At 62.3% G+C, this 113574-nt stretch carries 109 protein-coding genes and 1 other RNA gene (2 of these 110 only partly in view); 30 read left to right on the top strand and 80 right to left on the bottom strand.

All coding sequences use genetic code 11. The features are described 5' to 3' along the window. Positions 1-1239, top strand: the 3' portion of a protein-coding gene (locus LLY24_RS12245) for an electron transfer flavoprotein-ubiquinone oxidoreductase (RefSeq protein WP_259036579.1). 426 nt of this gene lie to the left of the window's left edge; 1239 of the gene's 1665 nt are visible here — the last part of the coding sequence; its start codon lies off the left edge, out of view; its stop codon occupies positions 1237-1239. A gap of 56 nt (positions 1240-1295) precedes the next feature. Here the strand turns inward: LLY24_RS12245 and LLY24_RS18300 are convergent, their stop codons facing one another. The 15 genes from LLY24_RS18300 to LLY24_RS12170 all read right to left on the bottom strand — a co-directional run bounded on the left by LLY24_RS18300 (position 1296) and on the right by LLY24_RS12170 (position 14489). Next, the gene (locus LLY24_RS18300; RefSeq protein WP_259036578.1) at positions 1296-3506 is read right to left on the bottom strand and encodes an ATP-dependent helicase; all 2211 of its coding nucleotides are present in this window, start codon (positions 3504-3506) and stop codon (positions 1296-1298) included. Then, complete coding sequence (locus tag LLY24_RS12235; protein ID WP_259036577.1) at positions 3503-4069, bottom strand: DUF1285 domain-containing protein; 567 nt, start codon at positions 4067-4069, stop codon at positions 3503-3505. Before LLY24_RS12235 ends, LLY24_RS18300 begins: the two co-directional genes overlap by 4 nt. Positions 4070-4105: 36 nt before the next feature. Then, complete coding sequence (locus LLY24_RS12230; RefSeq protein ID WP_259036576.1) at positions 4106-4936, bottom strand: TatD family hydrolase; 831 nt, start codon at positions 4934-4936, stop codon at positions 4106-4108. Positions 4937-5032: 96 nt separating this feature from the next. Beyond that, positions 5033-5362 (bottom strand): PilZ domain-containing protein, encoded by a 330-nt coding sequence (locus LLY24_RS12225; RefSeq protein ID WP_259036575.1) that lies wholly within the window; start codon positions 5360-5362, stop codon positions 5033-5035. Positions 5363-5385: 23 nt separating this feature from the next. After that, positions 5386-6375 (bottom strand): DNA polymerase III subunit delta', encoded by a 990-nt coding sequence (locus LLY24_RS12220; RefSeq protein ID WP_259036574.1) that lies wholly within the window; start codon positions 6373-6375, stop codon positions 5386-5388. After that, the gene (gene tmk / locus LLY24_RS12215) at positions 6366-7019 is read right to left on the bottom strand and encodes a dTMP kinase (RefSeq protein ID WP_259036573.1); all 654 of its coding nucleotides are present in this window, start codon (positions 7017-7019) and stop codon (positions 6366-6368) included. Before tmk ends, LLY24_RS12220 begins: the two co-directional genes overlap by 10 nt. Before the next feature lie 45 nt (positions 7020-7064). Next, complete coding sequence (gene mltG / locus LLY24_RS12210) at positions 7065-8078, bottom strand: endolytic transglycosylase MltG (RefSeq protein WP_259036572.1); 1014 nt, start codon at positions 8076-8078, stop codon at positions 7065-7067. 26 nt (positions 8079-8104) lie between these two features. Further along, a complete protein-coding gene (gene pabC, locus LLY24_RS12205) occupies positions 8105-8902 on the bottom strand; it encodes an aminodeoxychorismate lyase (RefSeq protein WP_259036571.1) in 798 nt (265 codons plus the stop codon). A gap of 6 nt (positions 8903-8908) precedes the next feature. After that, complete coding sequence (gene fabF / locus LLY24_RS12200) at positions 8909-10147, bottom strand: beta-ketoacyl-ACP synthase II (RefSeq protein ID WP_259036570.1); 1239 nt, start codon at positions 10145-10147, stop codon at positions 8909-8911. Between the two features lie 181 nt (positions 10148-10328). After that, positions 10329-10562 carry an acyl carrier protein gene (gene acpP / locus LLY24_RS12195; RefSeq protein ID WP_008956801.1) on the bottom strand — a complete coding sequence of 78 codons (234 nt, stop codon included), beginning with the start codon at positions 10560-10562 and terminating at the stop codon, positions 10329-10331. Positions 10563-10686: 124 nt separating this feature from the next. Beyond that, positions 10687-11430 (bottom strand): 3-oxoacyl-ACP reductase FabG, encoded by a 744-nt coding sequence (gene fabG / locus LLY24_RS12190; RefSeq protein ID WP_259036569.1) that lies wholly within the window; start codon positions 11428-11430, stop codon positions 10687-10689. 63 nt (positions 11431-11493) lie between these two features. Further along, on the bottom strand, positions 11494-12453 hold the full coding sequence (fabD, locus tag LLY24_RS12185) for an ACP S-malonyltransferase (RefSeq protein WP_259036568.1): 960 nt from the start codon (positions 12451-12453) through the stop codon (positions 11494-11496). Positions 12454-12642: 189 nt separating this feature from the next. Next, a complete protein-coding gene (locus tag LLY24_RS12180; protein ID WP_259036567.1) occupies positions 12643-13713 on the bottom strand; it encodes a phosphate acyltransferase in 1071 nt (356 codons plus the stop codon). A gap of 39 nt (positions 13714-13752) precedes the next feature. Next, entirely contained in the window at positions 13753-13923 is a 171-nt protein-coding gene (rpmF, locus tag LLY24_RS12175) for a 50S ribosomal protein L32 (protein WP_009099300.1), read from the bottom strand. A gap of 35 nt (positions 13924-13958) precedes the next feature. Then, positions 13959-14489 carry a YceD family protein gene (locus LLY24_RS12170; protein WP_259036566.1) on the bottom strand — a complete coding sequence of 177 codons (531 nt, stop codon included), beginning with the start codon at positions 14487-14489 and terminating at the stop codon, positions 13959-13961. 214 nt (positions 14490-14703) lie between these two features. On the opposite strand from LLY24_RS12170, the gene LLY24_RS12165 reads away from it, so the two are divergent. Beyond that, positions 14704-15303: a Maf family protein gene (locus LLY24_RS12165; RefSeq protein ID WP_427854562.1), complete on the top strand. Its 600-nt coding sequence runs from the start codon at positions 14704-14706 to the stop codon at positions 15301-15303. A 28-nt stretch (positions 15304-15331) separates the two neighbouring features. Here LLY24_RS12165 and sppA read toward each other — a convergent pair whose 3' ends face one another. From sppA to LLY24_RS12150, 3 genes are all read right to left on the bottom strand, one after another. Beyond that, positions 15332-16423 carry a signal peptide peptidase SppA gene (gene sppA / locus LLY24_RS12160; protein WP_259036564.1) on the bottom strand — a complete coding sequence of 364 codons (1092 nt, stop codon included), beginning with the start codon at positions 16421-16423 and terminating at the stop codon, positions 15332-15334. A 121-nt stretch (positions 16424-16544) separates the two neighbouring features. Then, on the bottom strand, positions 16545-17201 hold the full coding sequence (locus tag LLY24_RS12155; protein ID WP_259036563.1) for an HAD family hydrolase: 657 nt from the start codon (positions 17199-17201) through the stop codon (positions 16545-16547). A gap of 112 nt (positions 17202-17313) precedes the next feature. Continuing rightward, entirely contained in the window at positions 17314-18255 is a 942-nt protein-coding gene (locus LLY24_RS12150; RefSeq protein WP_259036562.1) for an RluA family pseudouridine synthase, read from the bottom strand. Between the two features lie 348 nt (positions 18256-18603). On the opposite strand from LLY24_RS12150, the gene LLY24_RS12145 reads away from it, so the two are divergent. Beyond that, positions 18604-18729, top strand: coding sequence for a hypothetical protein (locus tag LLY24_RS12145; RefSeq protein WP_259036561.1), 126 nt, complete (start codon positions 18604-18606; stop codon positions 18727-18729). Between the two features lie 204 nt (positions 18730-18933). Continuing rightward, a complete protein-coding gene (gene rne, locus LLY24_RS12140) occupies positions 18934-22242 on the top strand; it encodes a ribonuclease E (protein ID WP_259036560.1) in 3309 nt (1102 codons plus the stop codon). A gap of 90 nt (positions 22243-22332) precedes the next feature. Here the strand turns inward: rne and murB are convergent, their stop codons facing one another. The 6 genes from murB to LLY24_RS12110 are packed head-to-tail and all read right to left on the bottom strand — an operon-like array spanning position 22333 to position 29406. Then, the gene (gene murB, locus LLY24_RS12135; protein WP_259036559.1) at positions 22333-23355 is read right to left on the bottom strand and encodes a UDP-N-acetylmuramate dehydrogenase; all 1023 of its coding nucleotides are present in this window, start codon (positions 23353-23355) and stop codon (positions 22333-22335) included. 2 nt (positions 23356-23357) lie between these two features. Continuing rightward, entirely contained in the window at positions 23358-24125 is a 768-nt protein-coding gene (gene kdsB / locus LLY24_RS12130; RefSeq protein ID WP_259036558.1) for a 3-deoxy-manno-octulosonate cytidylyltransferase, read from the bottom strand. Next, positions 24125-24334 carry a Trm112 family protein gene (locus LLY24_RS12125; RefSeq protein ID WP_259036557.1) on the bottom strand — a complete coding sequence of 70 codons (210 nt, stop codon included), beginning with the start codon at positions 24332-24334 and terminating at the stop codon, positions 24125-24127. Before LLY24_RS12125 ends, kdsB begins: the two co-directional genes overlap by 1 nt. After that, positions 24327-25355 (bottom strand): tetraacyldisaccharide 4'-kinase, encoded by a 1029-nt coding sequence (lpxK, locus tag LLY24_RS12120; protein ID WP_259036556.1) that lies wholly within the window; start codon positions 25353-25355, stop codon positions 24327-24329. The genes LLY24_RS12125 and lpxK overlap by 8 nt, the downstream gene beginning before the upstream one ends. Beyond that, the gene (gene msbA, locus LLY24_RS12115) at positions 25352-27088 is read right to left on the bottom strand and encodes a lipid A export permease/ATP-binding protein MsbA (protein WP_259036555.1); all 1737 of its coding nucleotides are present in this window, start codon (positions 27086-27088) and stop codon (positions 25352-25354) included. The genes lpxK and msbA overlap by 4 nt, the downstream gene beginning before the upstream one ends. 41 nt (positions 27089-27129) lie before the next feature. Then, positions 27130-29406 (bottom strand): DNA internalization-related competence protein ComEC/Rec2, encoded by a 2277-nt coding sequence (locus tag LLY24_RS12110; RefSeq protein ID WP_259036554.1) that lies wholly within the window; start codon positions 29404-29406, stop codon positions 27130-27132. Between the two features lie 162 nt (positions 29407-29568). Here LLY24_RS12110 and LLY24_RS12105 point away from each other — a divergent pair, with 162 nt between their 5' ends. After that, complete coding sequence (locus LLY24_RS12105) at positions 29569-30126, top strand: DUF2062 domain-containing protein (protein ID WP_259036553.1); 558 nt, start codon at positions 29569-29571, stop codon at positions 30124-30126. Between the two features lie 104 nt (positions 30127-30230). Here LLY24_RS12105 and LLY24_RS12100 read toward each other — a convergent pair whose 3' ends face one another. Further along, entirely contained in the window at positions 30231-30938 is a 708-nt protein-coding gene (locus LLY24_RS12100) for an ABC transporter ATP-binding protein (protein WP_259036552.1), read from the bottom strand. A 13-nt stretch (positions 30939-30951) separates the two neighbouring features. After that, entirely contained in the window at positions 30952-32193 is a 1242-nt protein-coding gene (locus LLY24_RS12095) for a lipoprotein-releasing ABC transporter permease subunit (protein WP_259036551.1), read from the bottom strand. Between the two features lie 265 nt (positions 32194-32458). On the opposite strand from LLY24_RS12095, the gene LLY24_RS12090 reads away from it, so the two are divergent. Both LLY24_RS12090 and LLY24_RS12085 read left to right on the top strand, forming a co-directional pair. Continuing rightward, positions 32459-33529 (top strand): agmatine deiminase family protein, encoded by a 1071-nt coding sequence (locus tag LLY24_RS12090; RefSeq protein WP_259036550.1) that lies wholly within the window; start codon positions 32459-32461, stop codon positions 33527-33529. A gap of 12 nt (positions 33530-33541) precedes the next feature. Further along, positions 33542-34465: a carbon-nitrogen hydrolase gene (locus LLY24_RS12085; RefSeq protein WP_282563389.1), complete on the top strand. Its 924-nt coding sequence runs from the start codon at positions 33542-33544 to the stop codon at positions 34463-34465. Between the two features lie 106 nt (positions 34466-34571). Here the strand turns inward: LLY24_RS12085 and LLY24_RS12080 are convergent, their stop codons facing one another. From LLY24_RS12080 to LLY24_RS12065, 4 genes are all read right to left on the bottom strand, one after another. Beyond that, a complete protein-coding gene (locus tag LLY24_RS12080; RefSeq protein WP_259036549.1) occupies positions 34572-35528 on the bottom strand; it encodes a Nudix family hydrolase in 957 nt (318 codons plus the stop codon). An 84-nt stretch (positions 35529-35612) separates the two neighbouring features. Further along, positions 35613-36842, bottom strand: a complete 1230-nt coding sequence (argJ, locus tag LLY24_RS12075) for a bifunctional glutamate N-acetyltransferase/amino-acid acetyltransferase ArgJ (protein ID WP_259036548.1) — start codon at positions 36840-36842, stop codon at positions 35613-35615. A gap of 45 nt (positions 36843-36887) precedes the next feature. Then, on the bottom strand, positions 36888-39620 hold the full coding sequence (gene secA / locus LLY24_RS12070; protein WP_259036547.1) for a preprotein translocase subunit SecA: 2733 nt from the start codon (positions 39618-39620) through the stop codon (positions 36888-36890). Between the two features lie 63 nt (positions 39621-39683). Continuing rightward, complete coding sequence (locus LLY24_RS12065) at positions 39684-40043, bottom strand: hypothetical protein (protein ID WP_259036546.1); 360 nt, start codon at positions 40041-40043, stop codon at positions 39684-39686. Between the two features lie 107 nt (positions 40044-40150). Between LLY24_RS12065 and LLY24_RS12060 the strand changes: the two genes are divergently transcribed. After that, positions 40151-40633 carry a DUF721 domain-containing protein gene (locus tag LLY24_RS12060; RefSeq protein ID WP_259036545.1) on the top strand — a complete coding sequence of 161 codons (483 nt, stop codon included), beginning with the start codon at positions 40151-40153 and terminating at the stop codon, positions 40631-40633. A 116-nt stretch (positions 40634-40749) separates the two neighbouring features. Here the strand turns inward: LLY24_RS12060 and lpxC are convergent, their stop codons facing one another. The 17 genes from lpxC to rsmI form a co-directional block, all read right to left on the bottom strand. After that, positions 40750-41661, bottom strand: a complete 912-nt coding sequence (lpxC, locus tag LLY24_RS12055) for a UDP-3-O-acyl-N-acetylglucosamine deacetylase (protein WP_259036544.1) — start codon at positions 41659-41661, stop codon at positions 40750-40752. A gap of 159 nt (positions 41662-41820) precedes the next feature. Beyond that, a complete protein-coding gene (ftsZ, locus tag LLY24_RS12050) occupies positions 41821-42999 on the bottom strand; it encodes a cell division protein FtsZ (protein WP_259036543.1) in 1179 nt (392 codons plus the stop codon). Between the two features lie 34 nt (positions 43000-43033). Continuing rightward, complete coding sequence (ftsA, locus tag LLY24_RS12045; RefSeq protein ID WP_259036542.1) at positions 43034-44326, bottom strand: cell division protein FtsA; 1293 nt, start codon at positions 44324-44326, stop codon at positions 43034-43036. Positions 44327-44634: 308 nt separating this feature from the next. After that, positions 44635-45357 carry a cell division protein FtsQ/DivIB gene (locus tag LLY24_RS12040; protein ID WP_259036541.1) on the bottom strand — a complete coding sequence of 241 codons (723 nt, stop codon included), beginning with the start codon at positions 45355-45357 and terminating at the stop codon, positions 44635-44637. Continuing rightward, entirely contained in the window at positions 45354-46304 is a 951-nt protein-coding gene (locus LLY24_RS12035; RefSeq protein WP_259036540.1) for a D-alanine--D-alanine ligase, read from the bottom strand. Before LLY24_RS12035 ends, LLY24_RS12040 begins: the two co-directional genes overlap by 4 nt. After that, positions 46301-47731, bottom strand: a complete 1431-nt coding sequence (gene murC / locus LLY24_RS12030; RefSeq protein WP_259036727.1) for a UDP-N-acetylmuramate--L-alanine ligase — start codon at positions 47729-47731, stop codon at positions 46301-46303. Before murC ends, LLY24_RS12035 begins: the two co-directional genes overlap by 4 nt. A 53-nt stretch (positions 47732-47784) precedes the next feature. Beyond that, complete coding sequence (gene murG, locus LLY24_RS12025) at positions 47785-48879, bottom strand: undecaprenyldiphospho-muramoylpentapeptide beta-N-acetylglucosaminyltransferase (protein ID WP_259036539.1); 1095 nt, start codon at positions 48877-48879, stop codon at positions 47785-47787. Positions 48880-48906: 27 nt separating this feature from the next. After that, complete coding sequence (ftsW, locus tag LLY24_RS12020; protein WP_259036538.1) at positions 48907-50088, bottom strand: putative lipid II flippase FtsW; 1182 nt, start codon at positions 50086-50088, stop codon at positions 48907-48909. Then, positions 50085-51488 (bottom strand): UDP-N-acetylmuramoyl-L-alanine--D-glutamate ligase, encoded by a 1404-nt coding sequence (gene murD, locus LLY24_RS12015; RefSeq protein ID WP_259036537.1) that lies wholly within the window; start codon positions 51486-51488, stop codon positions 50085-50087. The genes ftsW and murD overlap by 4 nt, the downstream gene beginning before the upstream one ends. A 60-nt stretch (positions 51489-51548) precedes the next feature. Beyond that, positions 51549-52631, bottom strand: coding sequence for a phospho-N-acetylmuramoyl-pentapeptide-transferase (mraY, locus tag LLY24_RS12010; protein ID WP_259036536.1), 1083 nt, complete (start codon positions 52629-52631; stop codon positions 51549-51551). 14 nt (positions 52632-52645) lie between these two features. Then, complete coding sequence (locus LLY24_RS12005; protein ID WP_259036535.1) at positions 52646-54061, bottom strand: UDP-N-acetylmuramoyl-tripeptide--D-alanyl-D-alanine ligase; 1416 nt, start codon at positions 54059-54061, stop codon at positions 52646-52648. Next, complete coding sequence (locus LLY24_RS12000; RefSeq protein WP_259036534.1) at positions 54058-55551, bottom strand: UDP-N-acetylmuramoyl-L-alanyl-D-glutamate--2,6-diaminopimelate ligase; 1494 nt, start codon at positions 55549-55551, stop codon at positions 54058-54060. Before LLY24_RS12000 ends, LLY24_RS12005 begins: the two co-directional genes overlap by 4 nt. 34 nt (positions 55552-55585) lie before the next feature. Beyond that, positions 55586-57298, bottom strand: a complete 1713-nt coding sequence (locus LLY24_RS11995) for a peptidoglycan D,D-transpeptidase FtsI family protein (RefSeq protein WP_259036533.1) — start codon at positions 57296-57298, stop codon at positions 55586-55588. Further along, complete coding sequence (gene ftsL / locus LLY24_RS11990) at positions 57295-57624, bottom strand: cell division protein FtsL (protein ID WP_259036532.1); 330 nt, start codon at positions 57622-57624, stop codon at positions 57295-57297. The genes LLY24_RS11995 and ftsL overlap by 4 nt, the downstream gene beginning before the upstream one ends. An 8-nt stretch (positions 57625-57632) precedes the next feature. Beyond that, on the bottom strand, positions 57633-58589 hold the full coding sequence (gene rsmH / locus LLY24_RS11985; RefSeq protein ID WP_259036531.1) for a 16S rRNA (cytosine(1402)-N(4))-methyltransferase RsmH: 957 nt from the start codon (positions 58587-58589) through the stop codon (positions 57633-57635). A gap of 50 nt (positions 58590-58639) precedes the next feature. Then, positions 58640-58990: RNase P RNA component class A (gene rnpB, locus LLY24_RS11980), an RNA gene on the bottom strand. Positions 58991-59101: 111 nt separating this feature from the next. Next, the gene (rsmI, locus tag LLY24_RS11975; protein ID WP_259036726.1) at positions 59102-59968 is read right to left on the bottom strand and encodes a 16S rRNA (cytidine(1402)-2'-O)-methyltransferase; all 867 of its coding nucleotides are present in this window, start codon (positions 59966-59968) and stop codon (positions 59102-59104) included. Positions 59969-60093: 125 nt separating this feature from the next. Here rsmI and LLY24_RS11970 point away from each other — a divergent pair, with 125 nt between their 5' ends. From LLY24_RS11970 to LLY24_RS11955, 4 genes are all read left to right on the top strand, one after another. Then, complete coding sequence (locus LLY24_RS11970; RefSeq protein ID WP_259036530.1) at positions 60094-61599, top strand: penicillin-binding protein activator; 1506 nt, start codon at positions 60094-60096, stop codon at positions 61597-61599. A 3-nt stretch (positions 61600-61602) separates the two neighbouring features. Then, the gene (locus LLY24_RS11965; protein WP_259036529.1) at positions 61603-61974 is read left to right on the top strand and encodes a YraN family protein; all 372 of its coding nucleotides are present in this window, start codon (positions 61603-61605) and stop codon (positions 61972-61974) included. A gap of 32 nt (positions 61975-62006) precedes the next feature. Beyond that, a complete protein-coding gene (locus LLY24_RS11960) occupies positions 62007-62597 on the top strand; it encodes a phosphoheptose isomerase (RefSeq protein WP_259036528.1) in 591 nt (196 codons plus the stop codon). 69 nt (positions 62598-62666) lie between these two features. Further along, positions 62667-63239 (top strand): BON domain-containing protein, encoded by a 573-nt coding sequence (locus LLY24_RS11955; protein ID WP_259036527.1) that lies wholly within the window; start codon positions 62667-62669, stop codon positions 63237-63239. 89 nt (positions 63240-63328) lie between these two features. Here the strand turns inward: LLY24_RS11955 and LLY24_RS11950 are convergent, their stop codons facing one another. From LLY24_RS11950 to zapE, 8 genes are all read right to left on the bottom strand, one after another. Next, entirely contained in the window at positions 63329-63850 is a 522-nt protein-coding gene (locus LLY24_RS11950) for a ClpXP protease specificity-enhancing factor (protein ID WP_259036526.1), read from the bottom strand. Between the two features lie 53 nt (positions 63851-63903). Continuing rightward, positions 63904-64530, bottom strand: coding sequence for a stringent starvation protein SspA (gene sspA, locus LLY24_RS11945; protein WP_259036525.1), 627 nt, complete (start codon positions 64528-64530; stop codon positions 63904-63906). Positions 64531-64621: 91 nt separating this feature from the next. Then, the gene (locus tag LLY24_RS11940) at positions 64622-65395 is read right to left on the bottom strand and encodes a cytochrome c1 (RefSeq protein WP_259036524.1); all 774 of its coding nucleotides are present in this window, start codon (positions 65393-65395) and stop codon (positions 64622-64624) included. Continuing rightward, the gene (locus LLY24_RS11935) at positions 65392-66639 is read right to left on the bottom strand and encodes a cytochrome b (RefSeq protein ID WP_259036523.1); all 1248 of its coding nucleotides are present in this window, start codon (positions 66637-66639) and stop codon (positions 65392-65394) included. The genes LLY24_RS11940 and LLY24_RS11935 overlap by 4 nt, the downstream gene beginning before the upstream one ends. Continuing rightward, positions 66639-67244 carry a ubiquinol-cytochrome c reductase iron-sulfur subunit gene (petA, locus tag LLY24_RS11930; RefSeq protein WP_259036522.1) on the bottom strand — a complete coding sequence of 202 codons (606 nt, stop codon included), beginning with the start codon at positions 67242-67244 and terminating at the stop codon, positions 66639-66641. The genes LLY24_RS11935 and petA overlap by 1 nt, the downstream gene beginning before the upstream one ends. A 95-nt stretch (positions 67245-67339) precedes the next feature. Next, positions 67340-67729, bottom strand: a complete 390-nt coding sequence (gene rpsI / locus LLY24_RS11925; RefSeq protein WP_259036521.1) for a 30S ribosomal protein S9 — start codon at positions 67727-67729, stop codon at positions 67340-67342. A gap of 13 nt (positions 67730-67742) precedes the next feature. Continuing rightward, positions 67743-68171, bottom strand: coding sequence for a 50S ribosomal protein L13 (gene rplM, locus LLY24_RS11920; protein WP_259036520.1), 429 nt, complete (start codon positions 68169-68171; stop codon positions 67743-67745). 312 nt (positions 68172-68483) lie between these two features. Then, entirely contained in the window at positions 68484-69668 is a 1185-nt protein-coding gene (zapE, locus tag LLY24_RS11915; RefSeq protein ID WP_259036519.1) for a cell division protein ZapE, read from the bottom strand. A 212-nt stretch (positions 69669-69880) separates the two neighbouring features. On the opposite strand from zapE, the gene LLY24_RS11910 reads away from it, so the two are divergent. Further along, on the top strand, positions 69881-70315 hold the full coding sequence (locus tag LLY24_RS11910; protein WP_259036518.1) for a YhcB family protein: 435 nt from the start codon (positions 69881-69883) through the stop codon (positions 70313-70315). 75 nt (positions 70316-70390) lie between these two features. Here the strand turns inward: LLY24_RS11910 and LLY24_RS11905 are convergent, their stop codons facing one another. Beyond that, positions 70391-71152, bottom strand: a complete 762-nt coding sequence (locus tag LLY24_RS11905; RefSeq protein ID WP_259036517.1) for a Nif3-like dinuclear metal center hexameric protein — start codon at positions 71150-71152, stop codon at positions 70391-70393. 138 nt (positions 71153-71290) lie between these two features. On the opposite strand from LLY24_RS11905, the gene LLY24_RS11900 reads away from it, so the two are divergent. Continuing rightward, complete coding sequence (locus LLY24_RS11900) at positions 71291-72601, top strand: Do family serine endopeptidase (protein ID WP_267135302.1); 1311 nt, start codon at positions 71291-71293, stop codon at positions 72599-72601. Between the two features lie 103 nt (positions 72602-72704). Here LLY24_RS11900 and hisD read toward each other — a convergent pair whose 3' ends face one another. The 9 genes from hisD to LLY24_RS11855 form a co-directional block, all read right to left on the bottom strand. Continuing rightward, positions 72705-74021 carry a histidinol dehydrogenase gene (gene hisD, locus LLY24_RS11895; protein ID WP_259036516.1) on the bottom strand — a complete coding sequence of 439 codons (1317 nt, stop codon included), beginning with the start codon at positions 74019-74021 and terminating at the stop codon, positions 72705-72707. A gap of 9 nt (positions 74022-74030) precedes the next feature. Further along, positions 74031-74693 (bottom strand): ATP phosphoribosyltransferase, encoded by a 663-nt coding sequence (hisG, locus tag LLY24_RS11890; RefSeq protein ID WP_259036515.1) that lies wholly within the window; start codon positions 74691-74693, stop codon positions 74031-74033. A 28-nt stretch (positions 74694-74721) separates the two neighbouring features. After that, entirely contained in the window at positions 74722-75984 is a 1263-nt protein-coding gene (murA, locus tag LLY24_RS11885) for a UDP-N-acetylglucosamine 1-carboxyvinyltransferase (protein WP_259036514.1), read from the bottom strand. 12 nt (positions 75985-75996) lie between these two features. After that, positions 75997-76248 carry a BolA family protein gene (locus tag LLY24_RS11880; RefSeq protein WP_259036513.1) on the bottom strand — a complete coding sequence of 84 codons (252 nt, stop codon included), beginning with the start codon at positions 76246-76248 and terminating at the stop codon, positions 75997-75999. A 189-nt stretch (positions 76249-76437) separates the two neighbouring features. Next, positions 76438-76782: an STAS domain-containing protein gene (locus tag LLY24_RS11875; RefSeq protein WP_259036512.1), complete on the bottom strand. Its 345-nt coding sequence runs from the start codon at positions 76780-76782 to the stop codon at positions 76438-76440. Beyond that, positions 76779-77435 (bottom strand): MlaC/ttg2D family ABC transporter substrate-binding protein, encoded by a 657-nt coding sequence (locus LLY24_RS11870; RefSeq protein ID WP_259036511.1) that lies wholly within the window; start codon positions 77433-77435, stop codon positions 76779-76781. Before LLY24_RS11870 ends, LLY24_RS11875 begins: the two co-directional genes overlap by 4 nt. Before the next feature lie 46 nt (positions 77436-77481). Next, positions 77482-77946, bottom strand: coding sequence for an outer membrane lipid asymmetry maintenance protein MlaD (gene mlaD / locus LLY24_RS11865; protein WP_259036510.1), 465 nt, complete (start codon positions 77944-77946; stop codon positions 77482-77484). A 28-nt stretch (positions 77947-77974) separates the two neighbouring features. After that, complete coding sequence (mlaE, locus tag LLY24_RS11860; protein WP_259036509.1) at positions 77975-78775, bottom strand: lipid asymmetry maintenance ABC transporter permease subunit MlaE; 801 nt, start codon at positions 78773-78775, stop codon at positions 77975-77977. Continuing rightward, entirely contained in the window at positions 78759-79622 is an 864-nt protein-coding gene (locus LLY24_RS11855; RefSeq protein ID WP_259036508.1) for an ABC transporter ATP-binding protein, read from the bottom strand. Before LLY24_RS11855 ends, mlaE begins: the two co-directional genes overlap by 17 nt. A gap of 193 nt (positions 79623-79815) precedes the next feature. Here LLY24_RS11855 and LLY24_RS11850 point away from each other — a divergent pair, with 193 nt between their 5' ends. From LLY24_RS11850 to LLY24_RS11805, 10 genes are all read left to right on the top strand, one after another. Then, positions 79816-80799 carry a KpsF/GutQ family sugar-phosphate isomerase gene (locus LLY24_RS11850; RefSeq protein ID WP_259036507.1) on the top strand — a complete coding sequence of 328 codons (984 nt, stop codon included), beginning with the start codon at positions 79816-79818 and terminating at the stop codon, positions 80797-80799. Between the two features lie 113 nt (positions 80800-80912). After that, entirely contained in the window at positions 80913-81455 is a 543-nt protein-coding gene (locus LLY24_RS11845) for a KdsC family phosphatase (protein WP_259036506.1), read from the top strand. Positions 81456-81468: 13 nt separating this feature from the next. Beyond that, the gene (lptC, locus tag LLY24_RS11840; RefSeq protein ID WP_259036505.1) at positions 81469-82041 is read left to right on the top strand and encodes an LPS export ABC transporter periplasmic protein LptC; all 573 of its coding nucleotides are present in this window, start codon (positions 81469-81471) and stop codon (positions 82039-82041) included. Positions 82042-82049: 8 nt separating this feature from the next. Beyond that, positions 82050-82547 (top strand): lipopolysaccharide transport periplasmic protein LptA, encoded by a 498-nt coding sequence (lptA, locus tag LLY24_RS11835; protein WP_259036504.1) that lies wholly within the window; start codon positions 82050-82052, stop codon positions 82545-82547. Positions 82548-82557: 10 nt separating this feature from the next. Further along, positions 82558-83304, top strand: coding sequence for an LPS export ABC transporter ATP-binding protein (gene lptB, locus LLY24_RS11830; RefSeq protein ID WP_259036503.1), 747 nt, complete (start codon positions 82558-82560; stop codon positions 83302-83304). Positions 83305-83408: 104 nt separating this feature from the next. Next, positions 83409-84821, top strand: a complete 1413-nt coding sequence (locus tag LLY24_RS11825; RefSeq protein ID WP_259036502.1) for an RNA polymerase factor sigma-54 — start codon at positions 83409-83411, stop codon at positions 84819-84821. 97 nt (positions 84822-84918) lie between these two features. Further along, entirely contained in the window at positions 84919-85227 is a 309-nt protein-coding gene (gene hpf, locus LLY24_RS11820; RefSeq protein ID WP_259036501.1) for a ribosome hibernation-promoting factor, HPF/YfiA family, read from the top strand. Between the two features lie 4 nt (positions 85228-85231). Then, the gene (locus tag LLY24_RS11815) at positions 85232-85702 is read left to right on the top strand and encodes a PTS sugar transporter subunit IIA (RefSeq protein ID WP_259036500.1); all 471 of its coding nucleotides are present in this window, start codon (positions 85232-85234) and stop codon (positions 85700-85702) included. 63 nt (positions 85703-85765) lie between these two features. Beyond that, positions 85766-86686: an RNase adapter RapZ gene (gene rapZ / locus LLY24_RS11810; protein ID WP_259036499.1), complete on the top strand. Its 921-nt coding sequence runs from the start codon at positions 85766-85768 to the stop codon at positions 86684-86686. Between the two features lie 34 nt (positions 86687-86720). Next, positions 86721-86993, top strand: a complete 273-nt coding sequence (locus tag LLY24_RS11805) for an HPr family phosphocarrier protein (protein ID WP_259036498.1) — start codon at positions 86721-86723, stop codon at positions 86991-86993. Positions 86994-87013: 20 nt separating this feature from the next. Here the strand turns inward: LLY24_RS11805 and pmbA are convergent, their stop codons facing one another. After that, positions 87014-88354 carry a metalloprotease PmbA gene (pmbA, locus tag LLY24_RS11800; protein WP_259036497.1) on the bottom strand — a complete coding sequence of 447 codons (1341 nt, stop codon included), beginning with the start codon at positions 88352-88354 and terminating at the stop codon, positions 87014-87016. A gap of 146 nt (positions 88355-88500) precedes the next feature. Here pmbA and yjgA point away from each other — a divergent pair, with 146 nt between their 5' ends. After that, positions 88501-89025: a ribosome biogenesis factor YjgA gene (gene yjgA / locus LLY24_RS11795; protein WP_259036496.1), complete on the top strand. Its 525-nt coding sequence runs from the start codon at positions 88501-88503 to the stop codon at positions 89023-89025. A gap of 117 nt (positions 89026-89142) precedes the next feature. Here yjgA and tldD read toward each other — a convergent pair whose 3' ends face one another. The 7 genes from tldD to LLY24_RS11760 all read right to left on the bottom strand — a co-directional run bounded on the left by tldD (position 89143) and on the right by LLY24_RS11760 (position 99087). After that, on the bottom strand, positions 89143-90594 hold the full coding sequence (gene tldD, locus LLY24_RS11790; protein ID WP_259036495.1) for a metalloprotease TldD: 1452 nt from the start codon (positions 90592-90594) through the stop codon (positions 89143-89145). Next, on the bottom strand, positions 90594-94463 hold the full coding sequence (locus LLY24_RS11785; protein ID WP_259036494.1) for a YhdP family phospholipid transporter: 3870 nt from the start codon (positions 94461-94463) through the stop codon (positions 90594-90596). Before LLY24_RS11785 ends, tldD begins: the two co-directional genes overlap by 1 nt. A 4-nt stretch (positions 94464-94467) precedes the next feature. Next, on the bottom strand, positions 94468-95931 hold the full coding sequence (rng, locus tag LLY24_RS11780) for a ribonuclease G (RefSeq protein WP_259036493.1): 1464 nt from the start codon (positions 95929-95931) through the stop codon (positions 94468-94470). Between the two features lie 82 nt (positions 95932-96013). After that, on the bottom strand, positions 96014-96616 hold the full coding sequence (locus LLY24_RS11775; protein ID WP_259036492.1) for a Maf family protein: 603 nt from the start codon (positions 96614-96616) through the stop codon (positions 96014-96016). After that, positions 96603-97091: a rod shape-determining protein MreD gene (mreD, locus tag LLY24_RS11770; RefSeq protein ID WP_259036491.1), complete on the bottom strand. Its 489-nt coding sequence runs from the start codon at positions 97089-97091 to the stop codon at positions 96603-96605. The genes LLY24_RS11775 and mreD overlap by 14 nt, the downstream gene beginning before the upstream one ends. Beyond that, complete coding sequence (mreC, locus tag LLY24_RS11765) at positions 97091-97945, bottom strand: rod shape-determining protein MreC (protein ID WP_427854561.1); 855 nt, start codon at positions 97943-97945, stop codon at positions 97091-97093. The genes mreD and mreC overlap by 1 nt, the downstream gene beginning before the upstream one ends. A 104-nt stretch (positions 97946-98049) precedes the next feature. Then, the gene (locus LLY24_RS11760) at positions 98050-99087 is read right to left on the bottom strand and encodes a rod shape-determining protein (RefSeq protein WP_259036490.1); all 1038 of its coding nucleotides are present in this window, start codon (positions 99085-99087) and stop codon (positions 98050-98052) included. A gap of 253 nt (positions 99088-99340) precedes the next feature. On the opposite strand from LLY24_RS11760, the gene gatC reads away from it, so the two are divergent. The 3 genes from gatC (at position 99341) to gatB (ending at position 102629) form a co-directional block, all read left to right on the top strand. Next, complete coding sequence (gene gatC / locus LLY24_RS11755) at positions 99341-99628, top strand: Asp-tRNA(Asn)/Glu-tRNA(Gln) amidotransferase subunit GatC (protein ID WP_259036489.1); 288 nt, start codon at positions 99341-99343, stop codon at positions 99626-99628. 86 nt (positions 99629-99714) lie between these two features. Beyond that, a complete protein-coding gene (gatA, locus tag LLY24_RS11750) occupies positions 99715-101175 on the top strand; it encodes an Asp-tRNA(Asn)/Glu-tRNA(Gln) amidotransferase subunit GatA (protein ID WP_259036488.1) in 1461 nt (486 codons plus the stop codon). Continuing rightward, positions 101175-102629, top strand: coding sequence for an Asp-tRNA(Asn)/Glu-tRNA(Gln) amidotransferase subunit GatB (gene gatB / locus LLY24_RS11745; protein WP_259036487.1), 1455 nt, complete (start codon positions 101175-101177; stop codon positions 102627-102629). Before gatA ends, gatB begins: the two co-directional genes overlap by 1 nt. 103 nt (positions 102630-102732) lie before the next feature. Here gatB and sixA read toward each other — a convergent pair whose 3' ends face one another. From sixA to htpG, 3 genes are all read right to left on the bottom strand, one after another. Continuing rightward, the gene (gene sixA, locus LLY24_RS11740; protein ID WP_259036486.1) at positions 102733-103209 is read right to left on the bottom strand and encodes a phosphohistidine phosphatase SixA; all 477 of its coding nucleotides are present in this window, start codon (positions 103207-103209) and stop codon (positions 102733-102735) included. Further along, on the bottom strand, positions 103202-104269 hold the full coding sequence (locus LLY24_RS11735) for an NAD(P)H-dependent glycerol-3-phosphate dehydrogenase (RefSeq protein ID WP_259036485.1): 1068 nt from the start codon (positions 104267-104269) through the stop codon (positions 103202-103204). The genes sixA and LLY24_RS11735 overlap by 8 nt, the downstream gene beginning before the upstream one ends. Before the next feature lie 130 nt (positions 104270-104399). Next, on the bottom strand, positions 104400-106304 hold the full coding sequence (gene htpG, locus LLY24_RS11730) for a molecular chaperone HtpG (protein WP_259036484.1): 1905 nt from the start codon (positions 106302-106304) through the stop codon (positions 104400-104402). A gap of 221 nt (positions 106305-106525) precedes the next feature. On the opposite strand from htpG, the gene LLY24_RS11725 reads away from it, so the two are divergent. Then, complete coding sequence (locus LLY24_RS11725) at positions 106526-108502, top strand: transglycosylase SLT domain-containing protein (protein ID WP_259036483.1); 1977 nt, start codon at positions 106526-106528, stop codon at positions 108500-108502. Positions 108503-108535: 33 nt separating this feature from the next. Here the strand turns inward: LLY24_RS11725 and LLY24_RS11720 are convergent, their stop codons facing one another. After that, entirely contained in the window at positions 108536-109192 is a 657-nt protein-coding gene (locus tag LLY24_RS11720; RefSeq protein WP_259036482.1) for a LysE family translocator, read from the bottom strand. Between the two features lie 144 nt (positions 109193-109336). Here LLY24_RS11720 and LLY24_RS11715 point away from each other — a divergent pair, with 144 nt between their 5' ends. Beyond that, the gene (locus tag LLY24_RS11715; protein WP_259036481.1) at positions 109337-109540 is read left to right on the top strand and encodes a cold-shock protein; all 204 of its coding nucleotides are present in this window, start codon (positions 109337-109339) and stop codon (positions 109538-109540) included. A 102-nt stretch (positions 109541-109642) separates the two neighbouring features. On the opposite strand, the gene LLY24_RS11710 is transcribed toward LLY24_RS11715, so the two are convergent. From LLY24_RS11710 to pepN, 3 genes are all read right to left on the bottom strand, one after another. Then, the gene (locus LLY24_RS11710) at positions 109643-110419 is read right to left on the bottom strand and encodes a hypothetical protein (protein WP_259036480.1); all 777 of its coding nucleotides are present in this window, start codon (positions 110417-110419) and stop codon (positions 109643-109645) included. Positions 110420-110509: 90 nt separating this feature from the next. Further along, positions 110510-111466, bottom strand: coding sequence for a lipid kinase YegS (yegS, locus tag LLY24_RS11705; protein ID WP_259036723.1), 957 nt, complete (start codon positions 111464-111466; stop codon positions 110510-110512). 44 nt (positions 111467-111510) lie between these two features. Continuing rightward, a protein-coding gene (pepN, locus tag LLY24_RS11700; RefSeq protein WP_259036479.1) for an aminopeptidase N crosses the window boundary here: on the bottom strand, positions 111511-113574 show its 3' portion. 567 nt of this gene lie beyond the right edge of the window; the window shows 2064 of its 2631 coding nt (coding positions 568-2631); its start codon lies off the right edge, out of view — the gene reads right to left on this strand; the stop codon is at positions 111511-111513.

Here is a 113574-nt window from a genome sequence, read left to right as displayed (position 1 = left end):
TTCCCGGGCTTTGCAGCCCAAGACGTGATCATCGAGGACGGCGTCGTTCGCGGCATTCTCATCGGTGACATGGGAGTGGCCGCCGACGGCACGCCCAAAGATGGCTTCATGCCCGGCATGGAGCTTCGCGCCAAGTACACCCTGTTCGCCGAAGGGTCGCGCGGCCATCTGGGCAAGCGGTTGATTCGCCGCTTCGACCTCGATGCCGAAAGCGATCCCCAGCACTACGGTATCGGCTTGAAAGAGCTGTGGGACGTTCCCGCCGAACAGCATCAACCGGGGCTGATCCTGCACGGCTCGGGCTGGCCGCTCACCGGTGATGCCCACGGCGGCTGGTTTCTCTATCACGCCGAGAATCAGCAGGTCGTGGTCGGGCTGATTCTGGATCTTGGGTATAAGAACCCCTGGCTCTCCCCTTTCGACGAATTCCAGCGCATGAAGCACCATCCGGTACTGCGCCAGTACCTCGAAGGCGGCTCCCGTGTGGCCTACGGCGCCCGGGCAATCACCAAGGGCGGCCTCAATAGCCTGCCCAAGATGACCTTTGCCGGTGGACTCTTGATCGGCTGTGACGCGGGCACGCTCAACTTCGCCAAGATCAAGGGCATTCACACCGCCATGAAATCGGGGTTGGTCGCGGCTGAAAGCGTTTTCGCCGCGCTCAAGGAAGGTAGCGAAGGCGGCACCGAGCTCAACGACTTCACCACCCGCTGGCAAGCGAGCTGGGCCTATCAGGAGCTCAAGGAGAGTGCGAGCTTCGGCCCTGCTATACACAAGTACGGCACGGTGGGCGGCGGTGCCTACAACTTCGTCGATCAACTTTTGGGCGGCAAGCTACCCAAGGTACACGACACCACGCCCGACTACGCGGCGCTGAAACCGGCTGCCAATTTCACCAAGATCGACTACCCCAAACCCGACGGCAAACTCTCCTTCGACAAGCTCTCGTCGGTGTTTCTCTCCAACACCAACCACGAAGAGGATCAGCCCTGTCATTTGAAGCTCGACGACCCGGCGGTGCCGATTCGCGACAACCTACCCACCTACGCCGAACCCGCCCAGCGCTACTGCCCGGCCGGGGTCTATGAAGTCGTCGAAGAGAGCAACGGCGAACCACGCTTTCAAATCAATTTCCAGAACTGCGTGCACTGCAAGACCTGTGACATCAAGGACCCGGCCCAAAATATCACCTGGGTGGCTCCAGAAGGCGGCGGCGGGCCCAACTATCCCAATATGTAGTACCTGTATTGGGCTCGCTTGGGCTGGAATTGGGTTTGAACGGGCACCTGCTTGACTCAGGAGGCGGGCTCGATCACCTGGATGGGCGCGCGGCGGGCAATGAGCCGTCGCCGCCCTGCCTGGGCAAAGCGCACATCGATGACCGGATCATCGGGGTTGCCTTCGACCGCTGCCACCTCGCCCTCACCAAATACGCTATGCAGCAGGCGCTGGCCGGGCTGAAAACGCGCGCCTGCCATGTAGCTGCCCGATGTTTCCTGTACCTGAGGCGCAGCGAGCGCGATGCCCTCGTGTCCGGTCTGGGCGAGATAGCGCTGAACGAGCGCCGGGCGCGCCACGCTAAGCGGCGCATTCGCCTTATCGCTGCCCGTTTCGCCTCCCTTTAGGCGTGCAGCCACGCGCATGCCGTCACCCCAGGCGCACTCGCTGAGAAAACGGCTCGGCCGGTGCGCGCCCGCATCGTGCAATAGCAGCAGACGCTCCTCAGCGCGGGTGATGGCCACGTAGAACAGCCGTCGCTCCTCCTCCAGGCGCTCATCGCTCAAGGGGTTGTCGCGGCTATAGTGAGGGAAGTCCTCTTCGTTGCATCCTGCGACCATTACCAGCGGCCACTCGAGCCCCTTGGCACCGTGTACCGTGCTGATGAGTACGCCACCGGCCTGGTTCTCCACGGGGCGTTCGAGCAGTTCGATAAAGGCATCGGGATCGGCCACGCTTTCGGCCTGTTCGAGCAGCACGTCGAGTAGGCGCACGTCCTCTTCACCCTTGTCGCGCCGGGTAGCGGCGCGCTTGAGCACCTTCTCGGCCTCGATGGTATCGACGACGTGAGCCAGGAGCCGCCCCGGGGGCCAGGCGCCGAGTGCAGGGAGATCGCATAGCAGCGTCCAGCGCTTTTTGAGCGTCCGCCGTTGTAGGGGTTTAAGTTCGCGCAGTACGCTGTCGTCTCTTTCCGGCCACGCTTGGGTCGCGGCCAGCTGATGAGCCAAGCGCTGCAGGCGCTCACGGGCGACGAAAGAGGTCGGTTGAGACAGCAGCAAGAGCACGTGATTCGGATCGTGCAGCAGCGCAGGCTGGCGCGCGAGCTTTAAGAAGCCCGCCAGCGCCTGCACCAGAGGCAAGCGGAAGACGAAGCGATCCTCGCGCTGTAGCCGGAAGGGAATCCCCGCTTGAAGAAGCGCCAGTTGAAACGGCACCGAGAGCGCCCAGCTGCGCACCAGCAGGCAACTTTCATCCAGCCGACGCCCTTGGGCCTGCCAGTCCATTAGAGCATCGAGCAACGCTCGACTCCCCTGCCCCAGATCGATGCGAGTATCGCGGTTGCCATCCAAAGCCACGCAGAGCTGATCGGGTCGGCGCTGGTTGGCGAATATGGCGTGGTTGGCGGTAAGCGCCAGGGCATGACCATGGCGAAAGGTGGTCGATAGCGGATAGTCGCTGGCGTGCCCAAAGGTCGCAGTGAAGTCGTCGAGTAGGGTATCGGGGCGCGCCCCGCGCCACTCGTAGATGCACTGATTGGCATCGCCCACGGCCATGACCGCGGCGCTGGGAGCGGCGAGAATTGCCAGCAAACGCTGCTGGGCGGCATTGATGTCCTGGTACTCATCGACGATGACGTGGTCGAGAAAGCCCGCCACACGCTGGCGCAGCGCCGCCTCCTGTTCGAGCGCACGTACCGGGCGATAGAGCAGATCAGCATAGGTCATCACGCCTTCGGCAGCCATGAGGCGCTCGGCCTCGGCAAAGGCGGCGGGAAAATAGTCGGTGTCGGGATCGAGGTTGAGCGTTTCGAAGAGCGCCTCAGGCGCGGCGAGCTCGGCCTTCACCAGGCCGCAAAAGTGCGCCAGCGCCTCCAAGCGGTCGCCATCGAGAGCCGCATCACGACGCTCGGCAGCACTGCTCAACACGTTGAGGCTGGCTTGGCGCAAGAGCCTTTCGAGTTGCCAATCTGATGAGAGCAGACGCCGTGGCGCCAGCGCCCCCCAGCGGCACAGGCTTTGGGTCAAGCGATGGCCTAGCGAGTGAAAGGTGCGTACATCAGGCAGAGCTTGGCCCTCACCTGCCATACTCGCCAAACGGCGCTGAAAATCATCTTTGGCTGAGCGATTGAACATCAGCACCAGCATGCGTTTGGGCGACACGCCCTGGGTAAGCAAATGCAGAACGCGCGCGGCCATGGTGGTGGTCTTACCCGCCCCGGCCACCGCCATGACGCGCGCATGGCCGCATGGGTGAGCGATGACCGCCTGCTGTTCAAAGGTAAACTTCACGGCGCCTCGCTGCCGACACAATCATCGTGCCAGCGCCCAAGCAGATGCATACTACCGGCGCTCTTGAGGCGCAGTTCCCATTCGCCCGGTGCGACCTCCACGCTCGTTGCCGCCTCGGCCCACTGGTAGTAGACCGAGCGCACTACCCGCGCGTGCAACCCAAAGCGCACCGACACCTGGGGCGCCACATCGCCGCTCGGCAGCGTCGAGGTCGATAGCGGATGCTCGGCGTCGAGGCGAAAGCGATCGCCATCGTCGGTGGTTAGCCACCAGGCGTCGTCGCACCACTCGGCGAGTATCACCCGCAGCGGCAAATCCTCCACCGTGATACGCCAGCGCTCCACGGGGGTGACCAAACAGGTGCCTACGTCGTCCTGGCGCAGCAGCGAGGTCAGCAACTGCACCAGACGCTCGCGCTCGATGACGCGCCCTTCGTGTACCCAGCTGCCGTCGGCACGAATGGTGAGCGGCATATCCCCACAAAGCGCTGGTGACCAGCGATCCACCGGCGGAATCCGCGCCGCCTGGGTATGGCGAAAGCGCAACAGCTGTTCGATGTTCATGCTCCCTCCTGCCGAGTCTTCGGGGTGATAGTGTGCTTAGATCAATCCCGCGTCGCTCAGCGAGCGGCGCACCTCGGCAGAAGCAGCCGGGGCGGCACCGCGAAACAGACGGTAGAAGTTGGCGCTGGTCTGCATGGCGACTTCATCGACGCTGATGCCGCGCTCGCGAGCAATGCACTCGGCGACCTCGACGACGAAGGCCGGCTCGTTGGGCTTACCACGGTGCGGCACTGGCGCGAGGTACGGGCTATCGGTTTCGATCAGTAGGCGATCCAGCGGAATGACCCGCGCAAGCTCGCGCAGCAACGCCGCACTGGCGAAGGTAATAATGCCTGAGAGCGAAATATAAAAGCCTAAGCGCACGGCTTCACGCGCCATGGCCAAATCTTCGGTAAAGCAGTGGAGTACGCCGCCGATCTCGGGAAGAGTATGCGCGCGCAGCAGCGCCAAGGTATCCGCCTGGGCTTCGCGGGTATGCACGATGACCGGCAGTTCGAGCTCGGTAGCGGCGATCAGATGGCGCTTGAAGCGCTCCTGCTGTACCGCGACGGGCACGCTCTCGGCGTAGTGATAGTCGAGCCCCGTTTCACCAATGGCGACGACCTCGAAGCGCTCGGCGGCCTCCTTGATGGCGTCGACATCGGGCTCGACGGCGGGTGTGTGCAGCGGATGCAGCCCCGCCGAGATCACCACGTCGTCGTGCTCGCGGGCGATCCCGGCAAGGCGTGGCATGTCGTCGAGGTTGACCGCCACGGCCAAAAACTGACTGACGTTGGCCTCGCGCGCCGCCGCGAGGGTTTGGGAGAGATCACCGCCATGGGTCTTGTCTGAGAGGCGATCGAGATGGCAGTGCGAATCGATGAACATGCTAACCCTTTGGCTTGCGCGCACTCAAAAACGCCGGAGGCGCTAAGAGGCACGAAAAAGTATAAAACGAGGTCGATGAAGGCCGAGCCATCACGCCTACGGTGCGCGCCCTTCAGCGGCCAAACGCCCAGCCAAGAGCCGTTCGATACGGTCGCGCACGCCCGTCGCGGTGGCATCGAAATGCAATCCCACGCCCGGAACCGCTCCTTCCAGGGGCGCGGGCGGCGTTACCCAGGCTACCCGGGTCGCCACGACGCTTGGCGACGCATCGCCAGGTAAGCGCAGAGAGAGGCTTACCGCTTGGCCCAGCGGATAAAACGTCTGCGTTGCCACGAAAAGCCCGCCGCGCTCGAAAAGGTCGACATAGGCTGCCTGGAGCGAATCGACGTCGCCCAGGGTCAATGCCAGTGTGACCGATGTCGTCATGTCTATCCCTCCTCGACTACCCGCTAGGAGCGCAACAGCGCCGACCAGCGGACCAACCACGCCTCGAGAATCAGTTGGGGATTGGGGTTGGTCCCCATGCTCAAGAGCCTGCGCTGCTCGCGGGCGTAGTCGAGCAGTTTGAACCAGTCCTGCACCCGGGCATTCTTGACCGCTTGGCGATAGAGCGGTTCAAGGTCGGGATTGTGCAGCGCCTCACGGTTGCCCGACAGACCGAAGCGAATCAGATCCTCCAGCCAGCCGATACCGTACCATAGGATGGCGTCGATCGCTTGGCGATCCAGGCGCGCCGCCTCTGAGACCGGCTCGGCGCCGCGCACCAGCTGCTCGAAGGCGTCGTGAATACGGTGACGCAGCGCGCGCTCTTCGGGCGTGGCTAGCGTCACCGCGAGTTGAGGCAGCCCACCGGATACCCGCCACCAAAAGTACGCGTCCTCCTCTTGCCCCAGCGCTTCGCTAAGCCACTGCTCGCAGACGTCGAAAGGTACCTTGGCCAGCGACCAGTGTTGGCAGCGCGAGCGAATGGTGGGCAGTACCCGCGAAGGTACGTCGGCGAGCAGAATGAACAGCGTCTTCTCACCCGGCTCTTCCAAACTCTTGAGCAGCGCATTGGCGGCAGCCACATTCATCGCCTCGGCGGGCGAGATGACGATCACTCGATAGCCGCCCTGCTGCGCCGTCTGCGACACCGCCCGGTTGACCTCACGAATGGCGTCGATACGGATTTGACGTTTATTCTCTTCGGGCGCCACGCGGATGAGATCCGGGTGATAGCCTGCCGCCAGCATCGAACAGCTATGGCACTCGCCGCAGGCAGTGAGCCCAGGGTTGGCGCAGAGCGTGCGCGCGACCAAAGCGTCGGCCAGTTGCTGCTTGCCGAGCCCATGCGGGCCGCTAAAGAGCAGCGCGTGGGGCATTCGCCCACGCTCATCCATGGCTATCAGTTGGCGCCATATTCCCGCATGCCAGGGCAGAGGTTCGCGAATTAGCGCCATGATCCCACCCGCTCGGCCAGCACCGCGGCCAAACGCGCCTGAACGACATCGAGCGACGGCGTGGCATCGACGATGGCGAAGCGCTCGGGCGCTTCGTGAGCGCGGGTGAGGTAGCCCCGGCGCACATCGGCAAAAAACGCCGCCTGCTCCTGCTCGAAGCGGTCGAGGCGCTCGTTGCGCGCCATCAGCCGTGAAGCCAAGCGTTCGCGTGCGGCCTCAGGGGCCATATCGAGCAGCAGCGTCAAATCGGGGGTTAGCCCGCGCTGAACGAAGCGCTCGAGCTCGCTGATACGCTGCCAGTCGATCCCCCGGCCGCCGCCTTGGTAGGCGAAGGTAGCGTCGGTAAAGCGGTCGCACACTACCCACTTTCCGCTCTCGAGTGCCGGACGAATAACCTTTGCCAGATGCTGTGCGCGAGCGGCAAAGACCAAGAGCAGTTCGGCATCCACGTCCAGTGCCTCACGCGGGTCGGGGTCGAGCAGTAGCGTGCGAATGGCTTCGGCGCGCGGCGTACCGCCCGGCTCGCGGGTCTTCACCACCTCGATACCCTGAGCTTCGAGCCAGCTAACGACAAATCCCACGTTGGTCGATTTACCGACCGCTTCGCCCCCTTCCAGGGTGATGAAGCGTCCTCGCATGCGCATGCCGTTCCTTTGATGAAGTGAATGAAACCAACCGATGCGACGCCCCTAGGGCGCCCGGTTGCGAATATAGCGATTGACCGCATTGTTGTGCTCACGCAATGTGGTCGAAAAGTGGTGCGTGCCATCGCCTTTGGAGACGAAATAGAGCGTCTCGCCCGGCAGCGGATTGACGGCGGCCTCAAGCGACGCCCGACCCGGCATGGCGATGGGCGTCGGCGGCATGCCGTCGATGACGTAGGTGTTGTAGGGCGTGGCTTCGCGCAGATCAGCGTAGGTGATACGCCCAGCATAGCGCTCGCCCATGCCGTAGATTACGGTCGGGTCGGTTTGCAGCCGCATGCCGCGTTCGAGACGGCGCTTGAACACCCCAGCAATCTCACGCCGCTCTTCGGGCGCACCGGTTTCACGCTCGATCAGAGACGCCATGATCAGCGCCTCATAAGGGGTCTCCAGAGGCAGATCATCGGCGCGCGAGCTCCACACCTCATCGAGTATTCGCGTCATGCGGTCAGCCGACTGACGCAGCAGATCGACGTCGCTCATGCCGAGGTGGTAACGGTAGGTGTCGGGAAAGAACCAGCCTTCGGGATGTTCGCCTTCGCGCCCGAGCAGCGCCATGATCTCATCATCGCTCATGTCTTGGGTGCGGTGCTCGAGTTTGGGTGCCGCGTCAAGCAGCGCACGCATCTGGCGAAACGTCCAGCCTTCCGGCACGGTCAGGGGGTAGGTCACTACCTTGTCGCTGCCCAAAAGCGCCATCATCTCGAGCCCGCTCATTTCGGGCTCGAGGCGGTACTCCCCTACCCGCAGACGCGGCATCTGCTCTGGCGACCAGCGCGCTAGCAGGCGATACGGCCAGGCACCGCCGATTACGCCCTGCTCATCGAGCTCGCTAACCACTTGATGAAACCCCATACCCGGGCGGACCTGATAGAGCAGCGGCTCGTCGAGCGCGAGTGACGCATTGAGACGCTGCTGCCAATAGGCGTAGCCGCCGATGGCCGCCGTGGCGCCCAACAAACACAAGATGAGCAGCGCGATAAGTAAACGTTTGAACATGATAGATCGACTCAGCCAAAGAGAGGTCAGGGCGCAGCATACCCCAAAAGGCGATGGCCCAGCGCCTGGAAGGCATCAACGCTCAAACGTGGCCATTGGGCCAACACCTGATGGGAGGACGAGACAAGCTCGGTGACCTGCCAAACGCCCTGCACCGAGTTACCCAGCCACAGCGCGCTCACCCGAGGCAAGGCCTCGAGCATAAGCGTGCGTGGGCGTATGGCGCCGGCATCGAGCAGCGCCGCACGCAGCGTACCGGCCACGCCACAGGCCTCGAGCGGTGGCGTATACCAGGCATCCCCCTCGGCCCAAAAGAGGTTCATGCAGGTAGCCTCGATGACGCTGCCGTGGGTATCGGCGAGGATACCCTCGGCGATCCCGGCGTCCGTCCACTCCTGGCGCGCCAGCACGTTCTCCAGCCGGTTCAAATGCTTGATTCCGGCTAACAGCGGCTGATGCCCAAGGCGCAGTGAACAGAGCCGCACGCGGCACCCGTCTTGCCACCGCGCTTGCGCCGGAGTGAACGCCGTGCGCTGAGTCAAAAGCCGTGGCGTGGGGGTAGCAGGAGGGAGATAACCGCGACCGCCGCTGCCGCGGGTGAGCGTCAGTTTGAGCACCTCCCACTCGCTTGTCACCTTCCCTGCCAGTTGACGATCGATATCGTTTTGGCTGGGCGCGGGAATGGTCAAGCGCCGGGCGCCCTCGAACAGGCGCGCGCAATGATAGGACCAGAGCACAGGGCGCCCGTGATGGAGCAAAACGGTCTCGAACAGGCCATCGCCATAGGCGAGACCGCGGTCGTCCTGCGGCACGGACGCCAGCATGAAGCGTTACACCCGGGTGAAAATCAGAGAGCCGTTGGTGCCACCAAAACCGAAGGAGTTGGATAGCGCCACGTCGATACGCATGTCGCGCGCGGTGTGCGGTACGTAGTCGAGATGACAGCCTTCCTGGGGGTTATCCAGGTTAATGGTCGGCGGCGCTACCTGATCGCGAATCGCAAGCACGCTGAAGACCGCTTCTACGGCACCGGCAGCCCCGAGCAGGTGACCGATCATCGACTTGGTGGAGCTGACCGCTACGCTGCGCGCTGCATCACCCATTACCTTCTCTACGGCGCGGCTTTCGGCCAGATCGCCCGCCGCGGTCGAGGTACCGTGAGCGTTGATATAGTGCACCGCGCTCGGATCGATCTTGGCATCTTTAATGGCATTGCTCATGGAGAGCGCTGCGCCGCTGCCATCTTCCGGCGGCGCGGTCATGTGGTAAGCATCGTCGCTCATACCAAAGCCCGAAAGCTCGGCGTAGATGGTCGCCCCGCGCGCCTTGGCGTGCTCGTACTCTTCGAGGACCAGAACGCCTGCGCCATCGGAGAGCACGAAACCGTCGCGGTCGCGATCCCACGGTCGGCTCGCCGCCTGGGGGTCGTCGTTGCGCGTCGACAGCGCGCGCGCGGCAGAAAAGCCGCCAAGACCCAACGGCGTGGTTGCCATTTCGGCACCGCCGCAGACCATCACGTCGGCATCACCGTAGGCAATGGTACGGGCGCTATAGCCGATATTGTGCGTACCGGTGGTACACGCGGTGGCGATAGCGATGTTCGGCCCTTTGAAGCCATGCTGGATGGCGATGTTGCCGGAGATCATGTTGATGATCGATCCGGGTACGAAAAAGGGCGATACCCGGCGTGGGCCGCTTTTGATCAACGCGCCGTGATTCTGCTCGATCATCGGCAACCCACCGATACCCGAGCCGATCGCAACGCCAATGCGCGAGGCGTTCTCTTCGTCGCAGACGATGCCAGAGTCAGTGATCGCCTGCGCACCGGCGGCCATACCGTACTGAATGAAGAGATCCATCTTGCGCGCATCTTTGGGATTGAGATAGTCGCCGATGTCGAAGTTCTTTACCGAGCCGCCAAAGCGCGTATTGAAGCCCGTTGTGTCGAAGTGTTCGAGAGGCGCGATACCGCTTTTACCCGCTACGATGTTCGCCCACGTCTCATCAACGGTGTTACCCACTGGGGTCACCAGGCCCAAGCCTGTTACCACCACCCTTCTTCGCGCCATTTGTCTTCCTCCAGGCATCCTTGGTGACTCGACCCCCTCCGGGTCAGTTGCGCTGTAGTATAACGGAGATTGCACGGTATTATCATTGCTTCTGGAACGCAAAAAGCCGCCCTTGCGCAAACAAGGACGGCTTTGCCGGGCATCGCTTGTGCGACACCCGGCCAGCTAACTAACGCAGCCCTTACTGGTGGGCGTTGACGTAGTCGATCGCTTCCTGAACGGTAGTGATCTTTTCAGCTTCTTCGTCGGGGATTTCGGTGTCGAATTCCTCTTCGAGAGCCATGACCAGCTCAACGGTGTCCAGAGAGTCGGCACCCAGGTCTTCGGTGAAGGAAGAGCTGTTCTGGATGTCTTCTTCTTTCACGTTAAGACGCTCGGCAACCACTTTCTTTACGCGCTCTTCGATAGTACTCATCAACGTACTCCAGTCGTTCACATTAGCCGTTTTCGATAACCAGCTATTTGGAAACCGCAAGCCAAAAGCTGCGGGGTAGTTTATAGACGCCCTCGGGATGACGCAACCGCCATTCCCAAGACCATCAACGCATATTCATGCCACCATTGACGTGCAGCGTTTCACCGGTGATGTAACCGGCTGCATCGCTGGTCAAAAAGCCTACGGCAGCGGCGATCTCTTCGGGCCCACCCAGACGCGCCAGAGGAATCTGCTTGAGCAGCAGTTCGTGCTGAGCCTCGGGCAGCGCTTCGGTCATGTCGGTGGCGATGAAGCCAGGGGCAACGGCGTTTACGGTAATTGCCCGCGATGCCACCTCGCGCGCTAGAGCGCGGCTGAAGCCTTCCATTCCCGCCTTGGCGGCGGCGTAGTTGGTCTGGCCCAGGTTGCCCATCGTCGCTACGACAGAGCTGATCGAGACGATACGCCCAAAACGCGCCTTGGTCATGCCGCGCAAACACGCCTTGCTGACACGATAGACCGATTTCAGGTTGGTATCCACGACCGAGTCCCACTCCTCCTCTTTCATCCGCATGAGCAGATTATCGCGGGTGATACCGGCGTTGTTGACCAAAATGGTCGGCGCGTCGAAGCGCTCGGCAATGTGCTTGAGCACCGCATCGATACTTGCCTGATCGGTAACGTCAAGACACAGACCCGCGCCTTCGATACCCTGCGCCTTGAGGTCTTCGTCGATGCGCGCCGCGCCGGATTCGCTGGTCGCCGTACCGATGACGATACGCCCCTGACGGCCCAATTCGTGGGCGATGGCGCGCCCGATACCGCGACTTGCGCCGGTCACCAGCGCCACTCTACGTTCTTGCGTCATAACTTCCTGCCTTTGACGGGATAAAACCTGGACGGCGTGTGGTTAAAATTAACACCACCTGCCTCAATCGTCGCTTGCCAGCGCCTCGCGAGCGAGCTCAAGAGCGGCATCCAGGCTGTCGGGATCGTTGACGGCAAGTCCCTTACTGCCCCGGGCGATACGCTTATTGAGCCCGGTCAGCACCTTACCAGGACCGCACTCGATGAATACGTTAGCGCCAAGCGACGCCATGGCGTCGACGCAGTCGGTCCAGCGTACCGGCTGATAGAGCTGCTCGATCAGTCGCGTGCGCAGCGTATCGACATCGGCGTGAGCCTGAGCATCGACGTTCTGAATCACGGTGTAGCGCGGCACGCGCAGCTCGATCTCACTGATCGCCTGAGCCAGCTCGTCGGCCGCCGGGCGCATCAGCGCGCAGTGCGACGGTACCGACACCGGCAGCGCCATTGCACGTTTGGCGCCCGCCTCTTGACAGGCCGCGATGGCACGCTCTACCGCTGACTTGGCGCCAGCAATCACCACCTGCCCCGGGGCATTGTAGTTGACCGCTGCGACTACGTCGCCTTGGGCGGCCTTGGCGCAGGCCCGCTCTACGACATCGTTGTCGAGCCCGAGGATTGCCGCCATACCGCCTTCACCGGCAGGCACGGCGCGCTGCATGGCCTCACCACGCAGACGCACAAGCTTGACGCCTTCGGCAAAGCTCATCACCCCGGCGCACACCAAAGCGCTGTATTCGCCCAGGCTATGCCCGGCCATGACGCAAGGGCGCGGACCTTCGAGTTCTTGCCACACGCGCCAAATGGCGACACTAGCCGTAAGCAGCGCCGGCTGGGTACAGGCAGTCGCATTCAGCGCCTCTTCAGGCCCCTCCTGCACAACTTTCCAAAGATCGTAACCCAGCGCCTCGGACGCCTCTTCAAATGTCGTTCCCACTACACTGTAGCGTTCGGCCAACTCGCGCAACATACCCAGCTGCTGCGAACCCTGGCCGGGAAAAACGAGTGCAAGGGGTTGAGACATGTCATTCACCTTCGCTATTGGTTAGCCCGCCAAACCAAAAACCCCACTATCGAGGGCTTTTAAAATGGGGCTTTCAAATCGAACACTCTGCATCCCAACGTAGTACGGATAGTAGTAAGCACTGACGTTAGTACCGAGCGCCCGCCGACATCAGCAGCCAAAAGGAGCCTGCTGACGCTTGTTATTCCATCACCGACGCGACCAGCTCGCCGCCATACGCGCGGGCAGGTTCTGCTCGACTTCGCGCATGGCACGCCTGATGGCGTAATAAAATCCCACCGCTGGCGTGCTGCCGTGACTCTTGACCACGATACCCTTGAGCCCCAACAAACTGGCACCATTGTAGCGCACAGGATCGAGCTCTTGCTTGAGGCGTTTCAGCACAGGCCTGGCCAGTAGACTCGCCAAGCGCCCACCCAACGTCGACTCGAAAGCCATTTGGACGCGCTCGACCAGCATACGGGTCAATCCTTCGCTACTTTTGAGCACGGCATTACCTACAAAACCGTCACACACCACGACATCGACGCCGCCACTGAAGATATCGCCGCCCTCGACGTAACCCACATAGTCGAAATCGGGGCGCTCAAACGCTGGATAGTCGATCTCGCGCCATTTGCCGCTCACCGCCTCGCACGCCACGGCCTTGCGCAGCAGGCGATCGGCTTCGCGCACGCAAACATTGCCCTTGGTTGCTTCCGCACCAACATTGAGCAGCGCTACGCGCGGTCGCCCCACGCCATCGACGCAGGCCACCATTGCCGCTCCGAGAAAGGCGAAATCCACCAGCCGCTCGGCAGGCAAATCAATATTGGCGCCCAGATCGAGCAAATAACAGCGACCACCTGCACGCGCGGGCAGCGCCGTGCTGATTGCCGGGCGTGACATCCCCGCCAGCATGCCCAGCTCACGCCGCGACAGCGCCACCAGAGCGGCCGTATTACCCGCACTGACACCTGCCGCTGCCCGCCCTTCGGCAACCGAGCGCAGCATGGCACACATACTGCTTTGCTGCCCACGCCGAAGCGCCCAGGCGGCCGTGGCATCCTGGCGCACTACGCTGGGCGCATCACATAGTTTCAAACGCGACGCTGCCGCAGCCAAAGGCTGCGGCAGGCGTGAAATCTCGGCATCGAGATGCTGGCGAGGGCCAAAGAGATCGAGTTCGAGCTCGGCGTGGGCGAGTACGGCCTGCGCCGCGCCCTGCACGATCACACCAGGACCTTGGTCGCCCCCCATGACGTCGATAGCAAGACGCACGTTGGCAAACGCCCCTTTGACCGCTCGACGCGAGGCGTCTTAGACCTCGACCACCTTACGACCGCGGTAGAAACCGTCGGGAGAAACGTGGTGACGCAGGTGCGTAGTACCGGTTTCCTTGTCTTGGGAAAGGGTCGGCGCACTCAGCGCATCGTGGCTACGACGCATGCCGCGCTTGGAACGAGTCTTACGGTTCTGTTGAACTGCCATGGGTCATTACTCCAGGGTATAAGGGTTAAGGGTGCCTACTTCTTGCCTTTCAAGGCATTGAGCACCGCAAAAGGGTTGTTAGCCGGCTTGGGATCGTCTTCCTCGCCATCCACCTTGCTGACCAGCTGCGCCGACGAGACCTGGCAATCGGCCTCATCGTGGTAGACCACCTGCGGTAAACTGAGAATGAGTTCATCCTCGACTACCGTCAGCAGGTCCAGCTGTTCGTTTTCCACCAGTACTGGCTCGTGGCTTGCGGGTAGCGTAGCGGCCAGCGCTTCATCGGCCACCATTCCCAGGAGGAAGTCGCTTTCGACGTCCTGGGCCAGGGGCACCAGACAGCGTCGGCAAGGCAGTGCCAGCCTAGCCTGCAGATGACCACGAATTTCACGCCGCCCCTGCGCGTCGATGCCAAACTCGAGCACGACCTGGCAGTCGCCCGTCTGAGCGCCGATCTCTTCGGCAAGGCGCGGCAGTTTGTCCAGCGCTACCTGGCCTTCGAGTCGTTCGTGGCGGGCTGCAAGCTTGTAGGGCTCAACCCGGCTGGGGAGTTGTGAGGTCAACATAGGCGCGCAATGATAGGCACTCGCCCTGCCGGTGTCAAAGCTAGTCGCATAATTCTTCTCTCTCTTAGATGTGTTTAGGCTGTTTATAGCGAATGCACTCATGGTACACCGATCCATGAGTAGCCATTCATCATAAGTGCTGTCCGCTAGCCACGCTGGCGACGGGTTGACTACACTCAGCGTTCAACCACCACCCACTGGCAAGGAGATGCCTGTGCCAACCCCGTCCCGTCTGGTTCTCGCCTCGAGCTCGCGTTTTCGAAAGGGCCTGCTGGAGCGTTTAGAACTGCCCTTCGAATGTGCCTCCCCCGATATCGATGAAACGCCGCAGCCAGATGAAGCTCCCACAGCGCTGGTGCACCGCCTGGCCTTGAGTAAGGCGCAGGCGCTGGCCGAACGCTACCCTGACCACTTGATCATCGGCTCGGATCAGATCGCGCTTTTTGGCAATGACATCCTCGGCAAGCCCCACACCGAAGCGCGCGCCATCGAGAATCTAACGCGCTTCTCTGGCCAAACGGTCACCTTTCTGACCGGCCTTGCACTGCTCGATAGTCGCAACCAAACGCACCAGCTTACCGCCGAGCGTTTCGAGGTGACGTTTCGCCACCTTAGTGACAGAGAAATCAGCTACTACGTGCATAAAGAGCAGCCACTGGATAGCGCTGGCAGCTTTCGCATGGAAGGGCTTGGGATCGCGCTTTTCGAGCGCCTGGAGGGCCGCGATCCCAACGCCCTTATCGGCTTGCCGCTCATCGCCCTATGCGACATGCTGCGCCAAGCGGGCCTCGACCCGCTGGGCAGCGAGGCGTAAAACGCCCCGCCATCATTCATTTTGATGCCTAGGGCAAAGAAAGCCGCAGCGGCGAGGAAGCGCTCTCAAGCCCAAGCACTTCGGCCGCCGTTTGAGTGAAGCGTCGCGTCAGCCGATCGAACGGATCCAATCTCGGGGTGTAATCCTCCCAGTAGAGACCGTCGACGGTGGCGCGCGCCAGCGACTCGAGATTACCCAGCTCATCGATAAGACCCAGCGGCAGCGCCTGCTCGCCGCTCCACACCAGCCCCGAGAAGAGCTCGGGATCATCGCTCAAGCGATCCCCACGCCCCGCGCGCACGTCGGCAATGAACTGATCGTGAGTGCGATCGAGCACGCCTTGCCAAAAGCGCCTCGCCTCGCCCTCCATTGGCTGGAAGGGATCGAGAAACGCCTTATTTTCACCGGCGGTCATTACCCGACGCTCGACACCCAGCCGGTCGATGGCTTCGTCCAATCCAAATCCCGCATAAATGACGCCGATGGAACCTACCAGGCTCGCTGGCGAGGCAATGACACGATCCGCAGCCGAGGCGATGTAGTAGGCGCCGCTAGCGCCGATATCTTCGATGACGGCGATGATAGGTTTATCCCCCGCCTCGCGCAGCCGCATGATTTCGGCGTGGATGCGCTGCGACTGCACGGGACTACCGCCAGGGCTATCGATATGCAGCACCACGGCGGCGACGCTGTCGGTTTTCCAGGCGCGCTCGAGCCCTTCGATGATGCGCTCGGCGCTGGCGGGCGAATCGCTGGCAATGGCCCCGCGCACCTCTACGATACCCAGATGCGAGCGCGTCGGCGTGGTCTGCGACGAGGAGGCCCAGAACATGCCATAAAGGGTCAACAGCACCAGTGACAATAGAAGCAGGAACATCATCCAGCGAAAGAAAAGCTTCCAACGGCGCGTACGGCGCTGTTCCACCAGCACTCCGCCGATCCAGCGATCCATCATCTCCATCTGCGCCAGCCGCTGCCGCTCGCGTAGCGTTTCGGCATCGTCACCGGGCTGTCCTGAGTCTCTCACAGCGTCGGCCCTGGTGGGCGTTACTTCTGGCCCCTGGGTCCAGGGATCAGCTCCCGGCGCGTGAGTATGTTCATCCTTTCTGTCATCGCTCATGCTATTCGTCCCTAGTGTTTCCTAGCCTGATTCCTAACCGCTGGTGATCCCTAACGCTGTAACCCCTAACCGCTGTCCATCCCCAGGCTCTACCATCCCCAGGCGCTACCATTCCCAGGCACTATGTACGCTCACAAAGCCAGGCGCACAGCTCGGCCATCGAGTGCGCTATCAGCTTAGGCTGACTCAGCGCCAAACGCTCGACGGCGTGCACACCATGGCTTACGCCCACGCAATCCATGCCGATGCTACGCGCCATCTCCAGATCGTACTCGGTATCGCCCACCATCACCGCGCGCTCGACCGGCACGTCAAGTTCAGCGAGCAGCTCCTCGAGCATCTGCGGATGGGGTTTGGAGCGGGTCAGATCCGCCGTCCGACTGGCCGTAAACCAATCGCCGCTGGCGGTTTCAACGAAGGCGCGATCGAGCCCCCGGCGACTCTTACCCGTAGCCACGGCAAGCTGGCAGCGCCCGCTGGCATGCAAACCACGTAGCCCTTCGACCACGCCAGGGAAAAAGCGCATCGGTGTCGGGTCGGCATGCACGAAGTGGTGAACGTAGCGCTCTTTCAGGCGCGCGGCTTGCTCGGACCCAATACCCGGACACAGCATGGCGATGGCCTCGGGCAGCCCCAGACCGATAATATTGCGCACCGCCTCAGCGCCAAGCTCGCCCCACTGCGCCTCGATGGCCGCTGCCTGCATCGAGGCGACGATGCGCGGCGCCGAATCCATCAGCGTGCCATCCCAATCGAAGATGATGAGTTCGTAGCGCACGCCTGTCTCCTTAACTATGGCCGTTTATCTATGACGACTGTTTTATATCCACGCTGTCTATAAACACGCAGGCTGCAATAAAGGCGCCGCAGCGCCTCGCATACAAACGCCCTTAGCGCCGGGCGCGCGCCAGCGTCTCTTCCAACACATCCGGCAGCGGCGCTTTGACCGTTACCGGGCGGCCGCTATTGGGCTCGGGAAAGGTGAGCGAGCGCGCATGCAAGAAAAGCCGCCCTACGCCCAAGCGTTGGCTTAAAAGGCCACTTTCGCGGCTGGCGTATTTGTCGTCGCCAAGAAGCGGATGACCGGCGTGCGCGGCATGCACACGGATTTGATGGGTACGACCGGTGACGGGTTCGGCCTCGATCAGCGTGGCGCCTTCGAAGGTCTCGACCACAGCAAAGTGAGTACGCGACACCTTGCCGTTAGGATCGACACGCACCCGGCGCTCGCCGTTACCGGCGTCGAAGCGATCCAGCCGCGCGCTGACGTACGTTTTACGCGCAGGCCAGCGGCCGCTCACCAGCGCCAGATAGCGCTTGTCCATGGCATGCTGCTTGAGCGAGGCATTGAGCGTCACCAGCGCATCGCGCGACTTGGCTAGCAGCAGACAGCCCGAGGTATCACGATCGAGGCGATGCACGAGTTCGAGAAAGGAGATGTCCTCACGCACCTGGCGCAGCGCCTCGATCAGGCCGATCTTGACCCCACTGCCGCCGTGCACGGCCAGTCCCGATGGCTTGTTCAGCACCATCCAATCGGCGTTTTCCATGATCACGCTGCCTACGAGCACGTCGCGAAGATTATCGCTCACCTCGCGTACCGCCTCGCGCGGGGTGAGCCGCAAGGGCGGCACGCGCACGACATCGCCCCCCTGCAGGCGGTAGTCGACCTTGACGCGCTTTTTATTGACCCGCACTTCGCCCTTACGCACGATGCGATAAATCAGGGCACGCGGCGCACCCTTCAGACGCGTCATCAAGAAGTTGTCGATCCGCTGACCCGCCTGCTCCGGGGCGATCTCCACCCACTGCACTTCACGCCCTTCGGCCATAGCCGCCCACTCCTGATTGCAACGTCGTCATCGATACCCAATAAAGGCGGCATCTTACCGTAGAGCGGCGCGCAATGCGTCAATTGCTGGTCATTCTCTTTACTGTTATATTCCGAAGTGCTCACCTGCCAAGCGTGCGCGACCGCTCGACGACCCTGCATTTCACAGCGCCATCGACGCTTGCCCACATAGGACTTGGCATCAGCGCCTGCCCGACCAACACGCAGGCCCGAGCACGAGTCGGCTGGCAACCTAAAATCCGACTCGCCCTGATGCAAAAAATGCACGACACCTGTCGCTCGAACTAGCTGGCAGCGTGGAACGGCCGACAAAAGCGTCGGCATATAAATGAAAACGCAACATCCGGTGGGCTTTCGCTTTCTCGTCAAGAGCGCGATCGTACCGGATGAACGGATCAACGTTGTGCCGACGGCCGACGTTGGCGAATCGATGAATGCCAGGTGTCGGCGGTGACTGCAGAACCGGATGGAAGACCACCACCGAAACACGTTCTGCCTCCGCCACGTACTCAACGCCCAGTTGGTCGGACAGGCCTTGAAGCCTTACCGTATTAACGCGTCAGCATAGCCATGCGCCGAGCACAAGCACGCTGCAGCCAGCGATTTGCCCGCGTCACCCCTTCGCGGTTCGTCGGCATGCCATGTTATGCGAGACGCTATGAAACGGATGCTGATCAACGCGACCCAGCCAGAAGAGCTGCGGGTCGCCCTCGTCGACGGACAACGCCTTTACGATCTGGACATCGAATCGGGCGCCCGGGAACAGAAAAAAGCCAATATCTACCGCGGTCGAATTACCCGCGTCGAACCCTCTCTCGAAGCGGCCTTCGTCGATTTCGGCGCCGAACGCCACGGCTTCCTCCCCCTTAAAGAGATCTCACGCGAGTACTTCAGCAAAGACGTATCCGGGCGCCCGAACATCAAAGAAGTGCTCAAGGAAGGCCAGGAAGTCATCGTCCAGGTCGACAAGGAGGAGCGCGGCAACAAAGGCGCCGCCCTGACGACCTTCATCAGCCTAGCCGGACGCTTTCTCGTACTGATGCCTAACAACCCGCGTGCGGGCGGCATCTCTCGGCGCATCGAAGGCGACGAACGCAGCCAGCTCAAAGATGCCATGGGGCAGCTGACCGTGCCCGACAAAATGGGCCTGATCGTACGCACCGCGGGCATCGGCAGAAGCCCCGAAGAGCTGCAGTGGGATCTGGACTACTTGGTACAGGTGTGGGAGTCGATCACCACCGAAGCGGGCAAGCGCTCAGCGCCGTTTTTGATCTACCGCGAATCCAACGTCATCATTCGCGCCATGCGCGACTACCTGCGCCAGGATATCGGTGAAGTCCTCATCGACAACCCCGACATCCACGCCGAAGCGCTAAGCTTCATCCGTCAGGTGATGCCCTCCTACCAGCAAAAAATCAAGCTCTACGCCGACGAAGTCCCGCTGTTCTCACGCTTTCAGATCGAGTCGCAAATCGAAACCGCCTACCAGCGCGAAGTAAAACTGCCCTCCGGCGGCTCCATCGTCATCGACCACACCGAAGCGCTGGTCTCCATCGATATCAACTCTGCCCGCGCCACTCGTGGCAGCGACATCGAAGAGACCGCCCTGCAGACCAATAGCGAAGCGGCCGATGAAATCGCCCGTCAGCTGCGTCTGCGCGACATCGGCGGCTTGGTGGTCATCGACTTCATCGACATGGGCCCGGCGCGCAATCAGCGTGAAGTCGAAAACCGCATGCGCGACGCCCTCAAGCTCGACCGCGCGCGCGTGCAAATTGGCCGTATTTCACGCTTTGGCCTGATGGAAATGTCGCGCCAGCGCCTGCGCCCGTCACTCGGCGAAACCAGCGGCGTGGTCTGCCCGCGCTGTAACGGCCAGGGCACCATCCGCGACGTGCGCTCGCTGTCGCTCTCCATCATGCGCCTGATCGAAGAAGAGGCGATGAAGGAGCGCAGCGCGCAGATCCGCGCCATTCTGCCCGTACCGGTCGCCACCTACCTGCTGAACGAAAAGCGCAGCGTACTGGCCGACATCGAGTCGCGTCAGGAAGTGCGCGTGGTCCTGCTGCCGAATCCGGATATGCACACGCCGCACTACGACGTTCAGCGTCTGCGCGACGACCACCTCGACGAAGAGGATAGCCAAAGCCTTTCCAGCTTCGAGCTCTCCACCGAGACCGAAGTAGGTAAAGAGCCCGACCCGAGCTTTGCCGCTCCCGCCCAGCGTACCGAAGCTGCCGTGCGCAACGTAGTGCGTAACGCCCCGGCTCCGGCCTCGCTGCAAAACGAGCCCGCAGCAACGTCAGCGCCGACACAGCCCGCACCGGCAAGCCAGGCAGCACCAGGTGAGCAGCCCACCGTTCTGGGCCGTCTGATGCGCGGCTTCGCCAAGTTGTTAGGCAGCGACGAAAAGCCCGAAGCGGCCGCCCCAGCGCCTACCCGCGCGCCCAAGCCCGCGAGGGAATCCGTTGCGCCGCGTCGCCGAAGCGATAACGCCAAAGCCGATAGCAAAGCGGACACCACCGAGCGTCGTGAAACGCGCCAAGAGTCCAGAAGCGATAAGCGCGGCAGCGACGAGAGCAGCAACGACCGCCGCAGCGGCCCTAACCGCTCCCGCAACCGCCGTCGTCATCCCCAACAAGATGACAACCGCAACGCCGAGCGCGCTAATGAGCGTAACAGCGAACGCAACGAGAGCAGCGCCAAAGGCCGCCGCGACAATGCCTCGGCTCAGAACCAAGGCGCCAAGGAGAAAACCACCGAAAGCGCCAACCGCGATGCCCGCGCACCCAGGGAGTCGCGCCGCGACGCCAAGCCCGCTAGCGAGCGTCCGCCACGCGACGAGGCGAAAGACGAGCCCAAAAAGGTCGAGAGCGATAAGAGCGCGGCCAGCCACGACACCCCCATCGATGACGGCAAGCCCAAGCGCACGCGCAACAATCCGCGCCAGCGTAGCCGCAAGCAAGCGCTCAACCCCCAAGCGGAAGCAGAGCAGTTGAAGCTTCAGGCCGAAGTGGCCGAGAGCACTACCGCCGCCGCAAGCGACGCGCAGGCTGATAGCGCAGCGGTTGGCACCGCCGATACTGCCACGCCCGCCTCTCGCCCAACGTCGAGCGAAAGCGCGCCTAAAGCCGAGAGCAGCGCACCGCGCCAGCGCGCCGAAGCCAAGGCCGTGGTCGAGGAGATGAAAAGCGACCTCGCATCGTCTGCGCCGACGCAAGACGCGAACGTAAGCACGCCGCAGACAAGCGCTGAGGCCACTGCGGTAGAAAGCGTCAAGCGTGATGCAGAACCCGCCGCGCCCAGCAGCGAGAGTGCGAGCAAGAGTGGCAAGAGTGGCAAGAGTGGCAAGAGTGAAAGCGCAGCGGACACCTCGGCTAACGACCAGCCCGCTAACGCCAAGGTAACAGGCGACGCAGTGCCCATCGCGCCAAGCGCCTCCGAGGCCGAAGCAGCGCCGGTCAGTGCAGCGTCTACTTCTACAGCGTCTGGCAACGCAGAAGCGGATAAGGCGCCTAAAGCGCCCGCTCCGGTAGCGCCTACGGCGGAAACCGAAGCCACACCGGAGGCGTCTCAGCCAACCGCGGAACCGGCGCCCAAGAAAGCCGCTGCGCCCGCTGACGAGTCGGCGCCTGAACCAGCGCCCGCGCAAGTAGCACCCAGCGTCGCCAAGCCGGTCGCTGAAGTCGCTGAAAAAGCCGAGGGCGCCGCTGAAGAAGCTCCCAAGCACGCGCCCGTCGCGGCAACGGAAGCTAACGAAGCGGCCGACACTGCGGCGAAAGCCACTGCTAGCGACAGCGTGACACCCGTCACGCCCGACGAAGCCGCCCCATCAAAACAGGCTCAACTTGAAGAAGGCGCCAGCGAAGAGGCCGCTGAGCCAGCAAGCCCACCTCCCCGCCGCCGTCGCCGTCGTGCCCACAACGACCCGCGCGAGCAGCGTAAGAAGGACGCCGACGCCGAATAAGGCAGACGCTAGGCAAAAAACCCCCGCGACCACGGTCGCGGGGGTTTTTTATGGCTAGCTCAGGCGGCGGGCTCTTCTTTCGCTTTTCTTTTAGAGCCAGCGTGGCTCGGGCTCCAGCGTGACACCAAAACGCGCCTTTACATCGGCCACGATGGCGTTGGCAAAGCGCATCAGCTCTTCACGGCTACCCTGCCCATCGTGCACCACGACCAGCGCCTGCTGGGCATGCACGCCAAAAGCGCCATCACGCCTGCCCTTCCAACCACACTGGTCGATTAGCCAGCCGGCTGCCAGCTTGACGCGGCCATCGGGCTGCGGGAAGTGGGGCATCTGCGCATGGCGTGCCAATAGTGGCTGGGCCAGCCCGGCGCTGACGATGGGATTCTTGAAAAAGCTGCCCGCGTTGGCAAGTACCGCGGGATCGGGCAGCTTGGCGCGCCGAATGGCGCACACCGCCTCGGCGACTGCCAGCGGTGTCGGGTTTGCGCCTACGCGCGCAGCAAGGTCACCATAGCTCAGCACCGGTCGCGCCCGCCGTGAGAGACGCAGCACCAGTTGGGTAATCACCACCTGGCCTTCAAGCGCCCCCTTGAAGATGCTATCGCGATAGCCCAGCATGCACTCGCGCGCCGACAGCCACTGCACGCGACCACTGGCACGATCGACCACCTGCACTGCTTCCAGCACATCACCAAGCTCAACCCCGTAGGCGCCAATGTTCTGCACCGGCGCGGCACCGCACTCCCCAGGAATCAGCGCCAGGTTCTCGATACCCCAAAGCCCCCGCGCAGCCGTGGCCATGACGAGCTGATGCCAGTTGACGCCCGCCCCCACGTGAAGCGCCAGCGTATCGCCCTCGCAGCGCCCCCACCACTGGCAGAGCGCTGGGCGCAGGACCAAACCTTCGAGCACCGGCGGCAGCAAGACGTTACTGCCCCCTCCCAGCACGGTCACCGGCCAGCGCCGCGCGCGAGCCAGCGCCAGTAGCTCGCGCACTTCGCTTAAGGTGGTCGGCGCGGCGGCGTGTTCGGCAATGCAGGGCAGCCGCAGCGTATTGGCCCGGCTAAGATCGGCCCGGTGCTCGATGGCTGCCAGGGTCAATGCATGCGCCATACTCACTGCGTCCTATCGATATAGGCGCGCACGCGTTCGAGATCCCCAGCGGTATCGACACCCGCCGGGTTCGCCTCACACGCCAACGCCACCTGAATGGCGTGCCCGTGCTGCAGCGCGCGTAGCTGTTCGAGCTGCTCAAGCTGTTCGAGCGTGGCCGGGGGCCAGTCGCGATAGGCGTAGAGAAAACTCGCCCGGTAGGCGTAGATACCAATGTGACGTAGCCACGCGTCGGTCTCGAGCAGGGCAGGCTGCGCCGCAAAACGTTCGCGATCCCAGGGAATCGGCGCGCGCGAGAAGTAGAGCGCGCGGCCGTCAAAGCGGCGCACTACCTTGACCACGTTAGGATTGAACAGCGTCTCGACGTCACTGATCGACTCGGCCAACGTGGCGATGGAAGCGCCCTCGTCATCGGCCAGCCGCTCGGCGACTTGGTTGATCAGCGCGGGCGGAATCAGCGGCTCATCGCCCTGAACGTTGACCACCAGCGTCTCGTCGGGCAGCGCCAGCTTTTCGGCCACCTCGGCTAGACGATCGGTGCCCGAGGGGTGAGCGGCACGCGTCATCACTACGTCGGCGCCCAGCGCCTCCATCGCCGCTTGGATACGGCTATCGTCGGTGGCGATGACCACACGGCTGGCCGCGCTTTGCTTGGCACGGCGCCAAACGTGCGCCACCATCGGCTCACCGGCGATATCCAAAAGCGGTTTGCCCGGTAGACGCGTCGATCCAAAGCGTGCCGGGATGACGGCAACGAACGTCGCCCCCATTACACCTCCCCCGTGCGGCCTGGTGAGGTACGCAGCTTCTCGTCGGCACTCATTACCCGCGCCTCTTCGGGCAGCATGACCGGGATACCCTCACGAATGGGGTAAGCGAGCCCTTCGACGTAGCAGAGCAGCTCCTGCGCCTTGGCGTCGTATTCAAGCTTGCTCTTGCTCACCGGACATACCAGCATTGCCAGCAACTCTTTATCCATGGTCGTTCTCCTCGTCACGCGCCAGGGCCGACAATCGCGTTGCCAGCCACTCTTCGAATTCGGATGGAAGCACCGCTTCCACGTCCAGCGCCCAGCTGTCGGCTGGCACCGCTTTTTGACACTTCACCGCGTCCTTGGCCGTCATCACGATCGGCCGCGGTTCGGCAAAGTGTAGATCCTCTGCGCCAAAGGCGTGATGGTCGGCGAAGGCGTGCCACTGACCCTGCACGCCCAAAGCCTCCAAGGTCGCGAAAAATCGCCCTGGGTTACCAATGCCCGCCACCCCATGCACTGGCAGCGCAAACGGCAGTGGCGCAAGCGGTAAACGCTCGCCATCGGCCAAGCGCCACCAGCCAATGGGGCGAAGGCGCATGGTCGTTGCCTGCGGCGCCTTACCAGACTCTCTAGACGCATCGTCACCGTTAACGATCACTCGGTCGACCGTCGCTAGGCGCGACGCCGGTTCGCGCAGCGGCCCCGCGGGCAGGCAGCGCCCGTTACCCAGCCCCCTGGCGCCGTCGATCACCACGAGCTCGATATCCCGATCGAGCGCCAGATGCTGCAAGCCATCGTCACTGACGACGATATCGCAGCCCATCGCCACCAGCGCCTTAGCACCGCGCCCACGCTCGGGGTCGGCGACCACCGGTACGCCGGTTTGCTGTGCCAGCATCACCGGCTCGTCACCGCTTTGCGTCGTTGGCGTTTGCGGTGTCACCATAAGCGGATAGTGCGGCGCCTTGCCCCCATAGCCACGGGTAACGATCCCAGGGGTATAGCCGCGCGCGGCAAGCCAGCGCACGAGCCAGGCCACCAACGGCGACTTACCGGTGCCACCCAGGGTGATGTTGCCCACCACGATGACGGGAACGGAGAGTGTGGTTCGCGGCTTGCGCCCATCGGCGTAGGCGCGCGCGCGCGCCTGCATGATACGCGCATAGAGCGCACCGAGCGGGGCTAACGGCCAAAGCCAAGGGCTACCCGCGTAGGCGCCCTTGAGCCAACGCTCGCCGAGGCTCACTCGCTCTCCTGAAACTGCAGCTGATGCAGCGCAGCGTACGCGCCACCGGCTGCCAGAAGCGCCGCGTGCGTTCCCTCTTCGACGATACGCCCCTGCTCCATCACCACGATGCGATCGGCCTTCTCGATGGTCGAGAGACGGTGAGCGATGACCAGGGTGGTGCGCCCCTCACAAACGCTCTCTAGTGCCTGTTGAATGTAGCGCTCGGACTCGCTGTCCAGCGCCGAGGTGGCCTCGTCGAGAATGATCAACGGGGCGTCTTTGAAGATCGCCCGGGCAATCGCTAAGCGCTGACGCTGACCACCGGAGAGCATGACCCCGTTCTCACCTACCTTGGTGGCGTAGCCATCGGGCAGTTTTTCGATGAATTCGTGGGCATAGGCGGCCTTGGCCGCAGCTTTGACGGCGTCGAGATCGACTTCGTCAGCGCCGTAGGCGATGTTCTCGGCGATGGTGGTATTGAACAGCGTGACCTGCTGAGAGACCAGCGCAATCTGGCGCCGCAGCGGCCCCAGGGCGTACTCATTGAGAGGAGTCCCATCCAGGGTAATAGTACCTGCGCTTGCTGTGTAGAAGCGCGGCAGCAGACTGACCAGCGTCGATTTACCGCTACCCGAGCGGCCAACGATGGCGACCATTTCGCCCGGTGCCACGCGCAGATCGATGTGGCGCAGCACATCGACTTGGTCTGCGCCGTAGCGGAACGCCACGTCGTTAAAGTGAATCCGACCTTGAATGCGCTCGGCGACGAAGCGGCCTTCGTCCTTCTCGGCCTCGGTGTCCAGCAGGCCGAAAAGCTCGGCGGCGGCCGCTATCCCTTTCTGAATATCGCTATTGATCTCGGTCAGCTGGCGCACCGGCTTGACCATCAGCGCCGCTGCGGTGATGAAGGCCACGAACTCGCCGGGAGTCATATTGGCCATCAGCGCTGGGGCCATGGCAAGCCACACCAGTAGCGCCATGGAGATAGCGACCAGCATGAGAATGACCGGCGAGCTGACGGCCTTGGTCATCGCCTCTTTCATACTCTGGCGGCGGTTCTCTTCACTGACGCGTTCGAACCGCGCCTTCTCGAAAGCCTCGGCATTGTGCGTACGCACCACGCGATAGCCAGAAAGCGCCTCGGAAGCCACGTGGGTGACATCGCCCATCGAGCTTTGGATGCGCTTGGAGATACGCCGAAAGCGCTTGCTGACGTAGCTGACAACCCCCGCGATGAGCGGCGTAATGGCGAAGAACAGCAGCGTCAGTAGCCAGTTGGTCCAGAGCAGATACGCCATTAACCCCACGACGAAGAGCCCCTCGCGCATCAGTACGGTCACCGCATTGGTGGCCGCACCGGCCACCTGCTCGACGTGATAGGTCACCCGGGAGACCAAGTGGCCGCTGGAGTGATTATCGAAAAAGCGCCCTGGCAAATGCAGCATGTGAGAGAAAACGTCGCAGCGTAGCGTATGTACTACCGAGCGCCCGACGAGGGCCATGTAGTAGGTACTCAAGAAAGTACCGAGACCCCGAGCGCCGAACATCAACACCACGAACAGCGGCAAGAACAGGCGAAAGCTGGCATCGGGGTTCTGAATACCGTCGATCAACTGCTTCATCAGCTCGGCAAGCGCTGTGCTGGAAGCGGCGTAAACGGCAAAACCGACGATCGCCAAGGCAAAGGCGCGCCAGTAGGGTTTGACGTAGCCCAGAAGGCGCTTATAGAGAACCCAACCTGAATCAGTCACACGAGCTCCTGGCAGTGGTGTGCAGTGGACGCGATTCTACCTCAAGGCGGCGGTGGCCGACACCGATCAAGCCCCGGGACCGGCCGTTGGCTGCTAATGGCAACTGGCTCGCTCAGGCGATAGCGAAAACGTACGGCGCCCTCGTAGGCGGTGCTCCATAAACAGCTTCCCTGGTGGCGAAAGCGGCGCACCACGCTATCCACTGGATGCCCAAAAGCGTTGTAGCGTCCGGCGCTGAAGACCACGTGCTCAGGCGCAAGCGAACGCACGAACTGCACCCCGGAGCTGGTGGCACTGCCGTGATGCCCGGCGACCAGCAAGCTCACGGGGGCGTCGACGTCGAGCAAAAAACGCCGCTCGATGTCATGCCCAACGTCGCCGGTGATGAGAATGCGGTGCTCGCCAAACTGTACTAGCAACACACACGAGCGATCGTTGGCCGAAAGCGCCTCGTGGCCCGCTCCTGGCCAGAGAAAACGGAACTCGGCGGCGCCGACGCGCCAGCTATCGCCGCGTCGACACGCCTCGAACTCGACCGCTAGCGGCTCGTTTTCCGGAGCGCTCCACGCCGCCACCTGATGCGCCTCGACGAGTGCGGCAATGCCCCCGGCATGATCGATATCGGCGTGGCTGACGATGACTCGATCAAAGTGCTGACCCGGAGGCCAAAGCGTAGAGAGCGGCATGAAGCCGCTGCGAAAGCGCGGGCCGGTGTCGTAAAGCAGGCGGTAGTCGTCCAGACGCAGCTCCACCAGTTGGCCCTGACCGATATCGTGCACCGTCACCTGCAGCGTTTTAGGCTCAGAGGGCGCCTCCCGCCAGAGAGGCGACAGCGCCAGCAGCACCACAGGCGCCAGGCGTAGCCACCCAGGCACGCCGGGAAGCCCCCAGGCCAACGCCAGAAGCACGAGCGCACAGGCCAACGGATACGTTAGCCAAGGCGCCGGTTCCCACAGCGGCCACTGCGCCACGGTCACCTCGAGCGCCCACATGAATAGTGAAAGCGCCTCACCGAAAAGCCACCAAATACCCTCGCCCACTAACGGCACGGGCGCCAGCAGCCAGCCTAGCAACGCCAAGGGCACCATGATCGAGCTGACGTAAGGTACCGCCACCAAATTTATCAAGGGCGCCGCCGGCGCTACGCGCCCAAACGCCAGCAGCACCGCCGCCGCCATAATCGGCGCCAGCAAACACTGTGATCTAACGAGCGCCCAGCACCAGCCACGCCAGCCGCTCGGCCGCGCGCGCCCCTGCCAAATGACGATGAGCCAGGCCACGGCAAGAAAGGAGAGCCAGAGCCCTGGGCGCCATAGCGCAAGCGGGTCGAACACCACCACTAGCGCAAGCGCCAACCACCACGCCTGCCAAGCGCCCGGCGCGTGGCGCCCGCTAAGCACCCACAGCGCCACCAACGACATCACCATGGCGCGCATGGCCGGTGGCCCCATACCGGCCAGTGCCGCATAGCCAATGGCGACTCCGCCCGCCCCCAGCCAGGGCCAGAGACGCAAGCGCCAATCGCGTGGATTGATGACCCGTGCCAGCGTCCGCAATAGCACCAGCGCAAGCGACGTCACCAATCCCACATGGAGCCCCGAAATTACCGCCAGATGGGTCGTACCGCTTGAGTTGAGGAGTGTCCAATCCTCCTGGTCGAGAGCGGCGCTCTCACCCAGGGTGAGCGCCGCCAACCAGCGGCGGGTAGTATCGTCGATGGAGCGTGTCATTAGCCACTCAAGCGCCCACTGACGCGGCGTAGCGCGCGCCGCGTCAAGCCGAACGGGTGCAGGCGAAGCGCGCACGTATCCCGTGGCCTGAATACCCTCGCGCCACAGCCAGCGCGCATAATCGAAAGCTCCCGGATTGGCAAAGCCATGGGGCGGGCGCAGGCGTAGCGTCAATGCCCACTGCTCGCCGGGCGCGGCGGCAATGGGATCATATGCGCTGACCCGCACACGCGTGAGCCGCTCACAGCTTGGCAGCGATACGGGAGCTTGGCAGGCGTTGACCGAGAGCAGTAGCCGCGTGGCACCGTCGGACGCCTGCATGCTCTCTACGCGCGCCTGGACGGCAAGATCGGTACCGATCAGCCCTTCGGGTAGGGCGGCGTGGCGCTGGGTTTCGATCGCCCATAAGCTGGCGCCAAAGGCGGCAAGCGAAAGCGTCAGCGTAACCAAGCATCGCGGCCGCGCAGCCACCAGCCAGAGCCCGATGAGCAACAACACAGGCACGGCCTGCGCGGTGAGCTCCCACGCGGCCACTACCGCTCCCATGAGGGCCGCCGTAGCGACCTGTAGCGCAACGCCTACCCGCACCTCCGCTCCTGTTTTGATTATTACGTTTATCGTTATGGCATAGGTCGTTCGTGCGTACCGCTCTTCTTGGATGATGATCACGGCGCCCTACCACGCCTACCCCATAGCCGTGACGCTGCGCTATATGGATAATAGGTAGCTTCGAACCCAAGAGTATCCGACATGCCGCGCCGGTTCTTACAGCGCTACATGCCCAGGCCCGATACCTTGAAGCGCCAGCGCTCGCTGCGCTTCATGGCGCCCTTGATCGCCGATCCGGGACTCTGGCTCCTCACTCGCCGCACGGTGGCCAACGCCTTTAGCGTGGGTCTCTTCTGCGCCATGCTGCCCATCCCCTTCCAGATGGTCGTAGCCGCGCTCGGCGCGCGTTTGACCCGCTGCAACCTGGCGCTATCGGTCGGCTTGGTATGGATCACCAATCCCCTCACTATGCCACTGATTTACTATGGCAACTACCGCGTGGGCACGTGGCTAATGGGTTCGCCGGTGCGCGAGGCGCCGTCACGCATTTCGACACGTTGGATCGCCGAGCAGATGCACGACATTGTGCCGCCGCTGTTTCTGGGTTCGCTCGTCGTCGCGATCGTACTGGCCGTCGTGGCCAACGTGGCCATTCGCCTCATCTGGCGCTGGCATATCTCGCAGAACTGGAAACGCCGCCGCCAAAAACGTCGGCAGCGGCGCGCACGGCTCGAATCGCAGTTCGATGACTGCGAGTAAGCGTAAGAAAAAAGACGAAAGAAGAAAAAACTAGAAATGAAACACGAACGGCCGTCGAATGACGGCCGTTCGTGTTTCTGGTCCGAGACTAAAGGTTCAAGAGATCAAGCCAATGACTGCGGCAAGAGCCGCCCGCCGTCGAGCTTGAGCACGCGATCCTGATGCGCCGCCAAACCAACGTCGTGGGTCACGATGACGAAAGCGCAGGCGCTCGCCTTGGCCAGTTCGTCCATCAGCGCCAAAATCGTAGCCGCCGTGGTTTGATCGAGGTTGCCGGTTGGTTCGTCCATCAGCACTAGGCTTGGGTCGGTGACCAGCGCCCGCGCGATGGCCACCCGCTGGCGCTCGCCGCCAGAAAGCTCACCGGGCTTGTGATGGGCACGTGGCGCCATACCGACGCGCTCCAAAAGCTCCATGGCCCGTTTTTCAGCCACTTTTTTGGCTTGGCCGCGAATGATCAGCGGCAGCGCCGCATTCTCGAGCGCGGTGAATTCGGCCAGCAGGTGGTGGAACTGATAGACGAAGCCAATATAGCGATTACGAAAGCGCCCAAGCGCCGCCTCGTCGAGGGCCGCGAGCGACTCGCCACCGATGTTCACCCGCCCGCTCGTCGGCCGGTCAAGGCCGCCAAGCAGGTTCAATAGCGTCGTCTTACCCGAGCCGGAGCTACCCACGACGGCCACACGCTCACCGGCGTGCACCTGGAGGGAAAGCCGGTCGAGCACGGTCAGATCCTGCGGTCCTTCGCTGTAGACACGGGTCAGGTCCTGGCAGTCCAGCATGACGCTGGCAGCTGATGCAGATTCGGTCATGGTCGTGGCTGCCTCACTCATAGCGCAGAACATCCGCCGGCTGGACACGTGCCGCTCGCCAGGCCGGATAGAGGGTGGAAAGGAAGGTCAGGCCGAAGGCGGCCAGGACGATATCGCGCACGTCGCTCCACAGCAGCTGCGAGGGCAATTCGCTAACGAAGTAGACCCCCGCATCGAGGAAATGAATACCGAAGACGGATTCGACGAAGGCAATGATGTCCGCAATCGTCAACGCCAGCGCAATGCCTGCGATCACGCCAATGGCGATACCGATCACCCCGATGGCCAACCCCTGAACGATGAAGATGCCCATGATCGAGCGCGGCGTCGCCCCGATGGTACGCAAGATGGCGATATCAGCACGCTTGTCGGTCACCACCATCACCAAGGTCGACACGATATTGAACGCCGCTACGGCGACGATCACCGTCAAGAGCAGCGCGATCATGCGCTTCTCCATCTGGATCGCCTGGAACAGGTTGCCCTGGGTCGAGGTCCAGTCATTACCGCGGTATCCGGGGCCCAAGTCATCGATGATGCTGCGAGTCACTTGGCCCGCCAGGAAGAGGTCGTCGAGCTCCAGGCGCAATCCGCCCACGCCGTCACCCAGGCGCGCCAGCGTCTGCATGTCTTCGATGTGGGCGTAGGCGAGGCTGGCATCGAGTTCTGCGCCGACGCTGAAGATGCCGCTTACGGTAAAACGCTTGAGCCGAGGGAAGACACCCGCTGGCGTAATCGACGCTTCGGGCACCAGTAAGGTCACGCGATCTCCCACGCCCACACCAAGACGACGCGCCAGAATAGAGCCCAATACCACGTTCCATGAGCCCGCTTCGAGATCGTCGAGCGAGCCTTCGCGCATGTGATCGCCAATGATCGAGACCTGACGCTCCCAATCGGGGCGAATGCCAGTCACCATGGCCCCTTCATTACGACCGCCAGCTGAAAACATACCCTGCTGCTGAACGAAGGGTGCTACGCCGATAACGTGTTCGCGCTGGCCCAATTGCTCGGCGAGCGCCTCCCACTCCACCATGCCGCCACTTTGCTCGATCTTGGTATGCGGCACCATGCCAAGGATACGCGTGCGCAGTTCGCGGTCGAAGCCGTTCATGACCGAGAGCACGAGAATCAGTACCGCGACACCCAGCATCAAGCCGAGCATAGAGGTAAGCGAGATGAAGGAGATAAAATGGTTCCGGCGTTTAGCGCGCACGTAGCGCAACCCCACCAGAAAAGGCAAACGATCGAGCATGGCGTCATTCCTTATCGATAAGCGCTCATGGTACGTTTTTTTACCACCGGGTGCATGTGCAACCTGACGGGTACCGCCGTCAATTAAAACCGGCGCTTAGAGTAGAATACACAGCAACCGTTCCCTACCGACGCCGCCGTTACTTCGAGGGTGCTCGATAAGTTGCATCTTCGCCGCGCAGCGCCTACATTGCGCCGACTTTTTACTCTGTGGCTCAGGCTCTACGACGCTTGGTCACCGCGCCCTCAGGAGGACTTTCATCCCCGTGGCTACCTCGACTTATCGCCTGTTGCCCGAGTGGCATCCACAAGACGCCGTTCAGCTCACCTGGCCACGCGCCGAAGGCGACTGGAAGGCGATGCTCTCGCGCATCGAAGCAACGCTCGAACGCATCGTGCTCGCCAGCGTCGACCATCAGCGCGTGGTAATCAGCGTCGAAAATGAGGCCACCCAGAGGCGCCTGGCGGCAACCTTTGCCGCCTACGGCGTTGCCACCGAGCGACTGGCGCTCATCGTTGCCCCTACCGACGACACCTGGGCGCGCGATCACGGCCCACTCGGCGTGGTCGATGGCGAAGACCACCCCGCCCTGCTCGACTACGTCTTTACCGGCTGGGGCGGCAAGTTCCCCGCTCAGAACGACGACAAGCTCACGCGACATTTGGAAGCCGCGGGCGTTTGGGCCTGCCCCGTGCAAACACGCACGTTGGTGCTCGAAGGTGGCGGCATCGAAACCGACGGCCAAGGCACGCTGTTGACCACCGAAGCCTGCCTGCTCAATCCCAACCGCAATCCCGAGCGTAATCGCGCCGAGATCGAAGCCGAGCTGCGCGCCGACTTCGGCATCGAACGCTTTCTATGGCTCGCCAATGGCCACCTCGAAGGCGACGACACCGACAGCCATATCGATACCCTGGCGCGCTTCTGCGATACCCACACCATCGCCTACGTGCGCTGCGACGACGAAAGCGATGCGCACTACCCGGCGCTGCGCGCTATGGAAGAAGAGCTCAAAGCCTTTCGCCAGGCCAACGGCGAGCCGTACAGGTTGATTCCGCTGCCTTGGCCACAAGCGGCGTTCGACCCCGAAGATGGTCATCGCCTACCCGCGACCTACGCCAACTTCCTGATCATCAACGGTGCCGTGATGGTGCCCACCTACGGCGATCCGGCGGACCTGCCCGCGCTGAACGCCCTGGCCACTGCTTTCCCCGATCGCACCATCGTGCCCATCGACTGCACCAGCGTGATTCGTCAACACGGCAGCCTTCACTGCCTAACCATGCAGCTGCCCAAAGGCACGCTCAACGCCGACGTATTCGCCACCCCTGCCTGAGGAGGGCATGCAATGTCCGAAACGCTCGCCACGCCCAAGACGCTGACCGTCGCCGTCGTACAACAACCAGCTTGGCCCGATAAGGCCAAGAGCCTTGCCGCCAGCGAAGCGGGGGTTCGCGCTGCGGCCGCGCAAGGCGCCAAGCTCGTGCTGCTGCAAGAGCTTCACGCCACCCACTACTTCTGCCAATACGAAGACCCGGCGCTGTTCGATCTTGCCGAACCGCTGGATGGCCCCACCGGGCGCCACCTCGAAGTCCTGGCGCGCGAGCTCGATATCGTGCTGGTCGGCTCGCTCTTCGAGCGTCGCGCCCCTGGGCTCTACCACAATACGGCCGTGGTCTACGATGGCGATCAGGGCCGCATTGGTCACTATCGTAAGATGCACATTCCGGACGATCCGGGCTTCTACGAAAAGTTCTACTTCACCCCGGGTGATGCCGACGCCGAGCGCAAAGAAGGCTTTACCCCCATCGACACCTCCGTTGGACGCCTGGGCATCCTGGTCTGCTGGGATCAGTGGTACCCCGAGGCCGCACGGTTGATGGCGCTAGCCGGGGCGGAGCTTTTGCTCTACCCCACCGCCATCGGCTGGGACCCAAGCGACAGCGACGCAGAGAAGACGCGTCAGAAAGACGCCTGGACGCTCATTCAGCGCGCCCACGGTGTTGCCAACGGTCTGCCGGTCTTGGTTGCCAACCGCGTTGGCTTCGAGCCCGACCACTCCGGCGTCGGCGGCGGCATCGACTTCTGGGGCGGCAGCTTCGTCTGCGGCCCGCAAGGAGAGCTACTCGCCCATGCCGACGCGGCGAGCGAACAGCAGTTGGTCGTCACCCTCGACATGGCCCGCGGCGAACACACCCGCCGCATCTGGCCCTACCTGCGCGACCGCCGCATCGACGCCTACGGCGACTTGACCCGACGCTATCGGGATTGAGCTAGGCATTGAAACTAGCTATTGAAAACGGGATATAGAAACGCAAACGCCTGCACATCGAGCAGGCGTTTGCATTGGTAGAACTAGCGAGTGGTGCGCTAGCGCTTTACTTCCAGAAATCGCGAATCGAGGCGATGCCCTGGGCGCCAACGGCGCGGGCGTGGTTGGCGTCGAAGCGAGTCATGCCGCCCAGGGCGAAGACCGGCATGCCAGCGCGCTCGACCAGCTGCTGGAAATCGTGCCAGCCCATAGGCGCGACTTCAGGGTGAGAAGGCGTCGTGCGCAGCGGCGACAGCGTGACGAAGTCGCAGCCCACCAGAGCGGCCTGATCGAGCTGGGCCTTGTCGTGAGTGGAGGCGGAGAGCCACTTGCCTTGGGCAATGGGGCGGCGCTCGAGCTGCATCAGCCGCTCGCTGGTAAGGTGGATACCGTCGGCATCGACTGCATCGAGCAGGCTCGGCTCACCGTTGAGCAGCAGCCGCGCGTCATACTGACGGCACAGCGCCAACGCACGCTGGGCGCGCTCGACATAGGCGCTCTCATCGAGCGTCTTGGCGCGTAGCTGCACTAGGCGCACGCCATCTTCCTTCAGCGCACGCTCAAGCCGTGTATCGAAGCGGGCTTCGTCGTCCTCTTCGGCTGTGATGAGGTACTCGGTGGGCAGCATGACCGCCCGCAGAATGGGTAGGTTAGCCGCCGGGAAGGGGTAGTTGACCAGCTCCTCCATCGGCACCCAGCGCACCGCCTGACCTTCACGTCCAAAGGGCTCACCGGCATAGTCGTGCACCTGCCACACGTCGAGCAGGATATGCTTGTCCGGATACTCGTGATGTACGCGAATCAAGGGCTGCGCACGGGTGATCTCCACGCCAAGCTCTTCGTGAAGCTCACGCTTGAGACCTTCCAGCCCGGTTTCGTAGGGCGCGAGCTTGCCACCCGGAAACTCCCACAGCCCGCCTTGATCGACGTTCGAGGGACGCCTGGCGATGAGAACTTCCTTACGGTCGGCATTGATCATCGCCGCCGCCGCGACGTGAACGCGTCGTTTTACCTTTACACTCATTACGTTATCCACTGTTTAGCCTCCAGGCCAGAAGACCTGGAGCGCGACTTCGCTCGACGTTCGAAGCGTGTTTATTTCGAACGCTTAGCTGCGGTAGTCGGCGTTGATCGATACATAGTCATGGGAGAGATCCGAGGTCCACACCGTTGCCTCGGCCTCACCGCGGCCGAGGTTGATCGCGATGGTAATCTCCTCCTTGGCCATCACCGAGCTTCCCGCGGCTTCGGTATAACTCGCCGCTCGTCCGCCGTGCTCGACCAGGCGAACGTCGCCCAGATCGATAACGATGCGGTTGACGTCGAAGTCGGTCACCGGCGCGCGGCCTACGGCGGCGAGAATACGCCCCCAATTGGCGTCCGAGGCGTAGAGCGCGGTCTTGACCAGGGGCGAATGCGCCACGGTGAAGGCAACGTCCAGCGCTTCGGCCCGGCTCTGGGCGCCGCTGACCGCCAAGGTGACGAACTTCGTCGCCCCTTCGCCATCGCGGATGATCATTTGAGCCAGCGCCGTCATGACGTCTTGCAGGGCGTCACGAAAGCGTGCGATATCGGCCTCGCTCTCGATGCGAGGGCCTCGGCCCGTTGCCGCCAGCATACAGGCATCGTTGGTCGAGGTGTCGCTATCCACGGTGATGCAGTTGAACGAGGCGTCGACTGTCTCGCGCAGCAATTGGTCGAGCAGTGCCTGCTCGACGGTGGCACTGGTCACCACGAACCCGAGCATGGTGGCCATGTTGGGCTTGATCATGCCCGAGCCCTTGGTTATGCCGTTGATCACGACTTGCTCGCCACCAATTTCAAGCGTCACACTTGCGCCCTTGGCCCGAGTATCGGTGGTGAGAATACCCTCACCCGCCTGCTGCCACGCTTGGCTGGTTGCCTCACGAGCGTCGAGCGCGGGCGAAATTCCGGCGCTCAAGCGCGCCATCGGCAGCGGCTCACCGATCACCCCGGTGGAGAACGGCAGCACAGAGCTGGCCTCTACCCCGACTGCCTCGGCGAGCACGCGACAGCTTTCGCGGGCATCGACCAGCCCGGCTTCGCCCGTCCCCGCATTGGCATTACCAGTGTTGATCAGCCAGTAGCGCGGCGAGCGCCCTTCGGCGCGGCAGGCCGCCATATGCGCCTTGGCCACGCTCACCGGCGCCGCGCAAAAGGCATTGCGCGTAAACACGCCCGACACCGTTGCGCTCTCGGGCAGCTCGATCACCACCAGATCGCGGCGGCTCGGCTTTTTGATGCCTGCCATGGCCGTACCTAGACGCACACCATCGAGCATCGGCATATCGGGGAATGGAACCTGCCCTACCGCCATGTAAAACTCCTCGCGAAAGGGCCGCACGTGGCGGCCAGGGTGATATCAGTCAAGTTTGCCACAGCACTGCTTGTACTTCTTGCCCGACCCACAGAAGCAGGGATCGTTACGGCCGATCTTACGTCCGTCGCGACGCACCGGGCGCGCCTCGGGCGCGTCGGCAGCTGCCGTTTCATCGCTAGGCGCCGCGTCAGGATCGTCGTGGCGGCTCGCCGCAGCGGCTTTTTCACGCTCGAGGGATTCACGTCGCGTGCGCTCCAGGGCGTCGACTTCCTCGGGCTGGCGCACCTGAACATGGCTCAGAATACGCGTGACGTCGGCCTTGATGTTGGTCAGCAGGTGCTGGAACAGCTCGAAGGACTCGCGCTTGTACTCCTGCTTGGGATTCTTCTGAGCATAGCCACGCAGGTGGATGCCGCGACGCAGGTGATCCATCGACTGTAGGTGCTCTTTCCAACGCGTATCGAGCACTTGCAGCATGACCTGCTTTTCAAAGCGACGAATCAGCATCTCACCCACCGCAGCAACCTTGGCTGCGTAGGCCTCGCGGTGCATCTCCTGCAGACGCTCGCGCAGCTTCTCTTCGCTAAAGCGTTGATCCTCTTCGGCCCACTCTACCACGGGAGCAGTGAGGTTGAACTCGCTCTTGAGGTGCGCTTCAAGTCCCGGCAAATCCCACTGCTCGGCCAGGCTTTGCGGCGGCACGAAGGCACTGATGGCGTCATCCATCACCTCTTCACGAATGCCCAAGACGGCGTCGGAAACGTTATCGGCCGCGAGGATCTCATTGCGCTGCTCGTAGATCACCCGGCGTTGGTCGTTGGCGACGTCGTCGTACTCAAGAAGCTGCTTGCGGATGTCGAAGTTACGCCCTTCGACCTTCTTCTGCGCCCGCTCGACGGCGTTGGAAACCATCTTGTGCTCGATGGCTTCGCCACGTTCGAGTCCCAGCGCCTGCATCAGGCGCTTGACCCGATCGGAACCGAAGAGGCGCATCAGGCCATCTTCCAGCGACAGGAAGAAGCGCGTGGAGCCTGGATCGCCCTGGCGCCCGGCGCGGCCGCGCAACTGGTTATCGATACGCCGCGACTCGTGGCGCTCGGAGCCGATGACGTGAAGCCCGCCCGCTTCGAGCACGGCGTCGTGGCGCGTCTTCCACTCGGCTTTGAGGGCATCGATCTGCTCTTGGGTAGGATTGCTCAACTTGGCGGCCTCGGCCTCCCAGTTACCACCAAGCATGATGTCGGTGCCGCGGCCGGCCATATTGGTCGCGATAGTGATCGCACCTGGGCGCCCGGCCTGTGCGATGATCTCGGCTTCGCTCTGGTGTTGTTTAGCGTTGAGCACATTGAAATTGAGCCCGGCATCGCGCATCAGTCGCGCCAAATACTCGGACGTCTCGATCGAGGCGGTACCCACCAGCACTGGGCGCCCGGCTTCGGTTTCGGCTTTGACGTCTTTGATGATCGCCTCGAATTTCTCCTCGGCGCTGAGATAGACCAGATCGTTCAAGTCCTTACGCGCGAGCGGGCGATTGGTCGGAATGACTACGACGTCCAGGCCGTAGATCTGACGAAACTCGAAGGCTTCGGTATCGGCAGTGCCGGTCATGCCCGAGAGTTTTTCGTAGAGACGGAAATAGTTCTGGAAGGTTGTCGATGCCAGCGTTTGGCTTTCACGCTGCACCGTGACGCCCTCTTTGGCCTCCACCGCTTGGTGTAAGCCCTCTGACCAACGCCGACCCGGCATGGTACGCCCGGTATGTTCATCGACGATCACCACCTGATTGTCGGCAACGATATAGTCGACATCGCGGTGATACAGGTGGTGCGCGCGTAGCGCCGAGTGCATGTGCTGCAAAAGACCCAGGTTCTGTGCGGCGTAGAGCGAGTCGCCTTCGCTCAAAAGTCCTTGGCTGCGCATCAGCTCTTCGACGCGGTTATGCCCTTGCTCGGTGAGTTCGACCTGCTTTTGCTTCTCGTCGAGGATGAAATCCCCGCTGACGACCGCTTCGTCGTCCTCCGATACTTCACCGCGCTCTAGCTGGCGGGCCAAGCGATCGACGACACCGTACATCTCGGTGTTATCGTCAACGGCGCCGGAGATGATCAGCGGTGTACGTGCTTCATCGATGAGGATGGAGTCGACCTCGTCGACGATGGCGAAGTGCAGCCCGCGCTGAACCTTGTCCTCCAGCGAGAAGGCCATATTGTCGCGCAGGTAATCGAAGCCGAACTCGTTGTTGGTACCGTAAGTGATATCACAGCCGTAGGCGTGACGCTTCTCGTCACCGCTTTGACCAGCGAAGATGACACCGATGCTGAGGCCAAGAAATTCGTACAGCGGGCGCATCCATTCGGCATCCCGGCGCGCCAGATAGTCGTTGACGGTGATGACATGCACACCCTTACCGGGTAGCGCATTGAGGTAGACCGCCAACGTCGCTACCAGGGTCTTGCCCTCGCCAGTCTTCATCTCGGCGATGCGACCACGGTTGAGCGTCATGCCACCGATCATCTGCACGTCGAAATGACGCATACCCATGATGCGTTTGCCCGCTTCGCGGACGACGGCAAAGGCGCTTGGCAGCAGGCTATCCAGCGATTCTCCCTGCTCCAGGCGTTGGCGCAGAGCGGCCGTTTGCCCTTGGAGCTCGGCATCGCTCATTGCCTCGAACTCGGGTTCCAGCGCGTTGATATGCTGGACGCTCTTGTGCATCCGTTTGACTTCGCGATCGTTCTTGGAGCCGACGACTTTACGCAACAAACTATTGATCATGAAAATCCCAACTGTCTACGAGCGACCCGAACGAATCGTCTCATTCATCTGAATAAATAATGGCTATGACGTAGAGGTTGGGGCACAGGGCGGTCCACGCAAGGTGAGCACATCGAGATCGGCGACTTTGAGCAGTGGCCGAAGCGCAGGCAAATGCGCTTTCACGCGCCTAACAGGATGCCGACGACGCGGGCGCCGTGCCAGAATACGTTGGCGCTTGGCCACCCACTGCTGAACGCGTAAAAGCGCCGGCATCCACAGATAAACGCTAGCGACACGCTCGCTGCCTCGCAGAGTGTCGATTCCGCTTAACCCAGCGGGAAGCAGGCAGCCGACCAAGAGCCCCGCAAACCACCAGCGCGCTCGCCCATGACGGCGCGCGCGCCGCTCACAGCGAGGTAGGATGAGGTCGGCGGATGACATACTGTCGGCAAGCTCCTGGCGTGTTAATCTGGCGTGGACGCGCGCGCACTCTCTGCGCGGCGGCGCTATTCGCAGCGGCTGTTGGAAACAGCGTAGGAATCAGGTGCATGAGTATAAAGGTTAAGCGTTCGCGCGCCCAGCCCATTGCCCGTCTGCTCAACGCATCGGCAGGCCCAAACACGCGTGAAGGCGTGGGACTTTTGATGCGTCAGTCGCGACTGATCGAGCAGGCTCAGCAGCACTTGCGCGCTCACCTGCCCGAACAGATGCGTGAGTACGTCCATGTAGGCGGCTTTCATAGTGGACGACTGACCATCATCAGCAACCAAGCCAGTTGGGTGACCTGGCTACGCTTCGAGCAGCCACGGCTTTTGGGCTTGTTGCACCAGCTGCCGGGCTTTGAGCGCCTCGAGGGGCTGACCTTCAAGGTGCGCCCCGTCCGCCCCGTCAAAACACCACCCAAGGTGACACGCACGCTCTCCTCCCAGGCAGGCCAGACTCTGGCAGAGTGCGCCAGCGACACCGACGATCCGGCTCTCAAACGCGCACTCCAACGCCTCGCCTCCCATGCAAAAAAAACCGAGGATTAGGCTTCAAGTGAGGGGGTGAGGGATAAAAACCAATAAAGCGTAATAGAAAAAGCACCGCATGCGGTGCTTTTTCAAAAGGTTCTAAATCAAGGCAATTAGCTAGACTGCGTCGATGGTCACGCCGTGGCAGTGGCCGCGTAAGAGATCGGGGCGACGGCGCGCTCACCTTCGAAGGTGACGATCTCGAAGGCATCAGGCTGGGCGAGCAGTTCGCGACACAGGCGGTTATTCAGCGCGTGTCCTGACTTCACTCCACGGAACTCACCGATCAAGCTATGGCCAAGCTGGTAGAGGTCACCAATAGCATCGAGCACCTTGTGTTTGACGAACTCGTCTTCGTAGCGCAGACCACCTTCGTTAACGATACGGTAGTCGTCGACTACGATGGCGTTATCCAGACTGCCACCGAGCGCCAAGTTATTGGAGCGCAGGTACTCGATATCGCGCATGAAACCGAAGGTACGCGCGCGCGACACTTCCTTGACGAAGGAGGTGGTCGAAAAATCGATCAGCGCGGTCTGCTTCTGCTGTTCGAATACCGGGTGATCGAAATCGATCGAAAACGACACTTTGAAGCCCTGATGGGGCAAAAACACCGCTTCTTTGTCACCCTCGACCACGGTTACCGCACGCTTGATACGGATAAACTTCTTGGCCGCCTCCTGCTCGAGGATACCCGCCGACTGGATCAAAAAGACGAAGGGGCTAGCACTGCCATCCATGATCGGCACTTCGGGCGCGCTAAGATCGACGTAAGCGTTATCGATACCCAGGCCGGCGAAAGCGGACATGAGGTGCTCGACGGTGGCTACCTTGACGCCATCTTGAGAGAGCGCAGTGCACAGCGTGGTGTCTTCGACCAGGTGAGCGGACGCGGGAACGTGGACGACGGGGTCCAGATCGGTTCTGACAAACACAATCCCTGTGTTGACCGGCGCGGGGCGCAATGCCATATGGACTTTCTTGCCAGAATGCAGCCCCACTCCAGTGGCGCGAATGACGTTTTGAAGGGTGCGTTGTCTGATCATGGGCAGTGGTCGAACTCTGGTAACGGTAAACGAACCGCAGGATTGAAGTTATCAAACAGTGTTCACTTTAACAGCAAACGAGGGTTTTAACCAATAAAACCCTCGTTTGAAGCACTATGAACGTGATAGCGATGTCTGATCGCCATCTAGTAACAACGATCAATCCGCCTGGCGGCGCAGGAAAGCGGGGATATCGAGATAGTCGTCGGCCTCGGTGGCACGGCGCTTTTCGGGCCGCGGCTTGCTGGCTTCAGGGGCTTCCGCACGAGCAGTTGCCTGCTGACGCATGACCGTCGGCTGCTGCAGTTTGCGGTAATCGGAGTTGCCGTCGGCATTGGCGCGACGGGCAGGCTCCCGCGATGCCGCCACCTTGGGCTTGTGGCTGTCCAAACCGGCCGCCACGACAGTAACGCGTAACTCGTCGGACATCTCCATATCGATGGAGGTCCCCACCACGATGGTGGCTTCCTGAGAGGCGAACTCTTGGACGGTAGCACCAACATCGTTGAACTCACCGATGGAGAGATCGGGGCCTGCCGTGATGTTGACCAGAATACCGCGCGCGCCGTGCAGGTCGATGTCTTCCAGCAAGGGGCTGCGGATGGCCTTCTCAGCGGCTTCACGTGCGCGGTTTTCGCCCGTGGCGCCACCGGTACCCATCATCGCCATACCCATTTCGGACATCACCGTGCGCACGTCGGCAAAGTCGACGTTGATGATGCCGGGGCTGGTGATCAGCTCGGCGATACCCTGAACGGCTCCGAGCAGAACGTCGTTGGCAGCGCTGAACGCCGTCAACAGCGTCGCGTTCTTGCCCAATACCGAAAGCAGCTTTTCGTTGGGAATGGTGATCAGCGAGTCGACGTGCTCGGATAGCTCCTTCATGCCCTCTTCTGCTGCGCGCTGGCGCTTGGGACCCTCGAAGGGGAACGGGCGCGTCACCACGGCAACAGTGAGGATACCCAGCTCCTTGGCCACCTGCGCAACGACGGGCGCACCGCCGGTACCGGTACCGCCGCCCATGCCTGCGGTAATGAAGACCATGTCGGCACCACCAAGAAGCTCAGCGATACGCTCGCGATCTTCCATAGCCGCCTGACGCCCCACCTCGGGGTTGGCCCCAGCGCCGAGGCCCTTGGTGATTTCACCACCGAGTTGCAGCACCGTTTTGGCCGCTACACGCTTGAGCGCCTGAGCATCGGTGTTGGCGCAGATGAACTCGACGCCTTCGATATTGCTTTCCACCATGTGGTTGACGGCATTACCCCCACCGCCGCCAACGCCGATGACTTTGATGACCGCACTGCTCGAGGGTGCGTTATCTACCAGTTCGAACATAAGCCCCGTCTCCTGAACCGCATTTGCGGCCCTGTCAGAAATTTCCTTTGAACCAGCCCTTGATTCTTTCCAGCGCTGAATGACCTTCCTTGATATCACGCCGGGAGACGTCATGACGCCCTTTGTGGTGCGCCGACAGGCCTCCTCCGTGGCTGTCAGTGCCGTGCCCATGGCGGCCTTCCTGCAAGGCATAATGCAGCAACCCAACCCCGGTTGCATAGATAGGATTGCGTACGACGTCCGACAACCCTTTGACATTCTGCGGTGACGCGATGCGCACCGGCATATGGAAGATCTCTTCGGCCAGCTCGCTGACGCCTTCCATGCGCGACGTGCCGCCGGTCAATACCACGCCAGCCGCAACCATGTCCGCGTAACCGCTGCGGCGCAGTTCGTCGCGCACCAAGGTAAAAAGCTCTTCGTAGCGCGGCTCGACAACTTCGGCCAGTGCTTGGCGCGAGAGGTCCCGCGCTGAACGATCACCGACGCTAGGCACCTTGATCATTTCGTCGCTGGCGGCCAGCTGAGTTAAGGCGCAGGCGTACTTCACCTTGATCTCTTCGGCGTGCTGGGTCGGCGTACGCAAGGCCATGGCGATATCGTTGGTCACCTGGTCGCCAGCAATTGGGATGACGGCGGTATGACGAATGGCACCTTCGGTGAAGATCGCCATGTCGGTGGTGCCGCCACCGATATCGACCATGCAGACGCCGAGTTCGCGCTCGTCCTCGGTGAGCACCGCCATACTGGAAGCCAGTTGCTCGAGAATGATGGCATCGACTTCGAGCCCACAGCGACGCACGCACTTTTCGATGTTTTGCACCGCGTTGAGTGCCGCCGTGACCAGGTGAACCTGGGCTTCGAGACGCACGCCCGACATTCCCAGCGGCTCACGAATACCGCCTTGGGCATCGATCGAGAACTCTTGAGGCAGTACATGAAGCACGCGCTGGCCTTCGGAGATTGCCCGGGCGCGGGCGGAGTCGATAACGCGGTCGATATCGGAAGGCGTGACTTCACGCTCCTTGATCGCCACGACACCGTCGGAGTTCATCGAGCTGATATGACTACCGGCAACACCAACGTAAACCGAGTGAATATCGCACCCAGCCATTAGCTCGGCCTCTTCGACGGCCCGCTGGATGGACTGCACGGTGGATTCGATGTTGATGACCACCCCGCGTTTCATCCCCCGCGACGGGTGGGAGCCGATACCGGCGATTTCGATGCCACCATCATCGGTGGGTTGCCCGACGATCGCCACGACTTTGGACGTTCCGATGTCCAGCCCGACCACCATATTAGATGCGCTAGGTGAGCCTGCCATGAGTCGGGAATTCTCCTTGTGAGTGATCTAGCCAAACTATTTTATGCGCCACGCGGAAGGCACTTTCACTCATCTGCCTTTAAGCCGCCTAGTGGTCGCAAGTTGTTGTACGTATCTTTCCATGGGCGCCAATAAGATAAAAAAGCGGCACACCCACCAAGACTGCCTCATGTTATCGAAACAAAAGCAAGAATACGACCGTTTCAAGCCCACAATAATGGGCTTAGAGAAGAATTTAAACCCCGTTTGAGGCATTTTCCGCGATGGCGGTCACTCACTTTTAGTCAAAACTGCTTATCGAGTGAAACTTAGTCCCCTTCCCCGTCGCTTTCGTCGAATTCGCTTTCTCCGTGCCAGGCAACCGCCACGCCATTGGGATAGCGCAGATCGATATAACGGATATGTTCGCCTTGGCGATAGAGCTCGCGCTGCCATGAAGCAAAAAGACGCGCCAAGCGAATGTCGTGATCGCGCCGACCGAGCATTACCCAAGTACCATCATTGATCTGCAAACGCCAAGCCCCCCTGGGTTCGAGGCGCAGTTGGGTAAGGTCGAGCGAAAGCATGGTAAAGCGCGGCGTGAGGCGTTCGAAGTAATCGAGCACCTCTTCGCTGCTGCCCTCGGGTCCAGCGAGATCGGGAAGCCCGGAGGGCGGTCGTAGCGGGACAAAAGCGAAAGGCTCGCCCTCTGGATTGAGCAGAAAGGTATCGTTCCAGCGCGCCACCGGCCTCTGCTCGACCAGCTCAAAAAGCAGCGCATTGGGCCACTCACGCGAGATACGCACTTCGTGCAACCAGCCAATTCCCAGCGCGCGCTCGCGCAACTCGCCCAGATCAGCAGAGAGCCAAGTGGCATTTTGGACCAAAGGCGCGAGCTGCTCGCGCAGGTAATCGGCGGTCACGTACTCCCAATCACCACGGATCGACACGCGCTCGATCGGGCGGTCGAGCCAGAGCCATAGCGCGCGCCCTCCGGCGACCATCAATAGAGCGAGGAGGATGACTCCCAGCCAGGCGTTACGCCGTTTCATGATGCGCTCTTGCTCTCCGCCGTGGCCAAAATACGCACCACTAGCTCATCGAAATCGATGCCCGCGTGGGCCGCGGCCTGGGGAACCAAACTATGGTCGGTCATACCGGGTACGGTATTGACCTCGAGCAGCCAAAAGCTCCCCTCGGCATCGCGCATAACGTCGACACGCCCCCAGCCTCGTCCGCCCATAGCGGCAAACGCCTGCTGGCAAAGCGCAGAAAGCGCCCGCTCGTCGACCTCATCAAGCCCGCAAGGCAAATGGTACTGGGTGGTATTGGAAAGATACTTGGCGGCGTAGTCGTAAAAACCGCCCGGCACCTCAACGCGAATGACAGGCAGCACGGTCTCGCCCAAAAGCGTTACCGTATACTCCTCACCGGCGACGAAGCGCTCGGCCATGATCTGGGTGTCGAAAGTCGCCGCATCGCGGTAGGCCGCTTCGAGCTCGGCTTCACTGCGCACGATGCTGATGCCCAGCGTCGAGCCTTCATGAACCGGCTTGACCACCAGTGGGAAGCCCAACTGCGATGCCACGGCCGCCCACTCGGTATCGGGCGCGAGCATGATACTCTCCGGCGTCGGCAGACCAAGCGCCTGCCAAACCTGTTTGGTGCGCTGCTTGTCCATCCCCAGCGCCGAAGCCAACACGCCGCTACCGGTATAGGGAATGCCCAGCAGTTCGAGCGCCCCTTGCAGCGTGCCATCCTCACCGCCGCGACCGTGCAGGGCGATAAAGACCGCGGAGGGCGCCAACGCTTCAAGCCCAACGAGTCCGCCCTCTTGAGGATCGTAGCCAACGGCAGCTACGCCTTGGCGCTTAAGCGCGGCGAGCACCGCCGCACCGCTTTTCAGCGACACCTCGCGCTCGGCGGAGCTGCCACCATAGACCACTACGACGGGACCATCGCCGCGCACCTGCTGCCCTACCGCTGCTCGTTCGCTCATAACGCCACCTCGTCGAGTACCAGTTGTGCCTGGGCTAGTCGCAGCGAGATACCGCCGACGTCACCCGCACCCTGCGTGATTAGAATGTCGCCAGGGCGCAGCACGTTCCCCAGCAGCGTCGGCAGCTCCTGCTTGTGCTCGACAAAGAGCGGGTCGACCTCGCCGCGCTGGCGAATCGAGCCTGCCAGGGTACGCCCTTCGGCGCCCGGAATCACCGCTTCGCCCGCGCTGTAAACGTCGAGCAGCACCAGGGTATCCACCTGGGAGAGTACGCGCACGAAGTCCTCGTAGAGATCGCGGGTACGGGTATAGCGGTGCGGCTGATAGAGCATCACCAAGCGCCGTTCGGGCCAACCGGCGCGTACCGCCTTGATCACCATCTCGACTTCGCGCGGGTGATGGCCGTAATCGTCCACCAGCATGATCGGCGCACTACTCTGATGCTTCTCGGCCAAATTGCCTGCAGCGAATTCACCGTGAACCTGAAAGCGCCGCCCTACCCCGGCAAAGCTTGCAAGCCCGCGCTGGATCGCCTCGTCGCTCACCCCGGCATCGGTCGCCACGACAATGGCGGCCATGGCGTTGAGCGCATTGTGGCGCCCCGGCATCGCCAAGCGCACGTCGAGCGGGGCAGCGTTACCTGGGCGCAGCGCGGTAAAGGCCACCTCACCGCCCTGCTGGGTGAAGTTCTCGATACGGTAGTCAGCGTCGGCATCGAAGCCGTAGGTAACGAACTGGCGCTTGATTTTGTCGCGTAGCCCGCGCACGTGGGGGTCATCGATACAGAGCACGGCCAAACCGTAAAACGGCAGATTGTGCAGAAATTCGATGAAGGTATCCTTGAGCTTCTCGAAGTCGCCACCGTAGGTGCTCATATGGTCGGCATCGACGTTGGTGACGATGGCAACCATCGGCTGCAGGTGCAGAAAGGAGGCATCGGACTCATCGGCCTCGGCAACGAGATAATCGCCCTCGCCCAGGCGAGCATTGGTCCCGGCGCTGGTCAACTTTCCGCCGATGACGAAGGTCGGATCGAGCCCGCCTTCTGCCAGCAGCGTGGCCGTTAGGCTGGTCGTGGTCGTTTTGCCGTGAGTACCCGCCACGGCAATACCGTGACGAAAGCGCATCAGCTCGGCGAGCATCTCGGCGCGACGCACCACCGGTACGCGGTGTTCGTAGGCCCAGCGAATCTCGGGGTTAGTGGCATCGATGGCGCTGGAGACGACCACTACGTCGGCCCCTTCCACGTGCTCTGCTGCATGGCCTAGGGCGATATCTACGCCGCATTCGCGCAGCCGATCCAGCACGCTAGAGGCTTTGAGGTCGCTGCCGCTAACGCGATAGCCCTGATTGGCCAGCACCTCGGCAATCCCGCACATACCCGCCCCACCGATGCCGACGAAGTGGATACGGCGAATGCGACGCATGCCCGGCGCGCCGGGATAGGCAATGGACGAGGGTTGCGGCTTGGCTGACTCGATCACGCGGTCTCTCCTTGATTGATAATGTCCATGCAGCCTGCGAGCAGTTCGGCGGTCGCCGTCAGGCGCGCGGCGCGACGAGCGTTAGCAGCCATCCGCGCGAGCACCTCGGGGTCGAGCAGCTCATCGAGTAGGTGCGTTAAGCGCTCGACGCCAAGCTCGGCCTGCACCACGCAAACGGCCGCCTCAGCCTCCACCAACACCTCGGCGTTGACGCGCTGGTGGTCGTCGACGGCGAAGGGAAAAGGTACCAGCAGTGACGGCTTGGCGGCCGCCGCAAGTTCGGCCACGGTGAGAGCTCCCGAGCGGCAAACCACAAGATCGGCCCAGGCGTAAGCGGCAGCCATGTCATCGATGAAGGGCTCGACGCGCGCAACCACCCCTGCCGCCCGGTAGCGCTCAGCGGTATCGGCGTCACGATCACGCCCGGACTGATGATGAATCTCCAGCGCGCGTTCGCCGGGCAGTGCGGCAAGCGCTTCGGGTAAGCGTTCGTTGAGCGCAACCGCACCAAGCGAGCCGCCTACCACCAAAAGACGCAGCGGGCGCGCGGCCATTTCGTCAGCGCGCTTGGGCGCTTCGCCAAGGGCTGCGATATCGTCGCGCACTGGATTACCGATCACCTCGGCGCGCCCACCAAAGGCCTGCGAAAAAGCGGCGTAGGTGCGCTTGGCCAGGCGCGACAGCACGCGGTTGGTCAGCCCTTCGATAGCGTTTTGCTCGTGGATGATCAGCGGGATACGCCCAAGCCAGGCCGCAAGTCCGCCCGGGCCGCTGGCAAAGCCGCCCAGCCCGACCACCAGCTGCGGACGGAAACTACTCAGAACGCCACGCGCCTGACTTACGGCGCGCGCCAGATTGAACGGCGCCTTCACCCAACCCGCCACCCCCTTGCCGCGCAGCCCGGCCACGGCAATGGTATGCAAACGAATGCCCGCCTCGGGAACCAGACGATTTTCGATACCGCGGGGGCTTCCTAGCCACTCGACTTCGATGCCTGCCGCGATCAACGCGCGCGCCAATGAAAGCGCCGGGATCACGTGGCCACCGGTGCCGCCCGCCATGATGAGAACGCGTCTTGGCGTCGTCGTCACACTCACTCCTTGATGTCCTAAGGTTCGCTAACTAAGCCGCGGCTCGCGGCGAAGCCGATGAGGCGTTGGCGCCCGCTTGGGGCGATGGCGCGTCTCGGCATCGACACGCAGCAAGAGCCCCACCATGGCGCCTGTTACCAGCAAACTCGAGCCACCGTAGCTGATCAAGGGCAGCGTCAGCCCCTTGGTAGGCAGCAGCCCCGAGCTCACTGCCATGTTGATGAACGCCTGCGCTGCCACGATAAAACCGATTCCGTAGCTGACGTAGGCGCCGAAAAGGTGCCCGGCAAGCTCCGCGCGACGCCCCACCCACATCGCCCGGACGATAAACAGGGTAAACATCAGAATCACGCAGATGGCGCCGATCATCCCGAGCTCCTCGGCAATGACGGCAAAGATGAAGTCGGTGTGCGCTTCGGGCAAATAGTGCAGCTTCTGAACGCTGTTGCCGAGCCCCGTACCCGCCACGTGGCCACGCCCGAAGGCGATCAGCGCCTGGGTGAGCTGGTAGCCAGTGGCGAACTGATCCGCCCAGGGGTCGAGAAAACTGGTCCAGCGCGCCAACCGGTATGGCTCGAGAATCACCAGCATCACCGCGCCGCTGGCGAGCAGCGCACCGCTACCGATGAGTAGCGTCAGCGACGCCCCGGACATCATCAGCATACCGATTACCGCCACGGTATAGACCACCATGCCACCGAAGTCGGGCGCCAAAAATAGAAGCCCCACGGGCAGCGCCAAGACAGCGATAGGGCGCCACATACTGAACGCCTGCGTACGTAGCTCGTAGGTGTAGCGCGACATGAATGACGCCATGTAAAAGATCATGCCGATCTTGGCAAACTCGGATATCTGCAGGCTAGGCAGCGGTCCGGGCAAGGCTATCCAACGCTTACTGCCGTTGACCTCCTGCCCCACGGCCAGTACCACGATAAGCCCGACTAGGCTTACGGCAAGGATTAGACCGGCATTTTGTCGCCAGGCATCGAGCGGCACGCAGAGCATGAAGAGTGCGGCCAGAATGGACAGACCAAGAAAAATGCCGTGCTGGCGAGCATAGTGATAAGCATTGTCGAGCAGGCCGATGGAGGCCGAGCTGACCATTATCCAGCCCAGCGCAGCAAGGCTGATCGCCGCAATCACCAACCAAATGTCACAAGGCATGTCGCGGGTGGTCAGGGCGGCGTGAATACGTTGCCAGCGGCTCATGAGACCTCCGTGGAAGTGTTCGAGGCGACGTTGGTTGTCACCCAGCGACGAAAGGCCTCGCCACGCGCCTGATAGTTGGCGAATTGATCGAGACTGGCACACGCCGGTGAAAGCAGCACGCCATCACCCGGCTTAGCAAGCACCATGGCGCGCGCCAGCGCCTGTTCGAGGGTCGCGACGATCTCGACCGCGACCTCGGGGGCAAGGGCTTGCGCCAAACGCTCGGCGTCTTGACCGAAGAGCAGCGCGCAGCGAGCATGGCGCGCCAAAGGGGCTGCCAACGGCGTAAAGTCGGCCCCTTTACCCACGCCACCGGCCAGCAAGATCAGCTTGCCTCTGAGTGATGCGGTCACGCCGGTGATCGCGGCCAGGGTCGCGCCCACGTTGGTACCTTTGGAGTCGTTGATCCAACGCACGCCGTCGCGTTCGGCTATCGGTTCGCTACGGTGGGTGAGCCCGCTGAAGCGGCGCAGTACTTGGCACATCGCTTCGCGCTCGAAACCCAAGCGCTCCCCCATGGCAAGCGCTGCCAAGGCGTTGAGCTGATTATGACGACCGCTCATCATTAACTCGTCGACGGCAAGCCAGCCGTCAACGCCTGAGGCGCCACCGCGCGCAAGCCAAAGCGCGCCATCGATCTCGACAAGCCCCCACTCACCTGGCGCCGGAGCCTGCTGCGTAAAGCGCACCACGTCCGTCAGCGGCGTATCCGGCCAGGTTGCAGGGTCATCAGCGTTGACCACAGCCGTTTGCGCGCCATCGAAGATGCGCAGCTTGGCGGCGCGATAGCCTGCCATATCGCCATGGCGGTCGAGATGGTCTTCGCTGAGATTGAGAAAGCAGGCGACGTCAGCCGCAAGGCACGGCGTAGTCTCCAGCTGAAAGCTCGAAAGCTCGAGAATGAAGAGCTCGGCATCGGGAACGTCTTCGAGCAGATCGAGCGCGGCGGTACCCAGATTGCCCCCTACCGCTGCGACAATGCCGGACGCCTTGGCCATTTCGCCCAAAAGCGAGGTGACCGTCGACTTGGCATTGGAGCCAGTAATGGCAGCAACGGGCACATTGGTGGCGCGCCGAAAAAGCGCCATCTCACCCACTAACAGCGGCTCGTCGGAGTGACGATGCTGGCGGCCCGCGAGCCCTTCGAGCCCCGGCGTTTGGGGGTCGATACCCGGACTCAGCACCACCTGCTCGACCTTCTCCAGATCGAGCGCGGTGAGCGGCCCACAGTGCACCACGACGTCAGGATAGCGAGCCTTGAATTCGGCAAGCCCTGGCGGCTCGGCGCGCGTATCGGCGACCATGAACGGTCGACCTTCACGCGCCAAGTGGCGACAAATGGCGCGACCGGAAACACCCAGCCCCACGACTAACGTCACGCCTTCAGGCACAGCCACCATCACGCCTCCTTTGCACCACGCTGTGGGTTGACTGATCGGCTCACCTTCCTCTCCCCGCCCTTAGCGAATCTTGAGGGTAGCGAGCCCCAGCAGCACCAGCACGACGGTAATGATCCAGAAGCGCACGATAACTCGCGGCTCCGGCCAGCCCTTGAGCTCGAAATGGTGGTGCAGCGGCGCCATACGAAAGATCCGCCGTCCGGTCAACTTGAACGAACCGACCTGCAGAATCACCGATACCGTCTCCATCACGAAGATACCGCCCATGATGAACAGCACGATTTCCTGGCGTACGATGACCGCGACCACGCCAAGGGCAGCGCCGAGGGCAAGCGCGCCCACATCGCCCATAAAGACCTGGGCAGGGTAGGTATTGAACCAGAGAAAGCCGAGCCCACTACCGGCGATGGCGGCGCAGAAGACGGCAAGCTCGCCGGTACCGTGAATGAAGGGAATGTGCAGATACTCGGCAAAAACGGCGTTGCCGCTGGCGTAGGCGAAGACCGAAAGCCCCATCGCCACCAACACCGTCGGCATGATCGCAAGGCCATCGAGACCATCGGTCAGGTTGACCGCGTTGGAGCTGCCGACGATGACGAAGTAGCTCAAAATGATGTAGAAAAAGCCCAGCGGCAGCGCGATATCCTTGAAAAACGGTACCAGCAGGCTGGTCTCCACCGGGGTTGCAGCGGTGGCATAGAGCAGTACGGCGGCCCCTAGTCCCACGACCGACTGCCAGAAGTATTTCCAGCGGGCAGGCAGGCCACGCGGATTCTTCTCGACCACCTTACGGTAGTCATCCACCCAGCCGATGGCGCCGAAGCCCAGCGTGACGCCGACCACCACCCATACATACAAGTTGGTCAGATCGCCCCAAAGCAGCGTGCTGATGGCAATGGCAAGCAGAATCATTACCCCGCCCATGGTGGGCGTGCCCGCCTTGGAAAGATGCGACTGCGGGCCGTCGTCGCGCACTGCCTGGCCGATTTGTCCTTCGACGAGGCGGCGGATGACCCACGGCCCCAGCCACAAGCACAGCATCAGAGCGGTCAACGCCCCCAAGATGATGCGCAGCGTCAAGTAGTTGAACACCTGGAAGGCGGACTGAAACTGAGCCAGAAAATTCGCCAGATGGAGTAGCATGAACGGCGGTTACCTTATTTCTTCAAGCGCAGAGCATTGACGACATGCTCCATTCTTGCGCTACGCGAACCTTTCACCAGCAGACTGGCGCCAGGCGGCATGGAATGGATGATATGACGCACCAGCGTCGCGTGGTCGTTGAAGTGCAGCCCACGACCAAAGGCCTCGCTTGCCGGGCGCGCCGCGTCACCCAAGGTAAGCAGCGACGCAATTCCGATGTTAGCGGCGTAGGCACCTATTTCAGCGTGCAGCGCATCAGAGTCGGCCCCCATTTCGCCCATGGCACCCAAGGCACACCAATGCGGCCCAGGCAGCGCCACTAGCGCATCGAGCGCGGCTTTCACCGCGCCCGGGTTGGCGTTGTAGCTGTCATCGAGCAACCGCCAATCGTTGAGTCCAGCCTCGACGCTCAAGCGCCCCGGTAGAGAGGCGAGCGTACTCAACCGGCGTACGACCTCGGCGGGAGACACCCCCAGCGCCAGCGCCGCCGCGGCAGCGGCCAAGGCGTTACTGACGTTGTGACGACCCAGCAGCGGCAGTTGCACGTCACCCAGCGCCTGCCCCTTGAAAACCAGCGTGAAAGCATACCGCCCCTGGCTATCGCAGGAAAGCGCCGACGCCGTCACGTCGGGGTCTTTTTGCTTAGGATGCGTTTGCCCAGCACCGGCGTGCTGCGTAGGCATACATTCGCCCAGCCCAAAGGTCATCACGCTGCGCGGCTGCGCCATGCGCGCCCAGAGCGGATAGTAGTGATCGTCGCGATTGAGAATCGCCGTCCCCTGAGCGGATAGCCCAAGCAGAATTTCACCCTTGGCCTGGGCGATATGCCCCATGCCACCGAACTCACCCACATGAGCCCCGGTAACGTTGGTGATGATGGCGACATCCGGGCGCGCCAACTGGGTCGTCCAGGCGATCTCGCCTAGGTGGTTGGCGCCCAGCTCGACGACCGCCGTCCGGTGGTTTTCGCGCAGGCGCAAGAGCGTTTGCGGTACGCCAAAGTCGTTATTGAGATTGGCCGTGGTCGCCAACGTATCGCCAAGCGCACCCAAAAGCGCTGCCGTCATCTCCTTGGCCGTAGTCTTGCCGCTATTGCCGGTGATGGCGACCAAAGGCCCCTGCCAGCGCTCGCGTTGGGCGCGGGCAATGAGCCCAAAGCCTAGACGTGTATCGGCGCAGACGATCTGCGCCAAGTTGGATGCCTCAATGTAGCGCTCGACCACCGCCGCTACTGCGCCCTGCGACTCGGCCTGATCAAGTAAATCGTGGCCATCGAAATTGGGCCCCTTGAGAGCGACGAACAAGCAGCCAGGCGCAAGCTTACGCGTATCGCTTTCGACTCGCTCGAAACCAACGCCATTAAGCGATGCGGGAAGCGACGCTCCCAGCGCCTCGGCTACATCGCCAAGCGTAAGCATCACATCCGTCATGGCGCCCTCCGCGCAGCGAGTGCGCGCGCGACTTCATCGACATCCGAGTAAGGATGACGCACACCTGCGATCTCCTGGTAGCGCTCGTGGCCTTTGCCCGCCACCAAAATCACATCGTCAGGCTGAGCGTGAGCAATGGCATAGGCAATGGCCTCACGGCGGTCGCCCTTCTCACTCACCGGGCTCGTGTCATCGAATCCCGCGAGAATCATCTGGCGAATCGCTTCGGCTAATTCACTGCGCGGATTGTCATCGGTGACGACGATACGGTCGGCATAGCGCGCGGCCGCTTTGGCCATTTCGGCGCGTTTGCCCGTATCGCGGTCGCCACCGCAGCCAAACAGGCACCAAAGCGCTCCCTGCCCCGTGCGATGCGCGCGCAGCGCCTCTAGCGCGTTGGCCAACGCATCGGGGGTGTGCGCGTAGTCAATTACTACACTCGGGCAGTTGGGAGCGGTGTAGAGCTCCATACGCCCGGCCACCGGCGTCAAGCGTGCGGCGGCGGCGAAGAGTGCGTCGAGCGCCTCGCCCTTACCCAGCAGCACGGCAATGGCCAGCAGTACGTTATCGAGGTTGAAGCGCCCCATTAGCGGCAGTTCGAGCATGCGCTCGCCTTCGGGCGTGGCGACCATCGCTCGCTGCCCTTCGCTATGCGCTTGCCAATCGAGCACCCGCAGCGTGACGGCTTCGTCTTCGCCGCTGGCGAGCACGCGCACCTCGGCATCGCAGCCTGCCAGCATCAGCCGCGCCAGCTTGTCGTCAGCGTTGACCACGGCAAGACGCAGCTCGGGGCGGCGAAACAGTTTGGCCTTGGCCGCCGCATAGGCGGCCATGCTGCCGTGATAGTCGAGATGATCGCGGCTCAAATTCGTGAATACGCCGGCACTCACCGCCACCGCGTCCAGGCGCTGTTGATCGAGGGCGTGGGATGAAGCTTCGAGCGCCACGCGCGTGACACCCTCGGCGGCCAGCTCGCCGAGCATCTGCTGCAGCGCCAAGGGCCCCGGCGTGGTCAAGCCGCTCTCGCGCAGCCGACCAGGACGCCCCGCCCCCAAGGTGCCGACGACACCCGCAGGCACGCCCAGCGCCTCACTCAGCGCGGCAATATAGTGGGTCACGGAGCTTTTGCCGTTAGTGCCGGTGACGGCGATGACGTCGAGGGTATCGGGCACCTCGAAAAGCGCTTTACCCAGCTCGCCCAGGCGCTGCGCCAGGTGCGGCAGCCAAAGCACGCGACCCTCAAGAGTCACCTCGCCGTCGCGGGCGTGCGCCAGCACGAGCCCCGCCTCTGCCGCAAGTGCGGCATCAATGAAGTCACGCCCGTCGCGCTGGCTTCCCGGTACGGCAACGAAAACGGCGCCCGGCACGACCTCTTTCGAGTTCGTCGTCAGCATCAAGGCCTCGCCAAGGGCCGACAACGCCTCTGGTAGCGGCTGGCCAGGCCAAACGCGTCCAATGGCAGCGAGAAGATCCTGGGCAGTTAGCATCATGCCGGCTCCTTGGGCACGTCGGAATCGAAAGACATCACTCGTCCTCCACTTCGCGGTCGGGTGGCACGTCAAGCAGACGCAGAGCGTTGCCGGTCACGCTTGAGAACACGGGTGCTGCCACCGCGCCGCCGTAGAACTGTCCTGCTCGCGGATGGTCGATCATCACCACGGTGACGATACGCGGGTCAGAAACCGGCGCGATACCGGCAAAGACACTGCGATAGGCATCGGCGGTGTACCCCCCTTCGCCGGTCTTACGCACGGTGCCAGTCTTGCCCGCCACCCGGTAACCTTCGACACGCGCCCGACGCCCACCGGAATTCGGCCCCACCGACTCTTCGAGGATATCGAGCAGGTCATCGGCAATGGCGGGCTGCATGGCAGGAATCCCCATGGGCGGCTCGGGCAGGCGCAGCAGCGACGGCGGCAGGCGCTCACCGTGATTGGCAATGGCGGTATAGGCGCTGGCAACCTGAAGCGCCGACACCGACAACCCATAGCCGTAGGAGAGCGCGGCACGCTCACTACGCGACCAGCGCACTGGTGCGTTCAAGCTGCCCGTCGACTCACCAGGGAAACCGGTTCCCGGGCTTTGGCCGAAACCGAGCTGGTTGTAGCGCTCCCAAATGGCAGTATCGTCGAGTTGAAGCGTCAGGCGCGACATGCCGATGTTGGAGGACTTTTCGAGAATGCCGGCAAGGCTCAAACGACCGTAGTTGCGGATATCTCGGATGGTGAACTGATCGATGCGCATCCAGCCCGGCGAGGTATCGACGACGGTATTGCGATCGAACTGCTCGTTTTCGAGAATCGCCGACATCGCCAGCGGCTTCATCACCGAGCCGGGCTCGAACACGTCGACCAGGGCCTGGTTGCGCAACCCGCGCGGATCGAGTCCGGCGCGGTTGTTGGGGTTATAGGAGGGATAGTTGGCCATCGCCAAGACTTCGCCGGTGCGTGCATCCATCATCACCAGCACGCCTCCATCGGCCTCGTTCTCGGCCACGGCTGCGCGCAGCTCGCGGTAGGCCATGTACTGAATGCGCTGATCGATGGCCAATGTCAGCTCGCCGCCGGGCTGGGCATCGCGGATGGTGCCCAGTTCGCGCACGATACGTCCGCGCCGATCCTTGATGACCCGACGCTGACCGGGGTGGCCCGCAAGGTAAGGCTGATAGGCGAGCTCGATCCCCTCTTGACCAATATCGTCGACGTTGGTGACGCCCAGCAGCTGAGCCACCACTTCGCCCGCCGGATAGTAGCGCTTGTACTCCTGCTGCGAATGCACGCCGGGCGTACGCAGGTCGAGAATGCGCTGGGCAGCCTCTGGGGTCATCTGGCGGCGCAGATACATGAACTCGCGGGTGCTGTAGCGCGCGATGCGCTCTTCGAGATCGCCTAGACTCATACCCAACGCCTGCGCCAGCATCATCAGTTGGATACCGTCGGTAGGCAGCTCCTGAGGGTTCGCCCAGAGCGTGACTACCGGCGTCGAAATCGCTAACGGCTCGCCGTTGCGGTCGGTAATCATGCCGCGGTGGGCAGGAATCGCCTCGTGGCGCAGCGTGCGCGCATCGCCCTGGCTCTGTAAGAAGGGTCTATCGATCACCTGCAACAGCGTGACGCGGCCAATCAGGATCGCTGACGCCAACAAAATGACCAAGAGAATGAAGAAAAAGCGCCCGCCCTTGAGCGGCGGCGCTAGCGGCGCATAGCGCGAAGACGCGCTGGGACGTTCTCCTCTCATGGTCGAATCACCTCGACGTCGGTGACGTCGGGAATGCGCATACCCAGTTGATCGGTCGCCATCTGCTCGATCCGCGCTGGCGTCGACCAAGCGCCCTCTTCGAGCAGCAGTTGGCCCCATTCGGTTTGCAGCTGGTTACGTTCCTGCTCCAGGCGCTGGAGTTCGGCGTACTGTACGCGCGTCTGGTAGGTCACCGTGACCGCTGCCAAGGCGCTGAACACGCAGGCTAGAAAGAGCACGCCCAGCGCAGCCGGCCAGGGCCGCAGGCGCAGCTTGAACGGCCATTCGGCTTGTAGATTGAAAAGCCAGTGAAGGATGCGCTCCATGCGTTGTCCTACCCTCGTTTGCGCGCCGCACGCATGACCGCACTGCGTGCCCGCGGATTGGCATCGACCTCGGCATCGTCGGGTCGCATACCTTTGCCCAGCGCCTCCAGGCGCCGATTGAGCTGATCATCGCGAATGGGCACGCCCTTGGGCAGGTGCGTATCGCCACGCACGTGATGGCGAATGAAGCGCTTGACCCGGCGATCCTCCAGCGAGTGAAAGCTGATCACCACTAAATGCCCACCTGGCGCCAATGCCTCCAGCGCCGCGTCAAGCGCTGCGTCCAGCTGATCGAGCTCGCCGTTGAGATAAATACGCAGCCCCTGGAAGGCCTTGGTAGCCGGATGGCGCCCCTTCTCCCATGCCGGATGCGCCGCCTTGAGCACCTCGGCAAGATCGACGGTGTGGGTAAACGGCTTCTCGATGCGGCGAGTAACGACAGCGCGGGCCAAACGTTTGGCGTAGCGCTCTTCGCCGTAGGTCTTGAACACCTGGGCGATATCGGACTCGCTAGCGTGGGCCAGAAAGTCGGCCGCGCTCTCGCCCTGGGTCGGGTCCATGCGCATGTCCAATGGACCATTTCGCATAAAGCTGAAACCACGTTCGGCGTCATCGAGCTGAGGCGAGGAGACGCCGATATCGAGCAGGATACCGGCAAGCTTACCGTGCACGCCCTGCTCACGCGCGAACTCGCCTAGGCGGGCGAAGTCGCGCCGGGTGATGGTAAAACGGGAATCATCGATGGCAGCGGCGGCCTCGATGGCCTGGGGATCGCGATCCATCGCCAACAGGCGTCCCGAGGCGTCAAGGCGTTCGAGAATCAGGCGCGAATGACCGCCACGGCCAAAGGTGCCATCGAGGTAAATGCCTTCAGCGGTATGTACCAGCGCCTCCACGGCGCCTTCACGCAGGACGCTGGTATGGCGAAAATGAGACACGGCCGGATCAGCGTCAGGTGAAGACATGGCACTCTCAACAGGATCAACGGGCGATGTATACATCGCCTCAGGGGAATTGGGGGAGTCGGCCGATAAGCCGGGTTCTGTCGTGGACAGCCATTCCTCTAGGCGCCGTGTCACCACGGCGCTCAAGCAACCTACCCGAACCCAGCGCGGGCCACGCCAACGGGTTCCTATTTGGTCTTGCTCCGAGTGGGGTTTACCTTGCCACGCACTGTTGCCAGGCGCGCGGTGCGCTCTTACCGCACCCTTTCACCCTTACCGGCCTCTAGTGAGGCTTAGGCGGTCTACTCTCTGCTGCACTTTCCGTCGACTCTCGCCGCCCAGGCGTTACCTGGCACTCTGCCCTATGGAGCCCGGACTTTCCTCCCCTGCGCACGCGCAGCGGCGACTGTCTGGCCAACTCCGGCGGCAAGCATACCAGCGCCCTTGCCAAGCCTCAATCTCAACGGCGCATCTTCGCGGCGTAACGTTACGTAGCACTTCGCCACCTCGATCTTCGCCGTGCTCGCAATGGCTTAGCTGCCTTCGCCCTTGATCGCTTGCAGGCGCGCATACCAGGCCTGCTTGCGCCCACCCAGAAGGCGTGCCGCAATCGCCGCGCCCTGCTTGATACCCACGCCTTCACTTATCAACGCCTCGAGTAGCGCATCGGCAGCGATGCTCTGCTCCTCTTCAAAGCCGTGCGCCACGCCAGGGGCACCGGCGACGATCACCACGAACTCCCCGCGGCTTTGATTGGGATCCTCGCGCAGTATCTCGAGCAGGCGCGCGGGCACGCCGGAGAGAAAAGTCTCGAAGGTCTTGGTGAGCTCGCGAGCAAGCACGACGTCGCGCTCGGGCAGCACCTCGGCCAGCGTCTCTAAGGTATGCACGATGCGGTGCGGTGACTCGTAGTAGACCCGCGTTTCGCTGCCCGCTCGGGACGCTTCGAGCGCCTGACGCCGGGCACTTGGTTTGGCGGGCAAAAAGCCTTCGAAAGTGAACCGGTCGGTGGGCAAGCCCGCCGCACTCAACGCCGCGATCAGCGCGCAGGCGCCTGGTACCGGGACGATTCTATGACCACGCGCGCGCAACTCGCGTACGACGATGAAGCCCGGGTCGCTGATCAACGGCGTTCCCGCATCGCTGATCAGGGCGATGCTCTCGCCTGCAACAAGCGAACGATCAAGCGTATCCACGCGCTTGGCTTCATTATGGTCATGCAGCGACAGCATGGGAGTATTGATGCCCAAATGGGCAAGCAGGCGGGCGCTGTGGCGGGTATCTTCAGCGGCGATTCGATCGACCTCGCCCAGCACGCGGGCGGCCCGTGGCGTGAGGTCGTCTAAATTCCCAATTGGCGTGGCGACCACGTACAATGTGCCCGGACTCTGGTGTGTCATCGTCATCCTCGATTCGTTGAGGGCTTCCCTCGATGGTGCGCTATGCTTGTGCAGTCCGCGGTGAAAACCGTCTCTGCGATATGCGTTGAGTAGCGACAGCGTGAATTCAAACTAAGGAAGGATACATGAAACAGTCACTTCGTGGCTTTCTGGCCTCTGCGCTCACGGCTCTACTCCTGGCGGGCTGTGCCATGCAACCCCCCAGCGTAGTCGACCGCGCCTCCGACCAGGATGCCAGCCGTCTACTCAGCCAAGCTGAACAGCAAGCCCCCGAACAAGCCGCCAGGACGCGGCTCGAAGCGGCCTCCATTCTCGCTCGCCAGGGCGACCGCCAAGGCGCCTATGACGCGGCCAACGCCGTCGATGAATCCGCCCTGCCCGATGCCGAACGCGTTCGCTGGGCGCTGCTGTACTCCGAACTCGCCCGCGCGCTGAACGACCGCCAAGGTGTACTGCGCGCCACGTCACTGCTGGATAGCGACATTCGCCTGCAGGACGACCAGCGCGAAACGCTCACCGAGCGCCAGCGTTGGGCGCGTGAAGGCGCCGACACCCAGGCACCGGTCGACATCACCCTGCCCGAGCTCGAAGGTCAGAACGTATCCCGCATCCTCGTCGCTCTGCCGGAGTCCGGTGCGCTGAGCGGCGTTGCCGAGACGATTTCCACGGCGATGCGCCGCCACCACGAAGCGACCGGCGACAACGTTCAGCTTGCTTTCCTGGATGCCTCGCAGTATTCGCTCGACGATATCTACGGCCGCGCCGAGCAGATGGATGCTCAGGTCGTCGTCGGCCCGCTCGACAAAGACCAGGTCACTCAGCTCGAACAGCGAGATAGCGTGCCGGTCCCCACCTTGGCGCTGAACTATGGTCAGGGCGCGCATAACCAAGCTCAACGCCTCTTCCAGTACGGCCTCTCCGCCGAAGACGAGGCGCGCCAAGCCGCTCAACGCGCGTGGCAAGATGGACATCGCCAAATGGCCGTGATGGTTCCCGACAACGACTGGGGCCGTCGCGTGGGAGAGGCGTTTTGGAACGAGTGGCAGCGCCTGGGCGGCGACGTGACCAATGCCGTGCGCTACAACCCCGAAGCACCGGTTTCCAACGCCGTACGCACCGCGCTCAACGTTAGCGGCGAGCGCGCTCAGCTTGGCAACATCGACGCCCTGTTCCTGCTTGCCCTGCCGGAGTATGCGCGCCAGGTGCCGCCCACCATGGACTACTACTACGCGCCGGATCTGCCCATCTACGCTACGTCACAGCTCCACGAAGGGCGCCTGCAAACGCGTCTGGATCAGGATCTGAATGACGTGATGTTCATGGACATCCCGTGGCAGATTCCCGACGCCGCCGCGGGCGGTGAAGAGGTACTGCCCTTCTACGGTACCTACCAGCAGCTGCGCGAAGAGTCGGACGCCTCGATGTTCCGCCTGATGGCCATGGGCGTAGACGCCTATGAGATTGCCCGCCACCTGTCGGATCTCTCCTCGCTTGAGAGCTTCAACGGCAGCACCGGGCGCCTCTATCTCACCGCCGATGGCCGCATCTACCGCGAACTGCCCTGGGCCAAATTCCAGAACGGCGCGCCCGCGCCCATCCTGGTACCAGGACTCGGTAGCAGCGAAGAGTAAGCCGTGACCACTGATTCGCGCAGCGCCCGCCACCGCGGCACCGCCATCGAGCATCTTGCTGCTCGATGGCTCGCCGAGCGCGGGCTCGAGCTGATCGCCCACAGCCATGCCGTCAAGGGCGGCGAACTCGATCTGATCATGCGCGATGGGCCAACGCTGGTTTTCATCGAGGTCAAACATCGCGTCGATACGCGCCACGGCCATCCGTTGGAAACCATCACGGCCACCAAGCAGCGGCGAATTGCCCGCGCCGCTGCGCTCTATCTGGCGCAACATCGCTTAACATGTCCCTGCCGTTTTGACATTATGGCGATTATCGGCACGCCGCCTAACCTGCACTACGAGTGGGTCCAGGCCGCTTTCGACGCCTTCTAACCTTTATTTCACTACCTGATCGGGAAGCCCAAATGGACTTTCAATCGCGAATTCTGGGCCACTTCAACGCCAGTATCGATACCAAGACCTACGCCAGCGAGGTGCTCCCGCCTTTCATCGAAGTGGCGAGCCAAATGATGGTGCAGTGCCTGGTCAGCGAGGGGAAGATTCTGGCTTGCGGCAACGGCGGCAGCGCCGGCGACAGCCAGCACTTCTCCTCGGAGCTCTTGAACCGCTTCGAGCGCGAGCGTCCAAGCCTGCCTGCACTGGCGCTGACCACCGACACCTCTACTCTCACCTCGATCGCCAACGACTACAGCTACAACGAAGTCTTCTCCAAGCAGATTCGCGCCTTGGGCCAGCCTGGCGATATCCTGCTGGCGATCTCGACCAGCGGCAACTCGGCCAATATCGTTCAAGCCATCCAGGCCGCTCACGACCGCGACATGACCGTGGTCGCACTGACCGGCCGCGACGGAGGCGACATGGCGTCGCTACTCGGGCAAGACGACTGCGAGATCCGCGTACCGGCCACCTCCACGGCGCGTATCCAGGAAGTCCACCTGCTCGTCATCCACTGCCTATGCGATCTGATTGACGAACAGCTCTTCGGCGGTACTTAATATCGAGCACTACCCGTTTCGCTTTCCCCTTTGTTAACCTTTGCTCTTTTACTAATAGGAATTACGACGATGACCCAACGCCATTTCAAGCGCGGCCTTTTGGCGCTTGTGCTCTCCTCTCTGGTGATCGTGGCAGGGTGCGCCAACAACAGCGCCTCCAACCCGAGCAACTACGGCCAACGCAGCGACGACGTTCAAGCCGTCGATGCCACCATCGAGCGTGAAGTGGAGCGCGCACTGGCACGCGCCGATGGCCGTCTGAACGATGCCCGCATTCGCGCCCACAGCTACAACGGTACCGTACTGCTCGTTGGCCAAGTGCCTTCCGACGAGCTACGCACCAAGGCTGGAGAGGTCGCAGGCAGCCTGCGCGGCGTCAATAACGTCTACAACGAGCTCACCGTTGCCGCCCGCCTACCCGCCAGCCAGCGCCTGGCCGACACCTGGCTGACCACCAACGTGATTAGCTATCTGGCGACCAACGAACAGGTCGACTCCTCCAAGCTCAAGGTCACGACCGAAAACGCCACCGTCTACCTAATGGGCATGGTGACCCACGCCGAAGGCGATCGCATCGTCAACGTGGCATCCAACGTCTCCGGCATTCAGCGTATCGTCAAAGTATTCGACTATATCGACTAACTGAGCTTTTGGCGGCACAGCAAAAAGCCTCGCACAATCGTGCGAGGCTTTTTTAGTACCAGGGAAATACAAAACCGAATTGAAAAGCGCTATTTGACTACGCGCAGCGTAGGGCGCTTTTTCTTGGGGTTAGAGGCACCTTTAGCGCCGCTTCCCTTCTCTTGCGTGTCTTTTTGCTCCGATTCGCTCTTCTGGGCGCTTTTCTCCGAAGGCTTATCCTCGTCGCTAACCGAGGACAGCGCACGTTCGGGCTTACCGGAAGCGGTCTCTTCGCTGGGCGCGGCCTCTGGAGTTTCCAGTACCGGCTCCTGACCGAAGACCATGCCCACGCCGTTTTCACGAGCGTAGAGAGCTACTAACGCATCGATGGGAATCATCACCTGCATCGGCTTGCCGCCAAAGCGAGCGTGAAAGCTAATCGCATCGTTTTCCATGTGTAGATCGCGCACCGCCGTCGGAGCGGCGTTGAGCACGATTTGACCGTTCTGAACGAACTGTTCGGGCACTTCGACACCGGCCTGCGTGGCATCCACGACGAAATGGGGCGTGAGTTCGTTATCCAACAGCCATTCGTACAAAGCGCGGGCGAGATAGGGACGACTCGACTTCATACCGACTTCCCTCCTCCATCAAGTGAATGGCCCCGTGAGGGGCCATGGGTGAATCAGGCGCGCATCTCTTTTTCACGCTCGTTGAGCGAAGCCTGGAAGGCGTCACGCTCGAACAGACGCGTCATGTAGCCTAGGAGCGGCTTGACCTGCTTCTCCGGCAGCTCGATGTTGAGTTCGGGCAAACGCCAGAGAATCGGCGCCAAACAGCAGTCGACCAGCGAGAACTCTTCGCTCATGAAGAACGCCATGTCCTCGAAAATGGGCGAAATACCGACCAGACTTTCACGCAGCTCTTTACGCGCCTTATCGGCCTCTTTCTTGCCACCGGTCATGATCTGCTCGACCAGCGGGCACCATTCGTGCTCGATACGGTGCATCCACAACCGGCTCTGCGCGCGGGCCACCGGATAGACCGGCAGCAACGGCGGATGCGGGAAACGCTCGTCCAGGTACTCCATCATCACCTTGGACTCGTACAGCACCAACTCACGATCCAGCAGCGTGGGGACGCTGTTGTAGGGGTTGAGATCGGCCAGCTCTTCCGGTGGCTGCTCCTCGGCGACGTCGACGATGTCGACCGCCACACCCTTTTCCGCCAGGACAATGCGCACCCGGTGGCTGAAGTGATCGTTGTTACCGGAGTAGAAGGTCATCGATGACCGTTTGGCCACTACACCCATGAAAGCATCCTCGCATCGAAACAATAGCCGATAATAACATGCCAATCCCCGCTACGGGTATGGCCGTACGCCGACAGCCTTGTAAGCACCGTCAACGCAGCGCTTTCCAATAGTCGCGCTTGAGTAGGTAAACGATCACGCCGAACAGGAAAATAAAGGCCAGCACCTTGGGCGCAAGCGCGCGCGCCTGAACGCGCGAAGGTTCGGCCACGTAGGCAAGAAAGTTAGTCAAATCGAACATCGCCGCCTCGAACTCCGCAGGCGTCATCTCTCCTGGCTGATCAAGTTCGAGAAGATCGCAGGAGCGATAGCGCCCGGTCACCGAATCCCGAGGCACGCCGCTAACCGGCGCCGTGGTAGTCCCACATACGCGCGCTTGAACGCCCTGCAGCGGCTCCAGTACGTTGGGCATGGCAACGCCTGGATAGACCACGTTATCGACGCCCAAGGGGCCGCTTGGATCACGATAGAAGCCCAACAAAAAAGAGTAGAGCCAGTCCGTACCGCGCAGGCGCGCCGTGAGCGATAGATCCGGCGGGGCCACGCCGAACCAGCGCTCACCATCTTCGGCAGCGAGCGTACTCTTCAAGGTATCGTCCAAGGTGAGCTCGGGTGAAAAAATCAGATGCGCCTGCATCAAATCGGGCGGAATGCCCAAATCCTGCGCCGCGCGGGAAAAGCGCTGGTACTCGAGCGAGTGGCAGCTCGCGCAGCGGTTGACGAAAAGCTGCATGCCCCGCTGCAGCGAAGCCTGGTCGGTGACATCCGGGCGCATGGCGTGCGCAAGTACTGCCTCACCGGCCGCCATTGCCGAAAGCGGCCACGCCAACAGCACCACGATCCACGTCAGGAGCAGTCGTCTCATCGGATGGTCACTCGGTTGGGCACGGGTTTGGGTCTCTCCAAGCGCGTATAGAACGGCATGAGGAGAAAATAGGCAAAATAGAGCACCGTACAGCCTTGGGCGGCGAGCGTGCGCAGCGGCGTAGGCGGTAAGGCGCCGAGCACGCCCAAGGCCAAGAAGCTTAGGCAAAAAAGTGCCAGAAAAAGCCGCGACAGCCAGCCCTTGTAGCGCATCGACTTGACCGGGCTACGATCAAGCCAGGGCAGCACGAACATCAGCGCAATAGCCGTCGCCATGAACACGAGCCCCAGGAATTTCGCCTCCAGACCCAGAAAGCCAAAGGTAATGGCGCGCAAAATGGCGTAGAAGGGAGTGAAGTACCACACCGGCGCAATATGCTCGGGCATCACCAAGGGGTTCGCGGGCTCGAAATTGGGGCGCTCAAGCAAATGACCGCCGCCCTCGGGGAAATAGAAAATCACGGCGGCGAAGACGAAGAGAAAGATCGCCACACCGACCAGATCCTTCACCGTGTAGTAGGGGTGGAAAGGAATGCCATCCAGCGGCCGCCCTTTCTCGTCGGTATGCGACCTGATCTCAATACCATCGGGATTGTTCGAGCCCACTTCATGTAGCGCCACCAAGTGCAGCATCACCAGAGCAACAATGACGATAGGCAAGCCGATGACGTGCAGCGCAAAGAAACGATTGAGCGTCACCCCAGAGACCAGATAGTCGCCGCGCACCCACTGCGCAAGATCGGCGCCGATAACGGGAATGGCGGAAAACAGCGACGTAATCACCTGCGCGCCCCAGTAGGAGAGCTGGCCCCAGGGCAGCAGATACCCCATGAAGGCCTCGGCCATCAGCACCAAGTAGAGGGCCATGCCGAAGATCCACACGAGCTCTCGCGGTGCACGGTACGAGCCATACAGTAGCGAGCGGAACATGTGCAGGTAGACCACCAGAAACAGCGCCGAGGCGCCGGTCGAGTGCATGTAGCGAATCAGCCAACCATATTCGACGTCGCGCATGATGTACTCGATCGACGCAAAAGCCCCCTCCGCCGTCGGCGTATAGCTCATGGTCAGCCACAGCCCGGTAACGAGCTGATTGGCCAGCACCACCAGCGCTAAGACGCCAAAGACGTACCAAAAGTTAAGGTTCTTGGGCACGTAATAGTGTGTGAGATGCTGGCGTATCATCCGGGTGAGCGGCAAGCGAGCATCGAGCCAGCGTAAAAAGCCCTGCAGAGGCGCGCGCATCAAGCCACCTCCGCGTCTTCGCCGACGATGAGATCGTCGCCATCGAAGCGATAAGGCGGCACGTCGAGATTGGTCGGCGCAGGGACGTTGCGATAGACCCGCCCAGCAAGATCGAAGTAGGAGCCGTGACAAGGGCAGAAAAAGCCGCCAGGCCAATCAGCGGTGACCGCCGCTTCGGGCTCGGGCCGATAGAGCGGCGAGCAGCCAAGATGCGTGCAGAGCCCAACGAGCACGCCGATTTCCGGGCGAATCGAGCGCAGCTCACCGGCAGCGTAGTCGGGCTGACGCGAGCGCTGCGAGGTCGGATCGGCCAAGCGTGACACCTCGCCTGCTTCGGTGCGCGCAAGCATTTCAGGCGTACGACTGATGATCCAGACGGGCAGGCCACGCCACTCCACGGTCAGACGTTGCCCAGGTTCGAGCCGAGAAATATCCACGCGCACGGGCGCTGCCGCCGCGCGGGTACGCGCGCTCGGGCGCCAAGCGGCCACGAAAGGCGTCGCTACGCCAGCAGCACCCACTACGCCCATGATCGACGTCGCGGCGATCAAAAAACGGCGGCGACTGTGGTTGGCACCACCCTCGCCCTCCCTCGGCTCGGTCATCTTTTCTCCCTCGGCCGTTATGCCTGTTTTTCCCCCCACACCATAACAAAAAAGCCCAGGCCAAAGGCCCGGGCTTTTTGACGCACCGCGAGATATTAACGCTTGGAGAACTGCGGGCGACGACGTGCTTTACGCAGACCGACTTTCTTACGCTCGACCTGACGCGCATCGCGGGTAACGTAACCAGCGGCGCGCAGCGTGGGGCGCAGGTCTTCGTTGTAGTTCATCAGGGCACGGGTGATACCGTGACGGATGGCGCCAGCTTGAGCGGAACCACCACCACCTTGAACGGTGACGAAGATGTCGAACTGGTTCAGGGTCTCGGTCAGCTCGAGCGGCTGACGAACGACCATGCGACCAGTAACGCGGCCGAAGTACTGATCCAGCTCGCGGTTGTTGACGGTGATTTTGCCGGAACCCGGCTTCAGGAATACGCGCGCGGTGGAAGTCTTGCGGCGCCCGGTACCGTAATACTGCTGTGTCATGGCGAAGATTCCCTTAGATGTTCAGTTCGAGCGGCTGCTGAGCGGCATGGGGATGCTCGGCGCCAGCGTACACTTTCAACTTGGAGTACATGGCACGGCCCAGCGGGCCTTTCGGCAGCATGCCCTTGACGGCGATCTCGATGACGCGCTCGGGAGCGTGGTCGATCAGCTTGTCGAACGTCATGGAGCGCAGGCCACCCGGGAAACCGGTATGACGGTAGTAGGTCTTCGCCTTGGCTTTGTTGCCAGTAACGTGAACCTTCTCGGCGTTGACGACGACGATGTAGTCACCGGTATCAACGTGCGGAGTGAATTCGGGCTTATGCTTGCCACGCAGGCGGCGAGCGATTTCGGTTGCCAGACGACCGAGCGTCTTGTCCGTGGCGTCGACTACGTACCAGTCGCGCTGGACGGACTGCGGCTTAGCACTGAACGTCTTCATGGATGGAATCACCAAATAAAATGTGTTGGGTACTGCCTGCAAGGCGGGCCAGTACCATCCCTATTCTTTTTGGTTGCAGGCCTTCACCTGCAACGTGTAGCGGGCGGCATTCTACAGCAAGCCAACGACGAAGTTAAGTCCGACCGCGCCTCTTTTTCACGCCTCTACTTTAGGGCCTGTATGAAAAGTCGTCGAGCGAAGACAATACAAGGCAAAAATTGACGAAGAAACGGAGTTTACACGTTGTAAATGAGTATTCTGAGTCAATTTTTAACGCCGTATTGTCGAGCGCAGGCACTTTACATACAGAGCCTAGGGCTTGTGCGCCAGCGCCAGATACTCCTTGGACTGCATCTCCTGCAGGCGCGACAGCGTCCGCTCGAACTCGAACGTCAGCCGCCCATCGGTGTAGAGCGACTCGACCGGCACTTCGGCCGACATCAAGAGCTTTACCCCGCGGTCGTAGAATTCGTCGACCATGTTGATGAAGCGTCGCGCGCGGTCGTCCGACTTGGCATTCATCTGGGTAACATCGGAGACCAGCACGGTATGAAACTCGCGGGCGAGCTCGATGTAGTCGTTCTGGCTGCGCGGGCCATCGCACAGCGCCAAGAAATCGAACCACACCACGTTCTCGTGGAGGCGGCGGGTTTTCAAGATGCGGTGGTTGACCTCGAGCGATGCACCCTCCTCGCCCGGCTGCCCAGCAATCTCGCGAAAGCTGCGGGCGAGCTCGGCTTCGGCCTCGGCGTCCAGGGGCGAATGAAAGATTTCGGCACGCTCCAGCGCCCGCAGGCGATAATCCACCCCCGAATCGACGTTGACCACCTCACAGTGGCGATTGAGCAGCTCGATGGCAGGCACGAAGCGCGCGCGCTGCAGCCCATCCTTGTAAAGATCGTCAGGAACGATGTTGGAGGTGGCCACGAGCACGACGCCGCGCTCGAATAGTGCCTCGAGCAGATTGGCCAGAATCATCGCATCGGTGATGTCCTTGACGAAGAACTCATCGAAGCAGATGACCCGCGCCTCAGAGGCGAACTTACCCGCAATCAGGCTCAGCGGGTTCTTCTCGCCCTTGTAGTGATTCAGCTCGTTGTGCACCCGCTGCATAAAGCGGTGGAAGTGCGTGCGCATCTTGTCGGGGAATGGCAGCGCTTCAAAAAAGGTATCGACCAGATAGGTCTTGCCGCGGCCTACGCCACCCCAGAAATAGAGCCCCTTGACGCGCGGCACCGGCGGTTTGGCCTCGGCGTCGCGGCGCTTGCCCAAAAGCCCAGCCATCTTACCGCGCAAGCCTTTGTGCGCTACCACGGTCTTGGGCGTGGTGTTGGGTACGGCGAGCAAGTCGTCGTAAAGACGCTGGAGGTGCTTGACGGCATTCTCTTGGGCCGAGTCATGCTGAAAATCGTCGCGTTCGAGATCACGGCGATAGCGCGCCATGGGCGCCGCCGGGCGCGTTTGGCTTGCATTTTCGCCAACGGACGTAGATGACATGGACTCGCCTCCCTTGATGTGACTGCCGCCCTCTGGCGGGGCGGGCCGTGCTGATCGAGCGTGGGAGTATACGCCTAAGCGCTCTCCAACGCATGGCGGATTGACCCAGCCCGACTACCACGACCTATAATGAGCTCAGTCGTCGGCTTGGGGCTGCTCGCTCCACGCCGTCACAGTGCACAAGCACGTCATCGGCCTCAGGGAGAAGTAGAGTGGAAGCAAACTCGCCAATACTGTTTGCAGCATTAGGGATCGTGATCGGCTTTTTGATCGGCTTGGTCGCCTACCGCCTCTCAAGCAAAGGAGAGCGCGAAATCGTGTCGCTGCGCCAGACGGTACTGGAGAAAGACCGCCAGATCACCGAAATGAAGAAAGCCATGGGAGCACACCTGACCGGCGTACAGCAGCGTCTCGACACCATTCGCCAGGAGGCAGATGAGATCGAGCAGCAGCTGCGCAAGGAGGCCACTAGCTGGAAGGTCGCCAAGCCGTTGACCGACACCGCCGCGCCCGAGGCAAGCGAAACCGCCTCCTCGCCCGCCATGCCGCGCGACTACGCCGATGGCAAGGGCGGCACCCTCTCCGAAGATTTCGGCCTCAAGGGTGAAAACGCTCAAAACGCCGCGCCTCAGCCACCTCGCTACTGACCCTCGACCGTTTGACGATCTAACCGGAACCCGCCCCCAAACGCTTTGCGCTTGGGGCTTTTTACACCTTACGCATCAGGCCGGATTGTCGATATCCACGAAGCGGTGCTCGATGGCGTACTCGTCGGCCAGCCACTCCCCCAGTGCTTGAACGCCATAGCGCTCGGTGGCGTGGTGCCCGGCGCAGAAGTAGTGCACCCCGAGCTCGCGCGCTAAATGGGTAGTGCGCTCGGAGATCTCACCTGACACGAAGGCCTGCACGCCCGCCTCGCAGGCCTGGGTGATCATGTCCTGGGCGCCACCGGTGCACCAGGCCACGCGCTCGATGGGCGCCTGCCCCGGCGCTTCGACCACCAGCGGCGTGCGCGCCAGGGTTTCCTCCACACGCGTAGCGAACGCCGCAGGTGTCAAAGGCGCGCTCAAGCGGCCCGACCACAAAAGCCCCTCGCCCATTTCGCCATCCAAGCACCCTTCCACCTTGAGCCCTAACCGCCTGCCAAGCTCGGCGTTGTTACCCAGCTCGGGGTGTGCGTCCAGCGGCAGATGGTAGGCAAGCAAATTGATATCGTGAGCCAGCAAGGCCTTGATACGCCGCTGCTTCATGCCGGTGATCGCCACCGGCTCGTTCTTCCAGAAGTAGCCGTGATGCACCAGTACGGCGTCCGCCTTCCAAGCAATGGCCTCATCGAGCAGGGCCTGGCAGGCCGTTACGCCACTCATCACGCGACGAATCTCGGTGCGCCCTTCGATCTGGAGGCCATTGACGGTGAAATCCTTGAACTGCGCCGCGCGCAGCTGGTGGTCGCAGGCGGCGACCAGTTGATCACGCTCAACCATCGTGAACTCCTGTCCTTGGCGTGTCGCTGGCGCAGTGCTGACAAGTGTCGGCCAGCGGAAAGTGATAAGATGCGCTCATTGTAAGTTTGGCCGCCGTCGAGTGCGAGCCGTGAGACCGTCTTGTTAAGGAACATCCGCATGCGACGTTTCCTGTTGCGCCGTTTCAAGTCCAGCCAGCACCCTATCAGGCACTATATAAAGCCCTACGTCTGGCCCAGCGTGGCCGGGCTACTGCTGGCCTTTTTGCTCCTGGCCCTGTTTCCCGAACAGCTCAAAAGCCCGTTTTCGCGATCCAGCGTCGATGCCCCCAGCGCCATCGGCCCCACCCCGGTGGCCACACCCGCAAGCGATGAGACGAACGCCTCGCGCCCGGCGCCTGAGATCCGCCAAGCGGCACCGCTGAACCGCAGCCAAGGGCCAACGAGCTACGCCGAAGCCGTCAACCGCGCCGCACCTGCGGTGGTCAACATCTACTCCTCGCGCATCGTCTCGCGTGATCAGCATCCGCTGATGTCCGACCCCTTCTTTCAGCAGTTCTTTCGCAACAACGATGCCACCACGCACCAGCGCATGCTGTCGAGCCTCGGCTCTGGCGTCATCGTTAGCCAAGACGGCTACGTGTTGACCAACCACCACGTGATCAACGGCGCCGACGAAATCCAGGTCGCCCTGCGCGATGGCCGTGAAACGCTAGCCGAAGTGGTCGGCACCGACCCCGAAAGCGATCTCGCCGTACTGCGCATCGACCTCGACAACCTGCCGGTAATCGAGATCACCGATTCCACCGATGTCGCCATTGGCGACGTCACCCTCGCCATTGGCAACCCCTTCGGCGTTGGTCAGACGGTGACCATGGGGATCATCAGCGCGACCGGACGCAGCCACTTGGGGCTCAACGCCTTCGAGGATTTCATCCAGACAGATGCGGCCATCAACCCAGGTAACTCTGGCGGCGCGCTGATCAACCCCGAGGGCGCGCTGATCGGCATCAACACGGCCATCTTCTCGCGCTCGGGCGGCTCCCAGGGCATCGGCTTCGCCATTCCTGCCAACCTCGCCCACGACATTCTCGATCAGTTGGTGACACAAGGCCGGGTGATTCGCGGCTGGCTCGGCATCGAAGCTCAAGGGTTATCACGAGAGCTTGCCGCCTCGTTCGGCCTGCAAACGCCAGAGGGCGTTATCGTCGCGGGCGTGGTACCAGAAGGCCCCGCCGCACGCGCCGGGCTCGAACCGGGAGACATTCTGCTCGCCATCGACGGCCAGCCCATTCTCGATGGCCGCGCCACCATGAGCGACATTGCCGCCGTTGCACCGGGCACCACCCTACCGCTAACCGTCGTACGCGGCGGCGAGCGGGTCCAAGTCGAACTCGAAGTAGGCGAACGCCCAGTGCCACGTTTACCGCTGGGTGAGATGGGTAGTAATAGTGCGCCGCGAGGGTCTTAAAAGCAGCACTCTCCCCTAATAGAGCTGGCAAAAAAACGCCTACCACCCGATAAAACCGGACGGTAGGCGTTTTGATTCATCCAACGGTTATTTACCCAACGACTCAACGCCGAATGCGGTACTCGGCTGAGCGTGCGTGTGCCGTTAGGGATTCACCGCGGGCGAGCACCGAGGCTATCTTGCCAAGCTCGGAGGCGCCTTGCGCCGAGCAGTGGATGATCGAGGAGCGTTTTTGGAAGTCGTAGACGCCAAGCGGTGAAGAGAACCGTGCCGTGCCGGACGTGGGCAGTACGTGATTGGGACCGGCGCAGTAGTCGCCCAGGGCCTCGGCGGTATAGCGGCCCATGAAGATGGCGCCCGCGTGGCGCACTTCAGGCAACAGCCGCTCGGGCTCGGCAACCGAGAGTTCCAGGTGCTCCGGGGCGATGCGGTTGATCAACTCAATCGCCTGCGACTCGTCGGCGCAGTGAATCAGCGCTCCGCGCCGGGCAAGCGACTCGCGTACGATTGCCTCGCGATCGAGCGTAGGCAGCAAGCGCTCGATGGCGGCTTCGACCTCAGCCAGGTGGTCGGCATCCCAACTCACCAGAATTGCCTGAGCGTCCTCGTCGTGCTCGGCCTGGGAGAAGAGATCCATGGCCAGCCACTCGGGGTCGGTGTGCCCATCGGAGACCACCAAAATTTCCGACGGCCCGGCGATCATGTCGATCCCCACTTGGCCAAATACCGCCCGCTTGGCGGTGGCAACGTAGATGTTGCCGGGGCCGACGATCTTGTCGACTCTCGGCACGCTCTGAGTGCCATAAGCCAAAGCGCCGATGGCTTGGGCGCCGCCAATGGTAAAGACCTGATCGACCCCCGCCAGATGCGCCGCCGCCAAGACCAGAGCGTTCACCGCGCCATCCGGCGTTGGCACTACCATGATCAGCTCGCGCACGCCCGCCACGTGGGCTGGGATGGCGTTCATCAATACCGATGAAGGGTACGCGGCCTTACCGCCGGGCACGTAGATGCCTGCGCGGTCGAGCGGCGTCACCTGCTGGCCAAGCACGGTGCCATCGGCCTCTTCGTACTGCCATGAAGTTGGCTTTTGACGCTCGTGGTAGCAGCGGATACGCTCGGCAGCCGCGGCTAAGGCGTCGCGCTGCTCATCGGGCAGGCTCTCGAATGCCGCTTCGAGCTGGGCCGCACTCAGGCGCAGCTCGTCGATATGGCTCACGCTCAACCGATCGAAGCGATTGGTCGCGTCGATCACGGCGGCGTCGCCACGGGTTTTGACGTCGGCCAGAATTTCGTCGACGCGCTGCTGCACCGACGCATCGGAGACGCCTTCCCAGGCCAATAGCTGGGTCAGCTCGCGCTCGAAATCGCTCGACTGAGTAGAGAGCCGGGCGATGGTCTTCGAGGGGGTATCACTCATGTCTCGTCCTCAGTTGCTCGCGCCTTCGTGGCTTGCCGCGCGCTTTCGCACCGCCTCGTCCAAGCGCGCCAATAGCGGCTTGATGCGCGCGTGCTTCATGGTCATCGACGCCTTGTTGACCACCAAACGCGTGCTGATATTGGCGATCAGCTCGCGCGGCTCCATGCCGTTGGCGCGCAGGGTGTTGCCGGTATCGACGATATCGACGATCTCATCGGCGAGATTCATCAGCGGGGCGAGCTCCATGGCGCCGTAAAGCTTGATCACCTCGGCCTGAATGCCCTGCTCGGCGTAGTAGCGTCTAGCGACGTTGACAAACTTGGTTGCCACGCGGCGCCGCGCCCTCCCCGGCGCCTGACCGGTGATGCCTGCGGTCATTAGGCGGCAGCGGGCAATATCGAGATCCAGCGGCTCGTAGAGCCCTTCGGCGCCGTGCTCGAGCAGAACGTCCTTGCCCGCTACGCCGAGATCCGCCGCACCCAGCTGCACGTAGGTGGGCACGTCGGTGGCGCGAATCACCACCAACTTCACGTCCGCCAGATTGGTGTCGAACAGAAGCTTGCGGCTCTTACCGAGATCCTCCGCCGGGGTGATCCCCGCATCGGCCAAAAGCGGCAGGGTCTCGTCGAGGATACGCCCCTTGGACAGGGCCAAAATCAACTGCTTGCTCATAGTGATTGCCAGTCGTTGGTATGCAGGGCTAGCCGGGAATGCGGCGAATGCGCGCGCCAAGCAGCTGCAGTTTCTCTTCGATGCACTCGTAGCCGCGATCGATATGGTAGATGCGATCCACCAGCGTTTCGCCTTCGGCCATCATCGCCGCAATCACCAGCGACGCCGAAGCGCGCAAATCGGTCGCCATCACCGGCGCGCCGGAGAGCCGCTCGACGCCTTTGATCAAGGCGGTGTTGCCTTCGAGCACGATATCGGCGCCCATGCGGTTGAGCTCTTGCACGTGCATGAAGCGGTTTTCGAAGATCGTCTCGACTACCCGCGCATGGCCCTCGGCCACCGCGTTCATGGCGACGAACTGCGCCTGCATGTCGGTGGGAAACGCCGGATAGGGCGCAGTGCGCAGGTTGACCGCCTTGGGCCGCTTGCCTTTCATGTCTAGCGCAATCCAATCGTCGCCGCTGGTGATCTCGGCACCCGCCTCTTCGAGCTTGACCAGTACCGCTTCGAGAATGTCGGCGCGGGTACGAGTGACCTTGACCTTACCTCCGGTCATCGCCGCCGCCACCAGGAAGGTGCCGGTTTCTATGCGATCGGGCATGACGTCGTGCTCGCAGCCGTGCAGCGTTTCTACCCCTTCGATGGTGATGGTGTCGGTGCCGTGGCCCTGGATGCGTGCACCCATCTTGATCAAGCACTCGGCGAGATCGACCACTTCGGGCTCGCGCGCGGCGTTTTCAAGCACCGTGGTGCCTTGCGCCAAGGTCGCCGCCATCAGCAAGTTCTCGGTACCGGTCACGGTGACGGTATCGAAGAAGATGGTGGCGCCCCTGAGACGACCGTCGACATGGGCGCGAATATAGCCGTTCTCGACTCGAATCTCGGCGCCCATGGCTTCTAGCCCGCGAATGTGCAAATCGACCGGGCGCGAGCCAATGGCGCAGCCACCGGGAAGCGACACATCGGCCTTACCGAAGTGCGCCAGCAAAGGCCCGAGCACGAGGATCGAAGCGCGCATCTTTTTGACCAGCTCGTAGGGAGCGTGGCAGTCGTTCACCTGGGAACCGTCGAGCTGAATGCTGAGCTTCTCGCCCATGACCGGCTCGACCCCCATGCGTCCGAGCAATTCGAGCGTGGTGGTGATGTCCTGCAGGTGTGGCAAGTTGCCGATGACCACGGGACCTTCGGCTAATAGGGTCGCGCAGAGAATGGGCAGTGCCGCGTTCTTGGCGCCGCTGGCCCACACTTCACCATCCACCGAGCCATTGCCGGTGATCAGTAGCTTATCCATGCAGTTTGCCCGTCATTGCGCGTTGCCAGCGGCACTTTGCCACTGAGCCGGAGTGTAGGTCTTGATGCTAATGGCGTGGAGCGCGCCCGAGGCGATTTCAGCGCTAAGCGCCGAGTAGACCAGCTGCTGACGCTTGACCGGAGAGAGCCCCTCGAACGCCTCACCTACGGCGACGACCTGGAAGTTGCAGCCCTCGCCCTGGATATGGAACTCGCATCCTTCGATACGCGACTCGAGCAGTGCTTTTACCTCTTGAGGTTGCATGGGACAGATATCTCCTTTGGCAAACGGGAAGTGCAAAATAGGCCACATCATAAAGAAATGCGGCCTATTTGGCGACGCCCGCGCGAGATTACTGCGCCGGAGTGCGCCACCTTCCGATAGCGAAGTGAGGTGGGGTCGTGCAAATAACGGACGGGACGAAACGCCCAGGCGTTTCAGGCAGGCGTCGAATCAGACAGACGTCGAGAGCGCTGCGGCAGGATCACTGATGAGCGCATCGAGCCCGGAAAGGCGCGCCAAACGTTCGAGCGCAGGGCTCAGCGCAATGTAGGAAAGCGGGATAGCGTGCTCGCGGCAGCCGCGCAACCACTCAAGCAGCACGCTCAAGGCAACGCTATTGGCCTTATCGACGGCGCTTAAGTCAAACGTGACGGCTGCCGGGCGCTGGGCAGCGAGCCAGCGGCGGCCAGCGGCGGCGATCTCCGCCGCCACCGCCATATCCAGGTCGCCGCCGACGCTTAGCGTATCGTTGAATGCGCTAAGCTCAGCACCTGCACGCGCGAAGAGCGTGCTCACGCATCGCCCCCCTGCTCGAGCTCCTCGACGCCGATCTCCGGCGACCAGCCACGAATCACCGCATCGTAGTCGCGGTTGTTGTCGCGCATTGCCTGGTCGAACTGATTGCGGAACGTCAGCCCCAGGTTGATGCCGTTGACGATGACGTTGACCACGCGCCACTGGCCATCGGAGAGGCGCAGGCTGTAGCTCACCGGATAGATCTGGCCGTTGGTGCCCACCACTTCCATGGCAACGCTGGTTTGGTCGTCGTAGCGCTGCGGGCGCTGGTTATCGAGCACGCGAATTTCGCGGTAGTCGAAGGTCACAAGCCCCCGCGTGTAGGTATCGATCAGCGTCTGGCGGAAAACATCGGCAAAGCGGCTGCGCTGCTCTGGAGTGGCATTGCGAAAGTAGCTGCCCATGACGCTGGCGCCGATGTAACGGAAATCGGCCACCTCATCCAGGCTCTCGTTGACCAGCGCTTTGAGCTCGTCGATGTTGGCGGCGTAGTAGTCCTTACGCCCGTCGAGCTCGGCCATGAACTCTGTGATGTTGTCGCGAATCAGCGTTTCGGGCGAGGTCTGCGCCTGGGCCTGAAACGGCAGTAGCATTAACGCCAGCGCCCAGAGCGCAATGAGATGACGAAGGGAAAAAGCACGTTGGGTTTGCATAGCGAACTCCTTGATCAACCGACGCAAGCGGCAGGCTTCAAGCCGCCTACTCGCTCACCATATTGGAAATGAACTGCTGGATGAGTTCTTCAAGCACCAGCGCAGACTGCGTATCGCGAATGGTGTCACCGTTTTCGAGCACCTCGGGGTCGCCGCCCACACTCAAGCCAATGTACTGCTCACCGAGAAGCCCGGAGGTAAGGATCGCCGCAGTAGTATCGCGTGAGAGCTCGCCTTCTAGATCGGCATCAAGGCGCATCACCACACGAGCGTCGTACCACTGAGTATCCAGATCGATGCTCTCCACTCGGCCTACCGTCACCCCAGCCATGGTGACCCGGGCGCGAGGCTTGAGCCCGCCGATATTGGCGAAGTTGGCTTCGAGGCGAAACGTCTCCGTCGGCGTCGAGAACGTCAGGCCACTGACGCGCAAGCCGAGAAAAACGAGGGCCACGATCCCTGCCAGCATGAACAGGCCGACGCCAAACTCCATGGTCTTGCTGCGTTTCATGTCACTGCTCCAAGCATTACATCAAGCTTCATAGGCCACCGAACATTACGGCGGTCAAGACGAAATCCAGCCCCAACACGGCCAGCGACGAATACACCACGGTGCGGGTGGTCGCCCGCGAGATACCCTCCGAAGTGGGCACCAAGTCATAGCCCTGGAAGACCGCGATCCAGGTGACCACGAGGGCAAAGACCAAACTCTTGAGCATGCCGTTGCCCACGTCGTTGACGAACTGAACGCTCGACTGCATGTTGCTCCAGTAAGCGCCTTCGAACAGCCCCAGCCACTCGACGCCGACCAGATACCCGCCCCAAACGCCAACGACGCTAAAGCCTGCGGTCAACAGCGGCAGCGAAACGAAACCCGCCCACAGGCGCGGCGCGATGATACGGCGCAGCGGATCGACCCCGATCATCTCCATGCTGGTGAGCTGTTCGGTCGCCTTCATCAAGCCGATCTCGGCGGTCAGCGCCGATCCTGCCCGCCCGGCAAACAGTAGCGCCGCCACCACCGGCGCCAATTCGCGCAGCAGCGAGAGAGCCACCATCTGCCCCAGCGCCTCCTCGGCGCCAAAATCGACCAGGATAGTGTAGCCCTGCAGCGCCAACACCATGCCGATGAAGAGCCCCGACACGAGCACGATGGCAAGTGATAGGACGCCAACGAAGTGCATCTGGCGCCACCAGAGTGCAACCCCTTCGCGCGAGGGGATACCCACCATCGACTGGGCGAGAAAGAGCCCCGCGCGCCCTAACGCTTCCAAAAGATCGCAGCCGCTGCGCCCTAGGCGTGTAATGCGGGCCACGCTTCGCTCAACGATTGACCGCATTCGCTCTTTCCTGTTCTACGTATTCATGTTCTACGTACTGTTTTGCATCGCTACCCAATAGATCGCGATAGTACGCCTGGGCGGGGTAGTGAAACGGCACCGGACCATCGGGTTTGCCGTGAACGAACTGACTCACGCGGGGATCATCGCTTTGGCCAAAGGTCTCGGGCGTTCCTTGAGCCACCACCTGGCCATCGGCAATCAAGTAGAGATAGTCGGCAATGCTCAGCGTCTCGTCGATATCGTGGGATACCACCACTGAGGTCAGCGCGAGCGCCTCGTTCAGGCGCTTGATCAGTTGGACCAAAACGCCCATCGAAATGGGGTCCTGGCCCACGAAGGGCTCGTCATAAAGGATCAGTTCGGGGTCGAGGGCGATGGCACGCGCCAGCGCCACGCGGCGCGCCATGCCACCGGAAAGCTCGGCAGGCGACAGCGCCCGCGCGCCCCTAAGCCCTACTGCTTCGAGCTTGAGCAGCACCAGGTCGCGAATCATGGCGTCGGGCAGATCGGTATGCACGCGCAGCGGAAAGGCGACGTTTTCGAACACGTCGAGATCGGAAAATAGCGCCCCGCTCTGAAACAGCATCCCCATGCGCTTACGCAGGGCGAAAAGCCCCTTGCGCGATAGCCGATGAACGTCTTGACCATCGATCAAAATGCGGCCTTTATCGGGGGTCAGCTGCCCACCGATGAGCTTGAGCAGCGTTGTCTTACCGGTGCCGCTTGGCCCCATGATGGCGGTGACCTTGCCGCGCGGAATACGCAAATCGACGCCGCGAAAGATCGTTTGATCCCCGCGGCTAAAGTGCAGATCGTCGATTTCGATGAAAGGGGTATCCTGCATGAGCAGTGGGCTCCTTGGGCAAGGAACGTGCGTTAGGCTAGGAACTTAAACGCAGGCAAATTATCGAACAGTGTATCTTAACTAGCTACAAAAGTGTCAAGCCTCGCCAGGGCTCCCGGTGGCAAAAACCTTCTGGGCGCATGGGACATGATGTTATTCTTGTAAATCAACACTAAAGAGTAGAGACGTTGTCATGGGCCAAGCCGACACCCCAAGCCCCTTGCGCGAAAGCGCGCTGCGCACCCTGCAGATCGAGCAGGCCGCCATTAGCGGTCTACAAGCCAAGCTCGACGATGGGTTCGATCGCGCCTGCGCGCTGATCCTCGCCTGCCAGGGGCGCGTGGTCGTGACCGGCATGGGCAAGTCGGGGCATATCGCGGGCAAGCTTGCCGCTACGCTTGCCAGCACCGGCACGCCAGCGTTCTTCGTCCACCCCGGAGAGGCCAGCCACGGCGATTTGGGCATGATCACTCGCGGCGACGTGGTGTTGGCGCTCTCCAACTCCGGCGAAACCGCCGAGGTCACGGCGCTGCTACCCCTGCTCAAACGTCTGGGCACGCCGCTGGTGAGTATGACCGGGCGCCCCCACTCGACCCTGGCTCGCCACGCCGACGCGCACTTGGACAGCGGCGTTGAGCGCGAAGCCTGCCCGCTCGATCTTGCCCCCACGAGCTCTACCACCGCTGCGCTCGCGCTAGGTGATGCCCTGGCCGTGGCGCTACTCGAAGCGCGTGGCTTCACCGCCGAAGACTTCGCCCTGTCGCACCCCGGCGGCAGCCTTGGCAAGCGTTTACTGCTGCGCGTGCGCGATCTGATGCACGAAGGCGACCGCCTGCCCCGCGTGGCACTAGGCAGCCCGCTGCGCGATGCCCTACTCGAAATCACCCGCCAGGGGCTAGGTTTCACCTGTGTGGTAGACGCCGAAGGTCGGCTGGCGGGCGTGTATACCGACGGCGACCTGCGCCGCACGCTGGATCACCACTTGGACCTGCGCGACGTTAGCGTCGATGACGTCATGACGCGTCCGGGCAAGCGCATCGGCCCCGACGTGTTGGCAGCCGAAGCGGTACGCCTGATGGAGGATAGCCGGATCACGGCGCTGGCGGTGGTCGACGAAGAGCAGCGCCCCATCGGCGCCCTGCATATGCACGACTTACTTGCCAGCGGCGTGATCTAAGCCGGTCGCTCTGATGCTTAGCGCCCGCCACTCGCCAAGCCTATTATTTGGTTATCCTTAGCTATCTACCTTTTTGGCCCACTCCCTTTTTTAGCCCGCATTCAGGAGCCAACATGATCCTTACCGATGCCCTGCTCGATCGCCTTCGCCACGTTCGCCTGCTCGCCATCGATGTCGATGGCGTATTGACCGATGGCCGCCTCTACTTTCAGGCCGACGGTATCGAAATCAAGGCATTCCACACTCAGGATGGGCTCGGCCTTCAGCTGCTCAAGCGCGCGGGCATCGAGGTGGCGTTGATCACCGGGCGGGATTCGACGATGGTCAGCCAGCGCGCCGTAGCACTCGGCATCGACCACGTCCACCAGAGCGTGAAAGACAAACTGACCACGCTCAAAGCGCTTTGCGAGCGCCTCAACATCACCCTCGACCAGGTAGCCTACTGCGGTGACGACCTGCCGGATCTGGCCGCCATCAAACACTCGGGTGTGGGCATCACCGTGCCCAATGCGCCGGACTACCTGCACACCCACGCCGACTGGGTCACCGACCGCCTAGGCGGCCACGGCGCCGTGCGTGAGATCTGCGATACGCTGCTCGAAACCCAAGGCCGTTGGCACACGGTGATGGAGAGCTATCTTGAAGGGAAGCATTAATGAGTGAACCAAGATGAGCAAGCCAATACGCAAGCGCGTCTGGATCACGGGCCTCGTGGTAGCGCTCGGGGCCTTGCTGGTGTGGATCGACCCGCGCGGGCCCGAAAGCGTGCCCATCGACCCAGAAGCTCAGGCCGACGAGCCTGGGCACGTCTTGGAGAACGCCGAGGTTACGCTATTTGGTGAAAATGGCCGGATTAGCCAGTCGCTCGCCACGCCAAGGCTGATTCATACGCCGCAGCAAAACCATACCTGGGTCGAGTCGCCCGATGCTCTGCTCTACGATAGCGAACAGCGCCAGTGGCTCGCCTCGGCAGACGTCGGCACGCTCGACACCGCTCGTCAAGCGCTGACGCTAACCGGTAATGCCCACCTCATCGCCCCCGATGAAGGCTGGCAGCTAGATAGCGAAGAGCTGCACTACGATGGTATCAACGCCCACGCCTGGAGCGACGTGCCGGTGCTGCTCCAACAGCCGCCCCAGACCATGAACGCCGAGCGCATGGACGTATGGCTCGACGACAGCCGCGTAGAGCTGTCGGGCCGCGTGCGCGGTCACCACCCCGCCGAAACCAATCGCCCTTAGGAGTCGATATGAAAGCGCTCATCCCTGCCCTACTGCTCGTCCTACCGCTGGCGGCCATGGCCCAGAACACGTCGTCACAGTCCCAGGCGCCTATCGAAGTGGAAGCCGACCGGCTGGACCTTGACCAGCGTGCGGGCACGGCCGTCTATACCGGCGATGTCGATATTCGTCAGGGTCCCATGCAGCTGCGTGGCGACCGCGTGGAGATTCAGCGTAACGATGCCGGTGAGCTCTCCCGCGCCATTGCCACTGGCGAGCGCGCCTACCTGCGCCACCAGGGTGAAGGCCAGGACGGCCCGATGGAGGGCTGGGGTCGCCGGGTCATTTATCACGTCGCCGAACGGCGCGTCGAGCTGATCGATCAGGCCGAGCTGACCCAGAACGACGATCGCTTCACCGGCGGGCGTCTGGAATACTTCATCGACCGTGAAGTCGTGCAAGCGCGCTCCGATGTCGAAGGCAGCCAGACCCAACGCATTCGCATGACGCTGCAGCCCGAACAGTAGGAGAAACTTCGTGTCTACCCCAAGCGCCCCCGTCAAGACGCTGCACGCCCGGCACCTGGCCAAGAGCTACAAGCGCCGCCGCGTGGTCAAGGACATCAATCTCGACATCGCCCAAGGCAGCGTCGTGGGTCTGCTCGGCCCTAACGGCGCGGGCAAGACCACCTCGTTCTACATGATCGTAGGGCTGGTCAAGGCCGACGCCGGACAGGTCGGCATCGATGAACTCGACCTCTCGCGCGCGCCGATGCACGAGCGCGCCTTGGCAGGCATTGGATATCTCCCCCAGGAGGCGTCGATCTTTCGCAAGCTGACGGTGGCCGATAACATCATGGCGATCCTCGAAACGCGCAAAGATCTCGACCGTCATCAGCGCGAAACCCGTCTTGAGGGGTTGCTCGAAGATTTCCACATCACCCACATTCGCGACAACTTGGGCATGAGCCTCTCCGGCGGTGAGCGCCGCCGGGTAGAGATCGCCCGCTCGCTCGCCACCGACCCTGCCTTCATCTTGCTCGACGAACCCTTCGCCGGGGTCGACCCGATTTCGGTGGGCGACATCAAGTCGATCATTCGCGCGCTCAAAGAGCGCCATATCGGCGTTCTGATCACCGACCACAACGTGCGCGAAACGCTGGATATTTGCGATATCGCCTACATCGTCGGCGACGGCCATATCATCGCCAGCGGCTCGCCGGACACCATCCTCGACAACCAAAAGGTGCGTGAGGTCTACCTAGGCGCCGACTTCCGCTTATAAACCCGACCTATGGCATACATATTGCCAATGGCATGCTTATTGCACTTGCACGCCGCGCCGAGTCGCACTAGGGTGGAGCTTTCCGATCAACGAGTGGTTTTCAGATGGTCATGAAAGCGTCTTTACAACTGCGTATCGGCACTCAGCTCACCATGACGCCCCAGCTGCAACAGGCAATCGCCCTGCTGCAGCTCTCGACGCTGGACCTTCGCCAGGAAATTCAGCAAGCACTTGATGCCAACCCGCTGCTCGAACAGGAAGACGAGTTCGGCGAGCAGGTAGTGAGCGAAGCCGAAGAGCCCGACTGGGCCGAAAGTATTCCCGACGAACTCGCGGTGGATAGCGACTGGTCCGACACCTACCAAGACATGGCAAGCTCAGGCAGCGCCAACGACGGCCCCGACTTCGAGCGCCAGGCGGCAGGCCAGAGCCTACACAGCCACCTGCTTTGGCAACTGGCGATGACCGATGTCGGCCCCCGCGAGCAGCTGATCGCCGAGAGCCTGATCGACGCGCTCGACGCCAACGGCTACCTCACCCAGCCACTCAACGACATCCGCGACGGCCTGCGCGCCCAGGGGCTCGAAGGCTTGAGCCCGCGCGAGGTCGAAACCACGCTGCTGCGGCTGCAGCAGTTCGAGCCCACCGGCGTGTTTGCCCGCGATCTGCGTGAGTGTTTGATGCTCCAGCTCGCAACGCTTGCCGACGACACGCCGCTGCTGATGCCCGCCAAACGGCTGGTGCGTCAGTTTCTGGAAGCCTTGGGTAAAGACGACACACGCCTGCTCAAACGCCGCCTGGGGCTCGATGACGAACAGCTTGCGGATGTCATCGATCTCATCCGCAGCCTAGACCCGCGCCCCGGTAGCGCCTATAGCGCGACCGACGATAGCTACGTCACGCCCGATCTCATCGTGCGCCACGACCAGGAAGGCTGGCATCTGGAGCTCAACCCCGAGGCGCTGCCGCGACTGCGAATCCAGCCGGATTACGCTAGCCTGATCAAACGCGCCGACAAGAGCCAGGACAACCAGTTCCTCAAGGATCACCTGCAGGAGGCGCGCTGGCTGATCAAGAGCCTATCGAGCCGCAACGATACGCTGCTGCGCGTGGGCCGTGAGATCATCGCTCGTCAGATCGGCTTTCTGGAGCACGGCGAAGAGGCGATGAAGCCATTGATTCTGGCCGATATCGCCAGCGCCGTTGAGATGCACGAGTCGACCATTTCCCGCGTCACCACGCAGAAGTACATCCATACGCCGCGCGGTGTCTTCGAGCTCAAATACTTTTTTTCCAGTCAGGTCAGCAACCAGGAAGGCGACGGCCATTCGAGCACCGCCATTCGCGCGCGGTTGAAAAAGCTCATTGGCGAGGAGCCCGCAGGCAAGCCGCTTTCCGATAGCCGTCTGGTCACGCTGCTCGAAGAGAGTGGTATCAGCGTGGCGCGTCGTACCGTGGCTAAATACCGCGAAGCCATGGGCATCCCTTCCTCAAGCGAGCGCCGTCGTCTACGCTGAATAAACGTAAGGAGGCAACGAAAGTACGCGTACCTCTTTGCTTACCCAGAAAAAGGGTTACAATCGAAGTACAGTCCGATGGATAAGGAGTACGTCAATGCAAGTCAACCTGACTGGTCATCATATCGAACTGACTGACGCTCTACGCGACTACGTCAACGAGAAGCTTGAACGCATCGAGCGTCACTATGACAATATCACCACGGTGCAAGTCACCTTATCCGTTGAGAAGGAGCGTCAGCAGGCTGCTTGCACGCTCCATGCTGCCGGTGCCGATCTTCACGCCGAGGCCCAGGACAGCGATATGTACGCGGCGATCGATGCCTTGGCCGACAAGGTCGATCGTCAACTAGTCAAGCACAAGGAAAAGGCACAGGCCCGCGCTCAAGGCGCTGGCGTGCGTTAATTCGATGACGTTGGAAACCATACTCCCCCCGGAGCGCGTGCTCTACGACGTGCCCGGGGGCAGCAAGAAACGGGTGCTGGAGTTCTTCAGCACCTTCATTGCTCAAAACATCCCAAGCCTCGATAGCCAAGAGGTGTTCGGCCGCTTGATCGGGCGCGAGCGCCTCGGCAGCACCGGCATTGGTAATGGCGTTGCCATTCCTCATGCACGAAGCCCTCACTGCACTACGCCGATTGCCGGTTTTCTCAAGCTAGCCGATGCCATCGATTTCGATGCCATCGACGGCGACCCGGTAGATTTAGTCTTCGTGCTTTTGGTGCCTGAGGAAGCCGACGACACCCACCTCGCCCTGCTGGGACAGGTCGCGACCATCATGAACGATAGCGACACCCGGCAGCAGCTGCGCAAAACGACCAGCCAGCGCGAGCTCCTGGAGCTCTTACTGAGCAAGATCCGCGAGCAAACAGCCTCATAAACGCCCATCGTTACGCGCTGTTTTTCCCTTGAATGGCGCGCTGACCGCGTATAGAGAGATGCCATGCAACTGGTGATCATTAGCGGCCGTTCCGGCTCGGGTAAATCGATCGCCCTCCAGGCCCTGGAGGATCTGGGCTACTACGCCATCGATAACCTCCCGGCGATGCTGCTCGGCTCGCTGATCGACGAGCTTCGCGAAGGCGAGCGCACCAATGTGGCGGTGAGTATCGATGCGCGTAATTTGCCCGCCGCACTGGCGCGCCTGCCGCAGCTACTCGATGAGCTGCGCGCGCGCGCCATTCGCTTTCAGATCGTCTACCTCACCACCGATGCGCGGATTCTGCTCGAGCGCTACTCGGCCACGCGGCGGCGGCATCCGCTAACCCGCGCCACTGGCATGACGCTTGAAGAGGCCATCGGCAAAGAGGAGGAGACGCTGCACGAGATTCGTGATATCGCCGATCTCACCATCGACACCTCGCGCCTCTCGGTTCACGACCTGCGCCGCCGCATCACCGACCAGGTAGCCCGGCGCAAGCAGGACGAGCTGACGTTGACCTTCGAATCCTTTGGCTACAAGCGCGGCGTGCCGCTGGACGCCGATCTGGTTTTCGACGTTCGCTGCCTGCCCAACCCCTATTGGGACCCGACGCTGCGCCAGTTCACCGGACGCGACGCCGATATCATCGCCTTTCTGGCGAGCTATCCCGTGGTCGACGAGATGCTCACAGACATTCGCGCCTGGCTCGAGCGCTGGCTGCCTGTCTACCAAACCAGCCAGCGCAGCTATATGACAGTCGCCATCGGCTGTACCGGCGGTCAGCACCGCTCGGTCTACATCGTCGAGCAGCTGGCGCGGACCATCGGCGAGTGGACGGGCGACGTTCAGGTGCGTCACCGCGAGCTTGGGCTCAACTATGCGGTCAATAACGATGCGGTTAATAACGACGCTGTTAATAACGACACCACGCCTAACGCCTAGGCTCTTTACCTAACCCGCAGCAGAAGGAAGCAGGGTGCCCGAACGCAATCTGACACTCACCAACAAGCGCGGCCTGCACGCTCGCGCGGCGACCAAACTGGTTCAGTGTGCCCAAAGCTTTAGCGCCAAGGTGCAGGTGTACAAGCAGACGCAGTGCGCCGATGCCAGCAACATCATGTCGCTGTTGATGCTGGCCGCCCCGTGCGGCACCGAGCTACGCGTGGAGGCCACGGGTGACGACGCCGAACAGGCCCTCAATGCCATCGAGGCTCTGTTCGACGCCCGTTTCGACGAAGAAGATAGCTAAGCTAGTCAAAAGAACGCTAGTTAACGCCCGGCGACCGTCATAGCGTCGATCAGCCAGCTTCCGGTGTGGATACTGCCGCGCGTATCGATATCATCGCCCAGCGCCACCAAACCACCGAACATGCGTTCGAGGTTGCCCGCGATGGTGAACTCCTCGACCGGGTATTGAACCTTGCCGTTTTCCACCCAGAACCCCGCCGCACCGCGTGAGTAATCGCCGGTCACGCCGTTGACCCCCTGCCCCATCAGCTCGGTGACCACCAGTCCCGTGCCGAGCTCTGTATAGAGTTTATCGAGCGGGGTGAGCGGCGCGACCAGGCGCAGATTGCGTGCTCCGCCCGCATTGCCGGTACTCTGCATGTTGAGACGCCGTGCGCTATAGGCCGATAGCATATAGCTTGCGATCTTGCCTTGGTCGATGAAGCGATTATCCCGCGTGGCGACGCCGTCGCTATCGAATGCTGAGCTTGCCGAGCCTTCTATTTCGCGTGGACGCTCTTCGAGTCCAAACCACTCGGGAAAGAGCGTCGAGCCCAGACGATCACACAGAAACGACGCCTGGCGATAGAGCGCGCCACCCGCCAAGGCGCTCATCAAATGCCCGACCAAGCCGCTTGCCATTGCCGGATCGAAGAGCACCGGGAAGGTGCCCGTCGGGGGGCGCTGCGCGCCTAGGCGGCGCAGCGTCCGCGCGGCAGCATCGCGTCCAACCGCTTCGGGATCGCGCAGCTTGCGCGGATCGCGCGACGAGGTGTAATCGTAGTCACGCTGCATACCAGCGGCGTCTTGAGCGATCAGCATGCACGACAGCGAGTGGCGGCTGCCCTTCTGAGTACCTAGAAAGCCGTGACTATTGGCGTAGACGCGCACGCCTTCGCCGCTGGAGAGCGAGGCACCGTCGGACTGGCTAATGCCCTCTACCGCGCTCCCCGCGCGCTCGCAGGCAAGCGCCAGCTCGATCGCCTCGTCGGTCGTCAGCGCCCAGGGGTGATGCACCTTGAGATCGGGCAAATCGCGCGCCATGAGCTCGGCATCGGCAAGCCCCGCCGCCGGATCTTCCCCGGTGTAGCGCGCAATCGCCAGGGCCTTCTCGACCGTGGCACGAATCGAGTCGCTACCGGCATCGGTGGATGAGGCGCTGCCTTTGCGCTGGCCGACATAAACGGTGATGGCAATGCCCTGATCGCGCGAAAGCTCCACCGTTTCCACTTCCGCCTGGCGCACGCTGATACCGATGCCCTGATCGACGCTGGCGCCTACTTCGGCGGCATCGGCACCCAGGCGCTTGGCCAGCGCCAGCGCCTCTTCTGCGCGCGCCGCCAGCAGCGTCTCCTGCGCCGATGCGTCAAATGCCTGTGTCATGGAGCCTCCTTAATTTCGGGTGAATTCGCCAGGCGAACCAATTTGCCGTCGGCAGCCTGATATAATGCCGCCAACCGATGGGATATCACACTCGCCAGTTGGCGACTGCCCGTTTCGTTATAACCATGTTGTCGATGAGTACGCTTATGCCCAAGCAACGCCCCGAGCCGCTGACGCCCGACGAGCAGGAGGAGCTGCGCCCGAGCAAGTCGCAGCTCAAGCGCGAAATGCACGCCCTGCAGGCACTCGGCGAAACCTTGATCGCGATGAAGCCCAGCGAGCTTGCCCGCTTCCCCCTCTCCGACGACATGCTGCGTGCCATCGAGGAGACCGGACGTATTCGCTCCCACGAAGGGCGTCGGCGCCACATGCAGTACGTTGGCAAGCTGATCCGCAAAGAAGACCTCGACGCGATTCAGGGCGTTTTCGACGCCGTGGAGCAGGAGAAAGAGCAGCGCGATCACGCCTTTCACCGCCTCGAAAAGTGGCGCGACCGGCTGATCGACGAAGGCGACCCCGCCGTCGATGCCTTTCTTGCCGAGTACCCCGACGCCGACCGCCAAACGCTGCGCCAGCTGGTACGTAACGCCAAGCGCGAGAAGGAGCAGAACAAGCCCCCGGCAAGCGCACGCAAGCTGTTCAAGCACCTGCGCGATTCGGTTGCGCTCTAAGGCGCTCCAAAAGACGCTCGGTGCCCCCCGCCAACCGGCAGGGGGCACGCCCAAGCGCACCAAGATTGCGCTCTTTAAGAGCAGACCAGCCTTTAAGACCAGTTTTAAGACCCGCTTTTAAGACTGCGTACCGCCAACCGTCAACTCGTCGAGTTTCAGCGTAGGCTGGCCCACGCCCACGGGCACGCCCTGCCCCTCTTTGCCACACACACCCACGCCGGTATCCAGCGCCATGTCGTGGCCGATCATGGAAATGCGTCCCATCGCCTCCGGGCCATTACCGATCAAGGTGGCGCCTTTGACCGGCGCGGTGATGCGGCCATCCTCGATCAAATAGGCTTCGCTTGCCGAGAAGACGAACTTACCCGAGGTGATGTCGACCTGCCCACCGCCAAAGCTCACCGCGTAAATGCCGCGCTTGACGCTCTTGACGATCTCGTCGGGCTCGTCCTGGCCCGCCATCAACACGGTGTTGGTCATGCGCGGCATGGGCAAATGGGCAAAGGATTCGCGCCGGGCGTTGCCGGTGGGCGCCATGCCCATAAGTCGCGCGTTGAGCTTGTCCTGCATATAGCCGGTCAAGATACCGTCTTCGATCAGCGGGGTATTTTGCCCCGGCGTGCCTTCATCGTCGACGCTGAGCGAGCCGCGCCCATCGACGAGGGTGGCATCGTCGACCACCGTGACGCCGGAGGCAGCAACGCGCTCGCCAATGCGCCCAGCAAAGGCGGAGCTGCCCTTGCGATTGAAATCGCCTTCGAGGCCATGGCCCACCGCTTCGTGAAGCAGAATACCGGGCCAACCCGCTCCCAGTACCACGGGCATTTGCCCGGCCGGGGCATCTACGGCATCAAGGTTCACCAGCGCCTGGCGCACGGCTTCTTTGGCGTAGCGCTCGGCCACGCCCTCATCGCGCAGGCGCGCCATGGAGTAACGTCCACCGCCGCCCGCGCCGCCGCGCTCGCGCCGCCCGGCCTGAATGGCGATGACGCTGACGTTGAAGCGCACCAGCGGACGTAGATCGACCGCGAGCGTGCCGTCGCTTGCGCGCACTAGAACGACTTCATAGGTGCCCGAGAGTGAGGCGCTGACTTGGCTGATGCGCGGGTCGGCGCTGCGCGCTACGCGATCGGCCTCCTTGAGCATGGCCACTTTCTCTTCGGCGCTGAGCCCGGCGAGCGGGTCGAACCCGGCATAGCGCGATGCCGCCTGGGTCAGCTGAACTGCTTGGCAGCCCAAGCGTTTGCCGCTACGCACGATGCCTGAGGCGGTACGTCCGGTATCGAGCAGGGCATCGGCGCTGATCTGGTTGGAGTAGGCGAAACCGGTCTTCTCACCCGCTAGAGCCCTCACGCCGACGCCGCCGTCGATGCTGTAACTCGCTTCCTTGACCTCGCCATCTTCGAGCACCCACCCCTCCTGCCAGCTGCGCTGAAAGTAGAGATCGGCGTAGTCGACGCCGGGGCCCATGGCGTGAGCCAGGCCTGCGTCCACGCCGTCGAGGTCGAGCCCACCCGGCGTGAGGAGTACCGAGATCGCGGTATCAAGATCGCGTGTATGCGTGCTCATTAAGTACCTTCTAAAGTCACTTGTGGCGACGACCAAGGGCCGCGCACACGGTAATGAATCGTTGTCGCTCTACCCAGCGCATCGCCGAAGAGCTGATGCACCACGAGCAGTACGCCACCGGCAATCGGCGCGCCAGCGGCGAGCGCAGCGACGGGCAGCGCCTGGGAAACCGGCAGTACCACGCCAAGGCGCTGATCCAGCGTGCGCTGGGCCAAATCCACGCTTCCCGTGAGCCTCAGATTGGCGGAGGGCATGTCGATTTGCAATGGCCCGCGCAGACGCAACTGCCCCGCGGCGATGTCCGCCTCGCCTTGAATATGGTCAAAGGCGGTGCCACGCTCCGTCACATCGGAGAAATCCAGGCGCAGGCGACGCAGGATATTGTCGAAGTTCAAAAGGCCCACGAGCTTGACCGGCGCCGAATCCAGCGCCAGGAAACTGCCATCCTTCACCTCGGCGGCGAGCTCTCCGCCTGCGCGGTAAGGCAAAAATTGCCAGGGCGCGCCGGGCCAATCGAGCGTGGCCGAAGCGCTTAGCTCACTCGAGCGCATGGCGGCAGGCTGGCCCAGGCGCTCGAGCGCCGTTCCTACGTCGCGCCCGGCGAGCGAAAGCGCCGCATGGGTGTGGCTGTTGATGCGATTGCCCTGCCAGTGCAATGCACCCCGCGCCGTAAGCTGGCCTAGGGTCAGCCCTACCGGGCTTAGCGTCAAGCCATCCTCGGCGCTTTGCCAGTAAGCGGTCAACGGCCCCGCGCGCCCACCATCCCAACTGATTTCAGCCACCCGCAGGCGACCATCGGGCAACTCCCCTAGCCACTCGGGCAGCCCCATCGGCGGGCTCTGGTCGGTATCGAGTTCGTTGAGCCAGTGGCCGGGGGCAGCAACGGGCTGCGGCTCGACGCGCTCACCCACATCAAGCCAAGGGTCGAGCGCCAGCGACACCACGCTGATATCCAGCGGGTAGCGCTCGTTGGCTGAGTAGCGCGCCCGCCCGCTGAGCGTATTACCCTCGAGAGTTAGTTGGGCGCTGCTGCCCTGGGCGCTGGCTTCGGCGCGAAGCTGCTCGACGCAGGCGCCACGCAGACGCAAGCAGCCGATATCGAATTGGCCTTGTAGCGGTGGTAGCGCTAGGTCAGAGAGATCGAAGCTGTGCTCTTCACCGCTATCTAGAAGTGGCGACAGCGCCTGCTGCCAGGCATCGATGTCCACTTCGTCAAGCCCGGCTGCCAGTCGCCAGCCGCTTTGCGGCAGGGTAACGCCGGTATCTAGGGCGTTACCCACGGCCACGGCTCCACGCCACTGCTCATTGATGGCGTTGGCTTCCACACTCGCCAAGGAACCAAGGCGGCTTACGAGGTGCGATTGGTCGAAGTCGATGCCCAACCGCCAGGGCCATGCCTCACCGGCACGCTTGTCGAACGGCGGCGGCAGCGTACTGCGGATGCCGCTTAAGGCACTTTCGATCTCCAGGCGCACGCTTGGTTCGAGCGTGACGCGGCCCTGCCAGGCAGTGTGCCCGGTGAGCGGCAAGCGTGCCGGGTCCATATCGCTGTCAGCCAGGGCAAATAGCGCCTCCGGGGTCGCTTCACCGCTTAGCCGCACGGTGTTATGCGGTGTATCCACCTCAGCGCGCACGCTGCCACCAAGGGCGCGCCCATCGACGCTTCCGGTGAGCGCGTAGGCTTCGTCACGCTGCTGCCAGGTGAGCTCACCGGCGATACTGCGCGCCTCGACGCCGAGCGGCAGGTAACGCACCCAGTCGAAACGCGGCGCGGTATTGACCTCGAGCGCCAAACGCTCGGGTTCGTCCAGGGGCAGCGCCAGCGCTACGTCGCCAGTGACCTCGCCGCTCGCGCGCAGGTCATCGAGCGTCTCGAGCCCCTCGACCGGCAGCGCCTTGAGAAAGGCGAGCAGCGAATCACCGTCGCTTTGCAGCGCTCCCGATAGTGCAAGCGTATCGTCGGCGTAGCGTAGCTCACCTTGGGAGGCAACGACGCCATGGCTCTCGGCGTGGTCGATCTGCGCTTCCAACACCTCGTTTTGCCATAGAAGACGCCCGTTCATTGCCTCGAGCATCGGCAGCTCATCGCCCATTGGCAGGTGGCCATCGCGAATCTCGAGACCAACGGTGGCCGTGCCCAGGCGTTCACTTTCGGCGTCGTTACGGTCGCGGCCGCTGCGCCAGGGCTGGCTTACTCGCACTACGCCACGCTCGACGATGCCGCCGATATCTTGGCCCAGCCACTCGCGCAGGTTGGCGTCGAACAGATTCATCGGCAGCCAATGGATCAGCGGCGTACCGCGCGCATCGGCATTCGCGAACGCGAGATCGAGCCCCAGGTGGCCACCGCTTTCCCCCGCGTAAAGACCGAACCCACCCTCGACGTCGGCGCCATTCCACGCCGCACGTAGGCGCTTGCCGCTGACCATTGTCGAAGGTCCATCGTAGACCCACTCGACTTCACCACTGGCCGAGGTAAGGCGAATCGGCGACGCGAACACTTCGGGAAAGTAAAGCGTGCTCTCGCCGGGGCTTGTGAACTCAACGCGCCCGCGCTCGTCGCGCGCCTGTACCCAGGCATCTACCGGCCCGCCGCCGGGTGCTTGCTGCCACGGCAGCACCGAGACGTTGGTGAGCGCCGCATCCACGCCCCATTGGCCGTCGCGCTGACCTAGGCGCAGCCCAGTGACCTCGCCGCGCGGGGCTAGAGTATCCATCACCCGAGTGATCGACTCGGGCAGAAACAGAAAGTCGCGCCAAGCCACCAGCGACGCCAGCTCGAACTCACTGGTGCGCACCTCCCAGCGCCCTGGCCGGTGCTCGGCGTACCAGGTACGCGGCAGTGCGGGCCCGGCGACGTAACCAGTAGGCTGGGCCCACTTGACGCTTTTGGCATCGCCGCTGAGCCACGCCTGACCACCGTCGCCGTCGCGCTGCCAAACCCCTTGGGCTTCGATATCGCGCAGCACGGCGTACTGCAGCGCTTGGCGCAGCGTTAGCTGGGGGATGTGCAGATCCAAGTGAGCACTATCGAAGCGCCCTGCCTGCCAGCTGCCCCATAGGCGCATGTCGCCGCCGACTTGCTCGAGGTGTGCAGCGTATTCAGGACGAAAAAGATCCACCAACGCGATGAAGGCATCGAAGGCAAGCTCCACTTCGAGATCGGCGGAGAAGTCGTCGATGCCGTGTTCGCCAGGGCGCATCTCGCCGCGCAGGGTCACTGCCTGCTGAGTGACCGGCCCGTCGCGACGCAGCCCCTCGACAACATCGATGCTGCCCTGCAGGCGTGAACGCGTGTCGTTGCCGCTAAGAAGAAGCTCGGGGGCCTTGAGCATGAGGGTATCGTGCTGGCCGTGGAGCACGAGTTGGGCCTGCTCGATGCGCGCCGACTGGCGGACTAAAAGCTCGCTCCAGAAATCCACCCGTGGCAGGTCGAGTTCGGTTTCGGGAATCAGATAAAGCGGTAGGGTCGCAGGCTCGGGCCACTGCCAGGTGCCGTTGATGCCTTCGTAGAGATGAAAGTCGAGCCCTTCGAGTTCGGCGTCGCCAAATACCGGCATTAGCTGGCGCAGCGACGCCCAGAGATCGAGACTCAGCTCCAAAGAGTCGAGTGCCACCAGCGGCTGATCGTCGGCGCGCGCGTTGAGCCCCTTGAGATGCAGCTGCAGGTCGTTTCGCGCCAGATCGAGCGAGAAGTGATCGATGGTCACCGTGGCATCGGTCAGCGACGACAGCAGCGCCTCGATGCGCGGCGTCAGCACTTCGGCGTTGGCCACCAAAGCACGCAGCAGCAGCGACAGTAGCGCCACGCAGGCAAGAACGACGGCAAGGGCATGAACCACCCAGCGCAGCGGACGCATCATCGTCATGGGGTCACATCAAGACGATGTCATATTGTTCCTGGGAGTAGTGCTGCTCGACCTGGAAGCGAATGGTCTTGTTGATGAAGGCTTCGAGATCGGCTACGGCGGCAGACTCTTCATCGAGCAGGCGATCCACCACCGGCTGAGATGCCAACACGCGATAGGTTTCGGCGCTGTAGGCGCGCTCTTCACGCAAAATCTCGCGAAAGATCTCATAGCACACCGTCTCCGGTGTCTTGAGCGTACCGCGCCCGCCGCAGGTAGGGCAGGCTTCGCACAGCGTCTGCTCCAAGCTCTCGCGGGTGCGCTTGCGGGTCAGTTGCACAAGTCCCAATTCGGTGACGCCGGTACACTTGGTCTTGGCGTGATCGCGCTCCAGGGCTTTTTCCAGCACCCGCAGCACCTGGCGCTGGTGCTCGACATCCTCCATGTCGATAAAGTCGATGATGATGATGCCGCCAAGGTTGCGCAGGCGCAGCTGCCGGGCGATTGCCGTTGCCGCCTCGAGGTTGGTCTTGAAGATGGTCTCTTCGAGGTTGCGATGGCCCACGTAGCCACCGGTATTGACGTCGATGGTGGTCATCGCCTCGGTAGGATCGATGACCAGGTAGCCGCCGGACTTGAGCTGCACCTTGCGCTCTAGCGCCTTCTGGATCTCGTCCTCGACGCTGTAGAGGTCAAACAGCGGCCGCTCGCCCGGGTAGTACTCGATGCGCTCCACGGCGCTGGGCATGAACTCCTGAGCGAACTCGACCAGCTTGACGAAGTTCTCTCTCGAGTCAATGCGCACCTTCTCGATGTCATCGCGCATCACGTCGCGCAGCGTACGCATGAACAGCGGCAGGTCATCGTAGATCACCGTAGCCGGCGGTGCGGTGATCTTGCGCTCGCTGACGCGCCGCCACAGCCGCAGCAAAAAGTGCATGTCGGTCTTGAGCTCGTCGTCGCTGACGCCTTCGGCGGCAGTACGCACGATGAAGCCGCCGCTGACGTCTAGCTCCTGCTCCTCGATACTGGCATCGAGAAGCTTCTTCAAACGCTCGCGCTCACCCTCGTCTTCGATACGCTGAGAAACGCCGTGGTGGGGCGAGTCGGGCATGTAGACCAGGTAGCGCGATGGAATCGAGAGGTGCGTGGTCAACCGCGCCCCCTTGGTGCCGATGGGGTCTTTGGTTACCTGCACCACGAGCGCCTGGCCTTCGTGCAAGAGCTGCCCGATGGTCGGCTGCTCCTCGCCGGGTGAAGGTGGCGCCATTACCTCATGGGCGTGAATGAACGCCGCACGCTCGAGACCAATATCGACAAAGGCGGCCTGCATGCCGGGAAGCACCCGCACGACTTTGCCCTTGTAGATATTGCCCACGATGCCACGCCGCCGGGAGCGCTCGATCAGCGCTTCCTGCAGCACGCCGTTCTCCACCAGCGCTACGCGCGTCTCCATCGGCGTCAGGTTGATCAGCACTTCACCACTCATGCGTACGTCCTTATCGATGACTTGTTCAGCAAGTAGTGCCGGGCCGAGCCTGCCAAGCGCTCAACGTCAGCGAAGTTACCCATCAGCGATGCCATAGCGCCACACCCTGGCGGGCCAGCAGCGCCGCCGTCTCATACAGCGGCAAACCGACCACGGCGGAGTGACTGCCTTCGATATGGTCGATGAACACGGCCGCCAAGCCCTGGATGGCATAGCCCCCAGCCTTGTCGGCGGGCTCTCCCGTCGCCCAGTAAGCGCGCATTTCATCATGCCCGATGGCGCGCATCGATACCCAAGTGCTCACGCAGCAGCTGAGCACGCCTTCGGGGCCGCTCACCGCCACCCCTGTCACCACGCGATGGCGCCGCCCCGAGAGGCGCGTGAGCATGGCGCATGCCTCGGCTTCATCACAAGGCTTGCCCAGGATGGTATCGTCCACCACCACGGCGGTATCCGACCCCAGCACCGGAAGTTCGGTGTGCGGCGCAACCGCCAACGCCTTGGCGTGGGCCAGGCGCACGACGTAGGCATCCGGCGCTTCACCGGCCTTGGGTGTCTCGTCGATATTGGCGGGCATCACCGTGGTGGTCACGCCAATCGAGGCGAGCAGCTCGCGCCGCCGGGGCGACGCCGACGCCAAGCAGAGCACGGCGTCAGTGAAGTTCTCGACGTTACGAACTGGCAAAACGCTGCTCCAGTGCGCGGAACATGGTCGCAAGCCAGGGCCAAAGCACGGCACTGACCAATGCAGAATAGAGGAAAGTGAGGTGAATCGAGAACTCGCCGACCAGCGTGCGCAGCCACTGTTCGGTCAACTGCATGAGACCAAGCAGCACCACCACCAAAACGGCCTGCTGAATCAGCGAGTAAGCGCGAAAACGCGGATAGACCAAAGCACACAGAAACGTCAGCACCGAGAGCGTGAGCGCGTGCTGGCCCAAAAGCGTACCTTCGATCAGGTCGAGCAAGAGCCCGAGCACGAAGCCGTGAAAAACGCTGACCCGATCGGGCACGCGCATGCACCAGTAGATCAGCATCAACCCCAGCCACTCGGGACGGAACACCTGCCACCCTTCTGCCAGCGGCATGACCTGAAGGCAAAGTGCCAGCAGCAAGGTAAACCAGATGAACAGCAGCGGTACGAAGGGCGCACGAGCCATCAGGGCGTCTCCTGGTTGTCCGCGATCGGCGCCACCATCTGCGCGCTGCGCAGCGCCTCACTGGTGAGCCCGGTGATATCGTCCCACTCATCGCTCTCGACGTCGTCAGGCGGCGGTGGAAACAGCAGCAAGAAGTGCCGCGAGCGCTGCAGCTGCGCCATGGGTTCGGCGCTCACCTGAGCAAACGGCTTGCCGGGGTCGTGGAACACCTCGGTCACACGAGCCACGGGATAGCCCGCCGGAAAGCGCCCGGCCAACCCCGAGGTAGTGAGCAGATCGCCTTCGCGAATATCGGCGGTATCGGGAACGTGCATGACGTTCAAAGCGTCGTAGCGCCCCGCGCCCTGAACGATAAAGCGCAGACCGTTACGATTGACCTGCACCGGCAAGGCGTGACTGGCATCGGAAACCAATAGCACTCGGCTTGAGTACGCCGACACCGCCGTCACCTGCCCCACGAGCCCCGCCGCATCGATCACCGGCTGGCCCACGTAGGCGCCATTGCGATGACCACGATCCACCACCATTTGGTGGCTGAAAGGGTCGTTGTCGAGCGACAGAAGCTCCGCCGACATATAGGGAATCTCGCGCCGCTCGGCTGCGTGAAGCAGATGGCGAAGCTCGGTGTTTTCAGCGGTGAGATTGGCCATGCGCTGCCCGCGCTGGGAGAGCGTGAGCAACTGTTCGCGCAGGCGACGGTTCTCGTCCAGCAGCACACGCTGGTCCGACAGCGCCAACGTTCCCCAGTTGAGCAAATCGCTCGGCAGACTGACCACCCACTGGATCGGCGCCACGACCATGGTCATGTGAGCGCGCACGTCTTCCATACGCGTGAAGCGGTGGTCGATGAACATCAGCGCGGACGCCGCCAGGGCGCAGAAGAAAAGCCGATAGCCTGGCAGCGTTGCATGAGAAAACAGCGGTTTGATAGGTCAACCCTCGCGTTTTACCGCTGTGCTCAGTCGCTCGACAGCAACTCGAAGGTGTGCTGATCGATCATCTCCAGCGCCTTGCCGCCGCCCCGGGCCACGCAGGTCAGCGGATCCTCGGCGACGATGACCGGCAGCCCCGTCTCCTCGGCGATCAGCTTGTCCAGATCGCGCAACAGCGCGCCGCCGCCGGTCAACACGAGACCACGCTCGGCGATATCGGAGGCAAGCTCGGGAGGCGACTGTTCAAGCGCGCTCTTCACCGCAGCGACGATGGAGCCCAGCGTCTCCTGCAGCGCTTCGAGAATTTCGTGGGAGTTGAGCGTGAAGCTACGCGGAATGCCTTCGGCCAGGTTGCGACCACGCACGTCGATTTCGCGCAGCTCGCCGCCGGGGTAGGCACAGCCGATCTCTTCTTTGATGCGCTCGGCCGTGGCTTCACCGATGAGGCTGCCATAGTGGCGGCGCACGTAGGCGATGATCGCTTCATCGAAGCGGTCGCCACCGACGCGAATGGACTCGGAGTAAACCACGCCGTTGAGCGAGATGATGGCAATTTCGGTGGTACCACCGCCAATGTCGACCACCATCGAGCCCTGAGCCTCTTCGACCGGAAGCCCAGCGCCGATCGCGGCTGCCATGGGCTCTTCGATCAGGAAGACTTCGCGCGCGCCCGCGCCTTCGGCGGACTCACGAATCGCGCGGCGCTCGACCTGGGTCGACATGCAGGGCACACAGACCAGAACGCGCGGGCTAGGGGTCAAGAAGGTGCTCTGATGGACCTTGCGAATGAAGTGCTGGAGCATCTGCTCGGTGACGGTAAAGTCGGCGATGACGCCGTCTTTCATCGGGCGAATGGCGGTGATGTTGCCAGGCGTGCGACCCAACATGCGTTTGGCATCGGCACCCACCGAGGCGACGCTGCGCATGTTGCCGGACTGGCGAATGGCGACGACGGACGGTTCATCGAGAACGATGCCACGGCCGCGTACATAAATCAGTGTGTTGGCCGTACCCAGATCGATCGACAGATCGCTGGAAAACAGCCCCCTCAAACGTTTGAACATGGATGTTGTTACCTAGTGCAGACCGGGAACCCTGTGCGGATGCAAACGGTATCACCGCAACCCCCTGGCAGCAAGCACGAGTCGTCGCCAACCCTGCCCGCAGGCGCCAAGATGTGGTACCTTTTGCGGCTATTTTCACGTCTGCGATCCAACGATGTTTATCAATGACGTTAACCTATGACGTTAGCCAATGACGGTATGTATACCGCGCTTGGCTCAATACGTTCCCTTACGTTTACGAGGAATCTCGATCATGGCGCTTGAAGAATCTCATGTGCGTCGGGCAGCTCACCTGGCCCGGCTCGCCATCAGCGACGACCAGGCCAGCGGCTTCGTGGAGGACCTGAGCCAGATTCTGGCCATGGTCGACGAACTCCAGCGCCTGGACACCGACGGCGTCGCCCCGCTTGCCCACCCGCTGGACGCCACCCAGCGCCTGCGCCCCGACGAGGTGACCGAAAGCGACCAGCGCGAGCGCTTCCAGCAGTGCGCGCCAGCGGTCGAAAACGGCCTTTACCTGGTACCCCGCGTGGTCGAGTGAGCCTCACCTGCGCGTCGCTGACTCACCTGGCCACCGCGCCTTAGCGCTTTTGCCCTGATATTCGCCCTGAACGGAGCTTTCGGGATATGCACGACCAAACACTGACGCAGCTTGCCGCCGCCCTCGCCAGCGGTGAGCTCTCGAGCCGCGAGCTCACCGCTCACTACCTCAAGCGCATCGAGCGCTTCGATGGCACCCTCAACAGCTACATCACCGTCACCGCCGACCAGGCGCTCGAACGCGCCGAGGCCGCCGATAAAGCGCGTGCGGCAGGTAAAGCAGGACTTCTCACCGGCATTCCGCTGGCGCTCAAGGACATCTTCTGCACCCAGGGGGTGAAGACCACCTGCGGCTCGAAGATGCTCGATAACTTCATCGCCCCTTACGACGCCACCGTGGTCGAGCGTCTCTCAGCGGCGGGAACGGTGAGCCTGGGTAAGACCAACATGGACGAGTTCGCCATGGGCTCGTCGAACGAAAATAGCCATTACGGCGCGGTAAAAAACCCCTGGGATCTCTCCGCCGTACCGGGCGGAAGCTCGGGCGGCAGCGCCGCAGCGGTGGCAGCCGACCTCGCCCCGGCCGCGCTGGGTACCGACACCGGCGGCTCGATTCGGCAACCGGCGGCGTTTTGCGGCATCACCGGGCTCAAGCCCACCTACGGGCGCGTCTCGCGCTTTGGGATAATCGCCTACGCTTCGAGCCTCGACCAAGCGGGCCCCATGGCGCGCAGCGCCGAAGATTGCGCTCATCTGATGAACGTCATTTCCGGCCACGACGGGCGCGACTCCACCAGCGTGACCCGCGGTGTTCCGGACTACACCGAGACGCTGGGCGCTCCGCTTTCGGGGCTCAAAATCGGCCTGCCGAAGGAGTACTTCGGCGACGGTTTGACCACCGAGGTCGAACAGGCCGTGCGCGAAGCGATCAAGGTCTACGAGTCGCTCGGCGCCACGGTGCGCGAGGTGAGCTTACCGCATACCCACTACGCCATCCCGGCTTACTACGTCATCGCCCCGGCGGAGGCCTCCTCCAACCTGTCGCGCTACGACGGCGTGCGTTTTGGCCACCGCTGCGACGACCCGAGCGATCTATTCGATCTCTACACTCGCTCGCGGGCCGAAGGCTTCGGCGACGAGGTCAAGCGCCGCATCCTGATCGGCACCCATACGCTCTCCGAAGGCTTTTTCGACGCCTATTACAAAAAAGCGCAGCAGGTGCGCCGCCTGATCCGTCAGGACTTTCTCGATGCCTTCGAAGAGGTCGACGTGCTCATGGGCCCGGCCTCGCCCACCCCGGCATTCGACCTCGGCGCCAAGAAAGACCCGGTATCGATGTATCTGCAAGACATCTACACCATCGCGGTGAACCTCGCGGGCATCCCCGGCATCAGCATTCCCGCAGGGCTTGCGGCCAATCGCCCGGTCGGCTTGCAGATTCTCGGCACCCATTTTGCCGAAGCCAAGCTGCTCAACGTCGCGCACCAGTTCCAGCAGGCCACCGATTGGCACCTGCAGCGCCCCGCTTTCGCCCTGGAGAACGCCTAATGCAATGGGAAACGGTAATCGGGCTTGAGGTCCACGTTCAACTCGCCACCCGCTCGAAGATCTTCTCGGGCGCCCCGACGGCGTTTGGCGCCGAACCCAACACCCAGGCCTGCGCGGTCGATTTGGGCCTGCCCGGCGTGCTGCCGGTGGTCAACGAGCAGGCCGTGGCCATGGCGGTTCAGTTCGGCCTCGCCGTCCACGCCGAGATCGCCGAAGTATCGATCTTCGATCGCAAGAACTACTTCTACCCCGATCTGCCCAAGGGCTACCAGACGAGCCAGATGTACCACCCCATCGTCGGGCCTGGTGAAGTCGAGGTGACGCTGGACGACGACACCACGCGGCGTATTCGTATCCACCACGCCCACCTGGAAGAAGACGCCGGTAAGTCGCTGCACGAAGACATCCACGGCATGACCGGCATCGACCTCAACCGCGCCGGCACTCCGCTGCTCGAAATCGTCTCCGAACCCGACATGCGCAACGCCAAAGAGGCGGTAGCCTACTTGAAGGCGCTGCACTCGATCGTCACTTACCTCGGCATCTCCGATGGCAACATGGCCGAAGGCTCGATGCGCTGCGACGTCAACGTCTCGGTTCGCCCCAAGGGTCAGGAGGCCTTCGGCACCCGCGCCGAGATCAAGAACGTCAACTCCTTCCGCTTCGTCGAACGCGCCATCGCCTTCGAGGTCGAGCGTCAGATCGAGCTGATCGAGGATGGCGGCAAAGTGGTCCAGGAGACACGCCTGTACGATCCCGACCGCGACGAGACGCGCAGCATGCGTACCAAGGAAGAAGCCAACGACTACCGCTACTTCCCCTGCCCTGATCTTTTGCCCGTGGTGCTCGACCAGGCCTACCTGGATCATTTGCGCGGCCAGCTGCCGGAACTTCCCGCCGACAAGCGCGAGCGTTTCCAAAGCGCGCTCGGCCTTTCGGCCTACGATGCCAGCGTGCTGTCGGCCAGCCGCGAAATGGCCGAGTTCTTCGAAGAGACCTTTGACGTTTGCGGCGATGCCAAGCAGGCGGCCAACTGGGTTCAGGGCGAGCTCTCGGGCGCGCTCAACCGCGAAAATCTCGGCGTCGCTCAGAGCCCGATCACCGCGCGCCAGCTGGGCGAGCTGATCGCTCGGGTGATCGACGGCACCATCAACGGTAAGGCAGCCAAGCAGGTCTTCCAGGCGCTATGGAACGGCCAGGGCGAAAGCGCCGATGAAGTGATCGAATCCAAAGGGCTGAAACAGGTCACCGATACCGGCGCCATCGAAGCAATGATCGACCAGGTGATCCAAGAGAGCCCGGTGCAGGTCGCCCAGTACCGCGACGCCGAACCCGACAAGCGCGGCAAGATGATCGGCTACTTCGTTGGCCAGGTGATGAAGGCCTCGCGCGGCACCGCCAACCCGCAGCAGGTCAACGGCCTGCTCAAAGAGAAGCTGGACGCGCTGGTCTAACTCCCTTCAACGTCTAGCTTCTCTCAACGTCCAGTAACGCAGAAGGCGGCTTTAGAGCCGCCTTCTGCGTATTTGAGCTAACCGCGTTAACCGGCTGCCACCCTTAAAGCTGGCTCGGCTCGGTGAAGCTCTTGAGTTGCGCGCAGCCTGCGGCCCACACCTCGGCGTCAAGCTCGGCGATGGCGACGGTGGGAAAGCCCAGTGTTCGACCAGATGCGTCCTCGACCAGCCGCGCGGTCAGTTCGCCCACGAGTGGCATGTGGCTCACCAGAATCACGTACCCTTCTGCCTGCATCGAAGGCTCTTCCAGAAGCCAGTCGATAACGCCTTCGGGCGCATCGTCCGGGGTGATGTGCGAAAGCGTCTCCACGCTCACCCCAAGCGCCTCGGCGAGAAAGCCCGCCGTCTGCTGGGCGCGGCGATAGGGGCTTGCCCACAAGCGCACTGGGTGCTCAATGTGACCCCTTAGCCATTGCGCCATCTTGTGCACCTCGCCCTCGCCTGCCGCGCTCAGGGTGCGCGCCGCGTCCGGGTAGCCTGGGTTCGCCTCGCCGTGACGCATGATCAAGAGCTTAGCCATGCCAGCCTCCGCTGTCACGATGGGCTTGCTGGACATCCTCGCGCGGCAGAATGAACTCTACGTCGCTGCTCTGCTCGCCCATCATCAACATGCGCGCCATGTCCGTGGCGGGCACGCCGTCGAACAGTACGCGGTAGAGCCCTTCGGCCAAAGGCATGTAGACGCCTGCTTCTTCCGCTTTGGCGCACACCAGCTTGACGGTATTGACCCCTTCGGCCACCTGCCCCAGCGCCTCGACTGCTTCATCCAGCGTCTTGCCCAGGCCCAGCGCTTGCCCCACGCGGAAGTTACGCGAAAGCGGCGACGAGCAAGTGACGATGAGATCGCCCACGCCGGAAAGCCCTAGAAAGGTCATCGGGTTGGCGCCTTGCGCGACGGCAAAGCGGCTCATTTCGGCCAGCGCCCGGGTGATCAGCATGCTGCGGGTGTTCTCGCCCATGCCCAGCGCCGCGGCCATACCGGCGGCAATGGCGTAGATATTCTTGAGCGCACCGCCAAGCTCGACCCCGTGGCGGTCGTTACTGGCGTAGACGCGAAAGTAGCGACAGCTCAGCGCCTGCTGCACCCGGGTGCGGGTCAGCGTATCGGCGCTGGCGACTACGGTCGCGGTCAACTGCTGATCGGCGATCTCGGAGGCGAGATTGGGCCCGGCGATAACGCCGATGCGGGCAAAGCCGGTCTCCTCTTCGAGTACCTGGCTCATCAATAGAAAGCTTTCGGCCTCGATACCTTTGGTAGTGCTGACCAGAATCTGCTCCGGCGAAAGCCAGGGCCTCGCGGCCTGGACGACGCTGCGAAATGCCTTGGAAGGAATCGCGATCAAAACCAAGTCGGCACCGCTAAGCACTGTGGCCAAGCTGGTCGATGCAGTGACGGCGGGGTGAATGGCGTAGTCCGGCAGGTAGCGACCGTTACGATGCTCACGATTGATCTGCGCCACCAGCGCCTCATCGCGCATCCACTGGCGTACGCGCGCGCCGTTGGCTGCCCCAATGCTTGCCAGCGCCGTACCGAAACTGCCGCCCCCAAGGACGGCTACGTTGATCTGCTGTTCAGCCATGCCGATGTTCCACGCTATCGCTATCCATGAATGTCGTGCCCCGTTATACCCCATTCGCGAGGCAATTACCCTCAACAACGAAACGGCCCGACGGGAGATCCCGCCGGGCCGCTCGTTCACGCCTGATCGATTAGGCGGTGAGTACGCTGTTCAAACGCTTGACGTAGGCTGCCGGGTCATCGAGGTGACCGCCTTCGGCGATGATCGCCTGGTCGAGCAGGATATGCGCCAGCGACGCGAAGAGCGCGTCGTTGGCGCCTTCGAGACGCGCGACTAGGGCATGCTCGGGGTTGAGCTCGAGGATCGGCTTGACCTCGGGCAGCGTCTGACCTGCGGCTTCCATGATGCGGCGCATCTGGTAGCCCATCTCGTGCTCGGGAAGCACCACGCAGGCAGGCGAGTCGGTCAGACGGTGAGTGACCTTGACCTCCTGAACCTGATCGCCCAGCGCCTCCTTGACGCGCTTGACCAGTGATTCTTTGGCCTTGGCAGTCTCTTCCTGGGCCTTTTTCTCCTCCTCGTTCTCGACGTCGCCAAGATCGAGATCGCCTTTGGCGACATCGGCCAAGGACTTGCCATCGAACTCGGTCAAATGGCTCATCAGCCATTCGTCGATGCGATCGGAGAGCAGAAGGACTTCGATGCCCTTCTTACGGAAGATTTCCAGATGCGGGCTGTTCTTGGCGGCGTTGAAGCTATCGGCAACCACATAGTAGATCTTCTTCTGCCCCTCTTTCATACGCTCGACGTACTCGGCCAGGGAGTGCTCCTGGGCAGCGGTGTCGGTATGCGTCGAGGCGAAGCGCAGCAGCGCTGCGATCTTCTCGCGGTTGGCGAAGTCCTCACCGGGACCTTCTTTGAGCACGCTGCCGAAGGTGTTCCAGAACGTCTGATACTGCTCTTTGTCCTGGGCCAGCTTCTTGAGCATGTCCAGCGCTCGCTTGGTCAGCGCGCTCTTGATCTTATCGACCTTGGGATCCTGCTGCAGCAGTTCACGAGAGACGTTGAGCGAAAGATCGCGGGTATCGAGTACGCCCTTGACGAAGCGCAGGTAGAGCGGCAAGAACTGTTCGGCGTCGTCCATGATGAACACGCGCTGAACGTAGAGCTTGACGCCCCGGGCGCCATCGCGATCGAACAGATCGAAAGGGGCACGGCCGGGAACGTAGAGCAGACTGGTGTATTCGAGCTTGCCTTCGACCTTATTGTGGCTCCAGGTCAAGGGGTCGCTGAAGTCGTGGGCGATGTGCTTGTAGAACGCTTTGTACTCGTCGTCGCTGACCTCGCTCTTGGGGCGTGCCCAGAGGGCGGTAGCCTCGTTGACCGTTTCCCAAGTGGTGACTTCGCTACCTTCGATGTCGTTGCCGTCATCGTCCTTGGCGGTCTCGGTCTTGGGCATACGCACCGGCACTTCGATGTGGTCGGAGTACTTGCGTACCAGGTTTTGCAGGCGGTAGTCGTCGGCGAACTCCTTGGCGTCCTCTTTCAGGTGCAAGACGATTTCGGTGCCGTGCTTGTCGCGCTCGATGTCGGCAACGCTGAATTCACCCTCGCCCTTGGAGCGCCACTCGACGCCTTCAAAAGCCGCGCTACCCGCCTTACGCGTACGTACGACGACCTCGTCGGCAACGATGAAACCGGAGTAAAAACCGACGCCGAACTGACCGATCAGCTTGGCATCCTTTTGCTGCTCGCCGGAGAGCTGGCTCAAAAACTCGGCGGTGCCCGAGCGCGCGATGGTGCCGAGATTACTGATCACGTCTTCGCGATTCATGCCGATGCCGTTGTCGCGCAGCGTGATAGTACCTGCCTTGCTGTCGTGCTCGATCTCGATACGCAGGTCGCTATCGCCTTCGTAGAGGGCATCGTTGTCCAGCGCCGCGTAGCGCAGCTTGTCACAGGCGTCGGCAGCATTGGAGATCAGCTCGCGCAGGAAAATCTCCCGGTTGGAGTACAGGGAGTGAATCATCAGGTTCAGCAACTGCTTGACTTCGGTCTGAAAGCCCAGCGTCTCTTCGTGCGTTGCGGTGGACATACTAACCCTCATCCATCATATCGTCGGGAACCGCTCGGGCAGCAAGGCGTAGCATGCGGCCCGAGCAAACTTAGGATGAAAGCAATATGGGGCTCGGCATCGACTTTTCAACCGCCTGGAGACCATCGATGCAGTGATAAGCGTCGCAACAGCCTCCCGCTACTGTGTAGACTGTCAGCCTTTGGTTTTTTCCTATTCGCCGACGCACCCGAGGGAGTCCTATGCAGGTTTTGCCACTTCGCCATTCCGCCCGCGCGCTCTATGCGGCGCTGCTTCTGGGCCTGCCCGCCTTGGGCCTACCGGCGCTAGGCTGGGGCGCCAATGCCAGCGCCATGGATAGCGCCATGAGTACCGCGCTTAACGCCGCCCGCGAGCAGCGCTGGGACCGCGTCGACGAACAGGCGATCCAAGGTCACGTGCTAAGCGGCTACGTCGACTACCACCGCCTGCGCGGTCAGTTGCCGCAACTGTCCCCTGAGACGGTCAATCAATTCATCGCCACCCACGCCGATTCGCCCCTGGCCGATTGGCTACGCGGCCAGGCGATCAGCCAATATGGCCGCGCAGGGCGCTATCAGGACCTATTGGCGGTAGCCGATGGCGAACCGGCGGGCAGCGCGCGCCAGTGCTACTACTACACCGCGCTCTATCCAAGCCAACCCGAAGTAGCCCGCGAAGCAGGCATGGCGCTTTGGAAAGTCGGCAGCTCCCAGCCCGACGCCTGCGATACGCTCTTCGACCGTCTGCGAGCCGATGGCACCCTCGATGAAACCGCCATCTGGGAGCGCAAGATGCTGGCCTGGCAGGCGGGCGAGACGCGCCTGATGGACTATCTTGGCAATAGCCTAAGCGGGCAGTGGCAAACGGCCAACGACACCGTGGCTCGGGTCGATCGCGATAGCCGCGCCGTGGCCTCGGCGCCGCCCTGCTTAGGCCCCGAATGTGCGGCCACGGCCGCTTTCTACGTCGCCGCCATGCAGCGCTTCACCCGCGAAGATACCGCCGAGGCCTTTAGCGTTTGGCAGGCCATTGGCGAACATCTCACCCTGCCCACCGCCACGCGCCAAGCGATCGAAGAGGAGCTCGCCTTCTACGCCCTGGTACGCGACGTGCCCGGCACCCAGAGCTGGGTCGACAGCGTGCTGCCGAGCTTGGACAGCGAACGCGTACTGGAACTGCGCGTACGTCGGGCGCTGGCAGAGCGCAACTGGCCCGATGTGATTCACTGGATCGCCGAGATGGCGCCCGAACAGCAGCAAAACAGCCGCTGGGAGTATTGGCTCGCGCGTGCCAACGAACAGCTGGGCAATCAGGAGGCCGCTACGGCGCGCTATCGCCAGGCAGCGCAGGATCGCAGCTTCTACGGCTTCGCCGCCGCCGAACGCCTGGGTCAGCCGCTGCAGCTCAACCTCGAACGCAATCACTTTGACGAGGCTTCCCGCGAGCGCATTGCTCGTCTGCCGGTGGTGCAGCGTACCGAAGCGCTGCTGCGTATCGGTGAAGATGGGCTGGCCAACAGCGAGTGGCTCAACGCCGCTAGCCACTTCTCGCTCTATGAGGTGCGCGAGCTCGCCGACTACGCCGAGCATCGCGGCTGGTATCCGCGCCTGGTCCAGACGACCATTGCCGCCGGGCTGTGGGACGCCCTCGACTGGCGTTTCCCCGCTGCCTACCGCGATAGCTTCATCAACTGGGGCAACGCTACCGGGGTCGATCCTTACCTTTTGATGGCCATTACCCGGCGCGAAAGCGCCTATAACCCCGAGGCCCTGTCACCGGCAGGCGCGCGCGGCCTCATGCAGCTCATGCCCGGAACCGCGACACTGGTGAGCCGCCAAGTCGGCATTAGCGATCCCGGCCCCTACGGCATTCTCGACCCGGAGACCAACATCCGCTTGGGCAGCACCTATCTACGCGACAAGATCAATCGCTATCAGGGCAATCGCCTAGCGGCCGCTGCGGCCTACAACGCCGGGCCTGGGCGGGTCGACCAGTGGCTTGCGAGCAACAGCGTCGATGCCTTCGATCTGTTCGTCGAAAGCATTCCCTTCCGCGAAACCCGCGACTACGTCCAGGCCGTGCTCAGCTACCGCGCGATCTTCGAGAGCCTGGATAACGGCGGCAACAGCCAGGGCGTGGCACTGCTAACCCCGAATGAGCGTCAGACGCGCTACGATAGCGCCTCACTGCGCCGTTGATCTCTTACCTTGGCAGCGCCTCGTCGATGACGTTTAGACGGGGCGCTGCTCCAAGGCCAATTTGATACCGAAAAATACCAATACGGCGCCGGTGGCGGCATTGAGGGTGCGCGCAAAACGTACGCTGGCAAGCCACTTGGTCGCACTTCCCACCATCAACACAATAATGATCTGCCAAACGTTGGCAATCACGAAGTGCACGCCTGCAAGCCACAGCGACTTCAGCAGCGCCGGGTCGCTGGGGGCGATGAACTGGGGAAGAAAGGCCATGTAGAAAACCACTGTTTTAGGATTGAGGACGTTGGATAAAAAGCCCTCTTTGATCGGCTGCCACAGCGGCACGGGAGCAGACTGACTGCCAAGCCCCTGCACTGGAAGCGCCGTACCGCGCCGCGCTGCGAGCAGGCTATTGACCCCGAGCCAAATGAGGTACCCCGCCCCCACCAGTTTGAGCAGATGAAATGCCCACGCCGACTGCAGCAAAATCAAGGAGATTCCCAGCGCCGAGATGGTGGCATGAACGAAAAGTCCGCTACAGATGGCAAGACTCGTGGCGATACCATCGCGCACGCCACCGCGCGCGGTATTACGAATGACCAAGAGCGTATCGACCCCAGGGCTTAGCGAGAGCAGCGTGATGGCAAGGAGAAAAGGAAGGAATTGTGCGTCGATCAGGCCAAATTCGTGCATCGGGGGACTCTCGAGGGTTCTAAATCTAGGTTATGAAGAATTTTTAGCCACCCGCTGGACGCCCAGATTCATTGCATCTACATTGGTTTTGGCGGGTGGGGACGACTGCCCGTTCGATCATCAGGCATGTTAAGGAAATCGACAATGGCAACTGGCACTGTCAAGTGGTTCAACGACACCAAGGGTTACGGATTCATCTCCCCGGACGACGGCGGTGACGATCTGTTCGCCCACTTCTCCGAGATTCAAGCTGAAGGTTTCAAGACCCTGCAAGACGGTCAGAAAGTCACCTTCGACGTGACTCAGGGTAAAAAAGGCCTTCAGGCTTCCAACATCCGCGTTGCTTGATCATTCTGATCCAACCGGATGACCAAAGGCCCGCATCGAGCGGGCCTTTTTTGTGCGTCACTTTCTCTCCCTTAGTATTCGCCCTCCTAGGCATTCCACACCCTAGCGTTCGGCATCGCCCTCTTCGGGCGAAGTGACTGGGTTTTCTTCGCTAGCACCCGGCGCACGTTCGGGTTGAGGCGTGCTGCGCTCTTGCTCGATCTCGTCGAACTGGGCTTCCAGGCGCTTTTGCGCCTCTTCGAAGCGGCGCTCGTTCTCTTCGATCAGCGCCTGCACGTCGGTGGCTTCCAGATCGTCTTCGAGACGCGGGTCGCTTTCGATGCGCTGGGTTTCCCAGCTAGGGGCCAACGGCTCGCTCTCCATTGGCTCGAGCACGGGATCCTCCTGCTCGATCTCTTCGAACTGAGCCTCTAGCCGCTGCTGTGCTTCTTCGAAGCGCCGCTCGTTCTCTTCGATCATCGCATCGACATCGGAGCGGCTGGTCTCACCTGGAATACCGCCCGACTCCAACACCTCTTCGGGGTCGGCGGCGAGCGTCTCTTCGGTGGCGTCTACGTTAGTAGGCTGATCGCTGGCAGAAGCCGCAGACGGCTGGCCCTCGGCGTCGAGCGCTTCGGCACGCTCAAGCTCTTCGGCGACCTGACGTGCTTCCACTTCGTCTTCGATAGCCTCTGGGTTGGGCATATCGTCGGCATTCTCCACCGCCGCAGGCACATCGTCATCTGCACCCTCTGCGGTGGCAGGTGTATTGGCCGCATCGCTTTGACTTGCGGGGGCCTCGCTAGCCTCGTTGGCTGGCTCTTCCTGGGAATCGCCGCAGGCGCTGAGCAGCAGTGCCAGGGCGGCCAGCGCGGGAATCCAAAGGCGGTTATTCGCCATAACGGTCGTCTCTCCTATCTTGATTTTTCGCTCGAATATCTCGTTCCAGCGTTAGTCACGGTAAAGCGCTGATTATGCTAAATCCTGGACTTAGCGTTCGCGGGACGACAGCAGCGTAGTCGCTTCGGGCAGCATGAGCGGTAGCGCCAGCGGCACGACCTCGAGACTAAAGCGGTCGTACTGGCGCGCTTCGCCATCCAGGGTCAAAGGCCAGGGTTCATCGCCGTTTTGGGTCGTCACACCGAGTCGCCGCGTAGAGAAATAGTTCACGAAGCGCCCATCGGCGGGAAAGTCCTGTAGCTCTTGCATCAGCTGCGGGAGCTCGGCCACGGAACGAAAGTCCTTGACCAGCAGCACGTCGATACGCCCATCGTCGAGCTTGGCTCTGGGGGCTAGCACCTGACCGCCGCCGGACTGGCGGCCATTACCGGCAGCAAGCAGCAACAGCGAAACGTCGCGCTGCTCGCCTTCCCAGTGTAGCGTGCCGCGGTAGCTGCGGTGGCGCCACGCCTTCATCGCGCCCATAACGGAGTAGGCGCCTCCGCCCAGCAGGCGCTTGAGCATCTTGGGCGTCGACGAAGTGATCTCGGCGCCGAAACCACCGGTGGCCATGTTGAGGTAGTGCGATACACTAGTATCGCCCTTGGCCTGAGCCGTGACCTTGACGACATCGATGGGGTGCACCTCTTGCTCGGCCAGGGCCTTCAAGGCTTCGCCGGGCTCGAGCGGGATACCGATCGAGGTGGCAAAATCGTTGGCGCTGCCAAGCGGCACGATGCCCAGCGGCAAGCGCCGGTCGTGGGGCTGACGCATCAGCCCGTTCATCACTTCGCTAACGGTACCGTCGCCGCCGCAGGCGATGACGTGGGTGGCGCCCCAGTCGCTCGCCCGCTCGGCGAAATCGGCAGCGTCGCCGCCCTCCCAAGTCGCGCGCACGGTAATCGTGCGGCCAGCGTCGCGCTGCGCCATGATGGCATCGCGTAGATCGCTGCGCCCAGCAGACTTGCCATTGACGATCAAAAGCCAGTGGGATTGTGCTGTCACCAGCGTTTCTCCTTCCGTGGTTACTTCGCGTTAGGTGATACCGATCGTCAAGCCAGGGCTTTCTCGATCACTTCATACACATTAGCAGATAGCGGCTCGGCTTTGATGCGCTCGAGCGCCTGACGCATCAGCGCCTGACGGGCGTCATCGAAGCGCTGCCAGCGCGTCAGCGGCGTCAGCATGCGCGCGGCGACATCGGGGTTGAGCCGGTTGAGTTCGATGACCACATCGGCCAGCAGCGCATAACCTTTACCATCAAGACGATGGAAGTTGATGCGGTTCTGGGCGAAGGCGCCGATGAGCGCGCGCACCTTGTTGGGATTTTTCAACGAGAACGCTGGATGCTGCATCAAGTGCTCGACGCGCTCGAGCGCATCGCTCTGCGGGCGAGTCACCTGAATGGTGAACCACTGATCCATCACTAGCGGGTCGTGGGCCCACTTCTCGCCGAAGGCCTTGAGCGCTGGGGCAGCAAGGTGGTTATGCTCGCTGTGTACTAGCAGCGTCAGCGCCTGACGCACGTCGGTCATGTTGTGGTTGGCGTCGAACTGCGCCTGACAGTAGGCCAGCCCCTGGTCATCGTCGATCGCCATCAAATACGCCAGGGCGACGTTTTTGACGCTGCGCTGACCGATCTGCTCGGGCGTTGGCGCGTAAGCCTCTTGGCTCTGGTTGTCCTCGTAGAGCGCGAGGAACTCATCGCGCAGCGCCAGCGCCAGCGATTGACGCACGAACTCGCGCGCAGCGTGGATGGCATCGACATCGACCAGCGGCTGCTGTTCGGCGATGTACGCCTCCGACGGCAGCGTGAGCATCTCTGCCAGCACCGCCTTGTCTTCCATCGGCGTGGTCAGCAGCAGGCGAAACGCCTCGACGACGCGGCTATCCATGACCTTCTCCACACCGTTTCTATGCGCGGCAATGAGGTCGTCGAGTGCCAGCATCGCCAAGCGCTGCCCGGCATCCCAGCGGTTGAAGCCATCGCTGTCGTGGGTGAGCAGAAACGCAAGCTCCTCACGCGAGTAGGGGAAGTGCAGCTTGACCGGCGCCGAGAAGTCGCGCAGAAGCGACGGTACTGGTGCCTCGGCCACCTCGGTGAAGACGAAGGTCTGCTCCTCTTCGCGCAGGTGGATGACGCCATCGGTGCCAAGCGACTCGCCCGCCAGGGTAAGGCGAAGATCCTGCCCCGACTTGGTGCCCACGAGCCCAAGACGTACGGGGATATGCAGCGGTTTTTTGAACGGCTGGCCCGGCGTTGCCGGAGTGCGCTGACGCAGGGTCAAGCGATACTCGCCGTGAACATAGTCGTACTCGCCGTAGGCATCGATCTCGGGCGTACCGGCCTGGGCGTACCAGCGCATGAACTGAGTCAAATCGGCGCCGGACACCTCGGCCATACAGGCGACGAAGTCTTCGATGGTCACGGCCTGACCGTCAAAGCGCTCGAAGTAGAGATCGGAGCCGCGACGAAACGCCTCCGCTCCGATCAAATTGCACAACATGCGCACCACTTCAGCGCCCTTTTCGTAGATGGTGAGGGTGTAGAAGTTGGTGATTTCGATGTAGTGATCCGGACGCACCGGATGCGCCGTGGGCCCGGCGTCTTCGGCGAACTGGGCGGTGCGGAAGAAAGCGACGTCTTCGATACGCTTGACCGGCGCCGAGTTGACGTCGGCCGAGAAGCACTGGTCACGAAAGACGGTGAAGCCCTCTTTTAGCGAGAGCTGGAACCAGTCGCGGCAGGTCACGCGGTTGCCCGACCAGTTGTGAAAATATTCGTGGGCGACGATGCTCTCGACGCGCTGAAATGCTTGGTCGGTGGCGGTATGCGGGTGAGTCAACACCGCTGCCGAGTTGAAGATATTGAGCCCCTTGTTCTCCATGGCGCCCATGTTGAAGTCGTTGACCGCAACGATCATGAACAGATCGAGATCGTACTCACGGCCATAGGTCTCTTCATCCCAGCGCATGGCGCGCTTGAGCGAGGCCATGGCGTGGGCGGTCTTGTCGAGGTTCTCCTCTTCTACCCAAATTTGTAGGGTGACGTCGCGCCCGCTCTGGGTGGTGAAGCCATCCTCAACCTTGTAGAGCTCGCCTGCCACCAGGGCAAA

The sequence above is a fragment of the Halomonas dongshanensis genome (assembly GCF_024790395.1).
GTDB lineage: Bacteria > Pseudomonadota > Gammaproteobacteria > Pseudomonadales > Halomonadaceae > Vreelandella > Vreelandella dongshanensis.
Note: the sequence above shows the minus strand (reverse complement) of the source record. Positions and strands in the feature narration are given on the sequence as shown.

Excerpts from the sequence above, each read along its gene's own strand:
- LLY24_RS12235 (WP_259036577.1), bottom strand. The coding sequence starts at position 4,069 with ATGAACATCGAACAGCTGTTGCGCTTTCGCCATACCCAGGCGGCGCGG.
- LLY24_RS12230 (WP_259036576.1), bottom strand. The coding sequence starts at position 4,936 with ATGTTCATCGATTCGCACTGCCATCTCGATCGCCTCTCAGACAAGACC.
- LLY24_RS12225 (WP_259036575.1), bottom strand. The coding sequence starts at position 5,362 with ATGACGACATCGGTCACACTGGCATTGACCCTGGGCGACGTCGATTCG.
- LLY24_RS12220 (WP_259036574.1), bottom strand. The coding sequence starts at position 6,375 with ATGGCGCTAATTCGCGAACCTCTGCCCTGGCATGCGGGAATATGGCGC.
- tmk (WP_259036573.1), bottom strand. The coding sequence starts at position 7,019 with ATGCGCATGCGAGGACGCTTCATCACCCTGGAAGGGGGCGAAGCGGTC.
- mltG (WP_259036572.1), bottom strand. The coding sequence starts at position 8,078 with ATGTTCAAACGTTTACTTATCGCGCTGCTCATCTTGTGTTTGTTGGGC.
- pabC (WP_259036571.1), bottom strand. The coding sequence starts at position 8,902 with ATGCTGGCGTCCGTGCCGCAGGACGACCGCGGTCTCGCCTATGGCGAT.
- fabF (WP_259036570.1), bottom strand. The coding sequence starts at position 10,147 with ATGGCGCGAAGAAGGGTGGTGGTAACAGGCTTGGGCCTGGTGACCCCA.
- acpP (WP_008956801.1), bottom strand. The coding sequence starts at position 10,562 with ATGAGTACTATCGAAGAGCGCGTAAAGAAAGTGGTTGCCGAGCGTCTT.
- fabG (WP_259036569.1), bottom strand. The coding sequence starts at position 11,430 with ATGACGCAAGAACGTAGAGTGGCGCTGGTGACCGGCGCAAGTCGCGGT.
- fabD (WP_259036568.1), bottom strand. The coding sequence starts at position 12,453 with ATGTCTCAACCCCTTGCACTCGTTTTTCCCGGCCAGGGTTCGCAGCAG.
- rpmF (WP_009099300.1), bottom strand. The coding sequence starts at position 13,923 with ATGGCAGTTCAACAGAACCGTAAGACTCGTTCCAAGCGCGGCATGCGT.
- LLY24_RS12170 (WP_259036566.1), bottom strand. The coding sequence starts at position 14,489 with ATGTTGACCTCACAACTCCCCAGCCGGGTTGAGCCCTACAAGCTTGCA.
- sppA (WP_259036564.1), bottom strand. The coding sequence starts at position 16,423 with ATGAGCGATGACAGAAAGGATGAACATACTCACGCGCCGGGAGCTGAT.
- LLY24_RS12150 (WP_259036562.1), bottom strand. The coding sequence starts at position 18,255 with ATGGCCGAAGGGCGTGAAGTGCAGTGGGTGGAGATCGCCCCGGAGCAG.
- LLY24_RS12145 (WP_259036561.1), top strand. The coding sequence starts at position 18,604 with ATGAAAACGCAACATCCGGTGGGCTTTCGCTTTCTCGTCAAGAGCGCG.
- rne (WP_259036560.1), top strand. The coding sequence starts at position 18,934 with ATGAAACGGATGCTGATCAACGCGACCCAGCCAGAAGAGCTGCGGGTC.
- murB (WP_259036559.1), bottom strand. The coding sequence starts at position 23,355 with ATGGCGCATGCATTGACCCTGGCAGCCATCGAGCACCGGGCCGATCTT.
- kdsB (WP_259036558.1), bottom strand. The coding sequence starts at position 24,125 with ATGGGGGCGACGTTCGTTGCCGTCATCCCGGCACGCTTTGGATCGACG.
- LLY24_RS12125 (WP_259036557.1), bottom strand. The coding sequence starts at position 24,334 with ATGGATAAAGAGTTGCTGGCAATGCTGGTATGTCCGGTGAGCAAGAGC.
- LLY24_RS12105 (WP_259036553.1), top strand. The coding sequence starts at position 29,569 with ATGCCGCGCCGGTTCTTACAGCGCTACATGCCCAGGCCCGATACCTTG.
- LLY24_RS12100 (WP_259036552.1), bottom strand. The coding sequence starts at position 30,938 with ATGACCGAATCTGCATCAGCTGCCAGCGTCATGCTGGACTGCCAGGAC.
- LLY24_RS12095 (WP_259036551.1), bottom strand. The coding sequence starts at position 32,193 with ATGCTCGATCGTTTGCCTTTTCTGGTGGGGTTGCGCTACGTGCGCGCT.
- LLY24_RS12085 (WP_282563389.1), top strand. The coding sequence starts at position 33,542 with ATGTCCGAAACGCTCGCCACGCCCAAGACGCTGACCGTCGCCGTCGTA.
- LLY24_RS12080 (WP_259036549.1), bottom strand. The coding sequence starts at position 35,528 with ATGAGTGTAAAGGTAAAACGACGCGTTCACGTCGCGGCGGCGGCGATG.
- argJ (WP_259036548.1), bottom strand. The coding sequence starts at position 36,842 with ATGGCGGTAGGGCAGGTTCCATTCCCCGATATGCCGATGCTCGATGGT.
- secA (WP_259036547.1), bottom strand. The coding sequence starts at position 39,620 with ATGATCAATAGTTTGTTGCGTAAAGTCGTCGGCTCCAAGAACGATCGC.
- LLY24_RS12065 (WP_259036546.1), bottom strand. The coding sequence starts at position 40,043 with ATGTCATCCGCCGACCTCATCCTACCTCGCTGTGAGCGGCGCGCGCGC.
- LLY24_RS12060 (WP_259036545.1), top strand. The coding sequence starts at position 40,151 with ATGAGTATAAAGGTTAAGCGTTCGCGCGCCCAGCCCATTGCCCGTCTG.
- lpxC (WP_259036544.1), bottom strand. The coding sequence starts at position 41,661 with ATGATCAGACAACGCACCCTTCAAAACGTCATTCGCGCCACTGGAGTG.
- ftsZ (WP_259036543.1), bottom strand. The coding sequence starts at position 42,999 with ATGTTCGAACTGGTAGATAACGCACCCTCGAGCAGTGCGGTCATCAAA.
- ftsA (WP_259036542.1), bottom strand. The coding sequence starts at position 44,326 with ATGGCAGGCTCACCTAGCGCATCTAATATGGTGGTCGGGCTGGACATC.
- LLY24_RS12040 (WP_259036541.1), bottom strand. The coding sequence starts at position 45,357 with ATGAAACGGCGTAACGCCTGGCTGGGAGTCATCCTCCTCGCTCTATTG.
- LLY24_RS12035 (WP_259036540.1), bottom strand. The coding sequence starts at position 46,304 with ATGAGCGAACGAGCAGCGGTAGGGCAGCAGGTGCGCGGCGATGGTCCC.
- murC (WP_259036727.1), bottom strand. The coding sequence starts at position 47,731 with ATGCGTCGCATTCGCCGTATCCACTTCGTCGGCATCGGTGGGGCGGGT.
- ftsW (WP_259036538.1), bottom strand. The coding sequence starts at position 50,088 with ATGAGCCGCTGGCAACGTATTCACGCCGCCCTGACCACCCGCGACATG.
- murD (WP_259036537.1), bottom strand. The coding sequence starts at position 51,488 with ATGGTGGCTGTGCCTGAAGGCGTGACGTTAGTCGTGGGGCTGGGTGTT.
- mraY (WP_259036536.1), bottom strand. The coding sequence starts at position 52,631 with ATGCTACTCCATCTGGCGAATTTTCTGGCTCAGTTTCAGTCCGCCTTC.
- LLY24_RS12005 (WP_259036535.1), bottom strand. The coding sequence starts at position 54,061 with ATGACGGATGTGATGCTTACGCTTGGCGATGTAGCCGAGGCGCTGGGA.
- LLY24_RS12000 (WP_259036534.1), bottom strand. The coding sequence starts at position 55,551 with ATGATGCTAACTGCCCAGGATCTTCTCGCTGCCATTGGACGCGTTTGG.
- LLY24_RS11995 (WP_259036533.1), bottom strand. The coding sequence starts at position 57,298 with ATGAGAGGAGAACGTCCCAGCGCGTCTTCGCGCTATGCGCCGCTAGCG.
- ftsL (WP_259036532.1), bottom strand. The coding sequence starts at position 57,624 with ATGGAGCGCATCCTTCACTGGCTTTTCAATCTACAAGCCGAATGGCCG.
- rsmH (WP_259036531.1), bottom strand. The coding sequence starts at position 58,589 with ATGTCTTCACCTGACGCTGATCCGGCCGTGTCTCATTTTCGCCATACC.
- rsmI (WP_259036726.1), bottom strand. The coding sequence starts at position 59,968 with ATGACACACCAGAGTCCGGGCACATTGTACGTGGTCGCCACGCCAATT.
- LLY24_RS11970 (WP_259036530.1), top strand. The coding sequence starts at position 60,094 with ATGAAACAGTCACTTCGTGGCTTTCTGGCCTCTGCGCTCACGGCTCTA.
- LLY24_RS11960 (WP_259036528.1), top strand. The coding sequence starts at position 62,007 with ATGGACTTTCAATCGCGAATTCTGGGCCACTTCAACGCCAGTATCGAT.
- LLY24_RS11955 (WP_259036527.1), top strand. The coding sequence starts at position 62,667 with ATGACCCAACGCCATTTCAAGCGCGGCCTTTTGGCGCTTGTGCTCTCC.
- LLY24_RS11950 (WP_259036526.1), bottom strand. The coding sequence starts at position 63,850 with ATGAAGTCGAGTCGTCCCTATCTCGCCCGCGCTTTGTACGAATGGCTG.
- sspA (WP_259036525.1), bottom strand. The coding sequence starts at position 64,530 with ATGGGTGTAGTGGCCAAACGGTCATCGATGACCTTCTACTCCGGTAAC.
- LLY24_RS11940 (WP_259036524.1), bottom strand. The coding sequence starts at position 65,395 with ATGAGACGACTGCTCCTGACGTGGATCGTGGTGCTGTTGGCGTGGCCG.
- LLY24_RS11935 (WP_259036523.1), bottom strand. The coding sequence starts at position 66,639 with ATGCGCGCGCCTCTGCAGGGCTTTTTACGCTGGCTCGATGCTCGCTTG.
- petA (WP_259036522.1), bottom strand. The coding sequence starts at position 67,244 with ATGACCGAGCCGAGGGAGGGCGAGGGTGGTGCCAACCACAGTCGCCGC.
- rpsI (WP_259036521.1), bottom strand. The coding sequence starts at position 67,729 with ATGACACAGCAGTATTACGGTACCGGGCGCCGCAAGACTTCCACCGCG.
- rplM (WP_259036520.1), bottom strand. The coding sequence starts at position 68,171 with ATGAAGACGTTCAGTGCTAAGCCGCAGTCCGTCCAGCGCGACTGGTAC.
- zapE (WP_259036519.1), bottom strand. The coding sequence starts at position 69,668 with ATGTCATCTACGTCCGTTGGCGAAAATGCAAGCCAAACGCGCCCGGCG.
- LLY24_RS11905 (WP_259036517.1), bottom strand. The coding sequence starts at position 71,152 with ATGGTTGAGCGTGATCAACTGGTCGCCGCCTGCGACCACCAGCTGCGC.
- LLY24_RS11900 (WP_267135302.1), top strand. The coding sequence starts at position 71,291 with ATGCGACGTTTCCTGTTGCGCCGTTTCAAGTCCAGCCAGCACCCTATC.
- hisD (WP_259036516.1), bottom strand. The coding sequence starts at position 74,021 with ATGAGTGATACCCCCTCGAAGACCATCGCCCGGCTCTCTACTCAGTCG.
- hisG (WP_259036515.1), bottom strand. The coding sequence starts at position 74,693 with ATGAGCAAGCAGTTGATTTTGGCCCTGTCCAAGGGGCGTATCCTCGAC.
- murA (WP_259036514.1), bottom strand. The coding sequence starts at position 75,984 with ATGGATAAGCTACTGATCACCGGCAATGGCTCGGTGGATGGTGAAGTG.
- LLY24_RS11880 (WP_259036513.1), bottom strand. The coding sequence starts at position 76,248 with ATGCAACCTCAAGAGGTAAAAGCACTGCTCGAGTCGCGTATCGAAGGA.
- LLY24_RS11870 (WP_259036511.1), bottom strand. The coding sequence starts at position 77,435 with ATGCAAACCCAACGTGCTTTTTCCCTTCGTCATCTCATTGCGCTCTGG.
- mlaD (WP_259036510.1), bottom strand. The coding sequence starts at position 77,946 with ATGAAACGCAGCAAGACCATGGAGTTTGGCGTCGGCCTGTTCATGCTG.
- mlaE (WP_259036509.1), bottom strand. The coding sequence starts at position 78,775 with ATGCGGTCAATCGTTGAGCGAAGCGTGGCCCGCATTACACGCCTAGGG.
- LLY24_RS11855 (WP_259036508.1), bottom strand. The coding sequence starts at position 79,622 with ATGCAGGATACCCCTTTCATCGAAATCGACGATCTGCACTTTAGCCGC.
- LLY24_RS11850 (WP_259036507.1), top strand. The coding sequence starts at position 79,816 with ATGGGCCAAGCCGACACCCCAAGCCCCTTGCGCGAAAGCGCGCTGCGC.
- LLY24_RS11845 (WP_259036506.1), top strand. The coding sequence starts at position 80,913 with ATGATCCTTACCGATGCCCTGCTCGATCGCCTTCGCCACGTTCGCCTG.
- lptC (WP_259036505.1), top strand. The coding sequence starts at position 81,469 with ATGAGCAAGCCAATACGCAAGCGCGTCTGGATCACGGGCCTCGTGGTA.
- lptA (WP_259036504.1), top strand. The coding sequence starts at position 82,050 with ATGAAAGCGCTCATCCCTGCCCTACTGCTCGTCCTACCGCTGGCGGCC.
- LLY24_RS11825 (WP_259036502.1), top strand. The coding sequence starts at position 83,409 with ATGGTCATGAAAGCGTCTTTACAACTGCGTATCGGCACTCAGCTCACC.
- hpf (WP_259036501.1), top strand. The coding sequence starts at position 84,919 with ATGCAAGTCAACCTGACTGGTCATCATATCGAACTGACTGACGCTCTA.
- LLY24_RS11815 (WP_259036500.1), top strand. The coding sequence starts at position 85,232 with ATGACGTTGGAAACCATACTCCCCCCGGAGCGCGTGCTCTACGACGTG.
- rapZ (WP_259036499.1), top strand. The coding sequence starts at position 85,766 with ATGCAACTGGTGATCATTAGCGGCCGTTCCGGCTCGGGTAAATCGATC.
- pmbA (WP_259036497.1), bottom strand. The coding sequence starts at position 88,354 with ATGACACAGGCATTTGACGCATCGGCGCAGGAGACGCTGCTGGCGGCG.
- yjgA (WP_259036496.1), top strand. The coding sequence starts at position 88,501 with ATGCCCAAGCAACGCCCCGAGCCGCTGACGCCCGACGAGCAGGAGGAG.
- tldD (WP_259036495.1), bottom strand. The coding sequence starts at position 90,594 with ATGAGCACGCATACACGCGATCTTGATACCGCGATCTCGGTACTCCTC.
- LLY24_RS11785 (WP_259036494.1), bottom strand. The coding sequence starts at position 94,463 with ATGACGATGATGCGTCCGCTGCGCTGGGTGGTTCATGCCCTTGCCGTC.
- rng (WP_259036493.1), bottom strand. The coding sequence starts at position 95,931 with ATGAGTGGTGAAGTGCTGATCAACCTGACGCCGATGGAGACGCGCGTA.
- mreD (WP_259036491.1), bottom strand. The coding sequence starts at position 97,091 with ATGGCTCGTGCGCCCTTCGTACCGCTGCTGTTCATCTGGTTTACCTTG.
- mreC (WP_427854561.1), bottom strand. The coding sequence starts at position 97,945 with ATGTTCATCGACCACCGCTTCACGCGTATGGAAGACGTGCGCGCTCAC.
- LLY24_RS11760 (WP_259036490.1), bottom strand. The coding sequence starts at position 99,087 with ATGTTCAAACGTTTGAGGGGGCTGTTTTCCAGCGATCTGTCGATCGAT.
- gatC (WP_259036489.1), top strand. The coding sequence starts at position 99,341 with ATGGCGCTTGAAGAATCTCATGTGCGTCGGGCAGCTCACCTGGCCCGG.
- gatA (WP_259036488.1), top strand. The coding sequence starts at position 99,715 with ATGCACGACCAAACACTGACGCAGCTTGCCGCCGCCCTCGCCAGCGGT.
- gatB (WP_259036487.1), top strand. The coding sequence starts at position 101,175 with ATGCAATGGGAAACGGTAATCGGGCTTGAGGTCCACGTTCAACTCGCC.
- sixA (WP_259036486.1), bottom strand. The coding sequence starts at position 103,209 with ATGGCTAAGCTCTTGATCATGCGTCACGGCGAGGCGAACCCAGGCTAC.
- LLY24_RS11735 (WP_259036485.1), bottom strand. The coding sequence starts at position 104,269 with ATGGCTGAACAGCAGATCAACGTAGCCGTCCTTGGGGGCGGCAGTTTC.
- htpG (WP_259036484.1), bottom strand. The coding sequence starts at position 106,304 with ATGTCCACCGCAACGCACGAAGAGACGCTGGGCTTTCAGACCGAAGTC.
- LLY24_RS11725 (WP_259036483.1), top strand. The coding sequence starts at position 106,526 with ATGCAGGTTTTGCCACTTCGCCATTCCGCCCGCGCGCTCTATGCGGCG.
- LLY24_RS11720 (WP_259036482.1), bottom strand. The coding sequence starts at position 109,192 with ATGCACGAATTTGGCCTGATCGACGCACAATTCCTTCCTTTTCTCCTT.
- LLY24_RS11715 (WP_259036481.1), top strand. The coding sequence starts at position 109,337 with ATGGCAACTGGCACTGTCAAGTGGTTCAACGACACCAAGGGTTACGGA.
- LLY24_RS11710 (WP_259036480.1), bottom strand. The coding sequence starts at position 110,419 with ATGGCGAATAACCGCCTTTGGATTCCCGCGCTGGCCGCCCTGGCACTG.